The organism is Thioclava kandeliae (genome assembly GCF_040297545.1).
Taxonomy (GTDB): Bacteria; Pseudomonadota; Alphaproteobacteria; order Rhodobacterales; family Rhodobacteraceae; genus Thioclava; species Thioclava kandeliae.
Genome location: NZ_JAYWLC010000003.1, coordinates 1 through 115,343, shown reverse-complemented (window position 1 = coordinate 115,343; position 115,343 = coordinate 1). Strand labels below are relative to the sequence as shown.

Here is a 115,343-nt window from a genome sequence, read left to right as displayed (position 1 = left end):
CGCGCCATTGATGCTCGAAAGGAATATCGGCCAGCTCGGGATAGAGATGACGCAATTTGCGCCGCGCCCAGCTTTCGTGGATCATGGCCGCCGGACCTTCGGTATTGCCCATGCCACCGATAATCAGCCGCCCCTGCGCGTCGGTGCGGATCGAGGACATCACCATAGCTGTATCCCAGCATCCCTCGCGCCCCGCAAGGATCCGCTGGCGCTGATCGGGGGACAGCGGCGCAGTGGCGAACTGGCAATAACTCACCACGACATATTCCGGCGCATAGGCCCCTTCAGCCAGCTGGTGATAGGCATTTGTCGCCACCAGAAGACGGGCGGCGCTCACCCGATGCCCTCCGGCCTGCACATGCCACCGCCCGCCCGCCCGCTCGACCCCCGTCACCGGTGTCCGCTGGCAGATCCGCGCGCCCGCGGCGATTGCCGCACGGGCCAAACCCAGACAATAGGCGCGCGGCTGCACCGTGCCCGCACGCGGATCGAGAAGCGCGGCATGAAAGGCGGAACTTCCCGTCCGCCGCGCGGTTTCCTCGCGGTCGAGCAGACGCAGCGGCGCACCGAAACCGGTGCCCTGTCGGAAGCGGTTCTTCAGATCCCTGACCCCGCCTGGAGCATGGGCCAAATGCAGGGTGCCGTTCTGCGCCGCCTCGCACTCGATGCCGAATTCCCTGATGCGGGAGAAAACCGTTTCGGGGCCGCGCCCGAGCGCCTCGATCAAGCGCCGGCCCATGGCCTCGCCCAGCTGCGCCACCACCTCCTCGGGCGGCAGCCAGAGCCCGGCATTGACCAGCCCGACATTGCGCCCCGAGCCACCATGGGCAAGGGTCTCGGCCTCGAGCACGATCACCGAGGCCCCCGCGCGGGCGGCCTCCAGCGCGGCCGAGCAGCCGGTAAATCCGCCTCCGATCACCGCCAGATCGACCTCCGCATCCGCCAGAAGACGGTCGGGAGAGATCTGTTCGGCGCAGGTCAGGTGCCAGAGATTGCTGGGCGTGTGCATGTGGAGCCTCGCAGCAGGGAAGACAGGGATGAGGAAAAGGCGGCCAATGGAGCACAGGCCCGGGCTTTGCGTAAAAATCCAACATCGGATATCCGCCCGAGAAGCGGGATAGGGGTATCAATGAGGTATTGTTGAAATATTGCCCTATCCCTCTCCCTTGGAAAAGTGATTTGATGGCACATCACTTGGAGCTTTTGTCACATGTCGATCCCCAGACGGTTTCTGCCGACCATGAGCAGCCTGCGCGCCCTCGAAGCCGTGGACCGGCTGGGCACGGCGGTGGCGGCGGCGCAGGATCTGGACCTGACCCATTCGGCCGTGAGCCGCCAGTTGCGGGTGCTGGAAGAGCAGCTGGGCGTGAAACTGTTCCTGCGCGAGGGCAAAAGGCTAGGCCTGACCTCCGCCGGACAGAACTATGCCCGCGCCGTCCGCGACTGTCTTGACACGCTGGCACAGGCCAGCCTCAGCCTGCGGGCCGCAGGCGATCAGGACAGCCTGTCTCTGGCCGTGCCACTGACATTCGGGTTGCACTGGCTGGCCCCGCGCCTCGCGCGGTTTGCCGCGATATATCCCGCGCTCCATATCAACCAGTCCACGCGCAACCATCCTGTCAATTTCGCAACCGAACCCTTCGATGCAGCCATCCTCTTCGGGCTTGCCGATGCCGATGGTCTGGCGAGGCTGCCTTTGGCCGAAAACCGGCTGGTCCCGGTGGGCGGAACGACAATGTCGCCCCCCGCGCAGCCTCGGGATCTTCTGGAGAGGCCGCTTCTGCATCTGGCCAGCCGTCCGGGAGCGTGGGAGAGCTGGTTTGCAGATCACGATATCCCGCCCGGACATCTGCGCGGACCACTCTTCGACCAATTCCTGTCACTGGCCCATGCGGCCAGATCGGGCATGGGACTGGCCCTCCTGCCCGACTTCCTTGCCGAACCCGAGATCGCGCAGGGTAGCCTGATCCGTATGGGCGCGACCTTTCAGGATCGTGCAAGCCGCTACTATCTGGCCTGGCCCGCTGATATCGAACCCTCAGTGCCCTTGAAGACCCTGATCCGCTTTCTCGAAACAGATCTCAAGGCCCGCCCGCATGGGCCTGCAACGCCCTGATGCAGCCGCCCGTTCGGACGGATCGCGTCTCTGTAACAGAAAGCACCGATTGCGGCCGCCGGATCCCAGCCTCGACACGCGTTCGAAGACGCACGGCGCGGCGCGGGCCTGCCCGTGCGCTCTCGGCAATCGCCCTCCCGCCGCGTTGCCTCGAGAATATTCAGACCGATGGAAATGCTTTTCCGCATCGCGGCTTGCTCCCGTTCTCATGGCCCGGCGCCGGGCCAGTCGCCGCCCCGCGCATCCTGAACGCCGTGGCAGGGCCAGCCGCGCATGTCCCATCGCAACGCGATCATCGGGCTCAGGCGCGCGGATCCGGATGGATGCGACGGAGCCCGGGCACCTCCGTTGCCTGTGACATGGCCAAGGAGAGCGAAGGTCAGATATGGAAGGCGATACCTTCGCCTGCCAACCCGCCCCCCAAAGCCGAGACCGTGCCATCGGCGCGCCAACAGGCCGCCCCCGTCATCATCGCCGCGCCAAAGGCCACCATATTCATCCCGCCGCCGATATGAGGCACGATCTGCACCTCATGGCCCATCGCCTCGAGGGCGGGCTTGTGATGGGCGTAATCGGGCTCCAGCTCGACATGCGCGCCCTCCGTCCAGATCCGCGGCGCCTCGACCGCTTGTTGCGGGCTCATCGCGAAATCGATCATGTTGACGATGGATTGCATGGCCGAAGGGAAAATCCTGACCGCCCCCGGCAGCCCCAGCGCAAAGGCGGGCTTGCCGTCTTTTGCCACGATCATCGGTGCCATCGAGGTGGGCACCCGTTTACACGGCGCAATCGACAGGGCCTTGCCCGGATGGGGATCGAAATTCAGCATGTAGTTATTGGGGATGATGCCGGTTCCGGGCACCATGAAGCGCGCCCCGAAGAGCCCGTTGATCGTATGGGTCGCGCAGACGATCCGCCCGTCGCGATCGGCCACGGTGATATGGGTGGTGTTCTGGCTCTCATAGGTCGGCAGATGGGTCTCTGCCCCGCCTGTCGCGCGCATACGCGCCAGACAGTCCTGCGCATAGGCTTTGGAGATCAGCTTCTCGACCGGAATATCCACGAAATCAGGGTCACCCGAGGCCGCGCGGCGATCCTCGAAGGCGATGCGGATCGTCTCGGCCAGAAGGTGCAGGCGTTCGGGATTATCGAACCCCATCCCCGCCATATCAACGGTTTCGAGCATGTTGAGCATCTGCGCCACATGCACCCCCGACGAGGCAGGCGGCGGCGGTCCGACGATCTCAAAGCCACGATAGCTGCCTTTGATCGCGGTCCGTTCGCGCACGTCATAGCCGGTGAGATCTTCCATCGACAGGCGGCCCTGATCACCGATCCGGTCGATCAGCGCCTGCCCCAGAGATCCCCCATGCAGCGCACCGGCCCCCTCTTTGGCAATCAGCCTGAGGCTCTCGGCATAGTCCGCCTGCACGATCTTCTGCCCCATTGTGGCGGGCCGTCCGTCCGGCAGGAAAATCGCCGAGATCACCGGATCGAGTGCCAGATCCCCGGCATAACGGGCGATATTGGAGGCCAGATAGCTGGTGGCGGCAAACCCGCGCGCGGCATAACGGATCGCGGGCGCGATCACATCCTCGAAGGGCAGCGCACCATGGGCGTCATGCATCCTGCACCAGCCCAGGAGATTGCCGGGACTGGCAACCGAGGAGGGCCCGATCATATTACGCCGATCCTTTGTCTGCATGTAATCGGGCAGGCTATCGGAGACCGGCTCATACATGTCGGGCGTGGCCGCCGCAGGCGCCTGCGAGAGGCAATCATAGATCTGGTGGCCGTCCCCGGGCGTATAGAGATGGGCCACGCCGCCCCCCGCAATCCCCACCATCATCGGTTCGACCACGGTCAACGCCAGAAGGGCCGCCACTGCAGCATCCACCGCATTCCCGCCCGAGGCCAGCATCTCGTGGCCCGCCACGGAGCCCAGCGGATGGTTGGTCACCACCATGCCCTGCGTGCTTTGGGCGGGGGTCTTGCGGCAGATGAACGGCAGGGAAGGGCTCTGGACGGACATATCGGGTCTCTTTTCGGGTAGTCGCGGTGAGGCAGGCAACAGGCGGAGGATAGGCAGCGCGCCGCATATCGACTGACATTCCGCGCAGACGGCTGCTTGGGTGAAGATTCCTTCCCCCAGCCTAATGCGTCATCCCCTGGACAAAAGCGGGAAATGCCGATTTGCGGCAATCCGCACAGACAGGGGCCCTGCGATGCCAGGAATTAGGCACCAGGAATTAGGCATGTGTCTGTGTCTTCTGCACGTCCATGCAAAACAGGGCCCGAAAACGGGCCCTGTCCTCACGTCATACACGCCGGATTTTACGCGGCTTCGGTTTTCAGCGTTGCCTCGGGCGAGAGCAGGAACTGGTCGATAAAGCTACGGATATCCTCGACAGGCGCATCGAGCAGCTCCAGCACCTTGCCCGTTTCCGCCCATTCGCTGGCAATCAGATCCGGGCTTTCCTGCAGGGACTGGCCGTAGCTCGGAACGATCTCGCGCAGCTTGGCCTGCCAGGTCTCGCTCGCAACCCGCTCGGGGAAGACCTGATCGAGCAGTTTGAGCATGATCGGCGCGGCGGTCGAGGCCCCCGGCGAGGCGCCCAGAAGCGCCGCGATCGAGCGGTCCTCGCAGGCCACGATTTCGGTGCCCAGCTTCAGCTGGCCGCCATTCTCGGGGTCTTTCTTGATGATCTGCACCCGCTGACCGGCCTGCCACAGGCGCCAGTCCTCGTCACGCGCCTGCGGGAAATAGGCCCGCAGCGCCTTCATCCGGTCCTTGTCCGACAGCATCAGCTGACCAGCCAGATATTCCACCAGATTGAAGTTATGCACACCGACCTGCATCATCGGCACGAGATTGCGGCGGGTGATGGTCGAGGGCAGATCCCAGAACGACCCTTCTTTCAGGAATTTCGTCGAGAAGGTCGCGAAGGGGCCGAACAGCAGCATGTCCTTGCCGTCGATCACGCGGCGGTCGAGATGGGGCACCGACATCGGCGGAGCGCCGGTCGAGGCTTTACCATAGACCTTAACATTATGCCTGTTCACAACCTTGGGGTTCTCGCAGACGAGGAACGAGCCGCCCACGGGGAAGCCCGCATATTGGCGCGCTTCGGGAATGCCCGACATCTGCAAGAGCGGCAGCGCACCGCCCCCTGCCCCGAGAAACACGAATTTCGCATCCACGATCTGTTTGTCACCACCGCGCGAGTTGGTGCAGACCACACGCCAGCCACCATCGGGGCGACGGTGAACACCGGTTACGGTCCGGCCGGTCTTGAGCTGGAAGCGCGGGCTGCTGGCGAGGAAACGGATATACTGGCGGGTGATCTCGCCGTAATCCACATCGGTGCCCTGCGGGGCCCAGGTCGCGGCGACCTGCTCGTCGGGATCGAGGCCCTCGGTCATCAGCGGCGACCATTTGGCGATCTCGGCATGATCGGTCGAGAATTTCATTCCTGCGAAAAGCGGGCTGCGGATCAGCGCCTCGTAGCGCTTGCGCAGGAAGCTGACATTCTTCTCGCCCCAGACAAAACTCATATGGGGGGTGCGGTTGATGAAGGAGCGCGGATTGCTCAGCACGCCCTGACGGACCTGGTGAGCCCAGAACTGGCGCGAAATCTGGAACTGCTCGTTGATCGAGAGCGCCTTGTCGATGTTGATCGACCCGTCCTCTGCCTCCGGCGTATAATTCAGCTCGCATAACGCCGAATGGCCCGTGCCGGCATTGTTCCAGCCGTTGGAGCTTTCGGATGCGACCTCATCAAGACGCTCGGTCAGTTCAATTGTCCATTCGGGCTCCAGCTCATGCAGCAAAACGCCAAGCGTCGCGCTCATGATACCGCCGCCAACAAGGAGTACGTCGACCGAACGGTCTGCGGTTTTGTTTTTGAAATCCATGATGACCGCCCCCTTCGCGGATCTATAGCGGCGAACCTAGGAATTTAGCGGAAGGATGCAACCGCCGCGTTGCAGCATCACGTAAAAGGGAGCAAGCGAACAAAAATGTGAGGGAACGCAAGGACTTGACCTTAAAGCTATGTGATATCTACATTTTATTTAGTAATTACCACGCAACATAGGGGCAAAGAGCGATGCAAAACGCATCAATGCTGCAGGGCAGCCATGCGCTCAGGGGGTAGCTCTCAACCCAAACTGGCACTGCGGCAGGGTGTCGCACTCGCGGATGTGACCGCTAACGCGAGGCCGATTATTAAACTGGTCTGAAAAACTAACCAGCAAAGATGGTTCATGGACGAATCAAACCGGAGAGGCAGAGATGCAGCCAGCGCGCGGGGCATTCAATGGAACAGATTGTCGCATGCAATTGCATACCGAAACTCCGGGTGCAGGCCGGCGATTGGCAATGCGCACCGCTGCCCCGACAGACCTCCCGACCCACCTGATGGTCGGGATTCCGGACCGGCATCCCGCGCCGCACGGGCGCGCCCTGTTGCCCGCCGGTGCCGCGCGTATGCCAAAAGCCCTAACCTGCCCGCAACCTGTCAACGAGGAAGTCCACAAAGACCCGCACCCGCGCAGGTAGTGTCGGACCCCCCAGAAACAGCGCGTGCACGTGATGGGTTTCGGGCACCGGATAGTCCTGCAGGATTTCGCATAACCGCCCCTCGGCCAGATCTTCCTCGACCGCAAAGCGCGCCACCCGCGCCACACCCAGGCCCGAGACCGCCAGCATCCCCAGAGCCTCGCCGCTATTGGCGCGGAACTTGCCGCCGACCTGTATGATCCGAGGCCCTTCGGGTGTATCGAAAGCCCACCGCGCACGCCCCGGATCGAAGCTGAACAGAAGACAGTCATGCTGGCGCAGGTCATCCGGATGGCGCGGAGTGCCACGCGTCGCGATATAAGCGGGGGCCGCGACGGTGATCATCGGCTCGTCCGCCAGCTTGCGCGCGATCAGCGAACTGTCGGACAGCTTTCCAAAGCGGATCGCCACATCTGTCCGTCCCGTCGCAGGGTCCTCGAGCAGATCGGTCAGCGTCATATCGAGCCGGATCGCAGGATAGATCCGCGAGAATTCGCCAAGGAGCGGGACGATCTTGAGACGCCCGTGTGAGACCGCCGCCGAGACGCGTAACAGCCCCGAGGGGCCCTGCCCCGCGCCCAGTTGCTCTTCGGCCTGATCCACCGCGCTCAGGATGCGCCGCGCCGAATATGCGAAAGCCTCGCCCTCGGATGTCAGCCGGAGGGCGCGAGTCGAGCGGATGAGCAATCTCACCGCCAGCCGCGCCTCGAGCCGGTCGATCGTGCGGGACACGCCCGAGGCCGTCAGCGCGAGCACCTGCGCCGCGGCGGAGAAGCTGCCTTCATCAAGCACCGTGATGAAAACCTCCATCTCGCGAAGGCGGTCCGGTAAAGGTGCCATCTTTGCCTCCCGGGCAAAAAAGAGTTGCGATCAGGCAACCTACCCCCCGTCTCCGTTCCCGTCCAGTCTGCGGGCTGTTCTTTCCAAAACCAGGAGACGGGCCATGCGGTTCAATCCGGCGCTCGCAGCGCTAACTCTCGGGTCTTTTGCCATCGGGCTGACCGAATTCTCGCCGATGGGGCTCCTCCCCACCATCGCCGATGATCTGAATGTCGACATTCCCTCCGCCGGCCTCATTGTGACGGCTTATGCGTTCGGCGTTATGGTCTTTGCCCCCGCAGTCACATTGGCGGCGGCGGGCATGGCGCGGAACCGGCTGCTGATCCTGCTGGCGCTAGTGTTGGCGGTCGGAAACCTTCTGGCCGCCGCAGCCCCGGATTACGGCATCATTCTCGGCGCGAGGGTGATCACCGCCATATGTCAGGGCACGTTCTTCGGCGTCGGTTCGCTGGTTGCGGCAAGCCTCGTGGCTCCCGACCGTCAGGCGGGTGCGGTCGCGGCGGTCTTTATGGGGCTGACAGTCGCCAATGTGGCAGGTGTGCCCGCGATGACGTGGCTGGGCGAGGCTACCAGTTGGCGCCTGCCGTTCGTGTTGATTTCCGGCCTTGGCGTGCTAACAGCGCTGGCGCTCCTGAAGGCGCTCCCGCATCTGCCCGCTCCGAGAGGCGGTAGCCCCAAAGCGGAGCTGGCCGTCATGATGCGCCGCCCCGTTCTGGCCGCCCTCGGGCTTACGGTGCTGACCTCCACCGGACAGTTCACTGTCTTCACCTATGTCGCCCCCATGCTGCAGAATACGCTGGGAGCGTCGGCAGGCCTGATCACGCTGGCGCTTGTCATCGTGGGGCTCGGCATGACGGTCGGCAACCATCTTGGCGGCATCGCGGCCGATCGCTCGCTCAGGGTCACGCTGATCTCGGTACTGGTCGCCCTGATCGTCCTTCTGGCAGCGCTGAGCCTGCTGAGCCAACATCTGATTACCGTGCTTGTCCTTCTCTTCATCTGGGGCGGCCTGTGTTTCGCGCTGGTGCCCACAATGCAGATGCGCGTGATGACGGCCGCCGCGGATGCTCCCAGCCTTGCCTCATCGGTTAATATCGGCGCGTTCAACCTCGGCAACGGGCTTGGTGCTCTGGTAGGGGGGGCTGTGCTGCGGATGGGCTTCGACTATCCGGTCATTCCGGTGGCAAGCGCCATCGTCTTTGCCCTTCCCCTCGTGCTTGTCCTGACAAAACGCCAACCGAGCGGTGCGCCCGCCTCCGCCTGAACAGAGCCATCCCTCCCAGAGGGGCGGTCATACATGCGGGACCATCAGCCTTGCGGGCCGCCCCTCAGCCGCGCGCATCGGAGGGTTTTTCAGCGCCCGACGCCCGCGCGAACGCGACCTTAGCAACGGGTGAGCAACTGGCTGGGCGTAATATTGAATTCCTTCTTGAAGGCGCGCGCGAAATGCGAACTGTCCTTGAAGCCGAAGCGGAAGGCCGCTTCGGTGACCTGCCGGACCGACCCGTCCGACATCGCACGGTAGCTCGCCGCAAGGCGCTGCGACCAGACCCAGCGCATGACCGTTGTGCCCTCGGATGCAAAAAGCCGGTTCAGAGTGCGCGGCGAGATGCCATTGGCCATGGCAATACCGACAACCGATAGATCGCTGTCGTCCAGCTGGCCCATCAGCTCGCGCTTGATCCGGCTCAGCATCGCGGCCTGCCCCGCACTCGGGCGGCTCTGGTCCTCGTGCAGATCCCTCACCGCAAGCGAGAGAATATCCAGGATCGGCCCCTCCGCCTCGCGGCATTTCTGCGCATCCGGTAGATCCGTCAGGTCGTTGACATTCAGCATCAGCCCCGCCGCCAGCCGCGCAAGGGGGTTCTGCCCGTCCAGATGGATGGCGAATTGCCGGTCCGCATCCTTGATCCTGCTGGTCATCAGCGGGCGCGGAATGCGCAAGGTGATCGTCCGCGCATCTTTCGGAAAGCGGATCGAATAGATCTGGTCGGTGTCATAGACCACGATATCGTTGGCCTTGAATTCGAAAGCGCTGGTGTTGTTGACAAAAGATCCACCGCTATCCAGAGCCAGCACGCAGAAGAAATCATCATGTGCGGAATGGCGCATCTCGTTGACGCCGTGGCTATAGGCGATCGGCGAGAATTTCGTATCCGAAAATTGCAGCCCGCCCCAATCGTTGATCTTCATCCAGCCACGGAACCCATCCGCGCCCTCGAAAGGTGAAACGACCGCCACATGATGCTGGCTGATCATGTTCTGCCAGTAGTCGAACTTGTCGCCGGTCAAGCAATCATCGGTCTGGAAAATAAAGCTCATATCCACCTTTCCTGTGAAGCGCGGCCCGCGGTCGGAAAACCGCTCGAAGAGCCTCGAACATGCGGCCTTCCCATCCGCATCGTGCCAAAGAAACGGGCGCTTGAGAGGATGTCTTTATGTAAATCCGGCCCTCCAAGGGGCCGGAAACAGGGCGAGCGCCGAAGAAATAGCAGTTACTGGGATTGTGCCCGAAAATAAGGCACCCTTTGAACAATCAGCGGCACCGCAATGGCCACGGATTCGCGAAACAGACCCTAGACAGGGCAAGTCTCGCGCAGCCAAAGTTCAATCTTTTGAACCATCTGGCCGTAGAATAGCCGGTAGGTATCTTCGGTCACAAAACCGATATGCGGGGTCGCAACCACATTCGGCAGGGTCCGGAACGGATGATCGATCGCAAGCGGCTCATGATCGAACGTATCGAGCCCCGCCCCACCGATCCGCTCCGCCTTCAAGGCCGCGATCAGGGCTGCCTCATCCACCAGAGGACCGCGCGAGGCGTTGATCAGCCATGCCGTCTCCTTCATCAGCGCAAGCTCGCCCGCCCCGATCATGTGATGGCTCCGCGCGCTAAGCTTCATATGGACGGAGATGATATCCGACGTGGCAAAAAGGGTTTCCTTGTCAACGGCCTGAACCCCGAATTCCGCAGCATGGGCCGGATCGAGGTTCTGGCTCCACGCGATGACCTCCATCCCGAAGGCCTGCCCGACCTTGGCCACCGCCTTGCCGAAATTCCCCAGACCCACGATGCCCAACCGGCGGCCATGGATATCCTGCCCGATATGTCCCTGCCAGCGGCCTGCACGCAGGTTGTTGATTTCCTGCGGCAGACGACGTGTGGCGGCAAGGATCAGGCCCCAGGTCAGCTCGGTCGTGCCATATAGCAGATAGTCGGTATGGGTCAGGGTAATGCCGCGCGCTGCAGCCGCCTCCGCATCGATGGCGGCATTGGCCGCCGAATTCGATGCGATGAACCGCAGCTTCGGTAGTGCTGCCAGAAGTTCCGCATCAAACACCGTGCGCTCGCGCATCACACAGATGATATCGAAGGGCCGGAGCCGTTCGATGAGGGCCGCGCGATCCTCCAGATGATCGGTGAATACAGTGATTTCGGCCTGGGCGCGGATGGTGGACCAATCGGCCATCGTCAAAGCAACCGACTGGTAATCATCAAGAATGGCCAGCTTCATCATTTGTCCTTCCATAAAGAAGGGGCGGCCTGCGCCGCCCCTGTTGGGTCAGGCCGCGCGCAGCTTTGCGGTGGCCTCGGTGTCGATACCCGTGGCGAAGCCCTCGGCATCCACCAGCACGGCCACACGATACACATCACGCGCACGCTCCACCGTCTCGTAGCCCTCGGCCACATCGGCCAGCACAAGCGCCGGATCGCGGGTTTCGGGCGCACCGTAACCGCCGCCACCGCTGTCGAGGCCGACGATCGTCTCGCCCGGTTTCAACACGGTGTGCAGATAGCCCGGAAGGACTTCCTCGCGCCCATCGGCATGGATCTTGATATTGGCACCCGGATAGGCGTCATGCCCACCCTGCACTCCGCGCGGACCGGTGGCCACACCATTGGTCACCTGCATCACGACCATCTCGTTACCGCGCGGACCGAACTCGGTGCGGGTGGCAACGCCCCCGCGCTGGCGCCCTGCCCCTGCCGTGCCCGGCAAGAGCTTCATCGACTTCACGATCAATGGCAGGCGCTGTTCCGAAATCTCGATACTGTCGCGATAGCACAGCCCCGCGCCCGCGATCACCGTGAAGGTGTCGAGCCCGTCGGCCGAGCTGGAGGCCGGACCACCGCCGCCCATCAGGAACAGCTGGTTGACGTAATCGGCATTGCCGTCGCGCTCGTCCTTGCCCGAGATTACCCCCGTCGAGACGCCGAGGAACATATTGCTCTCCGATAGACCGAACCCGTCGCCCAGCTCGGCAATCGAGCTTTGCGCCGTGTTACAGATCACGTCGGCAAGAAGCGTTGTGGCCGTCGAGGCCGAATGCGGGAATTTCGGGATGCCCACCACGCAATTCTCGCGCAACAGAACCTCGATCCGTCGGAACGTGCCGGAATTGAGCGGCAGGTCATGCTCGAGACAATTGACGATGCCCGTGATCGCCATGCCCGTGGCGGTCGCCTGACACAGGTTCACCCCCGCATCGACGCAATCGATATTGTCGCGCAGATCGACAATGGCCTTCTGCGCCTCGGGGTCGATGGTGATCTTGACGAAAACCTCCACCCCATCGGGCAGGAAGCCCCCCAGCGCATCCAGTCGCCCGCGCCGCTCCAGCGTCGCTTTCGGCAGGTTGGCAATTGCCGCAGCCGCCCGACGCTCGGAATAGTCGAGCCATGCCTTCACGAAGGCCTTCACGCGGTCCTTGCCGAATTTCTCGGCGAATTTATGCAGCGATTTCTCACCGGTGCGGGCGGCCGCAATGGCGGATTTCAGATCGCCATACCATTGGTCCGGCACGCGGATCCGCGCTTTACACATGCGCACAATATCGGCGTTATCCTCGTAATCGCGCTGCAGCTGCACCATCGGGAAGACCAGCGCGCCCTCGTTATAGACATCGGTCGCCGCCGCGAAATAGGTGGTGGGCACCGAGTTGCCGCAATCGGCCTGATGGCACTTCACCACCGTGGTGAAAAGATGCTCGCCCTCCCAGAAGACCGGCACGAGGATCGTGTGGTCGGCGGCATGGGTATTGCCGTTATAGGGGTCGTTATTGAGGAAGGCGTCGCCCTCCCTGAAGCCGGGATGGTAATCGGCCATCGCCTGACCCTGCAGGTTCGAGCCGAACGCATGGACCGGCAGCGCCTCGGCCACCCCGATGATGTCGTGATCCGCCGACAGGATAGAACAGGAGAAATCCCGTGCCATCCCGATCACCGAGGAATTCGCGGTGAGGATCACCGTCGAGGTCATCTCCCGCACGATCGCATCGAGGCGGTTGCCCATGATCGCCAGATCTACCGGATCGAAATCCTGTTCGACAAAGTCCTTAGCCATGGGAACCTCCGAATTCGAATACATAATTGCCTTGGGCCGAAAGGTGACCGGTCATGCCCGGCTCGACCACGATGGTGGTGGTGGGCTCTTCGATGATCATCGGACCCGCGATCTTGTAGCCCAGCGGGATGGTCGTGCCATTGATCACCGGTGTTTTGGTATGGCCGCCCTCGCGGAAGAAGGCCTCGTTCTCGCGGCTGTCCAGAACCTGCCCTTCGGGGGCGGGCCATGTGACCTGCGGCGATGGCAGCACCGCTGCCACACGCAAACGCCAGTTGATGGCCTCCATCACGGTGCCCTTGCGGTTCACATGGTAAAGGCGTTCGTATTGCTCGGCGAATTTGGTCTCGAGCAGATCGATATCGTCACAGCCCTGCGCCCAATCCACAGGCAGCTCCACCTCCAGCTCCCATTGCTGGCGGGCATAGCGCGCCTCGACAAACAGCTGGTGACGGAAGGTATCCACACCTTTGGCCCGTAGCGCGGTCTCGAATTCGCTGCTTTTAGCCAGCAGATCGTTCAGCGCCTCCTTGACGCCTGCACTATCGAACGCGTTCGAGGCGGCATAGCAGGAGGTCGAGAAATCGGTCGCGATATCCGAGAACTGCCCGCCCGCTGCCGAAATCGCACCGGCAGTTTTCGGGATGATGACGTTTTTCACCTTCATCGAACGCGCGATGGACAGAAGGTTCAGCCCCGCAGCCCCGCCACCAGCCACGATCGTGCTGTCACCGGGGCTCACGCCATCATTGGTGGTGATATCCTCGATAGCCTTGATCATGATCTCCGACGAGATCTGTAAAATGGCCGCAGCCGTATCCCAGATCGACTTGCCAAGCTGGGTTGCGACCTTCTGCATCGCGGCCTCGGCGGCAGGTTTGTCGAGCTTCATGCGCCCGCCAAGGAAGCGGTGGGGGTCGATATAGCCGAGCACAACGGCCGCATCGGTCACGGTAGGCAATGTGCCGCCCTTGCCATAGCAGGCAGGCCCCGGAACCGAGCCCGCCGATTGCGGCCCCACCCGCAGCATGCCGCCTGCATCGACCCAGGCGATCGAGCCGCCGCCCGCACCGACCGAGCGGATATCCACGGTCGCCATCCCGAGCATGGTCGAGGCCATCGGCGTGCCGAGCCACGTCTCGCGCGAGTATTTGATCGCGCCATCACGGATCAGCGACACGTCAAAAGTGGTGCCTCCGGTATCGACGATGATCACATCATCATCCATCGCCTCGGATTTGGTATAGGCAATGCCCGCCAGCGGCGCCATCGCGGGGCCGGATTTGGCCATATAGATCGGTTTCTGCACCACATCATCGATATGCAGCACGCCGCCGGAGGAGGCCGAGATCAGCAGCTCGCCGCCAAAGCCCGCCTCGGCCAGATCGGCCTTGAGGTCACGCAGGTGGCGCTGCATCAGCGGTTTGAGCGAGGCATCAATCGCCGTGGCCGAGCTGCGCGGATACTCGCGGATCGTCGGGTTCAGCGCGGAAGACAGCGTATAGGGCACACCGGGCAGGATCTCTTCGATCAGCTCGCCCAGACGCTGCTCATGCGCGGGGTTCGAGATCGACCACAGGAAGGCCACGGCCACCGCCTCGATCCCGATCCGGCCCAGTTTCTCCAGCGTGGCGCGGGCCGCAGCCTCGTCGAGCGCCGTCTCGACACCGCCTTCGGCATTCATCCGCTCGGGGATCTCGAAGGTCAGCGCGCGCGGGATATAGGGCGGCTCGACCTTGGCATTGATCTCGAGCGCATTCAGTTTGCCGCCCTTGCGGAAGACCAGCACATCGGGGAAGCCTTCGGTGACCAAAAGCGCCGTTTTGGCGGTCTTGCGCTCGACAATCGCATTGGTGGCGCGGGTGGTCCCGTAGACCAGCACTCGGGTCTGGGCCAAGAGATCGCTCAGCGTAATGCCCAGTTGATCGGCGGCGTTAGTGATCGAGTTCGACAGGCCGGTGAAGCTTCGCTCGGGGGTCGTCAGCGATTTGCCGACCGTCAGGCGGCCCTGCTCGTCGGTAACCACGACATCGGTAAACGTGCCTCCGGTGTCGACTGAAATTCTATACATAGTGCCTCCAGGTCATGGCCATCGCGCTTGGGCGCGGGCCCCGTAAGTGGTTGGTATAAGATGATCCTAAGGACCGCCGAGGCCCTGCGCGCGACTGGGCGCGACAGAGAAACCGACTGCGACGGTCAGGCGGAAGTGCGAGCCAGATCGGCCATCATGGTAATATTGATCCGGCGCCCCTCATGGGTGTCGGCAAAGCGGGCCGCATTGGTCTGATGGAGATATTTCGACGGGAAAAGCACCGCACGATTTCCGCGATAGGGCACGGGATGGGCTTGCGCGCCCGCCTGCGCGATGCGCTGGCGGTTCAGCTCGGGACGGGCGTTATACTCGGCAAAGGGAATATCGGCCCCGATCTTGAGATCATAAAGCGACATCCCGCCCGCCCCCTCCTCGGCCTGCAAATGGGCATGGTCCACCGGCCAGATATTGAGGTTCCAATCCCCCTGATCGGCATGGATATCAATACCTTGCGACTTGCGCAGATAGCGGAAGGCCCAAAGCTGCGCGACGCTCACAGGGGCCGCCAGCCGCGTAATGGTCGCCTGCATCTCGCGCGCCAGCCGCAGCACCAACGCATTGGCAAAACCGTCATGCAGATGCGCGCCCAGATAGCCACGGCTTTCGCGGGCATCGAACCAGATGGTGGCCTGCAGCAAATATTCCAGAACGGCCTGACGCCCCGCATCCGAGAGCACATCATCAAGGATATAGAAGCAATCGCCCGCCCCGCCGGAAAGGGCGACCCGCCGGATCCGGGGCGCGGGGTTCAACACCTCTTCCGGCAAGGTCACGGGCGGCAGATAGCTTGCCCCAGCCATCAGTTTCGCGGTCTGGGCTGTCAGGCGACAACCGCGCAGGTCCTCAGCAATTCCGGAAGTAAACCAGTCAATCCGGCCAAGGTCCGAGAGGTATTCAAGCTGCCCGGCCAGCGCCGCACCGGCAACGGGGCCGAAGCCCTCTTGTGTCATCGGGGCGGTTTCGGGGACGCCACCCGCCCAGAGATCGGGGCGACGACGGATACGGAACCCGCGGTCGAAATGCTGGAAGGCCAGATCCAGATCGCCCATCCGCTTGAGGCATTGTGCGGCATTCACATGGATCGGATAGGATTCGAACCCCAACCCGAAAACCTGCCGGTAAAGCCCAAGCGCCTGCGCATAGGCCTGCCGCCCCAAAGCATCATCCGCCGCGGCCAGCAGGCTCTGCGCCTGACGCTGCCTGTCCTTTACATCCATCACCGACATCGCTCTGCCCTCCGTTTGGTTCTGCCCCAGACTAGGGGGCAGTGACAGCACTGCCGCGACCGGTTGCGCCAGATCCACCGGCTGCATGCGCCACGCGCGCAGCATAAAGCCCCCGATACATCCGCATCGGGGGCTTTACGGTAAGTCACTACCTCAGGACGGCTGTTCGGTCCGCTCGAGCGCGGCCGCGCCCGATTTGCGCGCCCGCCCCGGCCATTTCAGCTCGCGCCCACCGGTCAGACCATCGGCGCGGTTGATCAGCACGAAGATCATGAAGATCCCCAACACGATCTGCTGCATCCCGAGCGGCAGCGCGATCTGGTGACCGCCCAGGGCGACCCCCTCTTCCGCCATGCGCAAAACTTCGGAGACGCAGGAGACCAGAACCACCCCGACGACCACACCGGTCAGGCTGCCCGCGCCGCCGACCACCAGCATGACCAGCAGCAGGAAAGTCAGGCTCATATAGAATACATCCACCGTCAGGATGCCGAGGAAGAAGCTGTAGATCGCCCCGCCACACCCCATCACCGCCCCCGAGATCGCGAAGGCGGTCAGACGCATACGGTAGACCGAGATGCCCGAGGCCAGCGCCGCCACCTCGTCATCGCGCGAGGCGCGCAGCATCAGCCCGATGCGCGAGTTCTGGAACACCCAAGCGATCAGCAGGGCCCCCGCCATGAAGAGGAAATTCATCCAGATGCCGCCCAGTTGCGGAATATTGGTCAGCGGTGCCACGCCGCCCGTTACACTATCCCAGTTGGAAAAGATCCGGTTGACGACCAGCAGGAAGGCGAAGGTGGCGATGGACGCCGCGATATCCGAGAGCCGCACGATCACCGCGCCGATGATGCCCGCGATCACTCCCGAGACCACAAAGCCTGCCAGCGCCGCGATCCAGGGCATCAGCTGGGTGTTCTGGACCCAGACCGGCAGGCCTGACAGCATGATCTGCTTGAACATCATATCCATTGACAGCCACGCCGCCACATAGCCCCCGATACAGGCGAAGGCCGCATGGCCGAAGGCGAAGATGCCGGAATTGCCGATGAAGATATAGAACCCCGTGACAAGGATGATGCGGATCAGGATCTCGGTCCAGAAGGTCTGCACCGCCAGCCCCGCCACCAGCGAGACGATGGCTGTGACAATCGCCAGAGCACCGATCAACACGATGGGGGTCCACTGGCTGCGCAGGAAGGATTTCATATCGGTTTGCGCCATGGATCAGACCCTTTTATGCACGTTTTTATTGGGGAAGAGGCCGTTGGGCCGCACGACCAGCGTCAGGATAACAAAGCCGAAGGCGAAGGCGTCACGGAAGGGCTTGAGATCGGAGGGCAGGTAGACCTGCAACAACGTGGTGGCGATGCCCAGAAGGAAGCCGCCCACGACCGCGCCCACAAGCGAGCCCATGCCGCCCACGACCACCGCAACAAAGGCGTAAAGTGCAAGAGGCGAGCCCCATGCGTAATTCACCGTGCCCGATTGCGGCAGATAGAGCAGCGCGACCGTGGCGGCCAGCATGCCGCTGATGGCGAAGGCCCCGCCGATGACGCGGTTGGCTTTGAAACCCAGATATTGCGCCATGCGGAAATCCTCTGCCGCCGCCCGCACCTGAATACCGAAGCGCGAATATTTCAGGAAAAGGCTCAGCGAGATCATCAGCAAAGCCGTTACCCCGATGGTGATCAGCTGGATCACCGGCACCCGCAGCGCTCCCAGATAGATGGGTTGGGTCAGACCATACCACAGATCAACCCCGCGCGCCTGGCTACCATAGGCCAGCATCATCGCATTCTGCAGCACATAGCTGACAGTGAAAGAGGCCATCATCAGAGTGGGCGCCGAGGCATTGCGCAGGGGGCGGAAGACGAACCGCTCGGTCACCAGTGCCACCAGCACTACAATCGCACCCACCGTCGGGATCACGAAAAACCACGGCCAGGCGCCGATGAACAACTGGGCCGAGGCCGCGACCGAGGTGAAGGGCACGATCAGCGAATAGGCCCCCAACGTGATGAAATCGCCATGCGCGATATTGGCCAGCCGCAGGATGCCGAATAACAGCCCGACCCCGAGCGCCGCCAGCGCGAAGATCGAGCCGAGGCTCAGCGCATCCAGCGCGGTTTGCAAGACCTGTACCATGTCAGACCCCTTCCCTGTCAAAGCCGAAATAGGCCTGTTTGATGGCAACGCCGTCCTGCAGATTGGCGGCATCATCACAAAGCTGCACCTGCCCGCCGCGCAGCACATAGATGCGGTCGGCATGTTTGAGCACGCGGGCCGAGCTCTGTTCGTTGATCAGAAGCGTCACGCCGCGCCGCGCCTTGATCTCGGCGAGGATCTCGTAGACCTGATCCACGATCTTGGGCGCAAGCCCAAGCGATGGCTCGTCGATCATGATGATCTCGGGATTGGTCATGATGGCGCGGGCAATGGCCAGCATCTGCTGCTCGCCGCCCGACAACCGCCCTGCCGGATAACTGGCACGCTCACGCAGGATCGGGAACAGATCCATCATCTCGCCCATCATCCAACGCGCCTTGGAAGCATCGCCCTGCAGCATCCCGCCCAGCTTGAGGTTCTCGGCGACGGTCAGCGAGGAAAAGATCTGCCGCCCCTCGGGCACCAGCGACATCCCCCGCCCCGCGATCTCCTCGGGCTTATTGCCAAGGATCGGCTGGCCCGCCAGCGTCACGGCGCCGCGCTTGGCCTTCACGCCGCCCGCGATCGCCGCCATCAGGGTGGATTTTCCCGCGCCATTAGGGCCCACCACACAGACCGTCTCGCCGGTCATCACCTTCAAAGACACCCCGCGCAAAGCCGCGATCTGGCCGTAACTCACATGGAGGTCGCTGACCTCCAGAAACACCGTCCGCTCGATCATGCCGCGATCTCCTCGCCAAGATAGGCTTTCAGGAAGGCCTCATGGCGGCTGACCTCTTCGGGCAGGCCGGTGATGATCGTGCGCCCGCCATCCAGCACATGCAGCCGGTCGCTGAGCGACATCACCACATGCATGTTGTGTTCGATGAGCAGCACCCCGCAACCATAGCGTTCGGGCAGGGACCGGATGATGGCCATCAGATCCTCGCATTCGCTATCGGACATACCCGCCGCAGGTTCGTCGAGCAGCATGAATTTGGGCTGCGAGCACAGGGCGCGGGCGATATCGAGGCGGCGCTGGTCGGTATAGGGAAGACTTGCCGCCTGCTGGTCATGGGCCTGCGAGAGCCCGACCTCCTCGAGGATCGCTTCGGCACGCACACGCGCGGCGCGTTTGCCGAGGCCCGAGGCAATCGCCGAGACCTGCGCATTTTCCAGCACGCTCAGGTTCCCGAAAAGCCGCCCCGCCTGGAAGGTCCGCGCAACCCCTGCCCCGCGCACCTTCGCGGGCGACCAGCCAAGCGCGTCGCGGCCCTCGATATGCAGGCTGCCTTCGGTAGGTTTCTGGAAGCCCGTCAGCACGTTCACAAGCGTGGTCTTGCCCGCGCCATTGGGGCCGACCAGCCCCACGATCTCGCGCGGGGCAAGCGACAATGTGCAATCACTGATCGCAGCAAGCCCCTGAAAGCGCACAGTCACGGACGAGATCGACAGCGCATCGGCTGCGGGTGGATGGGGTGATGCGTTCAAGAGACCGCTCCTTGCAGAGTAACATTGGCACCGGCCCCAGACGGACCGATGCCGTGGCAGGGTGGATCAGCCACCGACGCGATAGAGTACCGAATTCGGGATCGCGTCCTCGATCTTCCATTCCTCGACGAATTTCTGACGCCCGTCGGTGAATTCGGTGATCTGCATCGGCTCGGAGGTCTGGATATGCAGTTGCGGCGTGAAGGTGCGCGGACCAAGCGCCGTCGGCTCGTCCTTGAAGCTGTTCATCACATCGACCACCTTCTGCGGATCAGTTGTGCCAGCGGTCTCTACGGCTTTCGCCCAAAGCTGTAGCCACGCATAGATCGGATAGGACCACATGGAGGCGGGCTTTTCGCCGTATTCAGCCACGAACGCATCCGTCATCGCCTGCGCCTCGGGGCGCGGATCGCCTTCGATAACCACCTGCGTCGGAATGAAGAAGTTCGTCAAACCGGGCACAGCGGATGTCCATGCGACACCGTCGAACAGTGCCGGCCCCAGAAGCGGAAGATCGATCCCTGCCGAGCGGATCTGGCGCACCGCGCCGCCTGCGCCCAGATGCGAGCAAAGCATCACCGTCTGTACCCCGTCGGAGGCGATCTTCTTGCTGATTTCCGAGACCTGCGCCGAAATCGAGGCATCGTCGAAGCGGAACTGCTCGGAGCCTACAATCTTGCCACCATCCTTCTCATACATCCATTTGAAGCCCGCGCAGGCAGACTTTTGTGCTTCGCCAGCCACGTCTTCCAGAACGAAGGCCGTTTTCAGCCCCTTTTCCTTGATCGCCCAATCCGCAATCACCGCGCCTCCCAGCTGGGCCGCCGTGCCGCCGGTGAAGGACAAGGGCCCGACCCCCAGCACGCCCGCCTTGGGATCTGCCGCGCACATGAAGGCCGAGATCTTGCCTGCCTTCTGCACCTGGACCGCCGAGGGCGCGCCGAAATCGTAATCACAGCTGACCAGCACAAGATCCGGGTCGGAGGCCAGAACCTTCTGGCCCGCCTTCACGGCCTCGCCCAGATCGGTCTTGTTGTCAGCAGTCTCGTAAACAATCTGGCGGCCCAGAAGCCCGCCCTTCTCGTTTTGCTGTTTGATCCACATCTGCGCAAAGCGATAGGCATCGGCATCGGTCACCGCCATCCGGCCCGATTGCGCGATGGCGAACCCGATATTGATCGGCGGCTCTTCGGCATGGGCGCTGCCAAACAGCCCTGCGCCAAGAAGGCCTGTCGTCAACAGACCCAACACGCGTTGTTTCATCATCACCATCTCCTGTCAGAAATATCTTATTTTTGTTTGGGCGGCAGGGAGCGGCGCATGAGAGCCGGTCTTGTCACCAAACCGCAGATCAAGCTTAGCCAGCGCCGCTCCGAGTGACCTGTCCGCAGGCGTCAATTCGTATGACCCAGAAAGACAGCCCTGCCTCCTGGCGCTTAGGCGTGGGCGGGGTTTCCATGTTTAACAAATGCACAAGAACCTGCCCCCTGCAGGCAAAGCTGCCCCAAATGCAGGCATCTTTGGTGTTTTGCCCTCTGCCAACCACGCAAACAGGTGCTGTTTTGGACGAATCCGGTCAGTTTCGCCCAGATTAAAGGCAAAGGGGAAAGCCATGTTGTCTGTCGCGTCTGAACGGAAGGGTATCTCTCGCATCGATACAGAGGGGCTACCGCCAAAGGACAGGCTGCCATTCTGGCGCGATGTCGTGTGCCAGCACTTCTCCCCCGCAGCGACCGATCTGCCCGACTGGTTCAATGCCAGCAGTTTTCATGCGCGGATGACACGGCGCGATCTGGGTTCGGTCGGACTGAGCCATGTAGAGGCCTCGCCGCAAAACTCGTTGCGCGATCGCGCCTCGCTGCGGCGCGATCCGTCGGACTGTTTCTTCCTCTCCTATGTGACCGTCGGCAAGAGCGTGCTGAAACAGGGGGGGCGCGAGGCGGTGCAGGGTCCGGGAGAATTTCTCCTCTATGATTCCGCCCAACCTTTCACCTATGCTTGGAACGGCGATTATGCCGGGTACTGGCTGCGCCTGCCGCGCCATCTGCTGACCAACCGGCTTGCATCGGCCGAAGTGCTGACCGCACGCACCATCTCCGCCTCGGCCCCGATCGGGCGGCTGGTCGGTCAGATGATCGAGGAATCTTTCGGGCTTGATCTATGTGGCGAGACGCCGGCTGCACGGCGCGTTGCAACATCGCTCGTGGATCTGGTCACTGCGGCCTTCGAGACACAGACAGGGTTGGGGGCCGATTATTCCGCCCGTCATCAGGGACTCCTCGACCGGGCCAAATCCCATATTCTCGTCAATCTGGAAAATAACGACCTGAATATAGATGCGATGGTGAAGGACCTCGGTGTCTCGCGCCGGACCCTGGCGCGTCTTTTTGCCCATGAAGATACCACGCCCACCCGCTGGCTCTGGTCGCAACGTCTCGAACGCGCCCGCATGATGATCTGCGAGGCCGATGGTGCACGGATTACAGAGATCGCTCTGGCGTGCGGATTCAGCGATATCTCGCATTTCTCGCGTGCCTTCAAAGCCGAGTTCGGCATCACGGCCAAGGCAATGATGGCTGCGCGTGCGAGCTAAGCTGCAGGCGGCGCAAAATTCCAACTGGCCGGACCGGCAAAATAGATTGGCCCGCAAAACAAAGATAGGGGCGCAACATCCCATTACAGCTAGAGGGGAGAGAACCAGAACAGGGATTTGACCCATGGCTGTGCATACGCCGACAAAAGACGAACTCAAACAGACGGCGGCTGCGCTTGGCCTGTCCTTCTCGGAAAGCGAACTGACCGAGTATCACGAGCAGATCACCCAGCGCCTTCAGGCCTATACCGTTATCGCGCAGATGCCCGACGAGATCCCCGAGGTGACTTATGCCCGCACCATGGGCCATCGTCCGACCGTTGAGGAAAACCCCCATAACGCCTGGTATTGGAAAACCGCCATCAAGGGCGCGGCCAATGGCAAGCTGAAAGGCAAGAAGATCTCGCTCAAGGATAACATCATGCTGGCCGGTGTGCCGATGATGAACGGCACGCCGCATCTGGAAGGCTATATCCCCGAATTCGACGCGCCCATCGTGACGCGGATGCTCGATGCGGGCGGCGAGATCGCGGGCAAGGCGCATTGCGAGTTGCTGTGCATGACGGGCAGCTCCTTCACGAATGCCACGGGCCATGTCCATAACCCCTATAAACATGGCTATTCGGCGGGCGGTTCGTCCTCTGGCTCTGCCGTGACCGTTGCCACCGGCGAGGTCGATATGTCGATCGGTTGCGATCAGGGCGGCTCGATCCGCATGCCCTCGTCCTTCTGCGGCATCTACGGCATGAAACCCACCCACGGTCTGGTGCCCTATACCGGTATCATGCCGATCGAGATCGAGATCGACCATGCAGGCCCGATGACCCGCACTGTCGAGGATAACGCACTCCTTCTGGAAGTAATCGCGGGCGATGACGGCTATGATCCGCGCATCAAAGCGCCCGAGGTGAAGGAATACACCAAGGCACTGACGGGAAATATCCGCGGCCTGAAGATCGGCATCATGACCGAAGGCTTCCAGAGCATCTATGCCGATGAGACTGTGAACGCCAAGGTCCGCGAGGCGGCCAAGCGCTTCGAGGCACTGGGAGCCGAGGTTGTCGAGGTGTCGGTGCCGATGCATATGCAGGCCCCCTCGATCTTCGAACCGATCGTGACCCAAGGCGCCTATGCCACCATGTTCGAGGGAGACGGCTACGGGGCCTCGCGCCGCGATCTCTATGCGGTCTCCATGATGGACCATTACCGTGGCTGGCGCCGCACCGCCGATGACCTCTCGCCCACCGCAAAGATCGCGCTGATGGCAGGCCATTATATGACGCACCGCTATGGCACCCGCTTCTATGGCAAGGCGCGCAATATCACCCGCCGTCTGCGCGCGGCCTATGACGCGCAGCTGGCACAGGTCGATCTGCTGCTAATGCCCACGACCGCCACCACTGCGCAAAAGCTGCCCGGACCGGATGCGAGCCTCGCCGAGATCGTGCGCCGTGCCGCCGAGCCGGTGGCGATCACCCATCCCTTCGACATCACCCACCATCCGGCAATGTCTGTGCCCTGCGGCATGATCGATGGTCTGCCGGTGGGCATGATGCTGGTGGGCAAGCATTTCGACGAGGAAACCATCTACCGCGCTGCCCATGCGTTCGAGCAGTCGGGCGACTGGAAGACCTTCTGAACCAAGGAAACGGCCCATCGGATCAACTCGATTGACCCGATGGGCAAAGCAGGCCCGTCGGAAGCATTCTAGCCTTGGATATATGGACGCCCGCCCCGCGCGGGCCTGCCCTCCCAATTGCAGGAAGTTTTTATGTCCGACCACACTCACGGAACAATGCCCCCCGATGCGCTTGCCCTGCGCGCCCGCGCCGTCGAACAGCTAATGATCGAAAAAGGTCTGCTACGCGAAGGCGCGGTCGATGCTCTTGTCGAGATTTTCGAGCATGAGCTGGGTCCGAGGAACGGCGCCAAGATCGTGGCGCGCGCATGGACCGACCCCGACTATCTGGCGCGGTTGCGAACCGACACGAACAACGCGCTTCAGGAATACGGTTTTTCGGGGATGGAGGGATCACATATCGTGCTGTGCGAGAACACGCCCGAGATCCATAACGTTATCGTCTGCACCCTCTGTTCATGCTACCCGTGGCCGCTCTTGGGCCTGCCGCCCATGTGGTATAAGACCGCGGCCTACCGCTCGCGGATCGTGATCGAACCGCGCGCCGTCCTGGCCGAATTCAAGACCGACATCCCCAAAGATGTCGAGCTGCGCGTCTGGGACAGCAATGCCGAGCTGCGCTATTTCGTGCTGCCCATGCGCCCCGCAGGCACCGAAGGCTGGAGCGCCGAACAGCTCGAGAAGTTGGTCACCCGCAATTCCATGATCGGCACCGGTCTTCCGCTGGCTCCGCAGGATCTGGACGGAGAAGCCTCATGAACAGCGTCCATGATTTCGGCGGCATGCAGGGCTACGGGCCCGTTATCCCTGACGATGGCAACGAACCGAAATTCGTCCACGATTGGGAACGCGGAGCCTTCGGCCTCAATCTGATGTTGCAGGTGGCGGGGTTGTTCAATGCCGATACCTCGCGCCATGCGATGGAAAAAATCGAACCCATCCACTATCTGACCTCGCCCTATTACCTGCACTGGATGGAAAGCTACGAGGATATTCTTGTGGCCAAGGGCATCGCCACCCGCGAGGAGCTGCGCACCGGTAAGGCGACCGAGCCGCTGCCCGAATGGGCGCGAAACAAAGAGCTGCCGCCCAACGAGGATTTAGGCAAGATCGTGCGGGGCTATATCGACACCACCGGCGAAGCCCGCGCGCCTCGCAAATTCGGGATCGGCGAGAAGATCCGCTCGGTCAACAACCACCCTAAGGGCCATACCCGCCTGCCCGCCTATGCGCGCGGCCGGATCGGCACCATCACCGCCACCCGCGAGGCCTTTGTCTATGCCGACCAGCGCGCCCATAGCGCAGGCGAGGACCCGCAATGGATCTACTCGGTGCGCTTTGACGCCGAGGAGCTGTGGGGAGCCGATGCCGACGGGCGTGGCGCCGTCTATCTGGACCTCTACGAACCCTACATGCAGGCGCTCTGAGCCCCTGCCTGAAATCCCGCGCAAAGCGCGGGCCAAACCTGCCCGCAAGGCAGGCAACTAAAACCAAAAGACGATCCAACACGGAGAGCATCCCCGATGACCATTTCCACCCTCAGAACGACCGCCAGCTGGCTTGCCGCCTGCACGATCGCCGCCACTCTGGCCACGGCCGCCCATGCCGAGGAACCCACGCAGATGGGCAAGGGCGCCGATATCACCAGCATGTGCGGCACCAAACCCGCCCGCGTGGCCCTGATCGACGGCATCGGCGGCGACACATGGCGTCGCACGACCGAAGAAGAGCTGCGTGACGAAGCCTCGAAATGTTCCAATATCACCGAGGTCGCCTATGCGGATGCAGGCGGAGATTCGCAGAAATTCAACAGCGACATCAACAGCTTTGTCGCCCAGGGCTATGACATCATCATTCCCTTCGCAGACTTTGGCGACGCCTCCATGCCCGCCTTCCGCGCCGCCACCCGTGCAGGCGTGACCATGGTGCCCTATTTCTCCAAACTCTCCGGCACGCAAGGGCGCGACTACACCGCCAATGTCTATCAGGACCAAACCGTGGCGGGCAGCCTCTGGGCGGAATGGATTGGCCAGAATCTCGGCGATGCGAATATCGTCATGCTGGGTGGCTCGCCCGGTGCCGCCTCCTCGACCAATTTCTTCAACGGGCTGAAGGAAGGCATCAAAAAATATCCGGGCGTCAAACTGCTGCAGGACAGCTATGTCACCACCAACTGGAACATGGCCGATGCCCAACGGGCGACAGCAGGACTGATCGCCACCTACCCCAAGATCGATGCCATCGTGACCGACCATGGTCCGGCGGCGCTGGCGGTGGTCAATGCCTACCAACAGGCGGGAGAGAAGGTTCCTGCGATCCTGACCATCGCCTCGGGCAACGAGCTGAACTGCAAGTTCGAGGATGATAAGGCCGCAGGCAAAGGCTGGGATTTCTACGCGCTTGATGGCACCACCACCATCATCCGCTTCGCCTTCCGTCGCGCGCTGGCGGAATTCGAAGGGACCGAGGATCCCGAAGGCACTGTGCTGGTGCCCTATGTCTCCAATGACAGCTTCAAGAATGTCTCGCTTGGCTGCAACAAAGAGCTGCCGCCGGATGCCGATCTTAGCTCGCTTCTATCGGAAGACCAGCTGAAAAAAGTCTTCGGATACGAGTAAGCCATGACCGTGTCTTCTTCTGGAACCGATGCCCTCCGACTGGAGGGCATCACCAAGCGTTTCGGTCCAGTCACCGCGCTTGACGATGTGTCTCTTTCCGTCCGTCCGGGCGAGATCCACGCCCTTGTGGGCGAGAACGGGGCCGGCAAATCCACGCTGATGGCGGTGGCGTCGGGCGCGCTTGAGCCGGAAGAGGGCACGGTGCGCTTCTTTGGCGAGGCGCTGAGTGCCGATCCGGGCGAGACCCGCGAGAGAGGTCTGGCGATCGTGCGTCAGGAACCCTCGCTGATGCCCGATCTGACGGTGGCCGAGAATATCCATATCGGTCTGCCCAAACATCTGCGCCCCTCGGTGGGTGCGCTGCGCGAGTTCGTGCGCAGCAAGCTGGCCAGCTGGCATGACGATACCGGCATCGACCCCGATGCGCGGATCGAGAGCCTGCTGCCGGAAAAACGCTTTATCGTCGAGATCGTGAAGGCGATTGCCTCGCAGCCACGCCTTCTGGTGCTGGACGAGCCGACCGAACACCTGACAGGCCGCGATGTCGTGCGTCTGTTCGAGGTGGTGCGGGAACTGGCGGCCTCGGGCTGTGCGGTGGTCTATATCTCGCACCGTATCCGCGAGGTGCGCCAGATCGCAGAGCGGATCTCGGTTCTGCGCAACGGACGTGCGGTCGGCACGCGGGATGCGACCAATCTCTCGGAAGACGAGATCATCACCATGATCGTCGGCCGCCGCGTCGAGCGTCCCTTCCCGCCCAAACGGGCGAAGGACGTCCATTCGGAGCGGATCTTCGAGCTGCATGGCGTCTCCGGGCCGGGTTTCCGTGATGTGGTCATGCGCGTTGATCGCGGCGAGATCGTGGGACTTGCGGGCATTGACGGCCATGGCCAACGCGAGCTGATGCGCGCGCTGGCGGGCCAGAAACCCATCGAAGGCCGCGTGAATGTGGCCGAGCGCTTCGTCTCGATCAGATCGCCGCGTGACAGCCGCAAGGCAGGCATCCGTTTCGTGCCGGGCGACCGTCACCGCGAGGGTCTGCTGCCGGGCCTGTCGGTGCGCGAGAATTTCTCGCTGCGCTCCATCGAGAAGGATACCCGTGGCGGGCTGATCAATGCCGGTGCCGAAAAGCGCCGCGCCCGCACCGAACTTGCCCGTCTCGAGGTGAAGATGGCAGGCATCGAGGCGCCGATCTCCTCGCTCTCGGGCGGGAACGCGCAGAAGGTCGTGCTCACCTCGGTGCTGGCGGGCGACCCCAAGGTGCTGCTCCTTGACGAGCCGACACAGGGTGTGGATGTGGGCGCACGCGCCGAGATCTATCAGGTCATGCGGGCCGCCGCCGACGAGGGCATGAGCCAGATCGTCTGCTCGTCGGACCGTGCCGAGCTGGTGGGGCTATGCGACCGGATCTATGTCTTCTCGCGTGGCGAGATCGTGGCCGAACTGACCGGCGACGAGGTCAATGACGAGGCCATCGCTCAGGCCATGATGACGGCCACCAATGCCCGCGCCCATACGGCAGCCCTCGGCGGCAAACTGGCCAAGCTGGGCAGTTCCGACTGGGCGCCCTTCTGGATGCTGGTGGCCGCAATGCTGATCTTGGGCTCCGTAGCGGGCTGGGTGAACCCGTTCTTCCTGTCGGAACGCTCGCTGGTGAACCTGATGGTGATGACCGCGACCCTGGCGATGGTGGCCTATGGTCAGCAGCTCCTGATGCTGACCGGCGGGATCGACCTCTCTGTGGGGCCGCTGATGGGGCTTTGTGCCGTGGTGGGCTCGTTCTTCCTGTCGGGGGATCCGTGGCTGATGCCATCGCTGGGCTATGCCGCAATCATCGCTGTCGCCGCGATGGTGGGGGCGGTAAATTTCCTGCTCGTCGGCCCGCTGAAGCTGCACCCAATGGTGGCGACACTGGCCACCTACATGGCGGTGCAGGCCGTTTCGCTTCTGCTGCGTCCGGTGCCTGCGGGCATGACCGATTTCGACGTGCTCGACACAATCGGCTATCGTATGGGTGCCATACCCGCGACCTTCATCATCGCCGTGATCGCCGCCATCGTGCTCGATATCTTCCTGCTGCGCAGCGGCAAGGGCATCCGCTGGCGCGCCTTCGGTTCCAATGCCGAGGCCGCCCGTGTCGCCGGTGTCACGCCGCTCGTGATGCAGTTTGCCGCTTATGTGGGCTGCTCGGTCCTCACCGCACTGGCCGCGATCATGATGATCGAACAGGTGGCCATCGGCGATCCGCGCGCGGGCCTCGGTTACACGCTGACCTCCATCGCAGCGGTCGTCATCGGCGGCACCAGCCTGATGGGCGGGCGCGGCTTGTTTCTCGGCGCCCTTCTCGGCGCGGGCTTCATCTCGCTGGTGAATTCGGCCGCAACCTTCCTGCAGCTTGATAGCGCATGGCAGAACTACCTGCTGGGCGGGCTGATCATCGCGGCTGTGGCCTTCTACTCCTATTCCAGATCCAAGGCGGTATCGGCATGAGCAATTCAGAGGTGATCGACACGAAAGGCGCGGGCGCAAAGCCCCGCCTGCATGTCTCGGAATTCGCATGGGTCTGGCTGCCCCTCGTGCTGGTCTTTGCGGCAAGTTTCGTCCTGGCGCCCGGCACGATGCGCTGGCCCGCGCTGATGGGGATGTTGCCCTTTGCCGCCATGCTGGCGGTGGTGGCGGCAGGCCAGACCATCATTATCCAGCAACGCGGTATGGATCTGTCCTCGGGCGCAATCATGACCGTGGGCGGGCTACTCGTGTCGCGGGTCTATCTGCAGACCGGCTCTTTGACATTGGCGGTTTTAGCCACCGTCGTGCTCTGTGCCCTCATGGGGCTGGTGAACGGGATCGCGGTCTCGGTCTTCCGGATTACGCCCATCGTGGCGACGCTGGCTACGGGCGCGATCTATGCAGGCGTCGCGCGTCATGTCTCGAACGGAAACTCGATCTCGGCCCCCGCACCGCTGGCAGGCTTCGTGCATATGAAACTGGCCGGTGTGCCGGTGATCCTGATCGTTGCACTGGTTGTGGTGGCGCTGATGGCCGCCGCGATCCGCTATCTGCCGATGGGCCGCCGCTTCACGGCGGTGGGCGCAAGCCCTGCGGCGGCGACGGCTGCGGGCTTCCCCGCGCGCCCCTATCTCATGGGCACCTATGTTGTGGGCGCCATCTTCTTCGGGCTGGGCGGCATGCTGTTCACCGGCTTCATCAACTCGGCCACGATCACGGCAGGCAACGATTATCTGCTCCCCTCGATCGCGGCGGTGGTGGTCGGCGGCACGCCCTTCACCGGCGGGAAAGGCAGCGTGGTCGCCAGTGCGATTGCCGCGGTCTTCATGACCCAGCTCGGCCAGATGGTGCTGGCCATGGGCGCAGGCACGCCCGCGCAATATCTGGTGCAGGCCACTGTGATCGTTCTGGCGCTTGCCGGTCCCCGCCTGCTGGCGAAACTGCGCAAATAAGGCATGGCGGCACAGGCCGCAGCCCTTAGGAACATCCCCTGACGGGCGGAGTGCACCCCATGCTGGCTCCGCCCGTTTTTTCATGCGCCCTCCCCCACCACAGGACAGACAAAAACGGCCCCGAGGGGCCGTTTGCATGGAATGTCCGTTGATAGACCGCCCTCTGGCGGAATTACGACAAAACCATATCGCTCCGGCGGCGCCGGCAGTATTGCAACATCCCCAGCGTCGCTGCCGCGACCGCAACCAGACAGACCGAGAAAAGAACGAAGGCTGTCGCAAGACCGAGCGTATCGCTCAGATAGCCCACCACCACCGTGGGGATGGCATTCGCGATATATCCCGCCACATAGAAGCGCGAGATATAGAGCCCGCGCAGCTCGGGCGGGGCCGAAAGATTGGCCATGCCGAGCGCCCCCACGAAGGCCGCCCCGTAGAAAAAGCCCGAGACCGGCATGAGTGCCAGCATCAGAAAGCCCGAGCCGGTGGGCTCTCCCATGAGCAGCGCGCCCTGCGCGAGGGCAATCCCCAGCATGCCGAACAGGATGGCTTTCTCGGACGAGGCCCGACCCCAGACCGCCTGTCCAATACCGGCAAACAGCTGAAAGACCGCAGGGATCAGACCGGCAATCGCCGCCGAGGGCAGGATATAGACCGACTGCCCCAGATCCGCACCCAGAGCCATGAGCACCGAGCCGACCATCCATGCCGTCCCGACCCCCATACAGGCCAGCACGAAGAGCGGCCTGTTGACCTGACCTCGGGACGGCTGCGGCTTGGTGCCGGTTTTCTCGACAGGCGCCTTGAGGGGCCAATGGCACGCCATCAGCCCCGCCCCCGCCACCAGACAGAGCACGACGATCACCACGAAAGGGCTGATCGTCGGTGCCAGATCAATGGCGATGGCAGACGAGCTCAGCAGCGGGCCGACCGTCGCCCCGCCGGTAAAGGCCAACGTTGCCAGCACAGCCGCGGAGCCGCGCTTCTCAGCCGGGGTGAGGCTGAAGAGTGAGGCCGAGGCCATGCCGGTGATCATCCCCGTGCCGAACCCGTTCAGGAACCGGCCCGCAAGCAGCATCCCCAGCGAGTGGGCGCTGGCAAACATGACAGCCCCCAAAGCGGTGATCACCAGCCCGGGAAGGATCAGCCGCCGCAGGTCACGGGTCTTCTGCGCCAGTGATCCGCCCAGAAACAGCGCAGCCAGAGTGCCGCCTGCATAGATCGCAAAGATGGCTGTGCCCATCATTTTACCCAGTCCCAGCATTTCAAGATAATGCGGGTAAAGCGGGCTCGGGGCCGTGCTGCCCAGAAGGGCGGCAAAAATCGCGATGGCACAGGAGATCCGCGCCAGCAGGGTCGAGCGGGGTTGGTCTGTGACGGGGGAAGTCATGAAGATAGGCTTTCGCGCAAAAAGGGAGACTGGAGAAACGGGCCCAGATCGGGCCCGCTGGAGGATCAGTCGAAGGAGATGGCCAGCTTGCCGCGCAAGCCACCGGCTTTGAACCGTGTCTGTGCGGCTTCAAGCTCTGCCAGAGGATAGGTTTCGGAGATATGGACACGAAGCTGGCCTGCGCCGACAAGTTCGACGATCGGGGCAAGCTGCGCGCCACTGGCTTGCGCGATAAAGAACTGTGCATAGGCAAGCCCACGGGCCTTCGCGGCCACCTCATCGGGCGGGGCCACTGCCGATACCAGCCGACCGCCCTCACGCAGGGTCGCGAGGCTGCGGGCCAGCGTCGCGCCACCCGCGAGATCGAGAACCATATCGAAGGCCGGCAGACCCTCATCCCATTCCGGATCCTGATAGCTGAGCGCATGGTCGGCACCCATCTGGCTCAGCATCGCCTGATTGGCATCCGACGCCAGTGCCCAGACCTCGGCGCCCGCAGCCTTGGCGATCTGGATGGCAAGATGCCCCACGCCACCCGAACCGCCAGTGATCAGGACACGCTGGCCCTGCACGATGCGGCCGTGATCATGCAGCCCCTGCCAGGCGGTCAGTGCCACCAGCGGCAGCGCCCCCAGTCCGGCTGCGCCGACCTGCGTCAGAGCGGCATCGGGGACAACGCAGAGTTCGGAGGGGTTCATCACGATATAATCGGCAAAGCTGCCACGATCGATCTCGGGCAGCCCGATAACGAAGGCCCCCAGCAATGCAGGATCGGCCTCTGGGCCCAGAGCCTCGACCCGGCCCGCCACGTCACGCCCACCGCAATAAGGCAACGCATCGGCATCCAGCCGGGGGTAACCACCCGCGCGGATCATCAGGTCGATATAATTCAGGCTCGACCCCTCCTGCCGCACCAGAACCTGCGCGCCTACGGGAACGGGCGTCCCGATCTCGTCACAGAAGATTTTGGTATCAGGACCGAAACTGTGAAAACGCATGGCGTGCATGGAAGGCTCCTGTAGCTACGAATTGACGGGGATCAACAGCCCCCGATGTCATAGGCACCACTCGAGAAACAAGACCGTCACGATGGATTGGCCCGCACAGACCAGAGGTTTGGCCTGCACAGTCAAGCTTTTTTCCTTCACTCATACCGCCAGGACGCACCAAGATCTCAGGCAAGCGCGGCCTCGATGCGCGCCGCCATCTCCAAGAGCGCGCGATCCGCCCCGACGAGGCCATCCAGCAACAGTCCTACTGGCAGACCATCCCTGTCCAACCCTGCCGGGAGGCTCAGCGATGGACAGCCTATATAGGTTGCATAGGATACGTTCTGCGCCAGCACCGGAAGGATCGGACGGGTCTCGCCACCAACGGTGATGGTCAGGTAATCCGCGCGTTTGGCAGGCTGCACCGGACAGGTCGGCGCGATCAGCGCATCGATCCCGTGGGCCGCGAAAAGCGCGCCGTGGCGGGCCTGCATCTGCGGACGGATGATGCGCAGATAGGTTTCATGGGCCAGCGCGTTCTCGGCCGCCAGATCGGGGGTCGCCGCAAAAATCGCTTGCACATCAGGGCTGCCGATCCGGGAGGTGAACGTAGCGTAGCTCAGCCCCAGCACATCAGGGCAGAAACGGCTCCAGAATTCGTAGGATTCCACCGAGGCCGTAGGCACGTCATAGGCCTCCTGCGCCTCGCGGTAGCCTAGCGCGGGAAGGTCGATGACCTCGACAATGCCCTTTTGGGCCAAATCGGCCAGCACCGCGTCAAACCTCTCCTCGACCTTGTCGCAAAGCCCCGGTCGCGCGTCCTGCGCCAGACCCAGCCGCAAGGGGCGGTCGGGCAGCACCGGTTCGGACAGGCCGGTGGGCGCGGCAACCGCATCCAGTTCGGCCACATCCGCCACGCAATTGGCCAGAAAGCCGGGGGTGTCGCGCGACCACGAGATCGGTAGCACGCCTTGCGTCGAATAGCGCCCCGTCGATGGGCGCAGCCCCACCACGCCGCAGAAAGAGGCGGGAATCCGGACGCTTGCACCGGTATCGGTGCCGATAGCCGCAGGCACGATACCGGCCGCCACTGCCGCGCCGGACCCGCCCGACGACCCGCCCGCGGTGCGATTGTCGTCATAGGGGTTGAGGACCGCGCCATAGGCACCATTGTCCGAGGTGATCCCGAAGGCGAACTCATGCAGGTTCAGCTTGGCCGGCACCCATGCGCCGGCAGCGCGGATCCGCGCGACAATACCGGCATCCTCCGCAGGGAAATACCCCGCCATCGCGGGCGAGCCGCCGGTTGTGGCAAAGGGAACCGCGTCGATATTATCCTTCACGCCGATCGGAATGCCCGCCAGCGGACCCGAGCCTGTCTCGGGCGCGGAATAATCCTGCGCGATCACAGCATGGAGCGGGTTGGACGCGGCCAGCGTGCCCAGACGGGAAGCGAGAGCCCCCACCCCTTCAGCGGCGATGATCGCACGCGCCTGCGCCAGCGTCATCCGGTTTTCTGTCGTCATCATTCTTTCCTTCAACCGCTTACATCAACTGGGCGGCCACATCTTCCATTGCGCGCGTATCACCGATGGCCGATTGCGGCACCTCGCCGGTGATCCGCCCGCGCTTGAGGATCATCACGCGCTCGGAGAGCTGGGTGATAAAATTCAGGTTCTGCTCCACCAGAAGAAGCGTGATCGCGTGCGAGGCTTTCAGCCCGTGGAGCGTTTCGATCATTTCCTCGATGATCGAGGGCTGGATGCCCTCCGTCGGCTCGTCGAGCAAGATCAGTCTGGGGTCACCACATAGACACCGCGCGAGCGCCAGCAACTGCTGCTCGCCCCCCGAAAGTGCGCCACCCGCACGCCCCAGAAGCCGCGTCAAACGCGGGAAGGCCTGAAGGATCTCTTCGATCTTCTGGTCTTCGGGCGATTTGGACAGAAGGCACCCCATGCGCAGGTTTTCCATCACGCTCAGCGTCGGGAAAATCTGGCGGCCCTGCGGCACATAGCCGATACCTGCGCGCGCCCGCGCCTCGGTCGGGCTGCCCTTGAGCGGCGTGCCCTCGAACTCGATCCTGCCTTCGGAGGTGGGCAGGAAGCCCATGATCGTCTTCAGCAGGGTCGATTTTCCCATGCCGTTATGGCCCAGCACCGAGACAAACTCGCCCTCCCCGACCGTGAGATCCACACCGAAAAGCGCGGGCACACGGCCATAGCGGGTCTCGACACCCGAAACACTTAGCAAACTCATGCCGCAGCCTTTCCAAGATAGACATCGCGCACGCGCTGGTCGGAGAGCACCGCATCCACATCGCCCTCCACCAGCACCGCACCCTGATTGAAGACGGTCACCGTCTTGGCGATCTTGCGGATGAAGACCATGTCATGTTCGACCACCACAACCGCGCGCTCGCGATTGATCTCGCGGATGATCTGGGCGGTGCGGTCAACCTCCTCGTCGCTCATGCCCGCCACGGGTTCATCGAGCAGCACCAGATCGGGTTTCTGCGCCAGAACGGTCGCGATCTCGACCCATTGGCGCTGGCCATGCGACAGGATACCGACCTGCCGGTTGGCAATCGCCCCCAGCTCAACCCGCGCAACCACCTCGTCCACGATTTCGCGGGCCATCTTGCGGGTATGCAGGCGGGTGGCCGAGACCATGATATTCTCGATCACCGAGAGCCCGTCGAAGACATTGGGCGTCTGGGTCTTCACCCCCACCCCGCGCCGCGCAATCTGATGCGGCGAGAGACCCGCGATACTGTCCCCGCGGTGGAGAAGCGTGCCCAAACTGGGCGTGAGCTGGCCGGTGAGCATCTTGAAGAAGGTGCTCTTGCCAGCCCCGTTCGGCCCGATGAGGCAGCGCAGCTCCATCTCGCGCAGGGTGAAATCGACGTTATTGACAGCGACCACACCGCCGAAGCGCATCGTGAGGCCTTTGGTTTCGATCAAGGGCACAGTCATTCATGGGCCTCCTTTTCAAGGGACGAGCGCGCGCCGAAACGGTGCTGCAGCATCGGCCAGAGAGTGTCGCGGATCAGCGGCACCACACCTTTAGGCACCAGAAGCACGAAGACGATCAGCACCGCGCCCATCACCAGATTGGCGTCCAGCACGCTTTGCTGGCCAACAGAGCTCATCAGCCATTGCAGGACAAAAGCCCCGAGGATCGGCCCGATCAGCGTGCCAAGACCACCGACCAGCACGAAGATGATCGCCTGTGCCGAGATCGCGAGAGCGAAGATCGTGGGCGAGATATAGGCGCCCCAATTGGTGTAGAGACAGCCCGCAAGCCCTGCGACCGCCGCCGAGATCATGAAGGCGACCAGCTTGTAGAAACGTGCGTCATATCCCAGCAGTGTCACCCGTGTCTCATTCTCGCGGATAGCCACCGTCACCGCGCCAAAGCGCGAGCGCAGCACGGCATGGAGCGCGATATAGCACAGGATCAGACAGCCCATCGTCACATACCACAGCTGGTTGGGGTCCAGAACGGCCTCCGGATCGCCCGGAATATTGAGGGTCGGCACCGAGGGGATCCCGTTGAACCCGCCAAGCGCCGCCTCGCCCACACGGTAGGCATCGCCAGAGGTGGAGTTGATCAGGTTGAACAGGATGATCGAGGTGGTCATGGTGATCACGCCGACATAGGCATCGCTGATCCGGCCATAGAACATGAAATAGCCCAGAAGCCCTGCAAAGATCACCGGCACCAGAATACCCACGGCCATCGCGGGCGTGCTATCGCCGAAATTGATTGCGGCCACGGCATAGCTATAGGCGCCAAGGCCCAGAAAAGCCGCTTGGCCAAAGCTCATGATCCCCGCAAAGCCCCAGACAAAGCCCTGACTAAGCGCGAAGACCGCCATCGCCACAAAGCCCGTCAGCTGCATCACGGTGAACATATCCATGGTCTGCGGCACGGCGACCAGCGCCACGATCCCCGCCACCACGGCGGCGTAAAAGCCTGTGCGTTTGCTGGTCATAGGCTTCTCCTGAAGAAACGTCCGGTGATGCCCTGCGGCAGCAGGCGCACGATGATGATTGCCGCCACCAGCATGGCCACCTCGCCAATGATCGGGGTCGCCTTGAAGGAGACGATCTCGTTGATGGGCGAGAAGAGGGTCGAGGCAAGGCCCGTGCCGGTGACAATGGCAGGCCCGCCCCCCAGCACGGTGATGAAGGCCTTGGCGATATAGGCCGCGCCCATCGTCGGCGCCACGCCCGAGATCGGTGCCAGCACGCCGCCTGCGAGACCCGCAAGCGCCGTGCCGGTGGCGAATGTGCCCATATAGACGCGCTTGGGTGCAACCCCCAAAGCCGAGGCCATGGCCGAGTTCTGCATTGTCGCCCGCACGATCAGCCCGAGCTTGGTGAATTTCAGCACGCAAGCCACGGCGGCCAGCGCCCCGATGGCCGTCAGCACGATGACCATGCCATGCAGCCCAACATCGAAGCGACCGATCGACATATTTCCTACCGGCGAGGAGATCCCGCGCGTCTGATTGCCAAAAATCACGGTGATGGCGCCAATGATCAGAAGGCTCAGCCCCCATGTGGCCAGCATTGTATCGATCATCCGGCCATAGAGATGGCGCATCAAGAGACGCTCGGTGATCAGCCCCAACAGACCGGAAACAAGCGGCGCAAGGAGGAACATGGAGATCCAGATATTCACACCCGCGCCGGTGGCCAGAACCACCGTATAGGCGCCGATCATCATGAATTCGCCATGCGCGAGATTGATGATCTTCATCATGCCGAAGATCACCCCGAGGCCGATGGTGATCAGCACAAGCGTGCCGATCCCCACCAGAATATTATAGGCAAGAAGCCCTGTAAGTTCCATAACTTGGCCTTTACATCTTGGTATCGACGACGAATTGCTTGTTCGTCTTCGGATTAGCGATCAGGTCGCAGACAGCAGCAGTGTCAGCCGGCGCCACATCGCTGAGACGCTTCTGGATGTCCCATTTACCGTCCTTCGCCTCGGCAATGAATGCGCTGCGCACGGTATGGTGGGTCTTCGGATCGAGTGTGACCTTGCCCGACGGCCCGACAAACTCCAGCCCGCTTTCCAGCGCCTCGATCACCTTCATCCGGTCCGTCGTGCCTGCCTTTTCCAGCGCCTGTGCGTAGAGCATCATCGCCTCATAGCTCGAGACGGTGATCTCGGTGCAGGCCGTGCTGGGCGGCAGCATCGGGGTCACCTCCTCGAGGAAGGCATTGCTCTCGGGCGTATCGATACTGTCGAAATAGCCGCCTGCGGCTACGATGCCATTGGTGGTCTGGGGTTCGAGCGTGATGATCTCCGAATTGACCCCGAAATTCGAGGAGGCCAACGGGATTTTCGCCAGAAGCCCTGCAGCTTCCCACTGGCGGTAGAAGCCCAGATGGTTGGCCCCCACAAGTGCGGCCAGCACATAATCGGGATTGGCGGCTTGGATACGCGCGATGGCGGAAGAGAAGTTGGTAACATCCAGCGGGAAGAAATCGGTGCCCACGACCTCGCCGCCATTGTCCAGCACGCCGTTCTGCATCCATTTGGCGGTGATATGGCCGTAATTGTAATCGGCAGCGATAATATAGACCTTCTTGCCGAAACGTTTGGCCGTATCCTCGACCAGCGGCAAGACGGTCTGGGCGGGCGTGGTGCCGGTGCAGAACGTGTTGCGGTCGCAGACGCCGCCTTCATAGAGGACGTTGTAGAAATAGAGCGTCTTGAAGCGGTCGAAGATCGGACGGATCGCCTCGCGGGAGGCCGAGGTAAGCCCGCCAAAGACCACATCCACCTTATCCTTCAGCGCCAGCTGCTGCGCATATTGGGTATAGAGCTGCATATTCGACTGGGTGTCGTAATTCACCAGCTCGATCTGGCGCCCCAGAACGCCGCCCTTATCGTTAAGATGCTTGACGGCGAGCTCCATCCCCGGCGCCACGGCCTGACCACCCGGCCCGATCGGGCCGGTCATATCGAGGATATTGCCGATACGGATCGTGTCGGAGGCAGCAAACGACATCCTTGCAAGAAACGGCGTGGCAAGGGCGGCCCCTGCGGCCTGCCCGAGCAGACGACGGCGGCTGAGCTGGAAGCGGGATTTTTCGGTCATGGCGAGAGCTCCGGTAAGGCGATAACTCCCCCGATTGGGCCGTCCCGGCGAGCGGAAGTTGAGAGGGAAACCCGCCTCCTCCCCATTTTTGCGGAGGCAGAAAAGAGCAGAAATTCCCCCTCTTTGTATAAATATGCGACACCCGCCTAAAAATCCGGCATTCGACCAAGAGAAAGCCGGAAACACTCAAGCCAGAAAGGACGACTCTTCATTTTTCGCCCCCCCTCACGTTAATCTTGGAGAGACGGAAAAGTGGCCGGAGGACTGACCGGAACTATGGGCGTTTCAGACCTTACCAGCACCGAAATCAACAGCTATGCGGCGGTGATCGCAACACTTGCACAGGCGCGTTCGCGTGAAGAGGTCCGGCGGAATATTCTGGGCGATCTCCGCGTCGTGATGCGGGCCGATACCGTCTCGAGCTGTAGCTGGGATGACACGGAGGCCCGCTTCGGAAAGCTGGTCTACGAGGGTGGTAATCCCGAGATAGAGGCCCTTTATCTTTCGACTTTCCAATATGATGACCCGATCACTTTCCGGATGCGACAAACCGCGAGACCGGTCATCCTGGATGAGGTCATCGACCGCACGGAGCTTCGGCGCACGGCCTTCTATCAAGACCTTCTCAAGCGCGACAAACTCGAATGGGGGCTCAATCTCTTCGCCTTTGGCGCGGATGGACACGACCTCGGCGACCTGCGGTTCTGGCGGCGGAGCACGCGCGAGAATTTCGCCTCCCGCGAAACGATGCTGCTGGCGGGGCTCGCGCCTCATTTCAAGGCAGCATTGGAACGCCTTCCGGCAGAGCCCCCGCCTGCGCTCAGCCCCCGCGAAACCGAGATCTGCCAGTTGTTGGGACAGGGTCTGACCGACCGCGAAATCGCCGCACACCTGCAGATCGGATTTGCCACCGTGCGCACGCATATCTCCAACGCGATGCACAAACACGGTGCACGCAACAAGACGGCGCTTGCCGTGCGCACCGCCTGCCTGACCGAGTAAGGCAGAATAAAAAACGGCGCGATCATAAGACCGCGCCGCAAGTCGCAGGCGGGCATGGAGACCCGACCTGACGGGGAAGCCTGAACCCTCAGAATGTCTTCCAGTCGCCTGACTGCTCGAACGCATGGGCCGCGCGGTAGATCACATCCTCGTCGAAATGCCGCCCGACCAACATCATGCCCACCGGCAGACCATCGGCCAGACCACAAGGCACGGACATCGCGGGATGATGCGTGATGTCGAAGGCGCAGGTAATCCCGACCATTTCCAGCCCGCGGGTGATGACCTCGTCAAAGGACATGTCCCGGGTCGGGAAAGGTTTCGCGGTCACAGCGGTCGTCGGCATCAGGAGCAAATCGACCTTGGCGAGCGCCGCATCATAGGCTGCGCGCAGACGGCGCGAGAGGTTCATGCCCTTGCCATAATAACGCGTGCCGGTCTGGTCCTTGAAATACCGCCCCGCCAACAGCCCGATCTTGGCATGTGAGGACAGCTCGTCCGCCCGCATCCGCCAGCTGCGATAGCGGTCCATCAACGAGGTCGCATAAAGATGGCTTCGCGAAGTGCCAAAACCGTCGCCCTCGAACATGGTGGCATAGGTGCCTTCAGTGCAGATCGCCTGGAAGATATGGCCCGCATCATGGTGCATCGGGACCGAGATCTCGACCACCTCCACACCCAGCGCCTCGAACCGCTTTGCCGCGGCGCGCACCTTCTCGTTGACCGCCGGGTCGGCGTGACGGTCCTCGAAGCCCTCTTTCAAAATGCCGATCTTCAGCCCTCTGGCCTCGCCGGTCAGCGCCTTGGTATAGTCTTTCACGATCGGAGTCTTGATGCGCGGGTCAAACCCATCATCGCCTGCCAGAACCTCCAGCAGCAGCGCGTTATCCTCGACCGTGCGGGTCATCGGACCGGCATGGTCGATCTGGATCTCGATCGGCATGATGCCGGTATAGGGCACCAGGCCATGGGTGGGTTTCATGCCGTAGATGCCGCAGAAGGACGAGGGCATACGGATGGAGCCGCCCTGATCGCAACCAACAGACATGTCCACCTCGCCGGTGGCCACCGTCACCGCGGAACCGGAGGACGAGCCGCCCGCCGAATAGCCCTGCCGCCACGGGTTATGCACGGGGCCGGTCGAATTGGTGAAGGAACTGCCCGTCATGCACAGCAATTCACAATGCGCCTTGCCCGCGATCTCGCCGCCCGCATCAAGAATGCGCGTCACCACGGTCGCGTCGAACTCGGGCACATAGCCATCAAGCACCGAGAACCCGTTCATCATGGGCACACCGGCCAGCATGATATTGTCCTTGAGCGAGACCGTCTTGCCCTTCAGCTTACCGCTTGGCGCCCCCTTGATCGAGGTCTTCCAATACCAGGCATTATGCGGGTTCTCCCCGGCCTGCGGGCGATATCCCTGCAGCCTCGGATATGAGGATTGAGGGATATCGTCAGCCATCCCATCGAGCCGCTCGTAAGACGTGATCCGGTCGCCGATCGCCTTACGGTAATCCTCCAGTTCCTCGTCGGAAAGCGAGAGACCGCAGTTTGCGGCGAGGTCACGCATCTGCGCCTGAGTGGGCAGTTTGGGGGCCATGACAGTGCTGATCCTTCTTGGGCAATGCCAACCAGTCTAGCCGCGCGCGACGATCTCGGCAGTGCCGACTGCGCCAATAAATTTGACTGAACCGGCCAAAGCCTGACGCCCGCTCCAGAGGCAGAACGCGCCCGAAATCGGGGCGAGCGGAGGGCGAATATTATGATTCTGCCTGCCATATGGCCAGCGCCGCCTGTTTTCGCCCGCAAATTAGACAATCGGCAGAACGTGGTATCAGCTTTCTCTCTCGCCTGTTGATCGCAAGCGCGGCCATCGCCCATGACGGATTCATGTACGGAGTGTGCCAATGATTCCTCTGACGACCAATGTCAAATCATCGACCTTCATCAACGCGCAGGCGCTGCCAGCAAAAGACCGCTTCGCCTTCTGGAACGATGTGATCCACGCCCATTTCTGCCCTGCCGAGAACAGCGCACGCGGCAATGCAAAAGATTTCGAGGCGAAGATCCGCATGCGTCCCCTCGGCTCGCTTGGCGTAAGCGAGCTGGAAACCAGCGGCATGACCAGCAAACGCACCGTGAACTGTATGCGAAAGATGCCGCTCGACAGTTTCTTCGTCTCGCGTCTGACACGCGGACAGGCCCATGTTGCTCAGTCGGGACGTGACGCGGTCCAGAAGACCGGCGATTTCATCATGTATGACGCCAACAGCCCCTTCCAGATCGACATGGCAGAAACCTATGGCGGCAACTGGATCAGGGTGCCGCGCTCGCTGCTTCTCAACCGCATGCCACACGCAGAAGCGATGACCGCGCGCGCATTGTCGGGGAACACGCCTCTGGGCAAGATGCTGACGCATATCATGCTGGAGATCCAGGATCTCGATCTTCCCGCCGACAGCCCGGCCACGCAGCGTGTGGCCAATTCACTGATCGACCTCCTGACGGCCGCCTTCGAATGCGAACACGGCATCTCGCAGATGGAAAACAGCCGCCATATCGGCCTGCTGGACAAGGCAAAGGGCTGGATCCTTGCCAATCTTGAGGACTGTGACATCGATAGCGACAGGCTGGTCGATGTCCTCGGTGTCTCGCGCCGCACGCTCAACCGGATCTTCGCGACAGAAAATACCACCCCCATCCGCTGGCTCTGGTCACAGCGCCTCAAGCGCGCCCACGAGATGCTCTGCTCGGGTCACGAGCTGCGGGTCTCGGAGGTTGCCCTGAAATGCGGCTTCAGCGACTTTTCCCACTTTTCCCGTGCGTTCAAGAGTGAATTCGGCCTTACGCCAAAATCCCTTCTCAAGGATCTGCATTAAACGGCACGTCTTTCATGAATTGTGGAAGGGTCGGCGCGTCCGGCCCTTCTTTTATGCGCCCATAGAAAAAGCCCGGCAGATCTGCCGGGCTTTTCCAGTTCCGTCAACGCGGCTCAATGCGCTCTGGCGGGCTTTCTCGCAGTGCTGAACAGGGCCGCCGCGATGAAGGTCGCGCCCCCGATGAGCACATATTGCCACACCGCGCCGAGATTGAGGAAAGGCAGCGCCGCAACGATGGTCTGGATGAAGAACGCGCCCGCCATCGTCGAGAGGAAGGATCCGCGCCCGCCGGTGATCTGCGCCCCGCCCAGCACCACGGCGGTAATGCTCATCATCGTGTAGCTGATACCCGTGGTCGGTGAACCGATCCCCACCTGCGCCGACAGCAGCACGCCCGCGAGCCCCGCAAGGAAACCGCTGGTGACGAAGGCCAGAATGACGATGCGCGCGCGCTTGAGACCGATCATTTCGGCGGATTTCGGATTAGAGCCGACCGCCCGCAAGGCGCGACCTGCCGGACGCCGGAAGAGCAGGTATTCGGCAGCAACCGCCGCCAGAACGATCACGACGAAGACTGCGGGCAGCGGCCCGACAAGCGCCTGTGCCCCATCCATGAAGTCCCCCCCGATCATCCCCGCAGGTGAGGGCCGCAGGATCAGCGACAGACCCTGAAGGCCGGTATAGGTCGCAAGCGTGATAACGATGGCCGGAAGCTTCAGCTTTTCCACCAGCAGACCATGCGCCAGCCCGATCAGGGTGCAGAGCGCCAGAATGGCAAGGATCCCGCCAAAAGTGCCCAGAGGTGGCGTGTCGGTCACGAGGAAGGAGGCCAGCACCACGGCCAGCCCCGCGACCGGCCCCACCGAGAGGTCGATGCCCCCCTTCATCATCACGAACATCTGCGCAAAGCCCGCAAGCGCGAGGATCGCGGTCAGCGTGGCGATGGATTGCAACGAGAAGGCCGAAAGGAAATAGGGGCTCTGCCACTGGGTAATGCCCATTACCAGAACCGAGAGCAGCACCAGAATGCCGGCCGGAAGCTGGTCCGAGGAGAGCCAGCGGCTTCTGGTCTTGCGGCTCACATCATCGGCAGCCTCGCGGATACCGGTGGCGTTGAGATTGGCCTCGGTGATCTTGGCATCATTGACATCCGCGCCCGACAGTTCGGCCACGACCCGCCCACGCGAGAAGACCAGAACGCGGTCACACAGACCCTCGATCTCGACCCCGTCGGCAGAGCAGACGATCACGGCCACGCCCTGATTGGCCATCTCGCGCAGCTTGCCATAGATATCCGAGCGCGACCCCACATCGACGCCCTTGGTCGGTTCGTCGACCAGCATCAGCTTGGGGCCCATCGCCATCTCGCGACCCATCAGAACCTTCTGCTGGTTGCCGCCCGACAGTGCCGAGACCGGCGTCTCGACTGTGGGGGCCTTCACCCGCAAATCGGCGTGGATTTTCTCAGCCAGCGCCTTTTCGCGCGTCTCCGACAGAACCCCGTTCGAAGAGATCCGCTCGAGCTGGCCAAGCCCCTCGTTTTCCTTGATCGACAGCGACAGGACCAGACCTTCGGCATGGCGGTCGTCGGGCACAAAGGCGATGCCGGCACGACGGAAATTGGCGACCCCCGCTTTGGGTTCGACCATATCCACCCGGATATCGCCCGAAGTGGCGGGGCTCACGCCGGCAAGGGCGCGCAGGAACTCCCGTTGCCCCTGCCCTTCGACACCCGCCAGACCCACGATCTCGCCCGGACGCATTTCCAGCGAGACATTGCTGAAGCCATGCCCCGAGAGACCGGCCACCACCAGCGGCTTCGGTCCCGTGCCGATCTTGCCCTTTGCGGGGAAGACCTGCCCCAGCGGGCGACCCACGATCAGATCGACGATCTCCTGCGGGGTGAATTTCGACGCCACCCGCGTCTCGATCAGATCGCCATCGCGCAGCACCGAGAGCCGGTCGGCGATGGACATCACCTCCTTGAGACGGTGCGAGATATAGATGATCGCGGTGCCCTCGGCCTTCAGCTCGGCAATCAGCTTGAAGAGATGACGCACCTCGGGATCCTGGAATGGCTCGGTCGGCTCATCGAAGATGAAGACTTTCGGGCGGCTCGCAAGCGCACGCGCGATCTCGAGCACATGTTCCTGCGCCAGAGACAGCTCGCCCGCGCGCGATTTCAGATCCATCGCCAAAGCCTTGGTCGAGACGCGATCCAGAAGCGCCTGCGCCGCCTCCATGCTCAGATCCTTGCGCGCAAGGCGGAGGTTTTCCAGCACGGTCAGATCGGGGGCGAGCGCCGGATGCTGGAAGGCCACCGACAGACCCATCTCTCGCACGAAGGCGGGCTGGGCCTTGGCCAGACGGCCTGCAATGGTCACTGTGCCGGTATTGGGCGCAAGCACGCCCGCTGCGCAATTGATCAACGTGGATTTTCCCGCGCCATTCTCGCCCACGATCGCATGAACCTCGCCGGGCCATGCCTTGAGGCTGACCCCCTTGAGCGCCTTCACGGGGCCGAAGGATTTGCTGATGGCATCCAGAACGAGCACGGGTTCGGCTGCGGGCGTCTCCATGATGTCGGTCATTTGGGTATCTTTCATGTTACGACCTCACGCGGTCTTCAGGCGTTGGGCGATGGTCGGCAGGCAGACCCCCAAGAGCACGATGAGCGCCTGAATGAGATACTGCACGGAGGTATCAAGCCCCAGCGATACGACGAGCTGACCCAGATATGTCAGGAAGAAGGCGCCGATCCCCGTGGCCAGAACCGAGGATCGCTCGCCGGTCAGCGAATTGCCCCCCACGACATAGGCGGCCACCGAGGCCAGCATATAGGCATCCCCGCCCATCAGGGACGGCACGTTGGAAAGACCTGCGAAGATCACACCGGCTGCGGCGAAGAGCACGCCAGCGGCCACATAGGCGCCCAGCTGGAACAGCTCGACACGGAAACCGAGGGCGGCGGCGGTGCGCGGGTTGAGCCCCACCACCTTGAAGCGGCGCCCGAGCGTGGTCCGTGTCAGCACAAAGGCTACCAGCACCACAAGTAACAGTCCCGCAAGGAAAGCATTGGGCAGGCCGAGAACCCGCCCGACCGCGATATCGGCGATCGGCACCGGAACCACCTGCGGCGCGCCGCCGGAGAACTGCAACACAAGGCCAAGCAGTATGGAATTCATCGCAATGGTTACCACCAGAGGCGGCACGCCGAGGCGGGTCACGGTCAGACCGTTGATCAGGCCGATCCCCGCACCCACCGCAAGAGCCAGCAGCACGAGCCCGGTCGCGGTCATACCGCTGGTTCCTGCCGGATCGAGTGCCGTCACCAGCACGGCCGATAGCGAGAACAGCCCCGCGACCGAGATATCTAGGCCGCGCTGCTGGATCACGAGGTGCTGGCCGACTGCCGTCACTGCGGTGATCCCCGCAAAGGGCATCAGTCCCGCAAGAGCCGTCAGCGTCACGGTCGACGGCGCTGCAACCCCTCCGACGATGAGCAGCAGGATCAGGGCCGCAATGGCCCTGAACTCGTTACGTTGAAAATAGTTGGTCATCGGAAGGGTCCTTCTGTCTTCGCTTACTTAAAGACGTCCTGCATCTGCTCTTTCGTCATGGTGAAGGAGGAGACATGGGCGCCCATGGGCAAGTCGGGATCACAGACCGGCGCCTTTTTCGGATCATCCGAGGTCGTCTCGTCGATCACCGGATCGATGATGATCGTCGGCTCGTCATTCTCGATATCGTTGGCCGCAGCCACACCCTTGCGCAGGGCAAGACGGGTCAGCCAGGTGCCTGCCGAAGTGGTGAAGAGCTGGAAGTCCGGATTGTCGGCGTGATGCTCTTTCCAGTAGCAGGCCAACTCGTTCCCGTCACGGGTCGCCCAGAGCGGGATTTTCTTGCCGGCGATCTCGTAGGCACGGATAGCGCCCATCGAGCCGATCCCGTAATCGGAGATCACGGCGTCAATCTTGGGGTATTTCGCTAGAAGCGAGGTCATGACCTGCTGGTATTGCGCACGGTCCCAATTGGTGGTGACGGGCGCATCTTCCAACATCTTGATACCCGGATGGTCCTTGAAAACGCTCATCGCGCCGTCAAAGGTGTTCTGGGTCGAGTCCGCCCCCGGCGCGCCGCCAAGCATGATGACATTGCCTTCACCATTGAGCTGCTTGACGATCCATTTGGCCGCCATCTCGCCTTCGATATTCTGGTCGGCCGTGACCATGCCGACATAATCCTTCCCCGGGGTGCCCGGCCAGGAGGTGCCGCCATAGAAGGGAACGACCTTCGCACCGCGCTTCATGGCCTGGCTCATCGCCCGCAGCAGTGCCTGCCCTCCATCGGGGCGCACCACAATCACGTCAAAGCCCTGCGCCGCCAGACCGGTGATATCGGAGATCTGCTGCTCGACGGAGCCGCGTGCATCGACATAGCGGGCTTCTTTGATATTGGGACATTTCGCCGCCTCGAGCTCGAATTCCGCCTTGGAAATCTTGCGCCACGGATCACCCGAAGAGCCGGTCGAATAAGCCACGCGCAGGGGCTTGGTGCCACAGAACTGCGAAATATCCTTGAATTCGTCGATCGTGCCAACCTTCAGGGGATGCTGGTCAGCTTCCGCAAAGGCCGCGCCCGCCGACAGTGCCAACGCCGCGATCCCGAGTTGTACAGTTTTGGTAAGCTTCATGTTTCCCTCTTTCATTCGGGCGCAGCTCTTTATGGAACCTGCCCTCTCTCCTGTTGGTGCTGCGCTCCGCGGATCACGCGGAAAGCGGCGGGATTTTCTGATGCCAGTCGGTGAGCTTCTGGAAGGCGCTGCCTGCGCGCACGAGAGCCCCCTCGCCCAGATGCGGCGCGACAAGCTGCACCGCGAGCGGCAGACCATCTTGGTCGAACCCTCCCGGCATGGTGATGGATGGCGAGCCGGACATATCGTAAGGCCCTGTAAAGCGGATAAATTCCGAATTGTCGCCCTCGGCATAATCGGCCCAGTTGGCCAGTGCCGGCACCCGCCAGATGGTGGCCGGAATAAGCAGCAGATCAACCTGACGGAACATGGCCTCCAGATGGCCCGAGAAGATAAGACGGTCCTGATGGGCGCGCGCCACATCACGCGTGCTGTAGCTTTCGGCCATGTCGATCAACGCAGCCAGCGTCGAGCCATAATCGGATTTCAGACGCGGATAGAAAGCGTCATGGGCGGCAGCGGTCTCGGGCGCGCAGAGCGGTAGCCACGAGATCGCGGCCTCTTTCCAGTGTTTGACGCTGACATCCACCAGCACCGCGCCCAGCGATTGCAACACTTCTGCCGCCGCCTCGACGGCGGCCACATTCGCCGGATCGACCCCTTCGGAAATATAGGCACGGTCGATCCCGATGCGCAGACCGGCAATCGACTGGCCCGCTTCGGCAGCATAATCCGGCACGGGGGCAGTCAATGTGGTCGGATCATTGATATCGGCACCCGCCATCGCCTGAAGAACAATCCCCGCATCCGCTGCAGAACGTGCCAGAGGTCCGATATGGTCAAGCGAGGCCGCAAGCTCGAAGGCGCCATAACGCGAGGTCCGGCCCCAAGTGGGCTTGAGCCCAGTCACACCATTCACTGCCGAAGGGAAACGGATCGAGCCGCCGGTGTCGGACCCCAATGAGGCAAAGGTCATGCCTGCCGCCACCGAAACGCCCGTGCCCGAAGAGGACGAGCCCGCCCAGTGGCCCGCCGACCACGGGTTCAGCGGCGGCGTCACATCAGGGTGGTGGTTGGCATAGGCCTGCTCGGTGGTTTTGACCTTGCCCAGCGTGATCGAGCCCGCCGCTTCCAGACGGCGGATCACGGTCGCGGTGAAATCGGGCTGGAAATCCTTGTGGATACGAGTGCCGCCGGTCGTCTTGGCGAAATCGGTATAGAGGATGTCCTTGTAGTTCATCGGCACGCCATGCAGCGGCCCGCGATATTTGCCCGCCATGATCTCGGCCTCGGCCTGACGCGCCTGATCCATCGCGCGTTCTGCCGTCACGGTCACATAGGCGCCGAGTTTCGGATCAAGCGTCTCGATCCGCGACAGCATGTGCTCCGTTACCTCGACGGGCGAGATCTTGCGGGTCTTGATGTCTTCGGCCAGTGCCGTGATCGACTGGTAATGCATGGAAGGCTTTCATTGCTGGCCGGTCGGGCGGGCACACAAAAGCCCTGCCCGAACCGGCAGAGGTTCGAGAATGTCACCGCGATCTTTCGCGGTGACGATGCAGGACACTCCCTGCTATTCAGGAAAAATCAGGCCTTTTCGCTGATCGCGACCGGCACCGGTTCGGGATGGTGGTGGTGATGGTGGTGATGACCATCGATATCGGGCAGATCCGGCAGATCGCGGCGGAAGACGATGGGTTTGCCATGTTCGGTGGCAATATAGGACCGGCGCCAATGTTCCGATGTCTCGGCCAGTTCCTCGTCGGTCATGACACCCGTTTTGCGCAGAAGCGTGACAAGCGCTGCCGACCACTGCCGGTAATAGGCATCTTCCGAGGTCTCGGTGCCCGTCTGAGGATTGGCACGGATCTCGGTCGAGAAGGTCTCGACCCATGTTGCCCAGCTGAACACGCCCGCCTGCGCCAGTGCCATCGAGAGGCCGAAGACCTGCGCATGCCATGGCTCACCGAAACCGGGTGCGCCAAGATCCTGCGCTCCCAACGATTTCAGGTCGGTGCGGCAAGGATCAAGCGCTTGGATAATACTTACGATTTCCATCACATGGCCTCCAGATACTGTTCGTAGAGATCGATATAGACCGCGTCTTTGGCGCCCGCGTCGCGCCCCCAGAGATCAGCGCCCTCGAACCGCACCGTATAGGTGTGATCGACCGCGCCATAATCCCCTACAGAGCGCGCATCCGCATAAAAGCAGGCGCCTCGGTAGGCTACGATGGTGCAGGGTTTACCACGGGTATAGCGCGGCAGGCGGGTATGGGTTTTGGGGTTGATGTTCAGCGTCATCGCCTTGTCGCCCACCGCAAATTTCGGCTCTGTTTCGGCCTCGCCGGTCACAGGGTGGTTGGTGGTGAACATCTTGGCGGTTTCTTCGGGCGTCAACGCCTTCAGTTTCGCCGCCCATTCGGGAAGCGGCGCCTGAGCTTTGCCGGTGGCCAGTTCCTCGGAAGTAGCGATGCCCTTCTCAAGAAAATAGGTCGCGGTCCCGTCGAGCCAGTGCTCGTAATAGGGCGAGGCCAGCCAGTGCAGCGCGGGGATACGCTCCATCGAATGGCGCGCTTCATCGGCTACGGCGATTCCGGTCATCAGCGTCAGCAGGTGGAAGCCACAGGTGCGCGCCTCCCAGTCTTCGGCGAATTTGGGTTCGTTGACATCCAGCACGATCGGTCCCATGCCGTGCATCCCGCCCAGATCGTGGATCGAGTTCATAGCACGGCCTCCTCGGTATTTTCGGATTTGGCCAGCTCTGCGGGGGTCATCGCCACACCGGTTCCGATCATCGAGTTGCGGGTCACCAGCTTGGCCAATTGTTCTTCCGACCAGCCTTCGGTGCCGGCGGGACGCTCGGGCAGAACCAGATAGCGCAGTTCGTTATTGCTGTCCCAGACGCGGACTTCGGTCTCATCAGGGATATGCAGATCGAACTCTTCCAGCACGGCACGCGGCTCGATCACAACGCGCGAGCGGTAAGGCGCGGCCTTATACCAGTTCGGCGGCAGGCCGAGCACCGGCCACGGGTAGCACGAGCACAAGGTGCAAACGACGACGTTGTGGACGCCGGGCGTATTCTCGCACACGACCATATATTCGCCCTGAAATCCCGCAAAGCCGAATTCGAGGATGGCGTCGGAGGCGTTCTCCATCAGACGCTGTTTATAGGCGGGATCGGTCCATGCGCGGGCCACGACCTTGGCGCCGTTCTTGGGGCCTAGCTGATGCTCGAAGATATCAATGATCGCATCCACGGCACCTTCCTTGATGAGCCCCTTCTCGAGGAGCAGCTGCTCCATCGCGCGCACACGCAATGCCTTGTCAGAGGGTGGTTGCGTCCCGTGGGAATGATCGGACATCTTCGGCTCCCTTGTTCTGGTAACGGCCGCCTGAGCGCGGCTCTTTCGATACTGCTACCCTGACGGCAAATGCCCGAACTGTCTGTGCTGAAAATGCCGAATAAGCTGGCTGTATTGGCCAAGAGTGCCAAGGCAGACGTATTATGCAAGCGTCCGCCCTGGCGATTGGCAGGCCGTGCGCTCCACAGGCGCACGGTCAGGACCCGCCACTCAGGCGTGGTCGAAGGTATTGAGCGGGGCGTTGCGAACCAGCTGCATCTCGGCGGCAAGATCGATCCGGCGAGCCAGGAGAGCATAGACTACCGAGGAGACCAGCAGACCGACGATGAAGGAGACATCGACACCGTTCATGCTCGCGGCCAGCGGGCCGGTATAGAGAGCCGAGCTGAAGAAGGGGATCATCGCCACGAACCCGATCAGATAGCTGGCAATGCCGATACCACCCCACGCACCATACATTCCGCCATCGGGGCGCATGATATCGGTAATCGAATAGCGACCGTTGCGCACAAGGTAGTAGTCGGTCAGGTTCACGGCCGTCCACGGGATCAGCACATAGCCAAGGATCGCGAGATAGGCGCCAAATGTGTTGAGCATATCCTGCGACATGGCGAGCGAGCAGATCAGCGCAAGGATCATACCGAGGGTGATCGACACGGTGCGCAGCTTTGCGGTCGGACGCAGCGGGCGGAAGGCCTCGAGCCCCGAGATCAGTGCAAGCGTGCCGCTATAGGCAGTGATGGAGATCGTGATCAGGCAGCTGAGCGCTGCGACCACCATGGTAAAGCCCCCGAGCCCGAAGCCGAAACCGTCACCCAGCTGGCGCACGGCAGCGATGGTATCAAGATCCGGATAGGCGGTCGTAACGATGGCACCGATGCTCTCGAGCCAGACTGCGGAAAGCGTGGTCCCGAAGAAGACCGAGGCCGACACTTTGACACCGCTGGTCCTCGCGGGAAGATAGCGGGTGTAATCCGACACCAGCGGTGCAATGGCCAGCTGGTAGATCGCCGAGACGCCGAATTGCAGGAAGAAGGCATGGGTGATGAACCCGCCCTTGTCGAACAGCTCGCCGATAGGAAGGACGGTGAAGACGGCAAGCGTCAGCAAGGCGAAATTGGCAAGCGTCAGCCACGAGGCGAATTTCTCGACCTTCATCACCAGCCGGAAGCCGACAATCGCGATCGCGCCCGCGATCACCGCGATCAAGACCTGCAGCAGCGTCAGCGAACCGATCCCCGTGACATCACTGACCGCGAAGGACGAGGTCTGGATCAGGAAGACCGCAAAGCCGAAAGGCGAGAGAGTGGCGGCAAGGATCGGAAGCAAAACGCCACGCGAGCCGAACTGCACACGCGACTGGATCATCTGCGGCAGACCCATCACCGGGCCCTGCGCCCCGTGGAAGGCCTGGAACAGCGTGCCGACCAGCGATCCGGTCAGGATCGCGATCAGCGCCCAGCCCAGAGACAGCCCTTGGGCCACGCCGACCGCTCCCGTGTAGATCGTCAGAATTTGCGCATTGATCATGAACCAGAGCTGCACCTGCGAGCGGACATTGCCATGCCGTTCGGCGTCGGGCACATAATCGAAGGATCGGGTTTCGAGTAGTTGTTCGGACATTGCAGTCTCCCTGACAGAGCCGCTCCGGGCCCCTTTGACAAAAACGGACCTCACCGGCCCTACTTTGCCCAGAATGCGCGCGCAGCTGTCAGAAAACTTGGACTCAACGGCCATAGTCTCGCCCAGACCCGCCAAAAAGAGCAGCCTACAATGCACAACGCGCCCGACCTTGGCAGGCGGGCGCGTCGGATATGCCGGTCCGGAAGGCGGGATCAGCCGAACATGAAGACGGTGCGGCGGTTCGTAGGCAGGGTCACCATCGCGTCGAGATCGATGAAGGCGGCGCTGTCCTCGATCACCTCAGGCAGGTCCCAGCACTCCTCGGCCTGCGCCTCGGTGGCGAAGCTATAGACGGAGACGGCGTCATAGGCCGGACCGCCCTCGGCCAGATAGCGGCCCTTATCCTGCGGGGCCACAGGAAAATGCTCATAGGAAATTAGCCCCTTATCTTTGATCAGCTCGACCATGCGGGGTCCGTGACGGTCACGGTAATATGCCAAGAAGTCCTCCAGCGACATGCCGGGCTTGCGCTTCATGATGAAGGCGACGGTATACATTGCGGTCTCCATATCTGTTGGTGACCCCAGATTTGCACAAGACCCTGCCACTCGCTCGTCCTTGACGGTCACATATTTGACCGTGACGGACGAATGCGAGCCGTCTCAATGACAAAGGGTGGAGACCTGCCGCGGTGTCTTGCCGTAGGCTTTCTTGAACGCCCGTCCGAAATAGCTCAGATCGCGGAAGCCGCATGCATACGCCGCCTCGGTAACAGAGCGCGCGCGCCCTTCCGAAAGCATCGCATGGGCTTCGGCCAGACGCCGGTCGCGCAGCCAGCTCATCGGCGTGGTACCCTCGGCGGCAAACACCCGCCCCAGCGAACGCACCGAGATATTCTGCGCTTCGCTGATATCGGCCACCGACAGATCCTCTTCGGCCATATGCGCGATCATGAAGCGTTTGATGCGGTTGAGCGTATCGTTACGGCCTGCGACTTCGGTGCGCGGCGCGCCCTGCCCAACGGCTCCCGAGATCAGGTCGAGCGTCGGCGACAGGAATTGCTCGGGCACATCGGTTTCGCGGGCAGTGTCGATCAGATTGGTGATCAGGTTACGGATCAGCGCCGCTTGCGGACGGTGCGCCTCGAGCAGGGTGCCCCCCAGATCGCACACGCCCAGCATCCGTGCCTCTATCATACAGCGCGGCACACGCAGTAGCGCGGTACGGTAACGGGAGGGATAATCGTAATGATAGGGGCGCGAACCGTCATAGATCAGCACCGTGCCCGCGTCATGACGGACCGAGCGGTCATTCTGGCGGAAGAAGCCGCCACCCTCCAGCATCGCCGAGATGAAGAAGGTCTCCTCGTCTCTCTGGCGGATATGGCGTTCCTTGCGGTCGTAGCGGACAGGATCAGAGGATAGCAGCGTCAGCTCGCTGTCGCCGCAGCGCGCGATATCGATCTCCGCATAGAAGCGCGACCGATCGGGCGCGATGCCATCACAATGGGTGAAGGAGGTCTCGACGATATTGTGCCAGAAATCATACTGCATTCCCGGCGCCTGATGTGCGGTGCTCAGATGCTGCATTCCTGTATCCCTGATAACCGTGAAGAGATGGATTTCCCTATAACCTCCGCTAAGAGGTTTGATTCATTTGCGCGAGTCCTGCCGCATGATCCGGTGCAAATTGCCCAATATGTGACGATATTTTCATCATCAACTCATCACTAAGCCTAAATATCACACAAAGTGCGAATTGCGCCCTGCATATCGTGGCCCCGGAACCCTCTGACAATTGGCCAGCGAGTCCGACTTTCTGGCCGTGTAAGCCAAGCGATCCGGGACAAGAAATGGCCATCATCCTTCCAAATGACGCTGCAAATCGACGGAGATCACATGACCCGCACTTCCCAGACCACCCTGCGCCTTGTAATGCCCCAATGGCAGGGCGGTGACCTGCCGGCGTATCGCGTGGGCGCAAAGATCCTCGAGGCTTTGCTGCCCGATGCAACGGGGCCTGTCGAGACGGTCGCCATCCCCGTAGAGAGCGACCGCTCCGAGCAGGACGGCATCAAAGCGCGCGCGGCATTGCTGGCGCAGCTGGACGCCGCCCGCGAGGCGATTGCCAAACATGCCCCCGAAGCGATCATGACGGTGGGCGGCGACTGCCTTGTCGATCTGGCCCCCATCGCCTATCTGGCCGAGAAATACGAAGACGACATGGCCGTTCTCTGGGTCGATGCGCATCCCGACGTAATGAACAAGAGCCTGTTCAGTCACGCTCACGCCCATGTGCTGGCAATGCTGCTGGGTGATGGCGATGCCGATTTCACCTCTGTTGTGAAACGTCCGGTCGATCCCAAGAAGGTTCTCTATGTCGGCGTGAACGACATGATGGATGTCGAAGAAACCTATCTGGCAGACCGCGGCATGAGCGTGATCGGCCCCGATGCGTTGCGCGCCAACCCGCAAGCGGTTGTCGATTGGCTGAAGGCCTCGGGCGCGACCAAGGTTGCAGTCCATTTCGACCTTGACGTGCTGAACCCCGTCGGCCGCGACTACCTGCTGTTTAACAAACCCGACGCCCCCGAAGGTGCCTTTGAGGGGGTCGCTACCGGCAAGCTGGAGCTGGAAGAGATCGTCAGCTTGTTGGAGGGCGTGGCGGGCGAACTGGATATGGTCGGCCTCGCCATCACCGAATTCCTGCCTTGGGACATGATCAACCTGTCCAGAACGCTGGCCGAGCTGCCGATGGTCGGATCGGAGAACGCATGAGCGCACCCATCCTGAGCGCAAGGGGCCTCAAGAAAAGCTATGGCGGTGTCCGTGCCTTGCGCGGCATGGACATCGATCTGGCGGCAGGCGAGATCCACGGCCTATGCGGTGAAAACGGCGCGGGAAAAAGCACGCTGGTGAAAATCCTCGGCGGGTTTGTGATGCCCGACGAGGGCGAACTGGGCATTGACGGCATGCAGATCGAACTGGGCACGCCCGTCGATCCGGCGCTCCTGTCAATCGTCCACCAGGAACTGTCGATCATCCCGCATCTGAGCGTTCTGGATAATGTCATGCTGGGCGCGCGCGAGGTGGGCCGGATCTACCGCCGCGAGCCGTTCCGCGCGCATATCCGTCAGGTGCTGGATTCCGTGGGGCTGGAGCATGTGGCGCTCGATGCGCTGGCCGAGACCCTACCGCTGGCCGAGCGCCAGCTGATCGAGATCGCACGCGGCATCGCACGCGGGGCCAAGGTATTGCTGCTCGACGAGCCGACCGCGACCCTGTCGGATGGCGAGATCGAGAAGGTCTTTGCCGTTCTGCGCCGCCTGAAGGCTGAAAAAGGCACCACCATCGTTATCATCTCGCACCGCCTGAACGAGATCTTCGCGCTGACAGACCGCGTCACCGTGCTGCGCTCGGGCCAGCATGTGATGACCGCCGATACATCGGCGCTGACCAATGCGACGCTGGTCGAGGCGATGATCGGCCATGAGATCAAGATCGGCGAGATCGCCCCGAGCCATGCCCGACATGGCGTAACCCCGCGCCTGTCACTGAACAACTGGAGCGTGCCGGGCCGTGTCGCGCCCGTCAGCATGGATGTGCAGCCGGGCCAGATCCTGGCGCTGGTGGGCCAGCTTGGCTCGGGGGCCGATGCGCTTCTGGAAAGCCTTGCGGGCCTGCAACCCGCCAAGGGGACACTGTCGCTTGATGGCGCGGACGTCACGCCGCGCAACATCACGCAGGCCTATGCCGCAGGTATCGCCTATGTGTCCGAGGACCGCGCCCGCCGTGGGGTGTTTCTCGAGGCGCCGATCGGGACCAATTTGGTCAGCCAGATCCTTGATCGCGTGTCCAGGAAAGGCTGGATACTTCCGGCAGCGATCCGCGAAAAGGCAACTGGGCTGGCCCGCGGCTTCGCCATCGATCCCGCGCGTCTGCCCCATGATGTCTCGACCCTGTCGGGTGGCAACCAGCAGAAGGTCTCGCTGGGCAAGGCCGCAGCTCTCGGGCCGCGTCTTCTGCTGCTTAACGAGCCGACCCGTGGTGTCGATATCGGCGCACGCTCCGAGATCTATGACCAGCTGCGCAGTCTGGCCGAGGCCGAGGGGCTGGCCATTCTCTTCTACTCTACCGACCTTGAAGAGGTGCTCGATGCCTCCGACCGTATCGTGACCTTCTATCGCGGAGCCGTGGTGCGCGATGCCGACCGCCCCGAGATGGATGCCGATGCGATCCTGCACGATATCCTCCATGGCCCCGAAAAGGAGACTGCCGCATGAGCGCCGCACCTCTTTCCCCGCCCTCGCGCGTATCGGGGATGTTCGCCCCCGCCCGCGTGCAGGCCACGGTAATCCAGATCACCACGGTCGTCATGTTTCTGGTGGCCTGCGCGACAATCGACAATTTCGCCACCGCTTCGAATATCTCCTCGATCCTCTTTGCGGCATCGACCGTGGGAATTGCCGCAGTCGGTCTGGCCTCCGTCACCATTTCGGGCAATCTCTTCGCTCTGTCGCTTGGCAGCACGGCGGCCTTCTCGTCGATTATCTTCGTCATGGTCTCCGGCTGGGGTGTGATCCCCGCGCTCTTGGCCAGCATCCTGCTGGGTCTGGTTTTCGGACTCCTGCAAGGGCTGGTCGTGGGCTGGCTTCGCTGCAATGCCATCATCTCGACCATCGCGGCAGGCTCGCTGATTGCAGGTCTGGCGACATGGGTGTCGGACGGGCGCACGGTTCTGGCCGGGGGCGGTCCCACATGGCTGGGAAGCGGCGCCATCCTGCCCGGCGTTCCGTGGCAGGCGGTGATTTTCCTCATCGTTGTTGTCTTGGGCGAAATCCTGATGAGCCGCACCCGCGCCGGATGGGAGCTGCGCCTGCGCGGCACCAATGCCGCCGCCGCCGAGCTGGCGGGCCTGCGGGTCACGCGGATGGTCATCCTCTCCTATGTTCTGGCAGGGGCCGGAGCCGCAATTGCGGGGGCCCTGATTGCCGCCCAATCGGGCACGGGCAACCTGCGGGTGGGCGCCGACCTCGATTTCAGCGCCATCGCCGCGATGCTGGTAGGCGGCATTGCCATTGGCGGTGGCCGTGGCCGGATCATCGATGTGGCCTCGGGCACGCTGTTTCTGGCGGTGCTGACCAATATCCTTCTCGTCAACAACTTCGCCTATGAGGTCCAGCTGATGGTCAAAGGGCTCGCCGTTCTGGTGGCCGTGACGGCCGGTGCCCTTCTGGCCCGCAAGAAGCGCTGAAAGGGATCGCTATGAAAACGCTTGCAGAAAACCCCCTTCTTGTCCTGCGCTGGGTGCTGCTGCTCGGCATGGGCGTGATCTTCACCGCGCTCAACAGCTACTTCCTTGCTGCGGGCAATATCTTCGCGCTTGGCGACAGTTTCGCACTGCTGGGTCTGGTGGCCCTGGGTCTGGCCCTGACCATGCTGGCGGGCGAGTTCGACCTGTCGGGCGGCGCGATGGTCGCCGTCTCGGGGCTCATCATGCTCAAATGCGGCGCCGATAACGCGGCTCTCGGGCTGGTCGCCGCATTGGCCTTTGGCGCGCTGGTCGGGCTCTTCAACGGTGTCGTCACGCTGAAGCTTAACGTGTCCTCGCTGGTGACAACGCTGGGCGTGATGATCCTTCTGTCGGGCTTTGCGGTCTGGCTGGAAGGCGGACAGGCGGTCAGCTTTGCCAATTACGATCTGACCGATGCCTTCAACATGGACTGGTTCGGCGTCTTCTCGCCCCGTTCGGTGATCACTATCGCGCTCTTTATCCTCACCGGTCTGATGCTGGTCTTCACCCGCATGGGGCGCGACATCATCGCTGCCGGCAGCCATCGCAAGGCCGCCACCATGGCCGGCGCCAATGTGGGCGGTGCGATCGTCACGACCTTCGTGCTCTCTGGCCTCTTCGCCGCCCTTGCCGGTGCGCTTCTGGCCATCACGCTGGGCCGCGCCTCTTCGACCTTCGGCGCGAACCTGCTGCTGCAGGCCGCCTCGGCGGCGATCCTCGGAGGCATCGCTCTTTCGGGCGGCGTCGGGCGCCCCTTCGGCGTGGCCGTGGGCGTGATGGTGCTGGCCGTTCTCAATAACGGGCTGGGGCTTATCGGTGCCAGTTCTCCCGCGATCCTGCTGCTGAACGGTGCCGTTCTGCTGATCGCGGTGCTTGCCGGAGGCGCGCCCGCGCTCTGGCTGAAAACGCGGCTCAGGGCCTCGGAGTCCTGAGCACCAACACACCAAAACCAAGAAACAACGTCATCCCAACAGGAAGGTCTTTCCATGACTCTCATCCGCTCCACCCTCGGCGCCCTGCTTGCAGGCTCTCTTCTGGCCACCGCTTCCTTTGCCGCTGACAATGCACAGAAAGGCAAGAAGGTCATCTTCCTCGGTGCCGACGATATCTGCGAATATTGCGCGGTCTATAATGACCAGATCCGCAAAATGGCCGCCGAAAAGGGCATCGACCTCGAGGTCGTGACCAACAAGTTCGATGCCGCCCAGCAGGCCACGCAGGTTGATCAGGCCATCGCCAAGAAGCCTGACGCAATCCTGATGTGGACGATCGACGGCACCGCATTGTTCCCCGCGATGCGCAAGATCCAGCGTGCGGATATCCCGCTGCTGCTGACCGATGTGCAGCCCGATCAGGCCCGCGAGGACCTCTGGGCCCAATATACCGGCGGCAATTATGAGGAGCAGGGATCCAAATCCGCGCAGCTGCTCGTGCAGGCTCTGGAAGCGAAGGGCAAGCCTCTGGAAGGCGGCGTGATCATGATTACCGGCATCGTCGGTCAGGCGCAGACCATCTCGATGACCAAGGGCTTCACCGAGACGCTCGCCAAGATTGCTCCCAAACTGGAAATCCTTGGCGCACAGCCCGGCAACTGGGATACCGGAACCTCGACACAGGCGGCTGCGGGTCTGTTCACCAAATATGGCGATAAGATCGTGGGCGTATATGCGGCGGAGGATATCATGATGCAGGGCGTCCTGATTGCGGCAGAACGCGCGGGGCTCGACCCCAAGACGATGGCAATGATTGGTGGCGGCTGCGAACCGGTCGGCATCAAGAACATCAAGGCCGGCCTGCAATATGGCACCGTTCTGCAATCGCCGTTGGATGAGGCGCAATATGCCGTGCAATCCATAGTGGATCTGTTCAACGGCGCGGACATGCCGAAATCGGTCTATGTGCCCCACCCGATGGTCACCGCCGAAAACGTGGATGCCGTCTGCAAACCGTGGCCGAGCAAGTAAGGTCCAGCCGACACCGACAGACCGGAAGGGCAGCATCCCCGTGCTGCCCTTTTGTCATGGCGCTTTTGTCATGGAATGGCACCCAGCACGGATCCGCGTGCCTTACCACCTGCCGGAAACACCGACCCGAGCAAGCGCAGACGCGGGTCGGTCGGCTCGGCAGAGCGGCGCAGGACACCGGGTGCCATCGCATTCCGATCATACCCTATGCGCCTCGCACGGGGGGCACGCAGCCATGAAAAACCACATGCTTCAGCCGAAGGATATAGGTGCAGAGTAGGGCAATGTGGCGGCCTCTCCCCGAGAAGGATACTGGTCGCCTTCGCGGATAAAAGACCGGATGGCGCTCGAGGGCAGTGCTCCGCGGCGGTGCAGGCCCGCCGCGCGGATCGCTGGCGCAACATGCGCCTCCAGCCCGCCGGGGCCCCGCGCCAAGATTTACGCCAGCCCGACACAGAGTAGCGTGGAAAGGGAGGTCAGGGATAAGGTCCTATCTGCGCCAACATCACAGCTCCCGTCAGAAACCCGAGACGTATAGGCGCGCGCCGTGATCATACTTCCCGACGGGCGGAGATTTCCATCACCCCGGACATCGGGTGCTGCCCCCTATCCTGAGCGCCGTGAGCACATTCGTTTTGGTCAGCCTCATCATGCAGGTTATGGGCCCCAATACGTCCGTCGTCTTGCTGCTTGCCAGTGCCTTGGTCATTGCGCGCGCCCGTGTCATCCCGACTGCTGGCATCGGGCCGTTTCTTTGCAGGGGTCCAATGCAGACTGTGATATCCAGACCCGCCACCGTATCGGCCAGATCTTGGATCCGCACCTGACCGGCATCGGCGTGGCACGCGCCGCGATACATAACGGAGCCGCCGATACCGGACGGGCCCTGTGGACTGGCGCGATCAACCCAAAAAAGTGCCACCGCCTGATGGCGATGGCACGATAGCAAAGGGGCAAGCCCGTGGTCTGGCGTCTTAGTTCCAGAAGCCTTCGTCAACATCCTTGAGTTGCTCGAGCTGCTCTTCGGTCTGCGACGTTACGATTGCGTATTTGCCGTCATCGATCGGCACCAGATGGGTTGCGTCAACCGGGATCACCACATGCTTGTCAGCGATGTCGAGGAAGCCGCCGACTTCAGCCACGACGCCGACCATCTGGCCTTCGGGCGAGAGAACCACGTCCTCGATCTCGCCGATGTCGTTCAAGCCGTCATCGTTCCAATCCGAGGCGAGCGCATCCCAATCCATCGAATCCCAGCTCTGGCCGCCATCCTTCGCGATGGTGTAGATGTCACCGCCGGTGATGTCGCGCGAGCGGATCAGATTCGTCGAGTCGGACATATCGATGCCGTTTGCGGATGCCTCGGTCGCCACTTTGGCTTCGGCACCAGCCTCCATGGACGCATCGGTTTTGTGGTCATCTGCATAGGCAGCGCCAGCGATAAGGGCCATTGCGACGGCAGTGGTGGTCATGAATTTCATTTTGTTTTCCTCCGTTTGTCGATCACTTGCCCAACTATTGAGCGTAATGTTCGTTCCACGGATTTTTGAAAAAAATCTCGAATATGTGTCGCACTGTGTAAAATACCGTGACACCCTTCCACGCCCTGTCGCGAAAATCCCGCGCCAAGATCCGCCGAAGTCTAAAATTTCCCTTGTCTCTTTGACGATCTCCCTTCATGTTGGGTGCGCAATTGCTATTCTGATCGAATTTCTGCCCCCGCCTCTGCGGTCTCGGCTGATCGACTTGGATCACTTTCGCCGAGCTGTCGCATATCGCGGGCAGCGCTTTCTACTTGGAGACTACGGATATGGCCAGCGGCACCGTAAAATGGTTCAACAGCACCAAAGGTTTTGGTTTCATTCAGCCCGATGATGGCGGCAAAGATATCTTCGTGCATATCTCGGCAGTCGAGCGCGCCGGCCTGCAAGGTCTGAACGACGGCCAGAAGGTAAACTACGAGCTTCGCGCAGGTCGCGACGGTCGCGAATCCGCTGCTGATCTCGAACTCGCTTGAGCAGCTCGGCCGACGATTTTTTCAGAAAAGTCTCTGATTCCGGTGTGACGGCCTCGTCGCGTCCTGACCAGAAGGCGCTATCTGCGGAGAATTCCCGCAGGTCTGTGAGCCCTCAGGAAAAGACCGATGCGGCATTCAGGAACATCCAAGACGACGAGCATAAAGAACGCGCTGAAAAAACGGCGCGGCTGAAAGCAGCCCGACTGGCACGCGACACGGATCGCTGAGGCAGACGGGCATCAAGCACCCAGACTATCGAAAGGGCGGATCACAGATCCGCCTTTTTTCTTGCGCGACGCATACGCGGTCTGCCTGATCGCTTTTTATCTTGCCATGACGAACTGTAAGGCCCGCACCTGACCGGCGGCGCAAGACAGTCCGCAGAAAACGACCCCTTTTGCCAGTATTCTCCCGCGATATCCGTCGTCGTGAAGCGGATCCATAAGCGCGGGCTTTCCAGATCTTCCGCTCTACGCTCACATGAACGCATTGAAGATCCCTCCTGTCCGAGATGCCGGAGCATCATTTTCCACCGGATGCCCCCAAGATCACTGTTTCCAAGAAGCGAAGACGGCCACCCGTCGCCGATCCACCCGTTGTAACTTCCACGCATATCGCCGACATCTGGAGGCCGGATGCTGACAGGCTTGTCTTTCAAGCCAGCGCATATGGCACGGGATGCGGCTGGGGGCGGGAGGCGTTCTGACAAAGGCGAAGGCCGCCCGGAAAGGATGCGACCGAGCGCTGTTTCGTGATGCTCAACAGGCATAAGGGCAGCGCGCTCCAGTGTGTCCTCGCCGCAATTATGACCGGATCATGCGGCCTCCCGTGTTTTCAAGAAAGAACCCCTATGAGATCGTTACCCATGACAAGGGCTGCTATACCGCTCATAAGGTATCAACACGCCTTGGCGGGCGCGCGCATTCATCGACCGCGCCTGTAAGGTCGTGATCGGCGAACAGGGAGAGGTGCCCTCTGACAAGCGGTCCATCGCCACGGGCGCGACGCCGTTCATCGCCCCGGTGCCTCCACGCCTCCCCCGGCAGCGTCCTTCCGCTCCGCGAGGGGGCAGCACCGATACGGGCGCGAGCATCGATGCCAGTCTTGAAGAGGCCGATCTGATCGTGCGAACGGGGTCAAACCTCGCATGCTGCCATATGGATATGGAACACTCCGATGACGGTGCCGCCGTGTAAAGTGACCGGAAACTTTCCTCCACACCCGAAGCGGTGGGCGAAGAAAAAGTCACGGCGTGCTGGAGCCTTCATTCCAATCCAATGGCAACCCTGCCCGATGCGGAAACCGTGAGCGATCTGACAGCGGCCACGATTTCCACGCAGTTTGCCCATATGCTCCTGCCTCCCGCCGGGGCTTCGACCATCCCCCGCCCAGATCATGCGCTTTATACCGGCTCCGAACCGGTGGCGCTCATATGCGATTTTCTGGTCGGTCTGTCGGGGACAGAAGCCGCTTGGGCGCTGGCCGGTCAGGCGCGGGGCGATACGCCCGATCCGGGGCCTGTGGTGTGTTCGTGCTTTGCGGTGGGGCGCAATACGATCCTGCGCGAGATCGCCGAGAAGGGGCTCGAGAGTGTCGAAGCGATCGGGGCCGGTCTTTCGGCGGGCACCAATTGCGGCTCGTGCAAAGCCGAGCTTGCTGGGCTGCTTATGGCTGCCCGAGAACAAGCATAACCCCAAGCGCCAGTGCCAATGCGCTGGCGCCAAGCGCCCATGCCCGCCAGAACCCCTTGCTACCGCGCTGCAGAAGCGGCACGAAGTCAGGTGTCAGTGCTCCTTGCGATTGCGCAGCACGCAGGTCGGCCAGAAATTCCGACATCACAACGGGGCGCGCCTTGGGATCGAAAGAGAGCACCCGCACCAGAGCCACACCCACCGCTTCGGGCAGATCGGGGCGGGTCTGGCCAAGCGGCTCGAGCACCCAGTCCGAGGGTCTGGAGGGCAGATGGCCTGCGCGGTCTTCAAGGTCGAAAGGCACATGGCCTGCAAGCATCTCATAGGCAATCGCCCCGATCGAGAAAAGATCGGAGAGCTTGGTCGCGCCCTGCCCCGTCAGCACCTCGGGGGCGATATAATTGAGCGATCCCTCGGGGCGCTCGGTCTGGAACCCCGCCAGAAGACCCTTGAAACCCGCCACCTGCACCGAGCCGAAATCGATGATCTTGGCGCGCCCGTCGGGCATGACCATCACATTCTCGGGCTTGAGATCGCGATGCACCATGCCGAGCCGGTGGAAGACCCGCATCGCGGCAATCAGCGAGGAGAGCACGGGCAGCACCTGCGCAAGACTTGGCACGGGATGGCGGCGCATCCAGTCGCGCAGGGTCTCGCCCTCGACCCATTCGAAGATCGAATAGAGGAAGCGGCTGTCTTCCTGCGGCAGGATTTTCATCACCTGCGGATGGTCGATCCGGCGGCCGACCCATTGTTCCAGCGCGAAGGCCTCGAGGTAATGCAGATCATCTGAAAAATTGCGCGAAGGGGCCTTGAGCACAAAACTTCCCTCCAGATCGGCGCGGCGTACGCGGTAGACATGGCTGCGGGTCGAGGCATGCAGAACTTGGGTCACCTCGTAGCCATCGATCCGGTTGCCGGGCGAAAGCGCGGGCGGGATCGCCTTCCGGGCCAGCCGCTGATGGGCCTCGGTCAAGCTTTCCGACGGAAGCGCCACGATGCGCATCAGCATGGCGCTGAGATTGTCATCGCTGCCTGCCTTGAGCGCCGCATCGCAGAGCGCCCAAGCCGCCTTTTCCAGCGCCTTCTGGTTGCCGAGGTCTAAATCCGCAAGCACGGCGCCGATCTCGCGCAGACCGAGCACCCCATACACCCCGTCCGAGAGCAGCAGATACAGATCACCCGCCTGCATCACCTCCTCTCGGTAATCGACCTGCACATGACTATCAATCCCCAGCGCACGGGTCAGGGCCTGCCCGTTGCCCATATAGGAGGTCGTGTGATCGGTGGTCAGCACCTCGAGCGTCCCCGCCCGCAAGCGCAGACAGCGCGTATCGCCCAGATGCACGAGATGCGCCGACTGGCCCCGCGCAATCAGCGCGGTGAAGGTGGTGACCTGTCCCTCCGCCTCGGGCGAGCCGGAACGGTTCTGGGCGTGGAAAAAAGAATTGAGCGCCGAGATCAGCCGAGCCGAGCAATCCGCCACCGTCCAGCTTTCGGGGGCGGAATAGTAATCCTGCGCGAATTGCAGCACCGCCATCTGCGCGGCCTTGTCCGAATTGCGCCCCGTGCTGATACCATCGGCGATGCAGATCACCGCGCCCTTGGCATGCAGCTCGTAGGGCTCGGACGGGATGCGCCCCGAGATCGCGTCATCATTACGCGGCTTGGGGCCAGCGGTGGAATAGCCGCCCATCACGGCCTTTAACGGATGGGTGGGGAACTGGTCTTTCATATGCGCATAACTCGGAACGGGTCTGGTGCCCATGATGCCCTCCCTCACTGCGCTGCCCGATATTCAGGGCGACCCCTCCCGCCGCCCTGCCTTGTGGCAGGCCTTCAGCTCACCTTGATCATGGTCACCGAACCGTCCTCGTCAACCTCGGCGATCTCGCCCGAGGGCTCCTCGAGGAAACACAGGGCGATGAAACCGATGATCGCGGTGCCCGCGATCACAAGGAAGAAGGTCGAGGCCGGCACGAGCGAGTAGATGATCAGATAGATCACCGCGCCGGTATTGCCGTAAGCCCCCGTCATCCCCGCGATCTGGCCGGTAAGCGAGCGTTTGATCAGCGGCACCACCGCAAAGACCGCGCCTTCCCCCGCCTGCACGAAGAACGAACAGGCCATGGCCGCAACCACCGCCAGCCATACCGGCCAGCTGCTATCGACGATCCCCATCAGACCATAGCCCACCGCCAGACCGGCGGTCAGGATCAAGAGCGTCTTCTTGCGCCCGAACCGGTCGGAGATGATCCCGCCGCCCGGACGCGACATGAGGTTCATGAAGGCATAGGCCGAGGCCACCATCCCCGCCACCACGGGGCTCAGGCCGAAGGTCTCGGCAAAGAACAGGGGCAGCATGGAGACCACGGCCAGCTCCGAGCCGAAGGTCGCGAAATAGAGGATATTGAGGATCGCCACCTGCTTGAACTTGTAGCGCTGGAACTCCGGCACCTCTTCCTTGAAGACGCGGCGATTGGCGCGAATTGCCAGCATCGCGTCATAGGCATAAAGCAGCAAAAGCCCGAAATAGACGATATTGGTGGTCATCGGCGTGAAGATACCGACGTTTTTCAGCCGCCATGCCAGCGCCCCGAGAGCGATATAAAGCGGGATCTTCATGACCAGCAGGAAGTAGAGATCGCTCTTGGAGGTCACCTCCATCGCGGTGGCATTTTTCGGGCGGAAATATTTGGAGCCTTTGGGCACGTCCTGCACCGAGGCGTAATAGATGAAGCCGAAGACCAGCGAGAGCGCCCCTGTCAGCCCGATCGACCAGCGCCAGCCATCCTCGCCGCCAAACATCAGCGCAATGGTCGGCAGGGTAAAGGCCGCCGCAGCCGAGCCGAAATTGCCCCAGCCACCATAGATGCCTTCCGCCGTGCCAAGTTCATTGGCCGGAAACCATTCCGAAACCATGCGGATCCCGATGACAAAGCCCGCCCCGATGAACCCGAGCGCGAAACGCGCCAATGCCAGCTGCGTGAAACTGTCGGCCACGGCAAAGATGAAGCACGGGATCGAGCAGAGAATCAGAAGCCCAGAATAGACGCGGCGTGGTCCGAACTGGTCGGTCATCATACCGATGATGATGCGCGCAGGGATAGTCAGCGCCACGTTGAGGATCAGAAGGGTCGTCACCTGCGGTTTGCTCAGGCCAAGGCTCGCCTGTATCTGCGCCAGAAGCGGCGCGAGGTTGAACCAGACAACAAAGGTCAGAAAGAACGCAAACCAGGTCAGATGCAGGATCTTCATCTTTCCTGTGAATGAAAAAATGTTGAAGCCGGATGGTGACATGAAGCGCCTCCGAGATATCGGGTAAGAAGATGAAAATCTATTAGAATCCGGTCCTAGTTAAACGCGAATTCCCCGACAGGATATCTGGCATTGGCAATCCAGAGGCAAAACACCGATCTTTGATACCACCTACCGCACGCTTGCGCGGCCACCCCCGATCTTTGTCCCCAAAACCTGTGCATCCCTCATATTTGCACGCGTGCCCTCCTCCGGCACGGCGACACCGACAGGACATCGGCTTCGTCCAGCGGCCCGAACGCCTATACGGCACAGACATGCGCTTGCACCGAGGCTCACTTTAAGCGAGCTTGCTGACAGGAAAACCGTTCTTGGGGGGAGACAAGAAGATGCGATTTCTGTCGGTGGGGGAATGTATGCTGGAACTGTCCGAAGCGGACGGTGATCTCTGGCATATGGGCATTGCAGGCGATACGCTCAACACAGCATGGTATGCGCGAGCGCAGCTGCCCGCGCAATGGCAGGTGGAGTATGGCACGGTCATCGGACGCGACCGGTTCTCGGCGCGCATCCCGGTCTTCCTTGAAGATAACGGCATCGGAACGGGCGCCTTGCGGTTCCACGAGACGCGAACGATCGGGCTCTATGCGATTACGCTGGCCGCCGGAGAGCGCAGCTTCACCTACTGGCGCGAGAACTCGGCCGCAAGAACCCTCGCGGATGATCCGCAGGCGTTGGCGGCAACGATGGCAGGCGCGGCGGTCATTCATATCTCGGGCATCACGCTCGCGATCCTGTCCCCTTCAGGCCGCGAGGCGCTGATCGGGGCGCTGGCGCAGGCCAGAGCGGAGGGCGTGATGACGGTTCTGGACCCCAATATTCGCCCGAAACTCTGGGAGAGCCCGCACTCTGCCCGCGACTGGCTCACCCGCGCAGCGGGCGCAGCATCGGTTATTCTGCCAAGTTTCGATGACGAGGCCGCCTGTTTTGGCGACCGGACGCCCGAGGAGACCTGCGCCCGATATGCCGCATCCGGCGCGCGGACCGTCATCGTCAAGAATGGCGGGGCCGGCATCATGGCCCACCACGCCGGAGAGGACCACCGGTTCGATGCGCTCGAACAGGTGGAGCCGGTGGACACAACCGGAGCGGGCGATAGCTTCAATGGCGCCTGTCTGGCCGAACTGGCCACCGGCAGACCGCTTGCACGCGCGATCGCGGCGGGCCATGACATGGCGCGCCGCGTGGTCAGGCATCGCGGGGCGCTGATCCCCATGGCCGATCTGGTCTGATGGCCCGTTTCATGGCCCTGCGCCCAATGCAGGCGCAACTCGTCGCAGCGATCAGCCGCTATGGCCAGCTGGGGCTTGCCGCCGAGATCTGCGGACTTGCCCAGCCCGCAGCCTCGCGCATGCTGCGCGAGCTGGAGACGCATTATGAGGCCGCGCTGTTTGTGCGCACACCGAAGGGGATGGAGCCCACCGCGGAAGGCGCACTTCTGGCGGCCTATGCGGCCGAGCTTGTCTCTGCGCAGACGCGCCTATCGCAAGCTCTTGGCACCTTCAAGGCGGGCCAAAGCGGGCGGGTGCGTATCGGTGCGGTGACAGGACCTGCCATCGGGATCGTCGTGCCCGCAATCACACAGATGAAACGCACCTCGCCCGAAGTGGATCTGACGCTCGAGGTCGCGCCCTCCACCCAGCTTGTCGAAGCCCTCCAGCGCAATGAACTGGACTTCGTTCTGGCCCGCCTGCCCGAGAGCGTCGACGATCGCGGATTTGCGATCTGGCCCGGACGCGAAGAGGCGGTCGATCTTCTGGTCCGGCACGATCACCCGCTTCTGGCGGAAAAACCGCTCAATCTCGCAGCCCTGCACGACCGCCTCTGGGTCATGCAGCAACACGGCACGCCGATCCGTCGCGCGGTCGAAAACGCCTTTCATGAAAACGGCCTCACATCGCCTGCGAATGTCGTCTCGGCCTCTTCGATCCTGGTCATCATCGCGCTTCTGCGCGACAGCGATGCCATTGCCGCCCTCTCGCGCGAGGTGGCCGAGATGATGATCGACCATCCGGTCAGTGCGGCCTTCAGGCGCTTGCCGCTCGACACCCCGATCCATGTCGCGCCCTATCAGATCCTGCGATGGCGGGACCAGCATCTCGGGCCTGCAGCAGAGGCCCTGTTTACCGCAATACGCGCCAGGCTGGCGCCCGGCGCATAATGCCCCCGCGCAGGCGGACCGGTCTCAGCCCAGATCCGCAGGCAGGATCTCGGCGGGGATGTTCTGGTAGCAGACCGGTCGCAGGAAGCGCCGGATCGCCATCGTGCCCACCGAGGTGGCTCCAAAATTGGTGGAGGCAGGATAGGGCCCGCCATGCACCATGCTGTCCACCACCTCGACACCCGTCGGAAAGCCGTTGAACAGAACGCGGCCCGCCTTGCGTTCGAGCACGGGCAGCAGCGCGCGCGCAAGAGCGCCATCGCCCTCATCCATATGCACGGTCGCAGTCAGCTGCCCCTCAAAGCGGCGGGCCAGATCGGTCATTTCCGCGCCATCGGCCACCCGCACCACAAGGCTGAGCGGACCGAAGACCTCCTCGGAGAGGATATGATCGTTCACGAATGTCTGGGCGCTGACCTCATAGAGATTGGGCCGTGCCTCGCGGCCCTCCGATGTGGTGGTGTAGACAGGCCGCACGGAATTACGCCCGTCAAACCGTGCCTGACCCTCCCGATAGGCGCGCGCCATCCCTGCGGTCAGCATCACTTGCGGTCCGATCTCCTTCAGAGCTTCGGCCGTGGCCGCAACAAAGGCATCTCCCGCGGACCCTTCGGGAACCACAGCGATACCTGCATTGGTGCATAGCTGCCCCGCCGATCCGGTCATCGAGGCCGCCCAGCCCTTACCCAGAGCCCCTGCGCGCGCTTGCAGCGCCTCGGGGAGCAGGAACATCGGGTTGACGGAGCCCAGCTCGCCGAAAAACGGGATCGGCTCGGGACGCGCGGCGCACAGGTCGAAGAGCGCGCGTCCCCCGCCCAAGGATCCTGTAAAGCCCACCGCCTTGATATCCGGGTGCTGCACGAGAGCGGCCCCCACCTCACGCTTGCCGCCCTGCACCATGGAGAATACCCCCGGATGCTGCCGGGTGCGCAGGATCGCGGCATGGATCGCCTCGGCCACGATCTCGCCCGTGCCGGGATGGGCGGAATGGCCCTTGACCACCACCGGACAGCCCGCCGCCAGTGCCGCCGCGGTATCGCCCCCCGCCACCGAGAAGGCCAGCGGGAAATTGGACGCCCCGAAGACCGCAACCGGCCCGATCGGGCGCTGCATCAACCGCAGATCGGGGCGCGGCAGGGGGTGGCGGTCGGGCAAGGCCGCATCATGGCGGATATCGAGATAGCTGCCCTCGCGGAGGGTGGTAGCAAACAATCTAAGCTGGCCCACGGTGCGCCCGCGCTCGCCATTCAGACGCGCCTCGGGCAGACCAGTTTCCTGACAGCCGATCTCGGTGATCTGCGCGCCGCGCGCCTCGATTTCCTCGGCGATAGCCTCGAGGAAGCCGGCACGATGCTCGCGGGAGACATAGCCATAGGACCAGAAGGCCTCCTCGGCGGCGCGGGCGGCACGGTCCACCAATTCTACCGTTCCCATCGAGAAGGCCACAGCCGGTCCATAGACCGGCTCGTTCTCGAATGTCTCGGAGCTGGCCACCCATTCGCCTGCGATCAGATGTTTGCCATGCGGTGTAAATTTCATAAGGATATCCTTCTATATCGTAGGGTTAGATCTCGCGCGCCGGACGTGAGCCGCGGACTGGCGGACGGGGTGGGCGCTAGCGCCCGAACCCCTGATTGGTATCTCCCAGCGCGTGGCGCACCACAAAGACCATCACCATGCCGAACACCAGAGCCGCCGACATGAAGTAGAGGCCCGAGGACAGGTTACCCGTCGCATCGCGCAGGAGCCCGATCCCGAAGGGTCCGATATAGCCGCCCAGATTGGCCAGAGAGTTGATGGTAGCGATGCCTACTGCGGCACGCGCCCCTGTCAGGAAGAGGCCAGGCAAGGCCCAGATCACCGCCTGAATGGAGTAGATGCAGAAGGCCGTCACGCAGAGCAGCGCCATCTGCAGCACCGGTGCGCTGGCCATCGCCGAGCCCGCCATCGACAGGGCTGCCACCCCCGCCATGAGGACCATATGCCAGTGGCGCTCGCCCTTTCGGTCGGACGAACGGGGCACATAGATCAGCCCCAAGACCGCGAAGAGATAGGGTATGGCATAAAGGAAGCCCGTAACGGTATCGCTGGTGCCGAACTGGCTGATGATGGTGGGAAGCCAAAGCGACAGCCCGTAGATCGCCAGCGGAAACGGCAGGAACAGCGCGGCCAGCAACAGCACGCGGCGGTCGAGCATCGCCCTGAGCGGGTTACCGTGGCTGACCAGATTGCGGCTGGCCGCCTCCTGATCGAGCTGGCGTTCCAGCCAGATCCGGTCCTCGCGCGGCAGCCAGCGCGCCTTGGCGGGCGTGTCCGGCAGCAGGCGCAATGTCGGCCCCGCCAGCAGGATCGCGGGCAATCCGCAGACCACGAAGAGAAGCTGCCAGTTGGCCAGCCCGAAGGCACCATTTCCCGCCAGTATCATGCCTGCCACAGGGCCGGTGATGATCAGCGCAATCGGCTGGGCCAGCACCAGCAATCCGATGATGCGGGCGCGGTGGCGCAGCGGGAACCATTTCGTCAGGAAATAGATGATGCCCGGATAGAGCCCCGCCTCGGCCGCGCCCAGCAGGAACCGCAGCACATAGAACGACACGGGCCCGCTGATCGCCGCCATCGCCACGGTGATCACCCCCCATGTAATCAGGATGCGGGCAAACCAGATGCGCGCGCCATATCTGTCCAGCGCAAGGTTCGAGGGCACCTCGCACAGGAAATAGCCGATGAAGAACAGCCCCGCCCCCATGCCATAGGCGGTTTCACTGATCCCCACATCCACATTCATATGCAATTTGGCAAAGCCCACCATCGCGCGGTCGACATAGGCCACGATATACAGAAGCGCCAGAAACGGCAGCAGGCGGGTGCTGATCAGCCTGATAATGCGCTTTTCCTGACTGTCGGTCGTATCGGCGCGGCCGGCATGGCCGGACACAGCGCCTTTCGGATAGGTCTGTTCCATAAATCCTCCCTCTCCCGCAAAGGGCGCCCGTCTCCTCCGTGGCGCGGCCTCGCGGGGATGTCCAAAAGCCTCAGTGGCTGTCACGGCCCACCGCATTGCCACGGCAGCCCTTCAGGAAGTCGAGATCGGCGCCCGTATCGGCCCCCTCGACATGGGTCTGATGCAGATAGGCATAGCCGCTGGTGGCAATCTCGTGGCGCGGAGTCCATGCCGCCAGACGGGCAGTCAGCTCGGCCTCGGAGATGTCCAGATGAAGGCGGCGGTTGGGCACATCCAGCTCGATCATATCCCCCGATTGCACCACCGCGAGCGGCCCGCCGGCTGCGGCCTCGGGCGCGGTATGCAGCACCACCGTGCCATAGGCCGTCCCCGACATGCGCGCATCCGAGATCCGCACCATATCGGTCACCCCCTTGCGCAACACCTTGGGCGGCAGGCCCATATTGCCCACCTCGGCCATGCCCGGATAACCTTTGGGGCCGCAATTCTTGAGCACCATGACGCAGGTCTCGTCGATATCGAGCGCCTCGTCATTGATGCGGGCCTTGTAATCGTCGATATCCTCGAACACGACCGCCCGCCCGCGATGGGTCAGCAGATGCGCACTGGCCGCCGAGGGTTTGAGCACGGCTCCCTTGGGCGCGAGATTGCCGCGCAGCACGGCGATCCCGCCCTGATCGGTCAGCGCACGGTCGGCAGGGCGGATGACATCCTCGTTCCAGTTGCGCACCGAGGCGACCTCGTCCCAGATGGTCTGGCCTGAAACGGTCAGCGCCTCCTTGTGCAGCTGGCCGCTTTCCCCGAGCCGTTTGATCACCACCGGCAGACCACCGGCATAGAAGAACTCCTCCATCAGATACGCGCCCGACGGCATGAGATTGACGATGGTCTTCACATCGCGCCCGCAGCGGTCCCAGTCATCGAGCGTCAGATCGACCCCCATCCGCCCCGCAATCGCCAGCAGATGCACCACCGCATTGGTCGAGCCGCCAATCGCGCCATTGGTGCGGATCGCGTTCTCGAACGCCTCCTTGGTCATGATATCCGAAGGTTTGAGATCGTCCTTGACCATCTGCACGATCCGCCGCCCCGACATCTGCGCCATCACGCGGCGGCGGCTGTCGACCGCAGGGATCGCCGCATTGCCCGACAGCGCCATACCAAGAGCCTCGGCCATCGAGGCCATGGTCGAGGCCGTGCCCATCGTGTTGCAGGTGCCGGTGGACCGGCTCATGGATTGCTCGGCCTCGAGGAAATCGTCCTGCGTCATCTCTCCGGCCTTCACGGCTTCGGAGAATTTCCACAGATGGGTGCCCGAGCCCACGCGCTCGCCACGGAACGACCCGTTCAGCATCGGGCCGCCCGTCACCACGATCGAGGGCACATCGCAGCTTGCCGCCGCCATCAGAAGCGAGGGGGTGGTCTTGTCGCAGCCCACCATCAGCACGCAGCCGTCAATGGGCTGGCCGCGCAGGGTTTCCTCGATGGACAGCGCCGCGAGGTTGCGGAACATCATGGCCGAGGGCCGGAAGGTGTTCTCCGAGGCCGAGAAGACCGGCACCTCCACCGGAAAACCGCCCGCCTCCCAGATGCCTGCCTTCACCTTCTCGGCCAGTTCGCGCAGATGGCCGTTGCAGGGCGTCAGTTCGGACCATGTATTCATGATGCCGATGATCGGCCGCCCGTCGAAGAGATCATGCGGATAGCCCTGATTTTTCAGCCAGCCACGGTGGTAGATCGTATCGCGCGAATTGCCGCCATACCATTCCTGCGAGCGCAGCTTGCGCGGCCAGGGCGCGGGGGTGAAGCTCTGTGCCATGGACATCTCCTTACAATGCCGCCACGTCGACAAACCCCTCATCGGCGGCCACCGCCAGAGGGTTGCGCAGGGGCTGCCCGAACTCGGGGGCGAAAAGCTCGAACACATCCCCCGCCTGCGGCGCGATCTGGCTGCCAAACGACAGGGTCGCGGTGCCGAACATATGCACATGCAGATCCCCCGCCCTGCGGAAGGGCGCATATTTGAAGTGATGGTGCTCGAGATTGGCGATGGTGTGGGACATGTTGTCCTCCCCCGACAGGAAGGGCTTGTCGAAGATCACCTGATCGCCGCGCAGGATCCGCGAGCGGCCCTCGATATGTCTGGGCAAATCGCCGAGACGCATCTCGGGGCCGAAGGCGGCAGGGCGCAGCTTGGAATGGGCCAGATAGAGATAGTTCAGCTTTTCCGTCACATGGTCGGAAAACTCGTTGGCCAGAGCGAAGCCCGCGCGATGGGGCCTGCCATCAGGACCGATCAGATAGAAGCCCGCAATCTCGGGCTCCTCGCCGCCATCAAGGGCGAAGGCGGGCGAGATCAGCGCATCATTCGTGGCCACCGCCTGAGTGCCCGGCCCCTTGTAGAACCATTCGGGCTGGGCACCGATGGCGCCTTTGGCGGGCTTGCCACCCTCGAGCCCCATCTGGAACATCTTCATGCTGTCCGAGACATGGGTCTCGGATTTGGCATGCATGGAATTGCGGGTCGAGGCCGACCCCGTATGCGTGAGCCCCGTGCCACACAGATACATCCGCGCGGGCTCGGGATGGCGCATCGGCACATCCAGCGCGCCTTTGGCGGCCTGTTCCGCCACATCCACCGTCTCGCCCCCTTCGGGCAGGATCGTGGCCAGAGGTCGCCCCCGGGCAATGGCGTCACGCGCCAGTTCATAGGTCGTCAGGCCCTGCACGAGCCGTGCGGCCCCGCCCTCGCGGATGATGACACCCCCCGCCTTCAGCTGACTGAGATAGACCGTCATTCGAATTCTCCTCCTGAACAAGAGCGGACCCGCCCGAGCCATCGGCCGGACGCGCCATATAGAGGCGGGTGCTCTTGTGATATCCTCCATCGCGGGCTCCTCTCCCGCTCGAGGGGAGATTAGAAAGCCGCGGTATAGCATTCAAATATCAATATCGGCGCATCGCATACCAAAACTGGTATGTCTCAATAGACCTTGGTCGTGGCGCTGGCTTTGGCGGGGGCCGTGGCGTGGAAGTCCTCGAGGAGCCTTGACGCCCCGATGGCCAGAAGCCCCACATCATGGCCGATCGCCACAAAGCTCGCCCCCAATTCGGCATAGCGTTTCGACAGTCCCAGATCCCCGATCAGGATGCCTGCCGCCTTGCCGTGGCCGATGATGCGGGCGATCATGTCCTCGATGACCTCCTGCACATAGGGATGGGCCGGATCATCCAGATGGCCAAGGCTGGCCGCCAGATCGGCGGGACCGATGAAGATACCATCAACCCCCTCGACACTGGCGATCTCGTCGAGGTTCTCGAGCCCCTTGGCGGTTTCGACCTGCACCAGAAGGCAGGTCTGGGCATCAGCGGTTCTCACATAATCGGGTATCCGGCCAAAGCCGGAGGCGCGCCCTACCACAGCCCCGACCCCGCGGATGCCATGCGGCGGATAGCGCATGGCACGCACCAGATCGCGGGCCTGGGCTGCGGTTTCCACCATCGGCACCAGAACCGTCTGGGCCCCCGCATCGAGCACCTGCTTGATGATCCATGCCTCCCCCACCGGCACTCGCACGATGGCATGGGTCGCGCTGCCGCGCAGGGCTCCGATCTGGCCGGAGATGGTGGCCAGATCGTTGGGGCCGTGCTCGCCATCGATCAGCAGCCAGTCATATCCGGCATCAGCGCAAAGCTCGGTGCAATAGGGATGGGCGAGGTCCTGCCACAGACCGATCTGCAGGCGTTTCTCCTGCAGGGCTTTCTTGAACGGGTTCAAAGGGGCTGGCATGGGTTTATCTCCTTGAAAGGTATTACAAAACAGCGGTCATGCCGCCATCGACATAAAGGATCTGGCCATTGACGTAATCCGAGGCGGAGGAGGCGAGGAACACTAGCGCGCCCTGCAGCTCCTCTGGGCGGCCCCAGCGGCCTGCGGGGGCGCGGCCCCGCACGAACCCGTCGAAAGCCGGATCCTCCTGCAGCGCCTGCGTCATATCGGTGATCATGTAGCCCGGACCGATGGCATTGGCCTGGATATTCGCGCCCGCCCATTCGGCAGCCATGGATTGCGTGAGCATCCGGATGCCGCCTTTGGCGACCGTATAGGGCGCGACGGTGGCGCGGGCGAGCTGGCTCATGAGCGATCCGATATTGATGATCTTGCCGCCGCCGCGCGGCCCCATACGGCGTGCCGCCTCGCGCCCGCACAGGAAGGCCGCCGTCAGATTGGTCTCCAGCACACGGGTCCAGTCAGCCAGCGCCAGATCGAGCAGGGGCTGGCGGTGCTGGATACCGGCATTGTTGACGAGGATATCCACGGCCACGCCCTGCGCATCGAGCGCCTCGAACGCCGCCATCACCTGATCCTCGCAGGTGACATCGAAGGCGCAAGCCTGCACATCATGGCCCAGTGCCGCCAGTTCGGCACGGGTCGCCTCGAGCCGGTCGGGGTTGATCCCGTTCAGGATCACCTTCGCCCCCGCCTCGGCCAGACCGGTGGCAAAGGCGCGCCCCAGCCCACGCGAGGAGCCGGTCACAAGGGCGGTTTTCCCGCCAAGAGAGAAATCAGGCATCCTTCAGCCCTCCGTCATGCGTGTTTCAAGATCAGGGCGGGTATAGAGATCGGCGCGCAGCCGCATGCCCAGCCCTGCGCCCTCGGGCGGGTAGACATAGCCCGCCTCGATGCGCGGCAATTCTTCGACAAGCTCCAGATACCAGCCCAGATAGGCGGCGCGCACGCTCTCCTGGATCAATGTATTGGGTTGGCTGAAGCCTGCATGGATACCGGCGACAAAGCCCACCGGCCCGATACAGTCATGGGCGGCAAAGGGGCGGTGATAGGTATCGGCCTGCGCGGCGATCTTGCGCCCCTCGGTCAGCCCGCCGGTCCCGCACAGATCGGCCATCACCACCGCCATTGCATCGCGGTCGAGATAGTCTTTATAGGCAAAGCGGGTGCCCAGCGTCTCGGAGGCGCAGGTCCATGTCGCCGTGGCGCGGGCAAATTCGGCCAGCGCCTGCGCATTGGTCATGCGGACCGGGTCCTCGTACCAATAGGGGCGGAAGGCATCGACCTCGCCTGGAATCACCTTGGCCGCAGGCAGGGCCCATAGCCCGTGCATCTCGAGCATGATATCCATCCTGTCGCCCACAGCGCGGCGGATGACCTCGAACGGGCGCAGCGCCGCCTTCAGCCCCTCCCCCGAGATATGCTGGCCACGGAATTCGTCCGCATGCGGATCGAACGGCCAGATTTTCATGGCGGTAATGCCCTGATCCAGAAGCTCCTCCGCCAGTTCGGCCGGACGGGTCATGAAGGCGTCGAGATCCTCATAATCCCCGCCTTCTCCCCTGTTCCAGTTCGACACGGGGCGGATGTTGTGGCTGCGCACATAGCGCGTGCCTGCACAGGTATTGTAAAGGCGCAAGCGGTCCCAGCACCGCCCGCCCAGCATCTGCCATACGGGCTGGCCCATCGCCTTGCCGAAGATGTCCCACAAGGCGAGATCGATGGCGGAAGCGGCGCGATGCTCGGCCCCCGTCGAGGCCTGACCCATCGGCAGGTTCAGCATCTCGCGGTGCAGGGCCTCGATGGCGAAGGGGTCGCGCCCCAGAAGACGCGGGGCCAGCGTGTCATGGATATGGGCCGCAACCGCGCCCGCACCGTAGAAGGTCTCGCCGAGGCCCGTAATTCCGGCATCGGTCTCGATCTCGCTCCAGAGAATATTGGCGAATTCCGCGGCCCGAAGGGTCCGGAGTGCGGTGATCTTCATCTCTCACCTCGCTTGATCGCAAAGGCACACCCCGCAACGAAGCAGGGTGCGCGACAGGCTTACTGGGCGCGCATCTCGGCCAGTGTGCTCTGCACCATCTCGACGACATCGGCACCGATCTCGTCTTTATGCGTGTCATAGACCTCCTGCGATTTCTCCAGCATCCGCTGTTGCTCCTCCGGCGAGATCACATTGAACTCCAGCCCCGCCTCTTCCATCTTGGCAAGCGAGGTCTTGTTCAGCTCCTGAATGACATCACGCTCGACATCGCGCCCGACCACCGCACAGTCGCGCAGCGCGGCCTGCTCCTCGGGGGAATAGGTGTCGAAGATCGGTTTCGAGAACAGGAACAGGAAGGGCGTGTAGGTGTGTTTCGTCTCGCTGATATAGTTCTGCACCTCGAAGAATTTCGATGTATCGATCGTGACATAGGGGTTTTCCTGCGCATCGATCGCCTTGGTCTCGAGGGCCGAGAACACCTCGCCGAAGGACATGGGCGTGGCATTGGCCCCGAAATTCGAAAACGTGTCGAGGAAGATATTGTTCTGCATGACGCGCATCTTCAGCCCTTCGAAATCCTCCCATTTGGTGATGGGGCGTTTCGAGTTTGACACGTTGCGGAAACCGTTCTCCCAATAGGCCAGATTGATCAGCCCGACCTTTTCGAGCTTCTCGTTGATGTAATCGCCAAATTCGCCATCCATCACGGCATAGGCTTCCTCGTTCGTGCGGAACAGGAACGGCAGATCGAAGACGCCGAGCGCGGGTTCGATGCCCACCAGCGGCGAGGACGATGTCACCACCGAATCCAGCACCCCCGAACGCAGTGATTGTGTGGATTGCAGGTCTCCTCCCAGCGCCCCGCCCCAGAAGCCGGTCATCTTCATCTTGCCACCGGTCTTCTCGTCCAGACATTGCTGCATCGCATCCATGCCGTTATGGACCGGATGGTCCTCGGCAATGCCGTTCGACACGCGGATATTGCGTTGCTTGAAATCGGCCAGTGCAGGGCTTGCAACGGCACAGGCAACCGTGACCAGAAGTGCGGCCTTGAGTGACTTTTTCATGTGATCCTCCCTAATCGGTTGAAAAAGATTTGGTTCGAGATGCAGCGGTCAGTAGAACCACTGCGCGGGCACCAGAACGATCTGCGGGAACAGAACCAGCGTCAGGATGACGAGGATCTGGGCCAGCAGGAACGGCCAGACACCAACAATAACGCGACCGAGGGGGAGCCTCCCTACCCCGCTGACCACGTTCAGCACGACACCGACAGGCGGTGTCAGCAAGCCGATGCAACAGTTCATGATGAACATCACACCGAAATAGACCGGATCGATGCCCGCTTCCTTGATGATGGGCAACAGGACCGGTGTCAGGATCAGGATGGTGGGCGTCAGATCGAGCGCCGTGCCCACCACCAGAATAAGTGCCATGATCGCGAGCATCAGCAGGATGGGACGGTCGATCAGTGGCTCGATATAGCCCGAGATCTCGGCGGGAATATTGGCCGCCGTAATCAGCCATGCGGATACAAGCGCCGCACAGACAAGGAACATGATCGCCGCCGTCGTGCGGCCCGCATTCCGGATCACCTTGGGCAGATCCCGCAGGTGCAACTCGCGATAGACGCAGGTCCCCACGAACAACGCGTAGAACGCGGCGATAACGGCAGCCTCCGTCGGGGTGACGATGCCGAACTTGATGCCGCCCAGAATGATCACCGGCATGCCGAGCGCCCAGATGGCGCGCGCGCCCGTCCGGCCACGTTCGGCCCAACCGGCCTTAGGCAGCGTGGCGACATCGTCATTGCGCGCCACGATGATCCAGGTGACGATCAGCACGAGCCCCATCAGCACCCCCGGCACGATCCCCGCCATGAACAGCTTGGAGATCGAAATATTGCCGGCCACACCGAAGATGATGAAGGCCATGGAGGGCGGGATGACAGGCGCGATGACGCCGCCTGCCGCGATCAGCCCCGCCGAACGTGGCAGATTATACCCCGCCCGCGCCATCATCGGCAGCAGGATCGCCGCCAGCGCCGCACTGTCGGCGGCCGCGGAGCCCGAGATACTGGCCAGAATGATGGCGGCAAAGATCGCCACGATCCCAAGCCCGCCGCGGATATGGCCAACACAGGCCACGGAGAAATCGATAATGCGTTTGGACAGCCCGCCCGCATTCATCAGCTCCCCCGCCAGAATGAAGAAAGGGATGGCCAGAAGGGTGAAGGTATCCGCGCCGATCATCATGTTCTGGGCGATAATCTGCGTATTGAACATGCCCATATAGCTCATGAGCGCGACACCGCAGACGATCAGCGCGAAGGCCACCGGCACCCCTGTCAGCATCGATCCGATCAGCGAGGCGATAAAGACAACAAGCGTCATTTCGCATCTCCTTCCGGCTCATAGAGTGGCTCGTCGATCAGATGGCGCTCGCCCGCGAAGGCCGCGATCTCCTTCTCGGTGATCCGCCCCGTGACAAGGCGGAGAAGCCGCGTCCCGGAGATCAGCGCGATCATCGCCGCCGTGAACAGCCCAGTCCCGTAGACCCATGCCATCGACAGCCCCGTCACGGGCGCGCCCATCGACATATTGATCGGCAGCTGTTTCCAGGTGCCGATGAACAGCACCCAGGCACAGCCCAGAATGAGCAGCTCGGCCACGCCCATCATCAGCATCCGGCCCCTGCGGCCAAGTGCTGCGACAAAGGTCTCCATCCCCATATGCATGTGATGGTGATGGGCCACGACCGCGCCGATAAAGGTCAGCCAGACGAAGAAGAACCGCGACAGCTCCTCGGACACCGCAATGCCCGAATTGAACCCGTAGCGCAGCACGACATTGAGAAAGACCATCAGCGCCATGCCCGACAGGAGGGCGACCAGCACGAGGTCCAGCAGACGATAGAATAATGTGATCAATCGGGTCATGGTCAGAACCTTTCCCCGAGACCCCGGGCGGCAAGGTTGCGCATGAGGGCCGTGATACCGAAGCTCCATTCGGGGCAATGATCGGCGCGGTCGACCCAGTTGGTCAGGCACCCCAGTTGCGGCGCCGCGATCTCGACACGGTCCCCCACCACATGGGTGAACCCCTGCCCCTCGCCGTGGCGGTCCTTGGTGGGGGCAAACATCGTGCCCAGAAACAGCACCGCACCGTCGGGATACTGATGGCTGCGGTTGCGCATCTGGCTCACCAGATCGACCGGGCGGCGCGAGATGGCCCGCATCGGGCTCTCGCCTGACATGATGAAGCCGTCCTCGCCTGTAACCGTCAAGGAAACCGTTGTGCTTTCAACATCTTGTAAGGAGAAATGGGCATCGAAGAGGCGGATGAACGGACCGATCGCACAAGAGGCGTTATTGTCCTTGGCCTTGCCCAGCAACAATGCCGAGCGCCCTTCGACATCACGTAGATTGACATCATTGCCCAGTGCGGCCCCGAGGATCTCGCCGTCGGAGCGCGTGACAAGCACCACTTCCGGCTCGGGGTTGTTCCAATGCGACATCGGATGGATACCGACCGTCTCGCCGCAGCCCATCGCCGACATCGGCTGGGATTTGGTGAAAATCTCGGCATCCGGACCGATGCCCACCTCGAGATATTGCGACCACAGATCCATTTCCTGCAGGAGCCCTTTGACCTGCATCGCCTGTTCCGATCCGGCCTGCAGGTCGCGCAGATTCTCGCCGATTACCGGCGCGAGGTGGGCGCGGATTTCGGCAGCACGCCCTGCATCGCCGCGCGCCTGTTCCTCGATCACCCGCTCAAGCATACTCTCGGCAAAAGTTACGCCCGCAGCCTTGATGGCCTGCAGATCCACAGGCGCCAGCAGCCGTCCTTCCGAGCCGTCAAGGAATGCGTCAAGCGGTCCGAGACAGGGCAGATCCTCCGCCGCCAACAGCGTCAAGACATTCTTGTTTTCGAGAAGATGGGACATCGTAACGGCCTGCGCCGTCAGATCATAAAGTTTCCCATCACGGATTGTGACAATACAGGGGCCACCTTGTGCCTGCGACCAGACACGACCAACAAGCTTTGCCAAATGTGCATCATCCGGCAAAACCCGATTGGCCTTCAACACAGATGCTGAAGCCAAAATCTCCTCCCTTGATTTTACGCACCGCCTCCACTCGTTGCGCACGACATTAGATGTCTGACAACATTACAACAGCAGCGCGCCAACCGGCGCAAGAGAAAACTTCGGCAAAGTCAGGAAAATGTCGGAAGTAGGTTTTTATACGTAAAATTCGAGAGTTAGACCAACTCTCTGGGCAGAACCGATCAGATGACGGCGCATCGCCGCTCGTGCCATTACCGGATCTTTAGTTCTGATCGCGTCACGAATAGCCGTATGTTCCTCGATCGTGCGCTCGATCACCTCTTCCAGCTGACCCTCCGTGCGGGCGATCGCGATGACGTGGCTGATCCGGTCGGAAATCGCGCCGATAAACTGTGCGAAATAATTATTTCCCGTCGATTCCGCGATGATGCGATGAAAGTCCAGATCGGCAGCCACACCCGAGTTGCCCCAATCCTCAGAGGCACAGATCTGCGCCAAGGCCGCGTTCAGCGCCTCCATCTGTTCGGCGGTATGATGGGTTGCAGCAAGAGCAGCGGCCTCCATCTCTAGCGGAACACGCAACTGATAGAGATCCCGAAAGTTACGCCGGTCCATAGACTTGGCATCTTCGAGGAGGATCTGCCGCGCGGGGCGCTCACGCACAAACGCCCCGACCCCCTGCCGTGTCTCGACCAGCCCCTCGCTGCGCAGCTGTGCAATCGCCTCGCGCACAACTGTCCTGCTGACGCCGAAGCTTTTCGACAGCGCATGCTCGGTGGGCAGCTTGTCGCCGGGTTGCAACGCACCGTCATAGATACGCTTGGCAAATTCCGACGCGATCCGCGTCGGAAGATGCGCCACACGCTTGATCTGTTCGAAACCGCTTTCCATACCATTTCCTCTTACCAGACAAGCAGACCATAGCAGTCAAAGGTCGATCTGGCACCCTTTATTCATCACCATCGCCGGATCGACCGCCTTGCGGATCGCGACATTCAAACGGCGCTGAACTTCAGGAAGCCTCTCAGAAAAATCACCTTTTTTCAGCCGACCAATGCCATGCTCGGCGCTGATCGAACCGTGATACCCATCCAGCACCCGATTGGCGATCTGCTTGGCGCGGCAGATCTGCGCATCGATATCACCGGACAGATCGGGCAACACATTCAGGTGCACATTGCCATCGCCCACATGCCCGTAGGAGACACAGATAACATCGGGCATATCGGCCAGAATGGCGGCCTCGGTTTCGGCCACAAATGCCGCTATCCGCGACAATGGCACGGACAGATCGGTGCGCAGATGCTTGCCGCGCTTGGCCTGACCTTCGTTCATGCCTTCCCGGATCAGCCAGAGATTACGCGCCTGCGCTTGCGACTGGGCCACCACCCCGTCCAGCACCAGCCCCGCCTCGAACGCGTATTCCACAAAGCGCGCCATGAGGTCGTCCATATCCACCAGCCCCGAGCCCGCGATTTCCATGAGCACATAGGCGGGATGCTCCGCCGCCATCGGCAGGACCAGATCGGGGATGCCTTCCTTGGCCAGATCGAATGCCAGTGGCGGCAAAAATTCGAAGGCCGACATGAGGTCACAACATTGCCGCCGCGCATGCCGGTAAAGCGTGATCGCATCCTCCAGCGACTCGAGCGCCAACAGCGCCGTCGCCACCTGATCGGGAGCGGGCAGCAGCTTGACGGAGACTGCTGTAATGATACCGATGGTTCCTTCCGAACCGATGAAAAGATGTTTAAGATCAATACCTCTGTTGTCTTTCCGTAGGCTCGAGAGCCCCTCGAAAAGACTGCCATCGGGCAAGACGACCTCAAGCCCCAACACCAGATCGCGGGTCATCCCGTAGCGCAGCACATTCACTCCACCCGCATTGGTCGAGACATTCCCGCCCAGACGGCAGCTCCCCTGCGCCCCGAGCGTCAAGGGAAAGAACAGCCCTGCCTCGGCCACCTTGGCCTTGAACTCCTCCAGGACGATACCCGATTCGACCACCGCCGAGAAATTGTCACAATCAAGCTGGCGTATCGCGGTCATGCGCTCCAGGGTGAGCACCACCTGATGATCGGGCATATCTGGCACCGCCCCCAGAACAAGCCCCGTATTGCCGCCCTGCGGCACGATATTCAATCCCAGCGCTCCAGCCGCACGCACGCACTCCTGCACCTCCGGCGTGTTGCGGGGGCGCAGCACCGCCAACGCGGAAGACTGCACATCGCCATGCCAATCATGGCAATAGCGCAGGACATCCTCCCCCGTCACAACAAGTTCCGGCCCCAATCGCTGCAGCAATTCTCTGGCGACTGACGGCACATTCACCTCGGTCATCCCCGTTCCTCCCTCTCTATGCCCTCCCATCGGGCAAATCCTCTCTTGTTTTTCCTACCATGTTGTCAGACAACATTACAAGATTGGACCAGTTGGGAGGCTGGCCCTTAACGGAGGAGACATCATGCATATTCTGATAATCGGCGCCGCCGGTATGGTCGGGCGCAAGCTTACGGCAAAACTTCTGACAACCGGCCATCTCGGCGGAACGCCCATCCAGCGGATGGATCTGGTCGATGTCATCCCCCCGCATGAGCCGCAAAGCGAGATCGATATCCACTGCGAGGCCGCGGATCTGTCTACCCCCCATACGGCACCCGCGCTGATCGCCCGCCGCCCCGATGTGATCTTCCACCTCGCGGCCATTGTCTCGGGCGAGGCGGAGGCCGATTTCGACAAGGGATACCGCATAAATCTCGACGGCACCCGCGCCCTGTTCGAGGCGATCCGTCATACGCAAAGCTACTGCCCGCGTGTGGTCTTTGCCTCCTCGATCGCGGTGGTGGGGGCACCGCTGCCCTATCCTATCCCAGATGACTTCCACTGCACCCCGCTTACCAGCTATGGAACCCAGAAAGCCATCTGCGAGCTACTGCTGGCGGATTATACGCGGCGCGGGATCCTTGACGGTGTGGGCCTGCGCCTGCCCACGATCTGCATCCGTCCGGGCGCGCCCAACAAAGCGGCCTCGGGCTTCTTCTCGGGCATCCTGCGCGAGCCTCTCGTCGGCAAGGACGCCGTGCTTCCGGTCCCCGACACCATCCGCCACTGGCATGCCTCGCCGCGCTCGGCCGTGGGGTTCATGCTCCATGCTGCCAGCATGGACACCGCGGCCATTGGTCCGCGGCGCAATCTCTCAATGCCCGGTGTCTCGGCCACGGTCGCCGAACAGATAGAAGCCCTGCGCCGCATTGCGGGCGACACTGCGGTCAAACTGATCCGGCGCGTCCCCGATCCCGCGATTACCGCCATGTGCGAGGGCTGGGCTCCGGGGTTCGAGGCCAGCCGCGCCCGCGCTCTGGGCTTTCGCGCCGAGAGTGACTTCACCCAGATTATCAAGGCCCATATCGAGGACGAGCTGGAGGGGGTCCAATGACGATCGCTTTTCTGGGGACCGGCCTGATGGGCGCGCCGATGGTGCGCTGCCTGCTGCGCGCGGGGCATCATGTCACCGTCTGGAACCGCGCGCCGGAAAAGGCGGCGGCGCTGGTCGAGGACGGCGCGCGGCACGCACAGACGCCGCGCGAGGCCGTGGCACGGGCCGAGCTGGTCTTTACGATGCTTAGCGACGGTGCGGCGGTGGACGATGTGCTGTTTGCCCAAGGGGGCCTGCCGCAAAAAGGGGCCACATTTGTCGATTGTTCCTCGATTGCGCCCGACGTCGCGCGCGCGCACGCCCGACGGCTGGCGCAGGCGGGGATCGACTATGTGGATTGCCCTGTCTCTGGCGGCGTCGATGGCGCGCGTGCGGGCACATTGGCGCTTATGGCCGGTGGGTCCGCCGACAACATCGCCCGTATCGCACCGGTCATGGCCGCGCTCGGCAGGTTGACCCATGTCGGGCCCACCGGTGCGGGGCAGGTGTGCAAACTGGCCAACCAGCAGATTGTCGCCATCACCATCGGCGCCCTTGCCGAGGCAATGGTGATGGTCGGGGCCGCCGGCGCGGACCGCGCCCGTTTCCGCGATGCCATTCGTGGCGGCTTTGCCGAAAGCCGTATTCTGGAGCTGCATGGCCAGCGGATGATCGACCGTGATTTTACCCCCGGAGGCCCCGCGCGCCTGCAGCTGAAAGACCTTGACGGGATGCTGGGTCAGGCCGCCACCCATGCGCTGGACCTGCCCCTTTCAAAGGAGATCCGGCGCCTGTTTGCGCAATTCGTCGCACAGGGCCATGCTGAGACGGACCATTCAGGCCTGCTGATCCATCTCGAGGCGCTGAATGCCTGCGACCCTGTGGAGGAGACACAATGACCAAGACCCCGCCCAAACCCCGTCTGCGCTCGCAGGACTGGTTCGACAATCCCGACCATGCCGATATGACGGCGCTCTATCTCGAGCGTTTCATGAATTATGGCACCACCCCCGAGGAGCTGCGCGCGGGACGCCCGATCATCGGGATCGCACAATCCGGCAGCGACCTCAGCCCCTGCAACCGCCACCATCTGGATCTGGCCAAACGGGTGCGCGACGGCATCCGCGATGCCGGCGGTATCCCGATCGAGTTTCCAACCCACACCCTATTCGAGAACTGCAAGCGTCCCACGGCCGCGCTGGACCGCAATCTGGCCTATCTGGGACTTGTCGAGCTGCTTTACGGCTATCCTTTTGACGGGGTGGTGCTGACCACCGGCTGCGACAAGACCACGCCTTCGGCATTGATGGCGGCGGCCACGGTCGACATTCCGGCCATCGTGCTGTCGGGCGGGCCCATGCTCGATGGCTGGCACGAGGGCGATCTGGTGGGCTCGGGCACCGTCATCTGGCGCTCGCGGCGCAAATATGGCGCAGGCGAGATCACCCGCGAGGAGTTTCTGGAAACCGCTCTGGAAAGTGCTCCCTCGGTGGGTCACTGTAACACCATGGGCACGGCCTCCACGATGAACGCGATTGCCGAGGCGCTTGGCATGTCGCTGACGGGCTGCGCCGCGATCCCTGCCGCCTATCGCGAGCGCGGACAGATGGCCTATCGCACCGGCAAACGCGCGGTCGAGCTGGTTCACGAGGATCTGCGCCCCTCCGATATCATGACACGGCCCGCTTTCCTGAACGCGATCCGCGTGAATGCGGCAATCGGTGGCTCGACCAATGCCCAGCCCCATATCGCGGCCATGGCCAAACATGCGGGCGTCGAGATCACCGCCAAGGATTGGCAGACCTACGGCTATGACATTCCGCTTCTGGCCAATGTGCAGCCTGCGGGCAAATATCTGGGCGAGCGGTTCCACCGTGCAGGCGGGGTGCCAGCAATCATGTGGGAGCTAATGGAGGCGGGCAAGCTGGACCTCTCGTGCCGGACGGTCACGGGCCAAAATATGGGCGCGAATCTCGAGGGCCGTCAGAGTTCGGACCGCGAGGTCATCCTGCCCTATGGCGCACCGATGATGGAGCGCGCGGGGTTCTTTGTCCTCACGGGAAATCTCTTCGATTTCGCGATCATGAAGACCAGCGTGATCTCCGAGGACTTCCGCCGGCGGTATCTGACGACCCCCGGCTCGGAGGGGGTCTTCGAGGGCACGGCCTTCGTCTTCGACGGCTCGGAGGATTACCATGCGCGCATCAATGATCCCGCGCTGGACATCGACGAACACTCCATACTTGTGATCCGCGGCGCAGGGCCACTGGGTTGGCCCGGCTCGGCGGAGGTGGTCAATATGCAGCCGCCGGACCGGCTTCTGAAACGCGGCATAACCTCTCTGCCGACACTTGGCGACGGGCGGCAATCGGGCACCGCCGATAGCCCCTCGATCCTCAATGCCTCGCCCGAAAGCGCGGCGGGCGGCGGGCTGGCCTGGATCCGCACGGGCGACCGGCTGCGCATCGATCTGACCGGAGGACGCTGCGATATGCTGGTCTCCGATGCCGAACTGGACCGGCGCAAGGCGGAAGGGCTACCGAAGGTGCCCCCCTCGGCCACCCCATGGCAACAGCTCTATCGCGAGACGGTCACCCAGATGCAGGATGGCGCCACCATCCGCGGAGCCGAGAAATTTCGCGCGATCTCGCGCAAACTCCCGCGCCACAACCACTGACCCGTCGCACCTGCCCCCTTCGGGCAGGTGCTGCACCCAAAGGGCCATCCGTCCTTACCAGACCGCGCGAGGCGAGCCGGCAGACCTGAGCCGACGGATGTTCCACTGCGCAGGGTCCATCCCCCGAATTCCGCATCACCTTCCCCCTTCAGCCCATGGACAGGACGATCTTGCCGCGCGTGCGTCCGGCTTCCGGTAACTCCAGAGCCTGCCGGACCTCTGCCAATCGGAAGATCCGCTCCACATAGGGCGTGACCGTTCCGGCCCCGACAAGGGCCGTGATCCGTTCGGGCGACCGCGCGATATCCGTCGTAGGGACGACGCGAGAGTCCGAGAAGGCACCGGTTCTGATCATCCCGTAAACCGTGTCGCCGCAGGCGAAGCCCGTAATGCCCTCGCCAGTCTCCTCGATGATCAAAAAAAACTCACTGGCCAGATGGAGAAGAAGCGTCATTCCCTCCTTGTGCCATCGCCATTGCAGATCTTCCCGTCAACGGGACTGCCCCCCGCCGCAATGACACGGTCAAACACGTCACCCGTATCCTGTGGGCAGTCTCGGAACTCGGACACGGCAAGGCCATCTTGCCAGTCGCGGGAAAGGCCGTGTTTTCGTGCACTGCGGCATTCTCCCGCGCTTTGCGTCAAATGATGTCCAAGACGCCAAGCGAATTTCTCCTGTCCTGCCAGCAGCCTACACCTTTCCCCCTGATGGACAGCCTCTGCGGGTCACGCGGTTGCCGCGCTTCCTATGTCCTGCAGGCGGGTAAAGACCCCGAAACGGGCGGTATGACGCGCGAAGGCCTCCATATCGGGCTGGTTCACGCTGCCGCTGCGCGACATCGACTGCATAACCGTCTCCGCATCGGCATGGACGCCCCCCGCCAGCGCCCCCAGCATCGCCGCCCCGAGAAGCACCGGCTCCTCCGTTTCGGGGGCAATCACGGGTTTGCCGGTGGTATCGGCAAGGATCTGGCGCACCAGCGGATGTCGCCCCGCTCCGCCGCTAATCGCGATACGCTCCACCTTGGCACCGAGAGCGTCCTGCGCCTCGATGATCTGGCGCAGCCCGTAGCCCAGGCCGCAAAGCGTCGCGAGATAGAGCGCCAGCAGGCTTTCCAGCCCCCGATCCATGCCGATCCCCATGACCGTCGCGCGACGATGCGGGTTGGCATGCGGTGCACGATTGCCCAGCACCTCGGGCACCACATGCAGCCCCGCCACCAGATCGAGAACCGGCCTGTCGCCGAGTTGCGCGGCCAGCCACGCGGGCAAGGACTGGCCACAAGCTGCGGCCTGCCGATGCGCTTCGGGCGCATAGGGATGGTGATCCAGCAGCTGGTCCACCGCCGCTCCGGCCGCGCTCTGCCCGCCCTCGTTCAACCACATACCCGGCACCATAGCCGAGTAATATGGCCCCCAAACCCCCGGCACAAAGGCCGGGTCGCGGGTGGTCGTCATGGTGCAGGAAGAGGTGCCGAAGACATAGGCCAGATCGGCGGTCGGATCGCCCGCGCCGCCGACAGTACCAAGCCCGCCCGCATGCGCATCGATCAGCCCCGCGCCGACGGGGATTCCCTCGGGCAGCCCCATCTCCCGCGCCGCCGCCGCGGTCAGCCCCTGACCGAGCGCTGTTCCGACAGGCACCACGCGCCGACCGATCCGGTCAAACCCGTCCGCACAAAGATCGGCCAGTCCGATCTGCTCGAAATAACTCGCATCCCAGCGGTTCTCATGGCCCAGATAGGTCCACTTGCAGGTCACCGTGCAGATGGAGCGCGCAAGATCACCGGAGGCGCGCCATGTCAGGAAGTCGGTAAGATCCATGAACTGCCATGCCTGCGCATAGATCTCCGGCATGTTCTCCTTGAGCCAGAGGAGCTTCGGCGTTTCCATCTCGGGCGAGATGATGCCGCCGACATAATCGAGGACCCGATGTCCCGAGGCGTTGATACGCTCGGCCTGCCCGGTGGCGCGGTGATCCATCCAGACGATGATGTTGCGGTCCTGCGCAACCGGGAGCGGCACGCCGCCCGCCCCGAGGATCACAAGCGAACAGGTCGCATCGAATCCGATGCCGCCGACGGTTGCGGGGTCGATACCCGAGGCTTCAACGGCCCCGCGCACCGCGCCGCAGACCGCGCGCCAGATATCATCCGAGGATTGCTCGACGCGGTTGCCCTGCCCCTTCCAGAGCGCGATCTCCTGCACGGATGTGCCTTTGAGAGCGCCCCGCAGATCGAAGACACCCGCGCGCGCCGAGCCCGTTCCCACGTCTATGCCGATCAGATGCATCTTACAGATCCACGCTATTGGGAAGGATCACCATGTCGCGGATCACGACACCCTTCTTACGGGTCAGCATGAAGACAACGGCTTCCGCCACCTCCTCGGGCTGCATGAGGGACCCGTTGGCCAATGCCTCGTCCATCTTTTCCTGCGGCCAGTCATCGAGCAATGCGGTCACCACGGGACCGGGCAGGACGGCCCCCATCCGGATGCCATGCGGCGCGACCTGACGACGGGTGGAATGCAAGAACGCCTGCACGGCGAATTTGGACGCGGTATAGACCGGCTCCCAGACCACGGGGATGACACCTGCCACAGAAGAGGTGAACAGGATGTCCCCCGATTTCCGTTCGATCATGCCGGGAAGGACGGCATTCACACAACGGAACGCCGCGTTGATATTGAGATTGAGCATCCGGTCCCAGGCATCCGGATCACCTTCGGCTGCGGCACCCCCGACATAGGCGCCGGCATTGGCATGGAAGATGTCAAGCGGCCCTACCCGTGCTTCGATCTGCGGCACCATTGCCGAGACGGCCTGCCCGTCGAAGAGATCGAGCACCAGCGGGTGGGCCCTGTCTCCCAGCGCCTTGCAGAGCTGGGACAGCTTCTCGGCGTCACGGTCGATCAGGACGACGCTGGCCCCCTCGTCCAGAAGGCCCTTTGCGCAGGCAAGTCCGATACCGGACGCCGCGCCGGTAATCGCTGCTGTTTTGTTTTCGAGTTTCATGTCGGATCCTTAGGCACGGCCATGCGAGGCACGGGAGCGGCGGGCGAGGCTATCGACGATCACGGCGATGGCCAGCACGGCCCCCGTAATCATGTAGCGCAGGCTCGACGAGAGGTTGAGAAGGGTCAGGCCGTTGGAGATCGCCTGGATGACGATGATCCCGAGAAGCGCCGACCAGGCGGAGCCCCTGCCCCCGAACAGCGACGTGCCCCCGATGACCGCAGCCGCGATGGCGTTGAGGTTCACATCGCCGGTTCCGGCCTGCTGGGAGGCGGAGGCAAGGCGCGAGGCGGCGAAAACACCGCCCAGTGCCGCAAGCGAGGAGCAGGCCATGAAGGCCGACAGGCGGATCTTCTTGACGTCGATACCTGAGCGGCGCGCGGCCTCGGCATTGCCGCCGACCGCAAACATGGAACGGCCCCATTTGGTGCGGCGCAGCGCATAGTCGAGCGCGACGACGAACAGGGTGAAGACGCCGAACATATAGGGCACGCCACGGCCCTGCTCGAGATAGGCGACGCAGGCCAGAAGCGCGACGGTGATCACCCCTGCCTTGACCAGTAGCACGGAGAGACCGGGGCTCGAGAGATTGACCGCACGGCGGCGGCGCATGGTCTTCATCCCGCCATAGAGCATCAGCGCGCCCGGCAGGATCGCCGCCAGATAGGACAACCATGCCGGCATGATGAGGATCTGGCCGAATTTCACAAGCGGCGAGGTATAGGGCAGATTGATCGAACCGGTGGCGCCGAGGAGATAGAGCTGCAATCCCAGCAGCGCCAGCAGACCCGAGAGGGTCGCCACGAAGGACGGCATCTCGAATTTGTTGCGCAGGACGCCGTAGATGAAGCCCACTGCCGCTCCTGCGAGAACCGCCCCGAGAACGGCCACCGGCATCGGAAGGCCGGAATTGACCCAGAGCACACCGGTCAGCGCCGAGGCAAGGCCCGACATCGACCCAATAGACAGATCTATCTCGCCCAGCAGCAGCACGCAGACCACGCCAAGCGAGATCAGCCCGATAGCGGCGGCATCGAATAGCAGGTTCACGAGATTGTTCGGTGCCAGAAACACCGGATTCAATGTGCTGAAGACCAATGTGATCAGCACCAGTCCCGAAAGGACAGGCAGCATCCCCAGATCGCCGGAGCGGACCCGGTCGATGAAGGCGCGACCCGCGCCCGCGAGACCCTCGTCATGGCGCACGCGCGTATCGGCGCGGTCGAGCTGTGCATTGCTCATGCGATTTCTCCCTGCTTGCGGGCCATACGGCGCGAGACAGAATTCTCGGAGGCGCCGGTGATCGCCGCGACCAGATCCTGATGCGAGGTCTCTGCGGTGAACACACCGTTGTTCTCGCCAAGGCGCAGCACGACGATCCGGTCGGCCACCGCGCGCACATCCTCCATATTATGCGAGATGAGGATTACCCCGTGCCCCCTGTCACGCACCCGCTCGATCAGGTTCAGCACCTCGGCGGTCTGGGCGACACCCAGTGCCGCGGTCGGCTCGTCCAGCATGATGATCTTGGGGTCGAGCAGCAGCGAGCGCGCGATGGCCACCGTCTGTCTCTGGCCGCCCGAGAGCGAGGCGATCGGTTCGCGCACCGAGGGGATACGCGCGGCCAGTTCCTGCAGCAATGTCCAGGCGCGGACTTCCATCTCGACCTCGTCGAGCGCCCAGGGGCCTTTCTCGTGCCCGAGAAAGAGGTTCGCCACCACATCGAGATTCTCGCAAAGGGCGAGATCCTGAAAGACGGTGGCAATTCCCAGTTCCAGCGCGGTGCCGGGGCTATCGAGCGTCACCGGCCTGCCACACCATTCGATGCTCCCGCTGGTGGGCTGGTGCACACCCGCCAGAACCTTGATCAGCGTGGATTTCCCCGCGCCATTGTCGCCCACGAGCGCCACCACTTCGCCCGCATGAACGTCGAGTTCGATATCCTGAAGCGCGGTCACCGCGCCGAACTGCTTGGTCACGCCGCGCAGCTTCAGGATGAGATCACCCTTGTGCATATCCAGTCTCCTCCCTTGAAAGCCGGGGGCGGGTCTCCGCCCCCGGCAGCCGCTTATTCGAGACCCAGCTTTGCGCAGGGTTCGGCATATTCACCGGTGCAGACTTCGGCGACGGTCTGGATGCCCTTGTCGAAGATCTCCGCCTTGATGTTCTCCTGCGTCACCACGGCGGGGACAAAGAGCTGCGACGGCGTGTCATAGAGTTCGGTCGTCGCATCGGGTGTCTCACCCCTCACGAGTTTCATCGCCACCCCGGCGGCGGCTTCGGCCACGATTTCGGAAGGTTTGGAGATGGTGTTGTACTGATCGCCCGCAATGATGAGCTGCAGTGCCGCGATGGTCGCGTCATTGCCGGTCACCGGCGGCAGCGGGCTGACGCCCGCGGCCTTCATCGCGGCGATCGCCCCACCGGCAGTGCCGTCATTGGCCGCCACGATCCCTTTGATATCGTCTCCGAAACGGGTGATCTGGCCAGCCGCCCATTCCTGCGCCTTGGGCGGCGCCCAATCCGGCGTATCGAATTCGGACAGGGTCTTATAGGCGGAATTGTCGAGCGCGCTGTCGATTCCGTCGCGGATCAGTCCTGCGGCGGCATCGGTCGGAGAACCGTTGATCTGCAGCACCCCCTCGCCCTCCGCGACCCCCTCGGCCTTCAGATGATCCACCAGCGATTGCGCGATCGCCCGGCCGATGCCCTCATTGTCGAAGGACACATAGAAATCCGCCGGAACATCGGGGATCGGGCGGTCATAGGCGACGACCTTCACATCCTGACTATGGGCGATCTGGACCAGCGTCGCGGCAGCCGAACTATCGACCGGATCAAGAACGACCACCGAGGCACCTTGCGCGATGACCGAGTTGAATTGCTGCTGCTGGAGCGAGACGTCGCCATTGGCGTTCTGGTAGATCACCTTGCATTCGGCACAGAGCTTGTCCATCGCGGCCTGGAAACCGGGATAGTCATGCTGCTCGTAGCGGGTGGATGCCTGATCGGGCATCAGAAAGGCCACGGTGGCTTCGGCATGGGCGGCATGGGCCGCAGCGACCGCAAGTGCGGATGCGGCGAAAATACGGAATTTGGTAATGTTACTCCTCCTGTCAGACCGGCCTTCCGGATGATGCACAAGACAACTTGGGCCCCCAACAGACGTCGCAGGACACATAGCTGATCCCCATGCGCCACCTTCGGGCGCTCTTTCGATAGAGCATCCTCTCCTCAAGATGCTCAACCGATGGAGCATCATTGCCATTGCGCATCAGAGCTGTCAACATCCGTCAACGGGACGTTCACGCGGGAGATGGGCAGGATGTCAGCCAGCAACGCCAATTCTGCAAGGCGGACAACGATCTACGATCTGGCCGAGATCGTCGGAACCTCACCCACAGCGGTGTCCTCTGTGCTGAACGGATCGTGGAAGAAGCGCCGAATCAGCCAGAATCTGGCCGATCGCGTCCTGCGCGCGGCCGAGGAGCAGGGCTATGCGGTCAATATTCAGGCAAGTGTCCTGCGGCGCGACAAATCCAAGATCGTCGGCATGGTCGTGCCGAAATACGACAACCGTTTCTTCGGCGCGATCGCCGAGCAATTCGAGGAGGCCGCGCGGGCGACGGGGCTCTTCCCTGTCATCACCTGCACACAGCGCGACCCCGATCTGGAGATCGAGGCTGCAAGGGGGCTGCTTTCCTATCAGGTGGATCGCCTCGTTGCCTGTGGCAGCACCAATCCGGACCGCATCGCGGAACTATGTGCCGCAAATGGCGTGCCGACAATCAATCTCGATCTGCCGGGCAGCCTGGCCCCCTCCATCATATCCGACAGCTACGCGGGCGCCTTCAGCCTGACCAATGCCATCCTCGACGCCTGCAAAAGGGATCTCGGCATATGTGAGGCCTTGGTGTTTATCGGCGGGCGGCTGGACGATCATAACACGCGGGAACGGCGGCGTGGCTTCCTCGATGCGCATGCCGCACGAGGGCTCGATGTACCAGCGGAGCATATACTGACGCCCGGCTATGCACCGCTGAAAGCGCGTCGGGTCTTGGAAGATCTCCCCGCGCGGCCGCACGGGCTCTTTGTGAATTCGACCATTACCCTTGAAGGGGTGGTGCATTGGATGCAGGCGCTGCCACCACCGGAGGCAGCCGCGATCCGTTATGGCACCTTCGACTACGATCCGTTTGCTGCATTGCTGCCGCAGAATGTCGGCATGATCGAACAGGATGTGCCCAACCTGATCGCCCGCCTGATGGCCCAGATGGAGGAAGCTCCGGCCGCGCATAAACTCATCAAGGTGCCCTGCAAACTCCATTTGAGATGACACAGCGTAGACCCGGCCCGATCGAATAGGCGCCGATCAAACCATAAGTCGCCGCGGGTCATGGCGCCATGTCGGGACAGGCGGTTTCCCTCCGCCTCCCCTGCCCCCACAATCGCATCCGAGAAAGCGCTGCCATCAACTGTTGAGCCAGACATATTCCGAGAATGCGTAGCCGTTCAATCCGCCCAAGGGGTTGGGCTCCAACCCGCCGAGCCGGTCGGTATAGGCGTCGATATTGCTCATATAGGCCGGAATGATCGTCCCTGCCTGCTGCGCGACCATCTCCTGCAGATCCCAGTAGATCTCGGTGCGCTTGCTTTCGTCGGTCAAACCGCGCGCCTCTTTCAGAAGACTGTCAAAACGGGAGGAGATATAGCGGCTCTCGTTCCAGGGCGCGTCCGAGCTGTAAAGCAATGAGAAGAGGATATCGGGTGTGGGCCGCGGGTTGATATGCCCGAAATGGACTGGCGCCTTGAGCCAGTAATTCGACCAGTAGCCATCCGCGGGCACCTGATCGATCCTGATATTCATCCCGATCCCTGCCCCTGCCTGCTGGATGAGCGTCGCCATATCGACCGAGGACGCGGCGGCCTCCGAGGCCACAATCGGGATTTCGACCCCCAACAGGCCCGCCTTATCGAAGGCTGCCTTGGCACGGTCGGGGTCGAATTCCGCAGGTTTCAACTCGGTATTGTAATAGCGGCTGGCCGGCGAGACGGGCTGGTCATTGCCGATATCGGCAAAGCCGCGCAGCACGGATTTCTGGATCGCCTCGCGATTGACTAGATGCTTCATACCTTCGATGAAACCCGCCTTCGACCCTGGATCAAGGTCTATACGCATATTGAGATCGGTGTAATTGCCAGCGGTCGTGGTCAGCGTCGAGATACCGTCCCGTCCCTCGAGCGTCCGCATGGCACGCGGGTTGATCTTGGCCGCGATCTGGATATCGCCCGACATCAGCGCATTGAGCCGCGCGCTGGCATCGGCGATCGCGAAGAACTCGACACTGTCGAGATAGGGGCCTTCGGATTTGAAGTAGCTGTCGTTACGCTGCCCGACAGAGCGCACGCCCGGCTCGAAGACCTCGCAGGTAAAGGGACCGGTTCCGTTGGCTGTGGTGAAGTCGGTCGTTCCATCCGCGATGATGGCGAAATGATGGAGCCCGAGGATCGTGGGCAGGTCGGCATTGGGCTCGGCCAGCACGATCCGGACGCCGAGTGCTCCGGTGGCCGAGATCTCGACCATCTGCTTGGCAATCGCATTGACCTTGGAGCCGACCTCCGGATCCAGATGGCGCTGGAGCGAATAGACCACATCCTCCGCACCAAAGCTCTTGCCGTTGTGGAACGTGACACCCTTGCGCAGAGTGATCTGCCATGTCTGGGCATCTGGTGTCTCGATGCTCTCGGCCAGTTCCATCTGCGGCACGCCCGCGCGGTCGATGAAGGTCAGCCGGTTATAGAATGTGCAGGCGCGGACATAATCGGTCGTGTTCGAGCCCTTGGCCGGATCGAGCGTATCGGCAATCGAGGCCGACCAGCCTGCCGCTTTCAGATGGCCACCGCGCATGGGGGTTGCGGCATTCGCGCGCTCTGCAATGCCTAAAAGTGTGCCGCCCGCGCTCAGGCCAACGCCTGCGACCATCAGCATATGCAGTAGCTCACGCCGCGTAGCGCCTTGCCGCAATGCGCCCTCCAGCAGGCGGCTATCACGATCTGTCCAGTTTGTCGGTCGTTCGGTCGTCATATCTGTCTCCCTGTGAGGAACTATATCCGAGGATCATGGTTTGGCGGGGTGATCTGGTGCCACCTTCCGCCATTCTCTTTGTCGTTAGAAGCCGAGCCGGTCGAGGGTCTCGTAGCCCGCCGTGACCGCCCTGACCCCGATGGAGCGGAACGCGAAGAACGGCACTTTGGGGAGGGTGTCCCGCGCCACAAGCCCCAGATCCGGCGCCTCGCCCAGGAACCTGCGCGCCATACAATGCCCGACATAGCCCGACATCGCGACACCCGCGCCGTTGAAGCCCGCCGCGAAGTGCTGGCGTTGCGTAAGTGCCCCCGCCATCGGTAAGGCATCGAAGGTCAACGCAACATGGCCGGACCAGCGGTGGGTCACCGGATGCCCCTCAAGCTGCGGAAAAATCGCGCGCATCGCGCTTTCCAGCCGCGCGAAGGCCGCAGGGGCGTCCACCGCGCCAAGCGCACCGCGTCCGCCAAAGATCAGCCTGTCGCCCTCGCGCCGGAACCAGCGCATCATCCGCCGAGTCTCGGTATAGCTACGGGCATTGGCACAGATCTCCTCGGACATTGTGGCAGGCAAAGGCGCCGTGGCCACCATCGCCGAGCGGAACGGCACGACCGACCGGCGCAATGGTGCCGTGACGCGACTGATGGAGGAATAGGCATCGGTCGCATAGAGCACATGATCGGCGCGGATCTCGCCGTTCGGGAGTGTCGCTCGGAGAGATCCGGTGGCTTCTTCGACCTCCAGCACAGGGCTTCGGGCATAGAGCCGCACGCCGGCCCTTACCGCCGCCTGCGCCAGTCCGTGCAGATAGTCGAGTGGACGGATCGTGCCCCCTTGCGGCGCAAGCACTCCGCCGCAGAAATCCGTGCTGCCGGTTTCGCGTTGCATCTCCTGACGGTCGAGCAATGCGAGACCGCTCACGCCCAGTTCGGCCTTCTGCCATTCGGCATCCCGCGCCAGCGCCTCGAATGCGCGCGCGGTATGGGCACAGCGCAGCGCGCCGTGACGCGCGTAATGCGCCCCGATATCATACCTCTCGAGCGTCTCCTCGAGATAGGCCACCGACCTGCCGGCGATCTCGTGCATTCTGCGGGCTGTCGCGATCCCGTGGCTCTGGGCCAGAGCACTATAGGATATGCGGAACTTCGCGTTCACCACGCCCCCATTGCGCCCCGAGCCGCCCGTGCCTAAGGGCCCCGCCTCTGCCACGATCACGGTCTTGCCCGCCCGCGCAAGGGTCAGGGCCGCATGAAGCCCCGCATAGCCCCCGCCCACCACCAGCACCTCGGCGCGATCGGAGACGGCAAGCGACGGATACTCTGGCGCGGCAGGAGCAAGCTCCTCCCAGAGCGAGGGCGCTTTGGGAGGAACCGAGACAGTATCGCGCCCGTTCACTTGGCGAAGGCGGCATCAACCGCATCGGCCAGATCCGCAAGCGAATGGAGATGCAGATCGGGTTCGGTATATTCGGCCGGATCGGGCGAGCCGCCGTAACCTTCCTGATCGAAGCGCCGCTGGATCCAGCAGGTCTTGTAGCCGAGTGCCTTCGCCACGCCGATATCATGATGCTGGCTTTGAGCCACATGCAGGATCTCGTCCTGTTTGATCCCGAGCACCGAAGCACGGCCACGGCTATAGTCGAAGACGCGCGGATCCGGCTTGGGGACGCCCGCATCGTCACAGGTAATGGCGTCATGGAAGGGCAGCCCCAGCGTCCAGTGATAGGCGCTGAAGGCAGTGCGATCGGCATTGGTCATCGCGCACAAACGAAAACGCGCCCGCATACGCCCGAGCGCCTCGGGCGCATCGGGGAAAGCAGGAAGCTGCAACAGCCGCAACTGGAACAGCTCCGCATTACGGTGCGCCGTTTCAAGCCCTAGCACCTTGGCCATATGAAGATAGACATCGCCAAAGGCTTCGCTGGTGCGGCCATGATGGATGTCACGCGCCTGCACATAGGGTTTGAAAATCTCGTCATCGCTCAGGCCCCTGGCCGCATCGCCGCCCAGTTCGCGGATCGCGTCGAGCACGCCTTTCTCGAAATCGATGCAGGTGCCGACCACATCGAAGGTCAACAGTTTGAAACGGGTCAGATCCATGACAGGCCTCTAATGGGATATGTGTTGACCTCATGTTGCGGTGCAATAAAGGTAAATTCAATTGAAGAAGTCTGATAACTATTATAACTTCAGATCATGGATAGTCTTCGTCGTAAATTGCCCTCAGTCGGTAGCCTTTTCATCTTCGAGGCCGCCGCGCGGCATCAGAACTTCTCGCGGGCCGCAGATGAGCTGAACGTCACGCAGCCGGCAATCAGCCGTGCGATCCATGCACTCGAGACCCATCTGGGACAGCCCCTGTTCGAACGCTCGCGCAGCGGAGCGACGCTGAGTGCCGAAGGAGCGCGTCTGGCGCAGGTTGTCGGACGATCGTTCAGCGACATCTCCGCCGAGCTCGATCGCCTGACCCGCAAGAGGGATGAGGACCGGGTGATCACGCTTTCGGTCTCGACGGCCTTCGTCGCGCATTGGCTCATGCCGCGGATCTCGGTCTTTCGGGCCGCGTTTCCGCAACTCGAACTGCGCTTCCAGCTGATTGCCGGACCGGTATCGGGCCCGATCGAGGGCGTCGATCTGGCAATGCGCTATTACGAGAGCCCGCCGGACGGGGCCCGTGTTCTCCTGCGCGAGGGATATATCGATATCTGCGCGGCCTCGATCGCACGGACCGCGCGCCATGGAACAGTGCCGCGTGTCTATCTCGAAGGCATAAACGATCCGGCGAGCATCATCACCCCCGAGGAAAGCGACAGGACGTCGGCGCTCTCGTTTGCCGATTATTCCATTGTCGTCCAGGCAGCCTTGTCAGGTCAGGGAACTGCCACGGGGTGGCTGAACATCGTAGCACATTGGCTCGATACCGGCCTTCTCGTCCCCGTATACCCCGAGCCCGTCATGCTGACGTCGCGCCTGTGCTGTCTCCAGTTCAACGAAACCTCCGCCAGATCCCGCGCCGTTGCCGATTGGATCGAGGGACAGATGATGGCTGATTTTAAATCGCTTTCAGCGAAATACCCTGAACTGAAGCTCGAACGAATGATGATTTCGCCAGCCCGTGCCTGAGTGTGTAAGTTGATCTTCCCCCATTTGAGTGGTCCGGTCTGAAACCTCGTGCCTCATGGAGTTCGGCCTACGGACATGATGCGGTTCAGGGCTGCTGGGCGATACGACCTCTTCTGGGCACGGGTCTAGGCCAGTCAAATGCGGGAGACCAGATCGTAGAATTGGCTGAAACTGCCATGTCGTTGGCCTGAACTGTCAAGACGGGTTCCAAGCTGCCTCACTAGAATTTTCCTAATGGCAAGTGTCACACTTCTCTCGGAAAGGAATTCCATATGGCGGATCCACAACCTCAAACCACTCTCAGGAAAGGATCCTTGGGTGTTACCCATATCCTCTTCTTCGTTATCGCTGCCGCCGCACCGCTGACAGCGATCGTCGGTGCGGCACCTCTGGCCTATTCGATCGGCAATGGTGCGGGTGCGCCTATGGGATATGTCATTGCGGGGCTGATCTATCTCCTGTTCAGCGTGGGCTTTACGGCAATGAGCCGCCATGTCGGAAGCGCTGGTGCCTTTTACGCCTTTGTCTCCAAAGGGCTGGGATCACGCTGGGCACTGGCGGCAGGCGCAATGACGCTGCTGACTTATTATGCGATCCAGATTGCCATCTATGCCTTTTTCGGGATCGTCATTGCGGGACTTCTGGAACCGCTAGGACTGCCTCTGCCGTGGTGGGCCGCGGCTCTGATCTGCGTGATCCTCGTGGATCTCTGCGGCCGACGCCAGATCGAGTTCTCAGGCTGGATTCTCGGGATCTGCATGCTATGCGAAATCGTTGTGCTGATGGTGCTCAACCTGCTGATCCTTGCCCAAGGCGGGCCGGAAGGCATCAGTGCAACCTCGTTCTTGCCCTCGGTCGGGTTCTCGGCGGGGATCGGTGTCAGCCTTCTGTTTGCTGTGGCCTCCTTCCTCGGCTTCGAGGCAACCGTGATTTTTGCGGAAGAAGCCAAGCGCCCGCGCCGCACGATCCCGATGGCGACCTATCTTGCCGTGATCTGTATCACCCTGTTCTATGCCTTTTCAGCGTGGTGCATGGTTATTGCCTATGGCCCGTCCAATATCCGTGACGCGGCAACCGCCGATAGCTCGGATCTCTTCGTGAACACGGCACATGCACTTGGCGGCAGCCTGCTCAGCACGACGATGAGCGCTCTGCTGGTCACCAGCCTTTTTGCCTGTATCCTGTCCTTCCATAACACGATCAGCCGCTATCTCTTTGCAGGCGGGCGCGAAGCTGTCTTGCCCAAGGCGCTGGCACAGGTGCATCCGCATTTCGGCTCGACCCATACAGCCAATCGTGTCCAGAGCCTCTCGGTTGCCCTTATCATCGGCCTATGTGCCCTATTCAGGATCGATCCCTATGCAACCGTCTATTCGTTCATGGCCGCACTCTCGGCCCTTGGTGTGCTCTCGGTCCAGATCCTCGTGGGCATCTCGATCCTGCGCTATTTTGCCCGCACACCACATGACACGACACTCTGGCAAAGGGTGATTGCGCCCGTCGCGGCATTGATCGGTCTGGTCATCGTCTTGCTGCTCGCACTGTCGAACCTTCCGATGCTGACAGGTGCCACCAATGTCGCAGTGATCCTGCTGCTTCCGGCGGCGGTTATCGGCACGGGGCTCATGGGCTGGGGCTATGCCGTCTATCTCTCGCGGCGGGACCCTGCCCGTTATGATGCGCTCGGCACGAGTTTCCTCTCCATCGCAGGAGCATCGCATGACTGACGCTCCGGATATTGCAAGCGAGATGATCACCTACGGGCGGCAGCCACTGGAGACCGGCATCACCATGGAATATGCCCGTAAAGGGCACGGGCCCCATAGTTTCGTTCTGGTCCATGGCTATGGTGATAGCTGGTATTCCTTCTATGGCATGATGCAGGCCTTTCCCGACAGCTGCAGCGTCCTTGCCGTGAGCCTGCGGGGGTTCGGCGAGAGCGACAAGCCGGAGACCAGCTATTCCATCGGCCAGCATGCAGAGGATGTTATCGCATTGCTGCAGGCGCTCGGGACAGGGCCTTCCGTCATCGTCGGGCATTCGATGGGCACATTCATCGCCCGGGAGATCGCACTCCGAGCGCCCGGTCTGGCCCAAAAACTTGTGCTGGTCGATACCGCTGCCACAGGAGCGACACCGCCGCTGGTGGCGCTGGCACGGGACCTCTCAGAGCTTCAGGATCCTCTTCCACGCAGCTTTGCCCATGAGTTTCAGGCAGGCACATGCGTCAATCCCTTGGGAGGGGGCATGACGCTGGACAAGATCGTGGACGAAAGCATGAAGGCTCCCGCCCATGTGTGGAAATCGGCGCTTGCGGGGTTGCTTGACTACCGGCCACCGGCGGGACCGTTCCCCGAGCTGGCACAACTGACGCTCCCGGTCCTTCTCGTCTGGGGCGCTCATGACGAGATCTTCCTGCGCGAAGATCAGGACACCCTGCTCGCCGCCTTACCCGATGCGCGGCTCAGCGTATATGCTGCGGCCGGCCACGCCCCGAACTGGGAAGTACCCGAGGAGCTCTGCTCCGAAATCCGGAACTTCTGCGGCCTTTAAAAGCGCACACGCCCGACATGGGCCTTCCGGTCTTTCCGGCAGGCCCATGCTCACGAGATCAGGCGACCCCTCAAACGGAAATTACTGGGCGACAGGCCGGTTTCTGCCTTGAACGCCCGCGAGAAAGCGCTGCTCTCGCTATAGCCCAGACGATAGCCGATCTGGGATACAGACATGGAGCTTCCGAGGAGATACTCACAGGCGATTTCCATGCAGACAGCGGCGCGCAGATCTCGGAAGCTTGTGTCATAAGCCTCAAGCCGACGGTGCATCGTGCGTTCGCTGAGCCCGAGTTCCGCTGCGATTTCACCCGCGCTACAGGTCGCGAGGCCCCGACCGTCACTGCGGGACTGCATCGCGTCATGGAGTGCGCCAATCAGCCCCGTCCGGTTGCTGCGCGTCAGAAGCTCTCGCTCCAAATCCTCCAGGATCAGCCGATGCATATATCGATCGGCCTGCGGCGCGGGCCGTTCCAGCCATGCCGCGTCGAAATAAAGCGCGGTCATCGGCTGGCGGCTACGGATTTCAACCTCTTCAAGACAGGTGCCACGGGCAGAAGCGCGAAATACATGCTGGAAATCTATGCGCGAGGGGACGAATGCCGGTGACAGACGCGTTAGCGCACGACATAAAAGCGCCATTGAAAACTCCGCATCCTGCGCACGAAGATCCGAGTGCAACGCGCTCAGCTCGTAGCTCAGGCAGGCCAAACCGCCGCTACGCTTCAGCTGCATATGCGAATGGTCCTGAACAACCGAAAAGTTGCTGCAAAAGGTTTCCAGTGCCTCGCCCCAGCTTCCGGCATGCAACATCTGATAGCCGATTGCGCCAAGATTACGAATATCGAAAACGTCTCCGAAACAGATCCCGAAATTACCTGTCGGACATTCGGCGGCCGCCACATCCAGCACACGCGTATACAGGCTCAATGGGATCATGCGATCGGGCGTGGATAGCGATTCAGGGCTTAGCCCTGCCTTGCGGACAACTGCCTCGAAAGAGCTACCGTTCCGGCTGACGATGTCCGCGCACCCAATCAGGCATCCGATCCGGATCGAGCTGTCGAGACTTCTTGTCAGCGCGCTGTGCTGCTGCATATCCGATACCCTGCCATGGCGCTGGCGCCAACGTCTTCCTTCCTTGGCTCTGGCCTATAATATCGCAGCAGACGAGAAATATGTCTCCGGCGAACCCGAGTAATGAGAGCATCAGAATGAACTGCCCAGAAATCGTTCGGATCTGGTTGCGGGCGCCAGTAAAGTAGGCACTGGAAATGTTTGCCGCGAGGAACATGAAGCCGGTGCCCGACTTCGGGTCTCGAATGGTGCATGAGGACCATTCCGGACCTGTTTTCACAGGAGCGTCGATCTTACCGAACTGATAGAGCCATAGAGCAAGAAGAGCGCCGCAGAACAAGCCGCGCTCTTGAATGTGGGTTAGCCAAGGATCGGCAGACTTGCTATTTTATAGCCCAGCGTAATGGTGCGCCCAAGGACAGGATCTTCGAGTTCTGCACTGAAACATGTGGAATACTGTATGCCACCGATCGCGGGCATGGTGCCACAGAGCATGGCGGTGCCGTCCTCGAAATGTCCCTCGGCCTCGTAGCGGGCCATCGTCTCGAGCGGCATTAGCAGCGAGGCAACCGAGCCTTCCTGATAAAGCACGCGACCGGTCTCGGTCTCGATCCAGCTGCGAAGAACTAGACTGTCCCAATGGTCTTTGACTTCGTCCATGGGCCAGAGCGTTGTCGAAACCGGCTTGGCACAGAGCTGCTTGGACACGGAGATTCCGTAAGCTTCGACTTCGCGGTCAGTATGGTCAGAACCGAGCCCAACATAGAGCGCACCGTTATGGCGCAGCAGAAGCGGCTCGACCTCACCGGAGGACTTGTCGCCAAGTTCTTCGATCATGTCGGCCTGCGTCAGGCGTTCGGCAGCCACGCGGTAGAAGGTCGGCGTGGTCTTGGGGCGCGCGATGCCGAGCGCTTCCAGCTCGACGATATGGTGCTCCATTGCCGCCTTGTCGCGTCCGGCCCAGCCAGCAATGACGAGCTGGCGCGGGTCGAAGACGATCTCCTGCGATCCGGTGCGGGATATGATCTCGAATTTCATGTCATTCTCCTGAAAATGCGGGCGCGAGATGACGCAGCACCGCCTCGACGGTTGTGCCGATGCCAAGCAGGCGACGGTCATCCATGGTTTCGCCCATGAGGGTCAGCCCTACCGGCAACGCGCCATCGGGCTGCGGCAACGGAAGGGACAATGCACAGCGGTCGAGGAAATTCGCGACCGTTGGATTTCGCAGAGCGCGCAGGTTCGTCTGACCATAAAGCGCCTCGTCCGTCTCAAGCGGTGCAAGCTCGGGCGCAAGCATCGGCACTGTGGGCAGAAGCACCGCATCAAGCCCCTCGGTCAGCGCATCGCATTCGACGATCATCGCCGCGCGGGCAGCTAAAACGGCGGCATAGTCCTCAGCCGTCATCGTTTCGGCCTTGCGGATACGGACCGCAACGCGAGGGTCATAATCCGCTTCTCCTTCAGCAAGTCGTTCGCGATGCACGGCAAAGGCTTCCGCGCCGGTGATCCCGCCTCCTGCATTGAGCGCCGGAATCGCTTCGATGGGAGGCAACTCGAGATCTACCAGCTCGGCTCCGGCCTGCCTCAAACGCTCGAGTGCATCAGTCCACGCTTGCGAAACTTCGGGCTCGAGCCCGTCGACGACATAATTCCGCAGGACGCCAAAGCGAAGGCCGACGATGCTCTCGGGCACTGAGAGGCCGAGGTCGGGCTCGTTGACCAACACCGCATCCGCAAGCGCCACGCCAGCCACATCTGCGGCGATCGAGCCGATGGAATCAAGCGTATATGACAGTGGATAGCAGCCCTCCTGCGGGATGCGCCTTGCAGTAGGTTTGAACCCTGTCAGCCCGCAGAAAGCTGCCGGGATACGACACGATCCGCCGGTATCGGTGCCGAGACCGATCACCGCAAGCCCCGCACCAACCGATGCCGCAGCCCCCGACGATGATCCACCAGGGATGCGCGCGGGCAAGTCCGGCGCTACCGCCGGATTGCGCGGGGTGCCGAAATGGGGATTGAGACCAAGACCGGAATAAGCAAATTCGGTCATATTTGTATGGCCGACAATCACGGCCCCTGCGGCGCGCAACCGCTTGATAACGTCAGCATCGGCTGCGGCAGGCGCGGCATTTGCCAATACTTTCGAGCCCGAATGCGTGACAAAGCCTCTCATATCGAAAAGGCATTTGACCGAGATCGGCACTCCGTCAAGCGGCCCCAAAGTCGCGGCTTCCGCACGGCGGGCGTCAGAGGCGCAAGCCGCCCTGCGGGCACCTTCCAGATCGAGCGCGGTATAGATGCGCGCCGCCTCGGGGCCCGCAGCGTCGAGCGCTGCCGCAACACGCTCGAGCAGGCCTTGGGCGGTAACCGCGCCGCTTTCTAGCGCCGCAGTTACTTCAGCAATGGTCAAACTCATGCGACCACTTCATCCTCGGAAACGTAGTAATGCAGTTCCATCAGAACGCAGCCTTTTTCGGATTTGAAAGGCCCGTGATAGGCGCCCTTGGGGCGGCAGGCATAGGTGTGCTGGCCAAATGCCTCGCCTCCTTCGCCATTCTCATCATTTCCGACGGTCAGATCGCCCGAGACGAGATAGACCTCTTCCCAGTAATCATGCACGAAAGGTTTGGTCGTATAGATCCCCGGTGCAAAACGCAGAAGGCGGGTTCGGAAGCCCTCCTTCTTTTCTTCGTCAAGGAAACCCGAGAGGATTTTCTGCTCGATGCCCTGCGGATATCCCGGCGGCACTTCCCAGCCCTCGGTGCCCATATCAATCGGATAGAACTCTTCATGCGACTTTGCAATTTTCATTTTTTTTCCTGTGGTTAGATGAGAGGTTTTCGACTTGAGCCAAGTGATGCCGATCAAACACCAAAGCTCGGATTACATTCAGGACACAGCCGGCAGCTCGTAACCTGCCATCATGGCATCGACGAGCCCGGTGGAGCGGTCCCAATCAAAGTGCCGGAAGGAATGCCCCTTTGTGACGAAGGTCGCACCTGCATAGAACATTTCGTATTGCTGGTGGCGTGAGCCGAATTCCGACCCAAGCGCATCCCATGCAAGCTTGAAGAACTTCACGCGGCCCTTCGCGTCGGTGACAGGGCTGGCCTGCGTCTTCTCGATCAGACGCGCCACTTCGGGATTTGCGAAATCGGCGACCGAGGAGGGCAGCATAATCAGCCCACCGCCTGCCAAATCACGCATGGTAGTAGTGACTTGGGCATAGAGTTGCTGGGTCAAGACTTGCGCCGAGTAAAGCAGATGCGTATCGGGGATGTAGTATGCCCCGCGCATCTTGCCCTTGGCTTCCATACCATAGACAAACGCTTCAACCATTGCCGCTTGCGCAGCCAGTTGGCCCAGCGTCTCGCGCACGGCGGGAATAGCCAATGTTCCATTGGTCTCGGCTGTCTTGCGCGCAATCCCCATAAGGAAACGCATCTTCACCATAAGCCGGATCTGCGCCTGATAGTTTTGATAGACATGGGCGGGGGTCGCATGGAACTGTCGCGCGCACATTGAGGTATTCTGATTGATGAAGACGCGCTCCCACGGAACTTTCACATCATCGAAATAAAGGACCGCGTCATTCTCGTCGAACTGCGCGCCAAGCGGATTATCAAAGATCTCGGGGCTTTGCGCTTCATAGGATTTCCGCGACAGGATTTTGAGGCCGGAAGTATTCATCGGGATCGCGAAGGAGATGGCGTAGGGCTCCTCGCCTTCACGCATCGGTTGAATACATGTTACGAAAACCTCGTTGGCCAGCACGCCCCCCGTGGCCAGCATCTTGCCTCCACGCACGGTGAGCCCTGAAGAGTCCTGATCAACCACACCACACGCGAAGAACGGATCTTTCTGCTCATTGGCGGCCTTCGAACGATCGGCCTGCGGATTGATGATGACATAGGTCAGATAAAGCTCGTTATCGCGCGCATAATGGTAGTAATCCGCCAGAGCCGAAGCGCGCGCTTGGTCATATTCCTCAAAGACCTCGAGCCCCATATACATGCCCGCGATGCAAGAGGCGACGTGATCGGGCGCGCGGCCCATGAAGCCGCCATGCAGCTCGGTCCAAGCTTCCAGCGCGTGACGGCGCTCGACTAGCTCGGCATAGCTCTTGGGAAGCTGCCAGATGCGATTGGCGCGGGCGCCATTACCGGTCTCGAAAGTCATCAGGGCCTGATTTTCCGGCGCCGCCTGAAAATCGTAGAGTTTGCCCATGGATGCCACCGAGTGGCGGAAAGCGGGAGCTGTGGTCACGTCCTCGACACGCTGGCCGTAGATATAGATTTCGCGTCCGTCGCGAAGCGATTTGGTGTGCTGGGCACCGTTCTTGATCATCGGGGGGATCCTTTAGGCAGGGGAGAGGCGGCGAGCCAGCGCTTCAGCGCAGCGCGACATAGCCTCCTTGGGAGAAAATAAGCGGGTAACTCGGTTCAGCGAGATGGATCTCGCTGACCTGCGCCACGAAGAGGCGATGGTCGCCCGCGTCATGGATGGCGTTGGGAACGCAGTCGAAAATGGCTTGGGCGCCAGTGATATGGGGCGCGCCATTCAGACTGGGAGTCGTCTCGACCCCGGCGAATTTATCCGCACCTGCTCGCGCGAAGCGGTTCGACAGATCGGTCTGATCCTGCGAGAGCACATGGATCGCATAGCTTTCGGCCTTCTCGAAGAGTGGCAGCGAATGTGCATGGCGCCCGATAGAGAATAAGATCAGCGCAGGATCAAGCGAGAGCGCGTTGAACGAGCTCATCGTCATGCCGATACGTTCCCCGGCTACAGTCGCCGTGACGATAACGACGCCGGTGGGAAAGCGTCCGAGCGCGTTGCGCAGGCTGCGGGTATCGGCAGGATCAGGCGTAAAGGTCTGGCTGTAATGGCCCATAACGGAGGTCCCTTATCAAACGGCTGGCCCCACAATCCTGTCGGGCCGCAACTGTTCTTAAGGTTCGGCCACCAAGGATCATCTGTCAATTTAATTAACTTACAAAGGTATTTCCAAAATATATTTGCCTAGAAATTTGGCGTCCGGCACCTAAACGCGTCGAAGATCCCCTAAGAGATCTCTAATATTGCATATTTTAAAGTCATACAATGTTCTTGGATCCGCGAATGTCCGAATCAATAATCGTTTATTAATATCAATAAATTCAATAGCTTATTTTCAATAGAACTACAGGTGAAAAACATAGATTCTTGTAATGTCTATATTTTGCTCACTCAACATGCCCAAGCTGGGCGCCGATGATGCATACATGAGCGCATCAATATAAATAGCTTTGTTAGGAAGTTTTTATTTGAAAGTTTTTCTGTATCGAAGCGTGATTGACTAAGCGGCAGAATCCCTGCCCTGAAAAATAAGAATGCGCGGGCTCTCGGGTCTGCAACAACAGTGGAGTGAGACATGGAATTCAATAAGATGATGCTCGCGCGATCCGGAGCAGCTGCACTCGCCATCACGCTGGCATCTAGCGCGGCCTATGCTGACACGATCCGTTTTGGCGCAGTCGTACCCGCCTCGGGCCCCTTCGCTGAATGGGGCCGCGCGAATACGGTGGCGCTCAAGATGCTCGAGAAGGAGGTCAATGACGCCGGCGGTATCAATGGCGAGAAGCTCGAGATCTCGATCTATGACGATGGTGCAAAGCCCGGTCAGGCTGCATCGATGATCCGCAAACTAACGGATGACGACAAGGTTCTGGCGATTGCTGGCCCCGCGACCTCCTCGGCTGCCGAGGTCGCCTTTCCGCTCGCAAACCAGCTCGGGATCGTCGCGGTCTCGCAAAACAGCTCGAAACCAGGACTAGCAGCTTCGAACCGTCCCTGGGCCTTCCGAAATACGGTCGATGAGGCCAAGCTCGCGAATGTTACTCTGCCGTGGTTTGTCGAAACCTATGGTGTGAAGAAGGTTGCCATCATCTATGACGCCAAGGATGCCACCGCGACCGCTGTCGGCTCCTCGATCTTTCCCAAGGCGCTAGAGGCAAATGGCATCGACGTCGTGGACGGCGCAAGCCCTATTACCTTCAATACCGGCGATCTTGATGTCTCTGCGCAAGTCACCAAGATCCGTGCAATGGCCCCCGATGCCGTAATCCTCTCCGCAGATTACAGTCAGGCGATCACCGTGCTGCGCGAGATGCGTCGTCAAGGTGTCAAACTGCCTGTTCTAGGCTCGACCCAGCTAATCTCGAGTGCAATCCTCGCGGCCGATCCCGAAATTCCGGTAGTAGCTCCGACAACCTTCTTCGCCGGCCTCGATACGCCCGCAGTGCAGGATTTCACCGCCAAACTTACCCCCCTTCTGCGTGCGCAGAAGAACCTCCCCGACACAATCGAACCTTCACAATTCGATGCCAATATCTATGAAATCATGTCGCTTTTTGTCGAAGCGGCAAAATCGGCGAAAATCACCGGCAAGCCTGAGGATCTAGCGTCCGACCGCGAGAAGATACGCGACTATATGGCTTCCGAGCACGATTTCTCCGGCCTGGGCGGCAAAATCTCCTTTGGCGAGGATGGTGATGCTGTGAAGTCCTTCTTCATCGTTGAAGCCAAAGATGGCGCATGGACAGCCAAAGACACGGCGTGCTCCGCTGAAGGCGCCTGCAGCCAGTAAGCACTCTGCGTCCCAACCTCAGGGTTGGGACGATCTTCTTTCTCTCACCAGGGTTCGCGTCGCCTCGATGTATGTCAGTATCTTTATCCAGCAGGTCTTGAATGGCCTAACTTTGGGCGCGGTGTATACGCTGATCGCTCTCGCTTTCTCGCTGGTGATGGGGGTGCTCGGCATCCTCAACCTCGCCATTGCCGAAATTTTCATGTTCGGAGCCTACCTGGGCTTTGCACTGCTATTGTCTGGTTTCCCCCTCTGGCTTGCGCTTGTGGCCGCGATGGCGGGTACGGCTATCATCGGGGCGATTGTCGCGCGTATCGGTTACGAACCTCTGCGTAATGCCGGTCATGTCACGCCGATGTTGAGCACGCTCGGCTTCTCGATGATCTTACAAAACCTTGCGACCAACCTATGGGGCTCAGACCCGCTACAACTGTCGCTTGATGGTCTCCTTGCCACACGTTTCTCAATCGGACTGGTCTCTATCAGCCTAGTGCAGATCATCGTCATCGTAGTCACTGTTCTTTTCTGTGTGGTCATTGGCCTCCTGATCCAGCGGAGTGCTGTGGGACGGGCGCTGCGTGCCGTTGCCGAAAGCCGCGAAATCTCACGCCTTTTGGGTATCTATCCGGGACGGTTGATCCTGATCACCTTCGCGCTATCCGGAGCCCTAGCAGGCGCGGCGGGCGTGCTTGTGGGCGTGCAATACTCCGCTATCACGCCCTATATCGGGGCGGATGTCGGGGTAAAGGCAATCGCTGTCATGGTGGTCGGCGGGGCGACCAATATCTGGGGGGCGCTCTTGGCAGGACCGATCATCGGTGTGCTCGAGGTTCTTACCGTTGCTTACCTGGGCGCGGAATTGCGTGATTTTATTGTATATGGCCTGATGATCGTCATCTTGCTGGTCCGCCCGCAAGGATTGCTCGGAGGCTCGGCCAAGACTTCCGGAGGACGCGTATAATGTTGTCAGCCTATCAATCCGGCCTCTTGGCCGATGGCTCCATCCTGCTTTTGGGCGCGCTTTCGGTCTATGTCATCCTTGCAACCGGCCAGTTATCACTGGGCAACGCGGGTTTCATGGCAATCGGCGCCTATCTTTCCTCCTGGCTCACGGTGAGCGCGGGGTTTGCCCTCACGCCAGCCATCCTAATTTCAGTGGTGGTCGCCATGGGGTTTGGACTGCTCATCGGCTTTCCGGCGCTGCGGCTTCGCGGCATTTACCTTGCGATGGCCACACTGGCTTTTGGCGAGATGGTCCGCAGCTTTTTCCTGAACTTTGAACCCACAGGTGGCTCCGGCGGCTACGCGGGGATGGAACATGTGTCTTTGGGCTACATCCTTGCTTGGACGCTAGGCTGTCTGGCACTGGTGCTGGCACTTGAACGCACACGCCTCTGGTTCGAGGTGAAGTCAATCAAGGATGACGAACTCGCGGCAGGGCTCATGGGCCTCAATACCACCGGCATCAAACTCGCAAGCTTTGCGTTTGGCTCGGGTCTTGCAGCGGTATCCGGAGCGCTGTTCGCGCATCAAAACCTCTATATCGAACCGGCAAACTTCGGGTTCGACCATTCGGTCTCGTTTGTGCTGGCTGTTATTCTGGGTGGTTCAAGCCTTGCGCTGGGTTCGCTTTTGGGCGCTGCAGTGCTGATCCTATTACCCGAAGTTCTGCGCGATTTCACAGACTGGCGTCAGGCAATCTTCGGAGCGCTGCTGATCGGCGTCCTGCTCGTGCGCCGTCAGGGGCTTGTCGACCGGAATTTCTTCGGTCTGGCGCGTTTACGGAGGAAATCGTGATATGACCCATATCCTTACTTTTGAGAACGTAACTCAGAGCTTTGGCGGGATCCGTGCGCTCAATGAGGTCTCGTTCGATTGTCGCGCGGGGGAAATTACCGGCATCATCGGCCCCAATGGCGCTGGTAAGACCACGATCTTCAACGTCATCACTGGCGCCTATCGCCCCGACAGCGGAGCCGTAAGGCTGTCGGGCGAGAACCAACTGGGCCGTGCTTCCTGGCGGATCGCGCGGACAGGTATCTCGCGCACTTTCCAGAATATCAGGCTCTTCCCATCATTGAGCGTACGCGAGCATATTCTGCTGGCGCAGGCCCCGAAACTAGGGCTGGCACGCAGATTTCTGCCCGACGGCAAAGTGCAGGCCCGTGCCGACGAGATGATGGAGTTGTTCGGTATTGCCCAATATCGCGACCGTGTCGCCACCTCCTTGCCTTACGGCGTGCAACGCAAGATAGAGATGGCGCGGGCCTGTGCTATGGCCCCGAAACTCCTCCTGCTTGACGAACCCGTTGCCGGGATGAACCATGACGAGGCCGAAGATCTACGTCAGACCCTGCTAAGACTGCGTATGGGTGGGCTCTCAATCCTCATTATCGAACATGACATGCGCTTCATGATGCGATTATGCGACAAGATCCATGTCATGAATTTCGGCACTCGCATTGCCAGCGGTACACCAGCGCAGATCCAGGCTGATCCTGCTGTGATCGCCGCTTACCTAGGAGAAGAGGCTTGATACTCGAACTGAATGCATTGGCGGTGAATTACGGCGCCATTCCCGGGGTGCGTAAAGTCGATCTGACTCTCGACGAGGGAGAGATCGTTGCACTGATCGGCGCAAACGGTGCAGGCAAAAGCACGACCATGAAAGCAATTGCCGGCTTGCTACCCTATCGTGGCGAAATCCGATATCGCGGATCGGTATTGGCACCAATGCGCGCCGAGGCCAATTTGGCGGCAGGTCTGTCACTCGTGCCGGAAGGACGGGGCATTCTGGCAAGAATGACAGTCGAGGAAAATCTTCGGATGGGCGCCTATCTGCGCCGCGACCACGCGGCAGTAAACCGCGAAATCATTAGCGCCTTCGAGCGTTTTCCGATCCTCGGCAAGCGCCGGAACGGCCTGGCAGGCTACCTGTCCGGGGGGGAACAGCAGATTCTTGCGATCGTACGGGCCCTGCTTGCACGACCAAAACTTCTGCTTCTGGACGAGCCATCTCTAGGCTTGGCTCCGTTGATGACGGCCGAAATCTTCTCGTTCATTGCAGGATTCCGCGCTCAGGGGTTGAGTGTGCTTGTAGCGGAACAGAAATCCAAGCATTCGCTCGCAATTGCCGACCGTGCCTATCTTCTCTCGATGGGCGAAGTGGTTGCAAGCGGTGCCGCAAACGAGCTGGCGGAAGGTGGCCTCATTCTCAATACAATGTTGGCCATCGGCTGACAGGCATATCACTGGTTCGGACCAAAACTGGTCCGAACCCCCATCGCCTCATCTCAGGCGTCTTTGCTCGGCTCGGGCTGGATGTGGTCCGGGTTACTGCGCAAATAATCTTGCAGCTTCAGCGCTCGCTCAGCCCCCTCGATGAGGCTCTCCATCATATTAACCATAAAGCTCAGATCGCCCCGGCGAAGCGTCCCGAATTCCACATCGTTCACCTTTTGCTGGATTGGTGCCAACGCGCACAGTAGTCCATATGCAGTCTCGGTGATCGTCAGCTGGATTTTTCGGCGATCCTCAGGATCGACGGTTTTCTCGACCAAGCCCATTTTCTCTAAGCGCTTTGTCACAGTAGTTACAAACGCACTTGAGAGATGGAGATGCTCGGCCAACTGACTGACAATAACGAAGCCATCGTCGGCGGTCATGTGGCTGATCGCAACGAGAACGCTATATTCCACCCCCCCCAGTCCAATATTCGCCCCGAAATTTGCGCGCACCTTCTCGTGGCGAGACAAAAACCCGAAAAAAGCATGGATAAGTTTGCGGAACTCTGCATCTGATCCGTTTATTAGCAGCTCAGGTCGCGACACTGTCAGAGGACGGACTGTCCGATCATATAAATCTACAGCCACGGGCGCAAAATTATGCCCTGCAATAGGTTTGACTGTAGGCTTTTCTGAAGGCATCTAACGCGATCTTTCCAAATTGAGGCACCAGCATAACAGAGACTTGCAGGTACGAACACCTTCTGCGGGCAGGTAGGCACCGCGATTGATGCTAGCGGTGATAAATAATTTGCGAGTTTGGCGCTATGGGAATTAGGAAAGGTGTACAGTCCCATCAATTGGTGGATCGGGTTCAAAATGAAGCTGTCTGTCACTGCAGCCCAGATCTTGCAGTTTTATTCTTCGGGTATTGCTCTGCTCCCTGAAAACCGGATTGTTTAAATCTGGGGGCTTTGACTATTCTGTTCTGGCCGGGAGAGGAGCGGAAACGCTTGAAAGCCTCGAAGTTCACGGAGGCGCAGAAGGCGGCCATCCTGAAGAAGGACAAGCAAAGCACCCCGGTTACTGAGATCTGCCGAAAGGCCGGAGGCAGCCAAGCGTCCTTTTTCAACTAGAAGAAATTACCGCGACCCGTTTCCAAACAAGATGTGTCAACTGAAGGCGCTGAAAAAAAGCACATACGGCTCGAGAAGCTTGTGGAGGACCTGACGCTCCGCCCTGAGATGTGAGCTGCCCCCCGAAAATCGGACAGTTTCCCGAGAAGCGGTCTTGGACATTCGGGCCAGAGCTTAAGCTGGGTCGCCGAATGAAAAAGGCGATCTACCATGGCAAAGAGAAAGAACCACTCAGCTGATTTGAAGGCGAAGGTCGCATTGGAAGCGATCCGCGAGGAGATGACGCTGGCGGAATTGCCGAAGAAATACGGCGTTCATCCGAACATGATCAGCGGGTGGAAATGTCCGGCGGTTACCAACATGGCGCAGGCTTTCGAGCCCGATCAAACCGATAGGGCTCGCGCCTCCGAGGCCGAGATTGAGAAACTGCATTCGAGGATCGGACAGTTGGTCGTGGAGTGGTTTTTTCCATCGAGCGCCTCGCACCAGTTGCTCGGGGCGCAAGCTAAAAATGGAGAGCGCGGATCATCAGTTGAGGCCGCGACGGCAATCCGCACTGCTGCAGCGGGGCTGTATTACCGTCCTGTTGGAGAAAGTGCCGAGAGCCTGAGATTTATGGACCTCATCGACAAGCAGTTCTTGGAAGCGCCGTGGTATGGTTTGCGGCAGATGGCGGATACATCCAGCATCAGGGGCTTAAATGCGGCGATCGTGTCCCACGGGGTGGTGTAGCTCAGGTGGCCATCGGGTTTCTTAGTAAGGTCGGGTTGCTAGACTCAATCTGATCCAAGGATGACACCCGATGACCAAACCTATGATGGACCTTCGCGCGCTTGTCGAACAGAGCGGCGATGCAGATTTACTGCGTGAGATGATTGGCTTTGCCGCCGAGCGACTAATGGAGCTCGAGGTTGGCGCCAAGACCGGCGCGGACTATGGCGAGAAGAGTGCCGAACGACTG

Annotated in this window: 99 protein-coding genes and 2 pseudogenes (1 of these 101 running past the window's edge); 36 read left to right on the top strand and 65 right to left on the bottom strand. The window is 61.7% G+C overall.

The window, feature by feature from the left end:
* A protein-coding gene (locus VSX56_RS05190; protein WP_350935356.1) for an NAD(P)/FAD-dependent oxidoreductase crosses the window boundary here: on the bottom strand, nt 1–1,009 show its 5' portion. It extends 272 nt beyond the left edge of the window; only the first 1,009 of its 1,281 coding nucleotides appear in the window; its start codon is at nt 1,007–1,009; the stop codon falls past the left edge of the window.
* Between the two features lie 201 nt (nt 1,010–1,210).
* Between VSX56_RS05190 and VSX56_RS05185 the strand changes: the two genes are divergently transcribed.
* Nucleotides 1,211–2,116 (top strand): LysR substrate-binding domain-containing protein, encoded by a 906-nt coding sequence (locus tag VSX56_RS05185; protein WP_350935354.1) that lies wholly within the window; start codon nt 1,211–1,213, stop codon nt 2,114–2,116.
* A gap of 379 nt (nt 2,117–2,495) precedes the next feature.
* On the opposite strand, the gene ggt is transcribed toward VSX56_RS05185, so the two are convergent.
* The 3 genes from ggt to VSX56_RS05170 form a co-directional block, all read right to left on the bottom strand.
* The gene (gene ggt, locus VSX56_RS05180; protein ID WP_350935352.1) at nt 2,496–4,148 is read right to left on the bottom strand and encodes a gamma-glutamyltransferase; all 1,653 of its coding nucleotides are present in this window, start codon (nt 4,146–4,148) and stop codon (nt 2,496–2,498) included.
* A 302-nt stretch (nt 4,149–4,450) separates the two neighbouring features.
* The gene (gene mqo / locus VSX56_RS05175) at nt 4,451–6,031 is read right to left on the bottom strand and encodes a malate dehydrogenase (quinone) (RefSeq protein ID WP_350935350.1); all 1,581 of its coding nucleotides are present in this window, start codon (nt 6,029–6,031) and stop codon (nt 4,451–4,453) included.
* A gap of 586 nt (nt 6,032–6,617) precedes the next feature.
* Nucleotides 6,618–7,517 (bottom strand): LysR family transcriptional regulator, encoded by a 900-nt coding sequence (locus VSX56_RS05170; RefSeq protein ID WP_350935348.1) that lies wholly within the window; start codon nt 7,515–7,517, stop codon nt 6,618–6,620.
* Nucleotides 7,518–7,620: 103 nt separating this feature from the next.
* On the opposite strand from VSX56_RS05170, the gene VSX56_RS05165 reads away from it, so the two are divergent.
* Nucleotides 7,621–8,781, top strand: a complete 1,161-nt coding sequence (locus VSX56_RS05165) for an MFS transporter (RefSeq protein WP_350935346.1) — start codon at nt 7,621–7,623, stop codon at nt 8,779–8,781.
* 119 nt (nt 8,782–8,900) lie between these two features.
* Here the strand turns inward: VSX56_RS05165 and VSX56_RS05160 are convergent, their stop codons facing one another.
* From VSX56_RS05160 to VSX56_RS05115, 10 genes are all read right to left on the bottom strand, one after another.
* Nucleotides 8,901–9,839, bottom strand: a complete 939-nt coding sequence (locus tag VSX56_RS05160) for a helix-turn-helix domain-containing protein (RefSeq protein WP_350935344.1) — start codon at nt 9,837–9,839, stop codon at nt 8,901–8,903.
* 254 nt (nt 9,840–10,093) lie between these two features.
* The gene (locus VSX56_RS05155) at nt 10,094–11,035 is read right to left on the bottom strand and encodes a D-2-hydroxyacid dehydrogenase family protein (RefSeq protein WP_350935342.1); all 942 of its coding nucleotides are present in this window, start codon (nt 11,033–11,035) and stop codon (nt 10,094–10,096) included.
* Nucleotides 11,036–11,080: 45 nt separating this feature from the next.
* Nucleotides 11,081–12,862, bottom strand: a complete 1,782-nt coding sequence (locus VSX56_RS05150) for a hydantoinase B/oxoprolinase family protein (protein WP_350935340.1) — start codon at nt 12,860–12,862, stop codon at nt 11,081–11,083.
* Nucleotides 12,855–14,933 carry a hydantoinase/oxoprolinase family protein gene (locus VSX56_RS05145; RefSeq protein WP_350935338.1) on the bottom strand — a complete coding sequence of 693 codons (2,079 nt, stop codon included), beginning with the start codon at nt 14,931–14,933 and terminating at the stop codon, nt 12,855–12,857. The genes VSX56_RS05150 and VSX56_RS05145 overlap by 8 nt, the downstream gene beginning before the upstream one ends.
* 125 nt (nt 14,934–15,058) lie before the next feature.
* Nucleotides 15,059–16,285 carry a hypothetical protein gene (locus VSX56_RS05140; RefSeq protein ID WP_350935336.1) on the bottom strand — a complete coding sequence of 409 codons (1,227 nt, stop codon included), beginning with the start codon at nt 16,283–16,285 and terminating at the stop codon, nt 15,059–15,061.
* 48 nt (nt 16,286–16,333) lie between these two features.
* On the bottom strand, nt 16,334–17,404 hold the full coding sequence (locus VSX56_RS05135; protein ID WP_339114589.1) for a branched-chain amino acid ABC transporter permease: 1,071 nt from the start codon (nt 17,402–17,404) through the stop codon (nt 16,334–16,336).
* Between the two features lie 3 nt (nt 17,405–17,407).
* On the bottom strand, nt 17,408–18,328 hold the full coding sequence (locus VSX56_RS05130) for a branched-chain amino acid ABC transporter permease (RefSeq protein WP_350935333.1): 921 nt from the start codon (nt 18,326–18,328) through the stop codon (nt 17,408–17,410).
* Between the two features lies 1 nt (nt 18,329).
* Complete coding sequence (locus VSX56_RS05125; RefSeq protein WP_350935330.1) at nt 18,330–19,070, bottom strand: ABC transporter ATP-binding protein; 741 nt, start codon at nt 19,068–19,070, stop codon at nt 18,330–18,332.
* Nucleotides 19,067–19,819, bottom strand: coding sequence for an ABC transporter ATP-binding protein (locus VSX56_RS05120; RefSeq protein ID WP_339114592.1), 753 nt, complete (start codon nt 19,817–19,819; stop codon nt 19,067–19,069). The genes VSX56_RS05125 and VSX56_RS05120 overlap by 4 nt, the downstream gene beginning before the upstream one ends.
* Nucleotides 19,820–19,885: 66 nt before the next feature.
* Nucleotides 19,886–21,085: an ABC transporter substrate-binding protein gene (locus VSX56_RS05115; protein WP_349295364.1), complete on the bottom strand. Its 1,200-nt coding sequence runs from the start codon at nt 21,083–21,085 to the stop codon at nt 19,886–19,888.
* Between the two features lie 346 nt (nt 21,086–21,431).
* Between VSX56_RS05115 and VSX56_RS05110 the strand changes: the two genes are divergently transcribed.
* From VSX56_RS05110 to VSX56_RS05080, 8 genes and pseudogenes are all read left to right on the top strand, one after another.
* Complete coding sequence (locus tag VSX56_RS05110; protein WP_339114594.1) at nt 21,432–22,412, top strand: AraC-like ligand-binding domain-containing protein; 981 nt, start codon at nt 21,432–21,434, stop codon at nt 22,410–22,412.
* A 124-nt stretch (nt 22,413–22,536) separates the two neighbouring features.
* Complete coding sequence (locus VSX56_RS05105; RefSeq protein WP_339114595.1) at nt 22,537–24,051, top strand: amidase; 1,515 nt, start codon at nt 22,537–22,539, stop codon at nt 24,049–24,051.
* A 132-nt stretch (nt 24,052–24,183) separates the two neighbouring features.
* The gene (nthA, locus tag VSX56_RS05100; RefSeq protein WP_349295366.1) at nt 24,184–24,810 is read left to right on the top strand and encodes a nitrile hydratase subunit alpha; all 627 of its coding nucleotides are present in this window, start codon (nt 24,184–24,186) and stop codon (nt 24,808–24,810) included.
* Nucleotides 24,807–25,478 carry a nitrile hydratase subunit beta gene (nthB, locus tag VSX56_RS05095; protein ID WP_339114597.1) on the top strand — a complete coding sequence of 224 codons (672 nt, stop codon included), beginning with the start codon at nt 24,807–24,809 and terminating at the stop codon, nt 25,476–25,478. The genes nthA (VSX56_RS05100) and nthB (VSX56_RS05095) overlap by 4 nt, the downstream gene beginning before the upstream one ends.
* Nucleotides 25,479–25,574: 96 nt before the next feature.
* On the top strand, nt 25,575–26,669 hold the full coding sequence (locus VSX56_RS05090) for a substrate-binding domain-containing protein (protein WP_339114598.1): 1,095 nt from the start codon (nt 25,575–25,577) through the stop codon (nt 26,667–26,669).
* Nucleotides 26,670–26,759: 90 nt separating this feature from the next.
* Nucleotides 26,760–27,179: pseudogene (locus VSX56_RS20825) on the top strand (ATP-binding cassette domain-containing protein); the annotation flags it as partial.
* 210 nt (nt 27,180–27,389) lie between these two features.
* Nucleotides 27,390–29,159, top strand: coding sequence for an ABC transporter permease subunit (locus VSX56_RS05085; RefSeq protein WP_434096009.1), 1,770 nt, complete (start codon nt 27,390–27,392; stop codon nt 29,157–29,159).
* Nucleotides 29,156–30,130, top strand: coding sequence for an ABC transporter permease (locus tag VSX56_RS05080; RefSeq protein WP_339114600.1), 975 nt, complete (start codon nt 29,156–29,158; stop codon nt 30,128–30,130). The genes VSX56_RS05085 and VSX56_RS05080 overlap by 4 nt, the downstream gene beginning before the upstream one ends.
* 172 nt (nt 30,131–30,302) lie before the next feature.
* Here VSX56_RS05080 and VSX56_RS05075 read toward each other — a convergent pair whose 3' ends face one another.
* The 8 genes from VSX56_RS05075 to VSX56_RS05040 form a co-directional block, all read right to left on the bottom strand.
* Entirely contained in the window at nt 30,303–31,520 is a 1,218-nt protein-coding gene (locus VSX56_RS05075; protein WP_350935324.1) for an MFS transporter, read from the bottom strand.
* Nucleotides 31,521–31,585: 65 nt separating this feature from the next.
* Nucleotides 31,586–32,527, bottom strand: a complete 942-nt coding sequence (locus VSX56_RS05070; protein ID WP_350935322.1) for an NADP-dependent oxidoreductase — start codon at nt 32,525–32,527, stop codon at nt 31,586–31,588.
* 167 nt (nt 32,528–32,694) lie between these two features.
* Nucleotides 32,695–34,035 carry an amidase family protein gene (locus tag VSX56_RS05065; protein WP_350935319.1) on the bottom strand — a complete coding sequence of 447 codons (1,341 nt, stop codon included), beginning with the start codon at nt 34,033–34,035 and terminating at the stop codon, nt 32,695–32,697.
* Nucleotides 34,036–34,054: 19 nt separating this feature from the next.
* On the bottom strand, nt 34,055–34,765 hold the full coding sequence (locus VSX56_RS05060) for an ABC transporter ATP-binding protein (protein ID WP_339114604.1): 711 nt from the start codon (nt 34,763–34,765) through the stop codon (nt 34,055–34,057).
* Nucleotides 34,762–35,481: an ATP-binding cassette domain-containing protein gene (locus VSX56_RS05055; protein ID WP_339114605.1), complete on the bottom strand. Its 720-nt coding sequence runs from the start codon at nt 35,479–35,481 to the stop codon at nt 34,762–34,764. Before VSX56_RS05055 ends, VSX56_RS05060 begins: the two co-directional genes overlap by 4 nt.
* On the bottom strand, nt 35,478–36,503 hold the full coding sequence (locus tag VSX56_RS05050) for an ABC transporter permease subunit (RefSeq protein ID WP_349295372.1): 1,026 nt from the start codon (nt 36,501–36,503) through the stop codon (nt 35,478–35,480). Before VSX56_RS05050 ends, VSX56_RS05055 begins: the two co-directional genes overlap by 4 nt.
* On the bottom strand, nt 36,500–37,366 hold the full coding sequence (locus tag VSX56_RS05045) for an ABC transporter permease subunit (RefSeq protein ID WP_339114607.1): 867 nt from the start codon (nt 37,364–37,366) through the stop codon (nt 36,500–36,502). Before VSX56_RS05045 ends, VSX56_RS05050 begins: the two co-directional genes overlap by 4 nt.
* Nucleotides 37,367–37,376: 10 nt before the next feature.
* A complete protein-coding gene (locus VSX56_RS05040; protein WP_339114608.1) occupies nt 37,377–38,627 on the bottom strand; it encodes an ABC transporter substrate-binding protein in 1,251 nt (416 codons plus the stop codon).
* Nucleotides 38,628–38,903: 276 nt separating this feature from the next.
* On the opposite strand from VSX56_RS05040, the gene VSX56_RS05035 reads away from it, so the two are divergent.
* Entirely contained in the window at nt 38,904–39,629 is a 726-nt protein-coding gene (locus VSX56_RS05035) for a helix-turn-helix transcriptional regulator (RefSeq protein WP_350935315.1), read from the top strand.
* Between the two features lie 88 nt (nt 39,630–39,717).
* Here VSX56_RS05035 and VSX56_RS05030 read toward each other — a convergent pair whose 3' ends face one another.
* The gene (locus VSX56_RS05030) at nt 39,718–41,232 is read right to left on the bottom strand and encodes an amidase (protein ID WP_350935313.1); all 1,515 of its coding nucleotides are present in this window, start codon (nt 41,230–41,232) and stop codon (nt 39,718–39,720) included.
* 307 nt (nt 41,233–41,539) lie between these two features.
* Here VSX56_RS05030 and VSX56_RS05025 point away from each other — a divergent pair, with 307 nt between their 5' ends.
* Nucleotides 41,540–42,511 (top strand): helix-turn-helix domain-containing protein, encoded by a 972-nt coding sequence (locus VSX56_RS05025; protein ID WP_339114611.1) that lies wholly within the window; start codon nt 41,540–41,542, stop codon nt 42,509–42,511.
* Between the two features lie 113 nt (nt 42,512–42,624).
* On the opposite strand, the gene VSX56_RS05020 is transcribed toward VSX56_RS05025, so the two are convergent.
* From VSX56_RS05020 to VSX56_RS04975, 10 genes are all read right to left on the bottom strand, one after another.
* Nucleotides 42,625–45,102 (bottom strand): ATP-binding cassette domain-containing protein, encoded by a 2,478-nt coding sequence (locus tag VSX56_RS05020; protein WP_350935310.1) that lies wholly within the window; start codon nt 45,100–45,102, stop codon nt 42,625–42,627.
* A gap of 24 nt (nt 45,103–45,126) precedes the next feature.
* Nucleotides 45,127–46,071, bottom strand: a complete 945-nt coding sequence (locus tag VSX56_RS05015; RefSeq protein WP_339114613.1) for an ABC transporter permease — start codon at nt 46,069–46,071, stop codon at nt 45,127–45,129.
* Nucleotides 46,072–46,094: 23 nt separating this feature from the next.
* On the bottom strand, nt 46,095–47,204 hold the full coding sequence (locus tag VSX56_RS05010) for a substrate-binding domain-containing protein (protein WP_339114614.1): 1,110 nt from the start codon (nt 47,202–47,204) through the stop codon (nt 46,095–46,097).
* A 73-nt stretch (nt 47,205–47,277) separates the two neighbouring features.
* Nucleotides 47,278–48,663: an amidase gene (locus VSX56_RS05005; protein ID WP_350935307.1), complete on the bottom strand. Its 1,386-nt coding sequence runs from the start codon at nt 48,661–48,663 to the stop codon at nt 47,278–47,280.
* A gap of 128 nt (nt 48,664–48,791) precedes the next feature.
* Entirely contained in the window at nt 48,792–49,262 is a 471-nt protein-coding gene (locus VSX56_RS05000; protein WP_339114616.1) for a nitrile hydratase accessory protein, read from the bottom strand.
* A complete protein-coding gene (nthB, locus tag VSX56_RS04995; protein WP_339114617.1) occupies nt 49,262–49,930 on the bottom strand; it encodes a nitrile hydratase subunit beta in 669 nt (222 codons plus the stop codon). Before nthB (VSX56_RS04995) ends, VSX56_RS05000 begins: the two co-directional genes overlap by 1 nt.
* Complete coding sequence (gene nthA, locus VSX56_RS04990) at nt 49,927–50,571, bottom strand: nitrile hydratase subunit alpha (protein ID WP_339114618.1); 645 nt, start codon at nt 50,569–50,571, stop codon at nt 49,927–49,929. The genes nthB (VSX56_RS04995) and nthA (VSX56_RS04990) overlap by 4 nt, the downstream gene beginning before the upstream one ends.
* Nucleotides 50,572–50,781: 210 nt before the next feature.
* Nucleotides 50,782–52,194, bottom strand: coding sequence for a purine-cytosine permease family protein (locus VSX56_RS04985; protein ID WP_350935304.1), 1,413 nt, complete (start codon nt 52,192–52,194; stop codon nt 50,782–50,784).
* 212 nt (nt 52,195–52,406) lie between these two features.
* A complete protein-coding gene (locus tag VSX56_RS04980) occupies nt 52,407–52,751 on the bottom strand; it encodes an EthD domain-containing protein (protein ID WP_349295380.1) in 345 nt (114 codons plus the stop codon).
* Between the two features lie 105 nt (nt 52,752–52,856).
* Nucleotides 52,857–53,783, bottom strand: a complete 927-nt coding sequence (locus tag VSX56_RS04975; RefSeq protein WP_350935301.1) for an AraC family transcriptional regulator — start codon at nt 53,781–53,783, stop codon at nt 52,857–52,859.
* Between the two features lie 309 nt (nt 53,784–54,092).
* On the opposite strand from VSX56_RS04975, the gene VSX56_RS04970 reads away from it, so the two are divergent.
* Genes VSX56_RS04970 through VSX56_RS04950 form a run of 5 tightly spaced genes read left to right on the top strand, consistent with a single transcriptional unit; the run spans nt 54,093 to nt 59,450 of the window.
* A complete protein-coding gene (locus VSX56_RS04970) occupies nt 54,093–54,971 on the top strand; it encodes an arginase family protein (RefSeq protein ID WP_350935299.1) in 879 nt (292 codons plus the stop codon).
* Entirely contained in the window at nt 54,968–56,476 is a 1,509-nt protein-coding gene (locus VSX56_RS04965) for a sugar ABC transporter ATP-binding protein (protein WP_350935297.1), read from the top strand. The genes VSX56_RS04970 and VSX56_RS04965 overlap by 4 nt, the downstream gene beginning before the upstream one ends.
* Entirely contained in the window at nt 56,473–57,447 is a 975-nt protein-coding gene (locus VSX56_RS04960; protein WP_350935295.1) for an ABC transporter permease, read from the top strand. Before VSX56_RS04965 ends, VSX56_RS04960 begins: the two co-directional genes overlap by 4 nt.
* Nucleotides 57,448–57,458: 11 nt before the next feature.
* Complete coding sequence (locus VSX56_RS04955) at nt 57,459–58,418, top strand: ABC transporter permease (protein ID WP_350935293.1); 960 nt, start codon at nt 57,459–57,461, stop codon at nt 58,416–58,418.
* A gap of 54 nt (nt 58,419–58,472) precedes the next feature.
* Nucleotides 58,473–59,450, top strand: a complete 978-nt coding sequence (locus tag VSX56_RS04950) for a sugar ABC transporter substrate-binding protein (protein ID WP_350935291.1) — start codon at nt 58,473–58,475, stop codon at nt 59,448–59,450.
* 974 nt (nt 59,451–60,424) lie between these two features.
* Here VSX56_RS04950 and VSX56_RS04945 read toward each other — a convergent pair.
* The gene (locus VSX56_RS04945) at nt 60,425–60,931 is read right to left on the bottom strand and encodes a PRC-barrel domain-containing protein (RefSeq protein WP_350935289.1); all 507 of its coding nucleotides are present in this window, start codon (nt 60,929–60,931) and stop codon (nt 60,425–60,427) included.
* 329 nt (nt 60,932–61,260) lie between these two features.
* Here VSX56_RS04945 and VSX56_RS04940 point away from each other — a divergent pair, with 329 nt between their 5' ends.
* Together VSX56_RS04940 and VSX56_RS04935 are read left to right on the top strand one after the other, a co-directional pair.
* Nucleotides 61,261–61,467: a cold-shock protein gene (locus tag VSX56_RS04940; RefSeq protein ID WP_339114628.1), complete on the top strand. Its 207-nt coding sequence runs from the start codon at nt 61,261–61,263 to the stop codon at nt 61,465–61,467.
* A 1,304-nt stretch (nt 61,468–62,771) separates the two neighbouring features.
* Nucleotides 62,772–63,158, top strand: a complete 387-nt coding sequence (locus VSX56_RS04935; protein WP_350935286.1) for a (2Fe-2S)-binding protein — start codon at nt 62,772–62,774, stop codon at nt 63,156–63,158.
* On the opposite strand, the gene VSX56_RS04930 is transcribed toward VSX56_RS04935, so the two are convergent.
* Together VSX56_RS04930 and VSX56_RS04925 are read right to left on the bottom strand one after the other, a co-directional pair.
* On the bottom strand, nt 63,133–64,926 hold the full coding sequence (locus VSX56_RS04930) for a bifunctional protein-serine/threonine kinase/phosphatase (RefSeq protein WP_350935284.1): 1,794 nt from the start codon (nt 64,924–64,926) through the stop codon (nt 63,133–63,135). The genes VSX56_RS04935 and VSX56_RS04930 overlap by 26 nt on opposite strands.
* Nucleotides 64,927–64,997: 71 nt before the next feature.
* A complete protein-coding gene (locus VSX56_RS04925; protein ID WP_350935282.1) occupies nt 64,998–66,416 on the bottom strand; it encodes a NarK family nitrate/nitrite MFS transporter in 1,419 nt (472 codons plus the stop codon).
* Nucleotides 66,417–66,805: 389 nt separating this feature from the next.
* On the opposite strand from VSX56_RS04925, the gene VSX56_RS04920 reads away from it, so the two are divergent.
* Together VSX56_RS04920 and VSX56_RS04915 are read left to right on the top strand one after the other, a co-directional pair.
* Nucleotides 66,806–67,708 (top strand): sugar kinase, encoded by a 903-nt coding sequence (locus tag VSX56_RS04920; RefSeq protein WP_350935280.1) that lies wholly within the window; start codon nt 66,806–66,808, stop codon nt 67,706–67,708.
* Nucleotides 67,708–68,637: a LysR family transcriptional regulator gene (locus VSX56_RS04915; protein ID WP_339114633.1), complete on the top strand. Its 930-nt coding sequence runs from the start codon at nt 67,708–67,710 to the stop codon at nt 68,635–68,637. Before VSX56_RS04920 ends, VSX56_RS04915 begins: the two co-directional genes overlap by 1 nt.
* Nucleotides 68,638–68,661: 24 nt before the next feature.
* Here the strand turns inward: VSX56_RS04915 and VSX56_RS04910 are convergent, their stop codons facing one another.
* From VSX56_RS04910 to VSX56_RS04850, 13 genes are all read right to left on the bottom strand, one after another.
* Nucleotides 68,662–70,176, bottom strand: coding sequence for an aldehyde dehydrogenase (NADP(+)) (locus VSX56_RS04910; RefSeq protein ID WP_350935277.1), 1,515 nt, complete (start codon nt 70,174–70,176; stop codon nt 68,662–68,664).
* A gap of 76 nt (nt 70,177–70,252) precedes the next feature.
* Complete coding sequence (locus VSX56_RS04905) at nt 70,253–71,599, bottom strand: MFS transporter (protein WP_350935275.1); 1,347 nt, start codon at nt 71,597–71,599, stop codon at nt 70,253–70,255.
* A gap of 70 nt (nt 71,600–71,669) precedes the next feature.
* Nucleotides 71,670–73,418 (bottom strand): L-arabinonate dehydratase, encoded by a 1,749-nt coding sequence (gene araD / locus VSX56_RS04900; protein ID WP_339114636.1) that lies wholly within the window; start codon nt 73,416–73,418, stop codon nt 71,670–71,672.
* A gap of 10 nt (nt 73,419–73,428) precedes the next feature.
* A complete protein-coding gene (gene araD1 / locus VSX56_RS04895) occupies nt 73,429–74,397 on the bottom strand; it encodes an AraD1 family protein (protein WP_350935272.1) in 969 nt (322 codons plus the stop codon).
* A 185-nt stretch (nt 74,398–74,582) separates the two neighbouring features.
* The gene (locus VSX56_RS04890) at nt 74,583–75,389 is read right to left on the bottom strand and encodes an aldolase/citrate lyase family protein (protein WP_350935270.1); all 807 of its coding nucleotides are present in this window, start codon (nt 75,387–75,389) and stop codon (nt 74,583–74,585) included.
* Nucleotides 75,390–75,411: 22 nt separating this feature from the next.
* Complete coding sequence (locus VSX56_RS04885; protein WP_350935267.1) at nt 75,412–76,173, bottom strand: SDR family oxidoreductase; 762 nt, start codon at nt 76,171–76,173, stop codon at nt 75,412–75,414.
* Nucleotides 76,174–76,176: 3 nt separating this feature from the next.
* The gene (locus VSX56_RS04880) at nt 76,177–77,373 is read right to left on the bottom strand and encodes a mandelate racemase/muconate lactonizing enzyme family protein (RefSeq protein ID WP_350935265.1); all 1,197 of its coding nucleotides are present in this window, start codon (nt 77,371–77,373) and stop codon (nt 76,177–76,179) included.
* A 59-nt stretch (nt 77,374–77,432) separates the two neighbouring features.
* Nucleotides 77,433–78,440 carry a TRAP transporter substrate-binding protein gene (locus tag VSX56_RS04875; protein ID WP_350935263.1) on the bottom strand — a complete coding sequence of 336 codons (1,008 nt, stop codon included), beginning with the start codon at nt 78,438–78,440 and terminating at the stop codon, nt 77,433–77,435.
* 48 nt (nt 78,441–78,488) lie between these two features.
* Complete coding sequence (locus VSX56_RS04870) at nt 78,489–79,766, bottom strand: TRAP transporter large permease (RefSeq protein WP_339114642.1); 1,278 nt, start codon at nt 79,764–79,766, stop codon at nt 78,489–78,491.
* Nucleotides 79,763–80,311 carry a TRAP transporter small permease gene (locus VSX56_RS04865; RefSeq protein ID WP_350935261.1) on the bottom strand — a complete coding sequence of 183 codons (549 nt, stop codon included), beginning with the start codon at nt 80,309–80,311 and terminating at the stop codon, nt 79,763–79,765. The genes VSX56_RS04870 and VSX56_RS04865 overlap by 4 nt, the downstream gene beginning before the upstream one ends.
* Before the next feature lie 2 nt (nt 80,312–80,313).
* On the bottom strand, nt 80,314–81,426 hold the full coding sequence (locus VSX56_RS04860; RefSeq protein WP_350935259.1) for a fumarylacetoacetate hydrolase family protein: 1,113 nt from the start codon (nt 81,424–81,426) through the stop codon (nt 80,314–80,316).
* A gap of 192 nt (nt 81,427–81,618) precedes the next feature.
* Nucleotides 81,619–82,335: a FadR/GntR family transcriptional regulator gene (locus VSX56_RS04855; RefSeq protein WP_349295400.1), complete on the bottom strand. Its 717-nt coding sequence runs from the start codon at nt 82,333–82,335 to the stop codon at nt 81,619–81,621.
* 36 nt (nt 82,336–82,371) lie between these two features.
* Nucleotides 82,372–83,784: an FAD-binding oxidoreductase gene (locus VSX56_RS04850; RefSeq protein ID WP_350935256.1), complete on the bottom strand. Its 1,413-nt coding sequence runs from the start codon at nt 83,782–83,784 to the stop codon at nt 82,372–82,374.
* Nucleotides 83,785–83,908: 124 nt separating this feature from the next.
* On the opposite strand from VSX56_RS04850, the gene denD reads away from it, so the two are divergent.
* Genes denD through VSX56_RS04835 form a run of 3 tightly spaced genes read left to right on the top strand, consistent with a single transcriptional unit; the run spans nt 83,909 to nt 87,536 of the window.
* A complete protein-coding gene (gene denD / locus VSX56_RS04845) occupies nt 83,909–84,880 on the top strand; it encodes a D-erythronate dehydrogenase (RefSeq protein WP_339114647.1) in 972 nt (323 codons plus the stop codon).
* Complete coding sequence (locus VSX56_RS04840) at nt 84,877–85,758, top strand: NAD(P)-dependent oxidoreductase (protein WP_350935254.1); 882 nt, start codon at nt 84,877–84,879, stop codon at nt 85,756–85,758. The genes denD and VSX56_RS04840 overlap by 4 nt, the downstream gene beginning before the upstream one ends.
* The gene (locus tag VSX56_RS04835) at nt 85,755–87,536 is read left to right on the top strand and encodes an IlvD/Edd family dehydratase (protein WP_350935252.1); all 1,782 of its coding nucleotides are present in this window, start codon (nt 85,755–85,757) and stop codon (nt 87,534–87,536) included. Before VSX56_RS04840 ends, VSX56_RS04835 begins: the two co-directional genes overlap by 4 nt.
* 148 nt (nt 87,537–87,684) lie before the next feature.
* Here the strand turns inward: VSX56_RS04835 and VSX56_RS04830 are convergent, their stop codons facing one another.
* The 6 genes from VSX56_RS04830 to VSX56_RS04805 form a co-directional block, all read right to left on the bottom strand.
* Nucleotides 87,685–87,990, bottom strand: coding sequence for a zinc-binding dehydrogenase (locus VSX56_RS04830; RefSeq protein WP_350935250.1), 306 nt, complete (start codon nt 87,988–87,990; stop codon nt 87,685–87,687).
* Between the two features lie 272 nt (nt 87,991–88,262).
* Nucleotides 88,263–89,828 (bottom strand): FGGY-family carbohydrate kinase, encoded by a 1,566-nt coding sequence (locus VSX56_RS04825; protein WP_350935248.1) that lies wholly within the window; start codon nt 89,826–89,828, stop codon nt 88,263–88,265.
* Between the two features lies 1 nt (nt 89,829).
* Complete coding sequence (locus VSX56_RS04820; RefSeq protein ID WP_350935246.1) at nt 89,830–90,552, bottom strand: SDR family oxidoreductase; 723 nt, start codon at nt 90,550–90,552, stop codon at nt 89,830–89,832.
* A gap of 9 nt (nt 90,553–90,561) precedes the next feature.
* Nucleotides 90,562–91,794: a sugar ABC transporter permease gene (locus VSX56_RS04815; protein ID WP_339114653.1), complete on the bottom strand. Its 1,233-nt coding sequence runs from the start codon at nt 91,792–91,794 to the stop codon at nt 90,562–90,564.
* On the bottom strand, nt 91,791–92,567 hold the full coding sequence (locus VSX56_RS04810; protein ID WP_350935243.1) for an ATP-binding cassette domain-containing protein: 777 nt from the start codon (nt 92,565–92,567) through the stop codon (nt 91,791–91,793). Before VSX56_RS04810 ends, VSX56_RS04815 begins: the two co-directional genes overlap by 4 nt.
* 53 nt (nt 92,568–92,620) lie before the next feature.
* Nucleotides 92,621–93,640, bottom strand: coding sequence for an ABC transporter substrate-binding protein (locus tag VSX56_RS04805; protein ID WP_350935633.1), 1,020 nt, complete (start codon nt 93,638–93,640; stop codon nt 92,621–92,623).
* Nucleotides 93,641–93,877: 237 nt separating this feature from the next.
* Here VSX56_RS04805 and VSX56_RS04800 point away from each other — a divergent pair, with 237 nt between their 5' ends.
* Entirely contained in the window at nt 93,878–94,888 is a 1,011-nt protein-coding gene (locus tag VSX56_RS04800) for a LacI family DNA-binding transcriptional regulator (protein ID WP_350935241.1), read from the top strand.
* Nucleotides 94,889–95,023: 135 nt separating this feature from the next.
* Here the strand turns inward: VSX56_RS04800 and VSX56_RS04795 are convergent, their stop codons facing one another.
* From VSX56_RS04795 to VSX56_RS04785, 3 genes are all read right to left on the bottom strand, one after another.
* Nucleotides 95,024–96,637 (bottom strand): ABC transporter substrate-binding protein, encoded by a 1,614-nt coding sequence (locus VSX56_RS04795; protein WP_350935239.1) that lies wholly within the window; start codon nt 96,635–96,637, stop codon nt 95,024–95,026.
* A gap of 84 nt (nt 96,638–96,721) precedes the next feature.
* Nucleotides 96,722–98,032 (bottom strand): NAD(P)/FAD-dependent oxidoreductase, encoded by a 1,311-nt coding sequence (locus VSX56_RS04790; RefSeq protein WP_350935237.1) that lies wholly within the window; start codon nt 98,030–98,032, stop codon nt 96,722–96,724.
* A complete protein-coding gene (locus tag VSX56_RS04785) occupies nt 98,029–98,736 on the bottom strand; it encodes an HAD-IA family hydrolase (RefSeq protein ID WP_339114659.1) in 708 nt (235 codons plus the stop codon). The genes VSX56_RS04790 and VSX56_RS04785 overlap by 4 nt, the downstream gene beginning before the upstream one ends.
* 96 nt (nt 98,737–98,832) lie before the next feature.
* Here VSX56_RS04785 and VSX56_RS04780 point away from each other — a divergent pair, with 96 nt between their 5' ends.
* The 3 genes from VSX56_RS04780 to VSX56_RS04770 all read left to right on the top strand — a co-directional run bounded on the left by VSX56_RS04780 (nt 98,833) and on the right by VSX56_RS04770 (nt 102,312).
* On the top strand, nt 98,833–99,759 hold the full coding sequence (locus VSX56_RS04780) for a LysR family transcriptional regulator (protein ID WP_350935234.1): 927 nt from the start codon (nt 98,833–98,835) through the stop codon (nt 99,757–99,759).
* A gap of 314 nt (nt 99,760–100,073) precedes the next feature.
* On the top strand, nt 100,074–101,486 hold the full coding sequence (locus VSX56_RS04775; protein ID WP_349295414.1) for an APC family permease: 1,413 nt from the start codon (nt 100,074–100,076) through the stop codon (nt 101,484–101,486).
* Nucleotides 101,479–102,312 (top strand): alpha/beta fold hydrolase, encoded by an 834-nt coding sequence (locus VSX56_RS04770; protein ID WP_350935232.1) that lies wholly within the window; start codon nt 101,479–101,481, stop codon nt 102,310–102,312. Before VSX56_RS04775 ends, VSX56_RS04770 begins: the two co-directional genes overlap by 8 nt.
* Before the next feature lie 50 nt (nt 102,313–102,362).
* Here the strand turns inward: VSX56_RS04770 and VSX56_RS04765 are convergent, their stop codons facing one another.
* The 6 genes from VSX56_RS04765 to VSX56_RS04740 form a co-directional block, all read right to left on the bottom strand.
* Complete coding sequence (locus tag VSX56_RS04765) at nt 102,363–103,409, bottom strand: AraC family transcriptional regulator (protein WP_350935230.1); 1,047 nt, start codon at nt 103,407–103,409, stop codon at nt 102,363–102,365.
* 339 nt (nt 103,410–103,748) lie between these two features.
* The gene (locus tag VSX56_RS04760; protein ID WP_349295416.1) at nt 103,749–104,426 is read right to left on the bottom strand and encodes a DUF2848 domain-containing protein; all 678 of its coding nucleotides are present in this window, start codon (nt 104,424–104,426) and stop codon (nt 103,749–103,751) included.
* A gap of 1 nt (nt 104,427) precedes the next feature.
* Nucleotides 104,428–105,810: an amidase gene (locus tag VSX56_RS04755; protein ID WP_350935227.1), complete on the bottom strand. Its 1,383-nt coding sequence runs from the start codon at nt 105,808–105,810 to the stop codon at nt 104,428–104,430.
* Nucleotides 105,807–106,205: a cupin domain-containing protein gene (locus VSX56_RS04750; RefSeq protein ID WP_350935225.1), complete on the bottom strand. Its 399-nt coding sequence runs from the start codon at nt 106,203–106,205 to the stop codon at nt 105,807–105,809. Before VSX56_RS04750 ends, VSX56_RS04755 begins: the two co-directional genes overlap by 4 nt.
* Before the next feature lie 78 nt (nt 106,206–106,283).
* Nucleotides 106,284–107,741 carry a 4-hydroxyphenylacetate 3-hydroxylase family protein gene (locus VSX56_RS04745; protein ID WP_350935223.1) on the bottom strand — a complete coding sequence of 486 codons (1,458 nt, stop codon included), beginning with the start codon at nt 107,739–107,741 and terminating at the stop codon, nt 106,284–106,286.
* 43 nt (nt 107,742–107,784) lie between these two features.
* A complete protein-coding gene (locus VSX56_RS04740) occupies nt 107,785–108,288 on the bottom strand; it encodes a flavin reductase family protein (protein ID WP_350935221.1) in 504 nt (167 codons plus the stop codon).
* Between the two features lie 519 nt (nt 108,289–108,807).
* Between VSX56_RS04740 and VSX56_RS04735 the strand changes: the two genes are divergently transcribed.
* The 5 genes from VSX56_RS04735 (at nt 108,808) to VSX56_RS04715 (ending at nt 113,262) form a co-directional block, all read left to right on the top strand.
* Complete coding sequence (locus tag VSX56_RS04735; RefSeq protein WP_350935219.1) at nt 108,808–110,022, top strand: ABC transporter substrate-binding protein; 1,215 nt, start codon at nt 108,808–108,810, stop codon at nt 110,020–110,022.
* A gap of 67 nt (nt 110,023–110,089) precedes the next feature.
* The gene (locus tag VSX56_RS04730; protein ID WP_339114670.1) at nt 110,090–110,983 is read left to right on the top strand and encodes a branched-chain amino acid ABC transporter permease; all 894 of its coding nucleotides are present in this window, start codon (nt 110,090–110,092) and stop codon (nt 110,981–110,983) included.
* The gene (locus tag VSX56_RS04725; RefSeq protein ID WP_339114671.1) at nt 110,983–111,819 is read left to right on the top strand and encodes a branched-chain amino acid ABC transporter permease; all 837 of its coding nucleotides are present in this window, start codon (nt 110,983–110,985) and stop codon (nt 111,817–111,819) included. Before VSX56_RS04730 ends, VSX56_RS04725 begins: the two co-directional genes overlap by 1 nt.
* A 1-nt stretch (nt 111,820) precedes the next feature.
* Nucleotides 111,821–112,558, top strand: a complete 738-nt coding sequence (locus VSX56_RS04720) for an ABC transporter ATP-binding protein (RefSeq protein ID WP_350935215.1) — start codon at nt 111,821–111,823, stop codon at nt 112,556–112,558.
* The gene (locus tag VSX56_RS04715; RefSeq protein ID WP_350935213.1) at nt 112,555–113,262 is read left to right on the top strand and encodes an ABC transporter ATP-binding protein; all 708 of its coding nucleotides are present in this window, start codon (nt 112,555–112,557) and stop codon (nt 113,260–113,262) included. The genes VSX56_RS04720 and VSX56_RS04715 overlap by 4 nt, the downstream gene beginning before the upstream one ends.
* 53 nt (nt 113,263–113,315) lie before the next feature.
* Here the strand turns inward: VSX56_RS04715 and VSX56_RS04710 are convergent, their stop codons facing one another.
* The gene (locus tag VSX56_RS04710; protein ID WP_350935211.1) at nt 113,316–113,948 is read right to left on the bottom strand and encodes a MarR family winged helix-turn-helix transcriptional regulator; all 633 of its coding nucleotides are present in this window, start codon (nt 113,946–113,948) and stop codon (nt 113,316–113,318) included.
* Nucleotides 113,949–114,220: 272 nt separating this feature from the next.
* On the opposite strand from VSX56_RS04710, the gene VSX56_RS04705 reads away from it, so the two are divergent.
* From VSX56_RS04705 to VSX56_RS04695, 3 genes and pseudogenes are all read left to right on the top strand, one after another.
* Nucleotides 114,221–114,382 (top strand): transposase, encoded by a 162-nt coding sequence (locus tag VSX56_RS04705; protein WP_350935209.1) that lies wholly within the window; start codon nt 114,221–114,223, stop codon nt 114,380–114,382.
* 210 nt (nt 114,383–114,592) lie between these two features.
* Nucleotides 114,593–115,114, top strand: coding sequence for a hypothetical protein (locus VSX56_RS04700; protein ID WP_350935207.1), 522 nt, complete (start codon nt 114,593–114,595; stop codon nt 115,112–115,114).
* 70 nt (nt 115,115–115,184) lie between these two features.
* Nucleotides 115,185–115,343, top strand: a pseudogene (locus VSX56_RS04695) (IS256 family transposase); the annotation flags it as partial.

Bases quoted from the DNA above. Each gene is read 5' to 3' on its own strand.
- VSX56_RS05185 (WP_350935354.1), top strand. From the start codon at position 1,211: ATGTCGATCCCCAGACGGTTTCTGCCGACCATGAGCAGCCTGCGCGCC.
- ggt (WP_350935352.1), bottom strand. From the start codon at position 4,148: ATGTCCGTCCAGAGCCCTTCCCTGCCGTTCATCTGCCGCAAGACCCCC.
- mqo (WP_350935350.1), bottom strand. From the start codon at position 6,031: ATGGATTTCAAAAACAAAACCGCAGACCGTTCGGTCGACGTACTCCTT.
- VSX56_RS05170 (WP_350935348.1), bottom strand. From the start codon at position 7,517: ATGGCACCTTTACCGGACCGCCTTCGCGAGATGGAGGTTTTCATCACG.
- VSX56_RS05165 (WP_350935346.1), top strand. From the start codon at position 7,621: ATGCGGTTCAATCCGGCGCTCGCAGCGCTAACTCTCGGGTCTTTTGCC.
- VSX56_RS05160 (WP_350935344.1), bottom strand. From the start codon at position 9,839: ATGAGCTTTATTTTCCAGACCGATGATTGCTTGACCGGCGACAAGTTC.
- VSX56_RS05155 (WP_350935342.1), bottom strand. From the start codon at position 11,035: ATGATGAAGCTGGCCATTCTTGATGATTACCAGTCGGTTGCTTTGACG.
- VSX56_RS05150 (WP_350935340.1), bottom strand. From the start codon at position 12,862: ATGGCTAAGGACTTTGTCGAACAGGATTTCGATCCGGTAGATCTGGCG.
- VSX56_RS05145 (WP_350935338.1), bottom strand. From the start codon at position 14,933: ATGTATAGAATTTCAGTCGACACCGGAGGCACGTTTACCGATGTCGTG.
- VSX56_RS05140 (WP_350935336.1), bottom strand. From the start codon at position 16,285: ATGCTGCGCGCGTGGCGCATGCAGCCGGTGGATCTGGCGCAACCGGTC.
- VSX56_RS05135 (WP_339114589.1), bottom strand. From the start codon at position 17,404: ATGGCGCAAACCGATATGAAATCCTTCCTGCGCAGCCAGTGGACCCCC.
- VSX56_RS05130 (WP_350935333.1), bottom strand. From the start codon at position 18,328: ATGGTACAGGTCTTGCAAACCGCGCTGGATGCGCTGAGCCTCGGCTCG.
- VSX56_RS05125 (WP_350935330.1), bottom strand. From the start codon at position 19,070: ATGATCGAGCGGACGGTGTTTCTGGAGGTCAGCGACCTCCATGTGAGT.
- VSX56_RS05115 (WP_349295364.1), bottom strand. From the start codon at position 21,085: ATGATGAAACAACGCGTGTTGGGTCTGTTGACGACAGGCCTTCTTGGC.
- VSX56_RS05110 (WP_339114594.1), top strand. From the start codon at position 21,432: ATGTTGTCTGTCGCGTCTGAACGGAAGGGTATCTCTCGCATCGATACA.
- VSX56_RS05105 (WP_339114595.1), top strand. From the start codon at position 22,537: ATGGCTGTGCATACGCCGACAAAAGACGAACTCAAACAGACGGCGGCT.
- nthA (WP_349295366.1), top strand. From the start codon at position 24,184: ATGTCCGACCACACTCACGGAACAATGCCCCCCGATGCGCTTGCCCTG.
- nthB (WP_339114597.1), top strand. From the start codon at position 24,807: ATGAACAGCGTCCATGATTTCGGCGGCATGCAGGGCTACGGGCCCGTT.
- VSX56_RS05090 (WP_339114598.1), top strand. From the start codon at position 25,575: ATGACCATTTCCACCCTCAGAACGACCGCCAGCTGGCTTGCCGCCTGC.
- VSX56_RS05085 (WP_434096009.1), top strand. From the start codon at position 27,390: ATGATCGTCGGCCGCCGCGTCGAGCGTCCCTTCCCGCCCAAACGGGCG.
- VSX56_RS05080 (WP_339114600.1), top strand. From the start codon at position 29,156: ATGAGCAATTCAGAGGTGATCGACACGAAAGGCGCGGGCGCAAAGCCC.
- VSX56_RS05075 (WP_350935324.1), bottom strand. From the start codon at position 31,520: ATGACTTCCCCCGTCACAGACCAACCCCGCTCGACCCTGCTGGCGCGG.
- VSX56_RS05070 (WP_350935322.1), bottom strand. From the start codon at position 32,527: ATGCACGCCATGCGTTTTCACAGTTTCGGTCCTGATACCAAAATCTTC.
- VSX56_RS05065 (WP_350935319.1), bottom strand. From the start codon at position 34,035: ATGACGACAGAAAACCGGATGACGCTGGCGCAGGCGCGTGCGATCATC.
- VSX56_RS05060 (WP_339114604.1), bottom strand. From the start codon at position 34,765: ATGAGTTTGCTAAGTGTTTCGGGTGTCGAGACCCGCTATGGCCGTGTG.
- VSX56_RS05055 (WP_339114605.1), bottom strand. From the start codon at position 35,481: ATGACTGTGCCCTTGATCGAAACCAAAGGCCTCACGATGCGCTTCGGC.
- VSX56_RS05050 (WP_349295372.1), bottom strand. From the start codon at position 36,503: ATGACCAGCAAACGCACAGGCTTTTACGCCGCCGTGGTGGCGGGGATC.
- VSX56_RS05045 (WP_339114607.1), bottom strand. From the start codon at position 37,366: ATGGAACTTACAGGGCTTCTTGCCTATAATATTCTGGTGGGGATCGGC.
- VSX56_RS05040 (WP_339114608.1), bottom strand. From the start codon at position 38,627: ATGACCGAAAAATCCCGCTTCCAGCTCAGCCGCCGTCGTCTGCTCGGG.
- VSX56_RS05035 (WP_350935315.1), top strand. From the start codon at position 38,904: ATGGGCGTTTCAGACCTTACCAGCACCGAAATCAACAGCTATGCGGCG.
- VSX56_RS05030 (WP_350935313.1), bottom strand. From the start codon at position 41,232: ATGGCCCCCAAACTGCCCACTCAGGCGCAGATGCGTGACCTCGCCGCA.
- VSX56_RS05025 (WP_339114611.1), top strand. From the start codon at position 41,540: ATGATTCCTCTGACGACCAATGTCAAATCATCGACCTTCATCAACGCG.
- VSX56_RS05020 (WP_350935310.1), bottom strand. From the start codon at position 45,102: ATGACCGACATCATGGAGACGCCCGCAGCCGAACCCGTGCTCGTTCTG.
- VSX56_RS05015 (WP_339114613.1), bottom strand. From the start codon at position 46,071: ATGACCAACTATTTTCAACGTAACGAGTTCAGGGCCATTGCGGCCCTG.
- VSX56_RS05010 (WP_339114614.1), bottom strand. From the start codon at position 47,204: ATGAAGCTTACCAAAACTGTACAACTCGGGATCGCGGCGTTGGCACTG.
- VSX56_RS05005 (WP_350935307.1), bottom strand. From the start codon at position 48,663: ATGCATTACCAGTCGATCACGGCACTGGCCGAAGACATCAAGACCCGC.
- VSX56_RS05000 (WP_339114616.1), bottom strand. From the start codon at position 49,262: ATGGAAATCGTAAGTATTATCCAAGCGCTTGATCCTTGCCGCACCGAC.
- nthB (WP_339114617.1), bottom strand. From the start codon at position 49,930: ATGAACTCGATCCACGATCTGGGCGGGATGCACGGCATGGGACCGATC.
- nthA (WP_339114618.1), bottom strand. From the start codon at position 50,571: ATGTCCGATCATTCCCACGGGACGCAACCACCCTCTGACAAGGCATTG.
- VSX56_RS04985 (WP_350935304.1), bottom strand. From the start codon at position 52,194: ATGTCCGAACAACTACTCGAAACCCGATCCTTCGATTATGTGCCCGAC.
- VSX56_RS04980 (WP_349295380.1), bottom strand. From the start codon at position 52,751: ATGTATACCGTCGCCTTCATCATGAAGCGCAAGCCCGGCATGTCGCTG.
- VSX56_RS04975 (WP_350935301.1), bottom strand. From the start codon at position 53,783: ATGCAGCATCTGAGCACCGCACATCAGGCGCCGGGAATGCAGTATGAT.
- VSX56_RS04970 (WP_350935299.1), top strand. From the start codon at position 54,093: ATGACCCGCACTTCCCAGACCACCCTGCGCCTTGTAATGCCCCAATGG.
- VSX56_RS04965 (WP_350935297.1), top strand. From the start codon at position 54,968: ATGAGCGCACCCATCCTGAGCGCAAGGGGCCTCAAGAAAAGCTATGGC.
- VSX56_RS04960 (WP_350935295.1), top strand. From the start codon at position 56,473: ATGAGCGCCGCACCTCTTTCCCCGCCCTCGCGCGTATCGGGGATGTTC.
- VSX56_RS04955 (WP_350935293.1), top strand. From the start codon at position 57,459: ATGAAAACGCTTGCAGAAAACCCCCTTCTTGTCCTGCGCTGGGTGCTG.
- VSX56_RS04950 (WP_350935291.1), top strand. From the start codon at position 58,473: ATGACTCTCATCCGCTCCACCCTCGGCGCCCTGCTTGCAGGCTCTCTT.
- VSX56_RS04945 (WP_350935289.1), bottom strand. From the start codon at position 60,931: ATGAAATTCATGACCACCACTGCCGTCGCAATGGCCCTTATCGCTGGC.
- VSX56_RS04940 (WP_339114628.1), top strand. From the start codon at position 61,261: ATGGCCAGCGGCACCGTAAAATGGTTCAACAGCACCAAAGGTTTTGGT.
- VSX56_RS04930 (WP_350935284.1), bottom strand. From the start codon at position 64,926: ATGGGCACCAGACCCGTTCCGAGTTATGCGCATATGAAAGACCAGTTC.
- VSX56_RS04925 (WP_350935282.1), bottom strand. From the start codon at position 66,416: ATGAAGATCCTGCATCTGACCTGGTTTGCGTTCTTTCTGACCTTTGTT.
- VSX56_RS04920 (WP_350935280.1), top strand. From the start codon at position 66,806: ATGCGATTTCTGTCGGTGGGGGAATGTATGCTGGAACTGTCCGAAGCG.
- VSX56_RS04915 (WP_339114633.1), top strand. From the start codon at position 67,708: ATGGCCCGTTTCATGGCCCTGCGCCCAATGCAGGCGCAACTCGTCGCA.
- VSX56_RS04910 (WP_350935277.1), bottom strand. From the start codon at position 70,176: ATGAAATTTACACCGCATGGCAAACATCTGATCGCAGGCGAATGGGTG.
- VSX56_RS04905 (WP_350935275.1), bottom strand. From the start codon at position 71,599: ATGGAACAGACCTATCCGAAAGGCGCTGTGTCCGGCCATGCCGGCCGC.
- araD (WP_339114636.1), bottom strand. From the start codon at position 73,418: ATGGCACAGAGCTTCACCCCCGCGCCCTGGCCGCGCAAGCTGCGCTCG.
- araD1 (WP_350935272.1), bottom strand. From the start codon at position 74,397: ATGACGGTCTATCTCAGTCAGCTGAAGGCGGGGGGTGTCATCATCCGC.
- VSX56_RS04890 (WP_350935270.1), bottom strand. From the start codon at position 75,389: ATGCCAGCCCCTTTGAACCCGTTCAAGAAAGCCCTGCAGGAGAAACGC.
- VSX56_RS04885 (WP_350935267.1), bottom strand. From the start codon at position 76,173: ATGCCTGATTTCTCTCTTGGCGGGAAAACCGCCCTTGTGACCGGCTCC.
- VSX56_RS04880 (WP_350935265.1), bottom strand. From the start codon at position 77,373: ATGAAGATCACCGCACTCCGGACCCTTCGGGCCGCGGAATTCGCCAAT.
- VSX56_RS04875 (WP_350935263.1), bottom strand. From the start codon at position 78,440: ATGAAAAAGTCACTCAAGGCCGCACTTCTGGTCACGGTTGCCTGTGCC.
- VSX56_RS04870 (WP_339114642.1), bottom strand. From the start codon at position 79,766: ATGACGCTTGTTGTCTTTATCGCCTCGCTGATCGGATCGATGCTGACA.
- VSX56_RS04865 (WP_350935261.1), bottom strand. From the start codon at position 80,311: ATGACCCGATTGATCACATTATTCTATCGTCTGCTGGACCTCGTGCTG.
- VSX56_RS04855 (WP_349295400.1), bottom strand. From the start codon at position 82,335: ATGGAAAGCGGTTTCGAACAGATCAAGCGTGTGGCGCATCTTCCGACG.
- VSX56_RS04850 (WP_350935256.1), bottom strand. From the start codon at position 83,784: ATGACCGAGGTGAATGTGCCGTCAGTCGCCAGAGAATTGCTGCAGCGA.
- denD (WP_339114647.1), top strand. From the start codon at position 83,909: ATGCATATTCTGATAATCGGCGCCGCCGGTATGGTCGGGCGCAAGCTT.
- VSX56_RS04840 (WP_350935254.1), top strand. From the start codon at position 84,877: ATGACGATCGCTTTTCTGGGGACCGGCCTGATGGGCGCGCCGATGGTG.
- VSX56_RS04835 (WP_350935252.1), top strand. From the start codon at position 85,755: ATGACCAAGACCCCGCCCAAACCCCGTCTGCGCTCGCAGGACTGGTTC.
- VSX56_RS04830 (WP_350935250.1), bottom strand. From the start codon at position 87,990: ATGACGCTTCTTCTCCATCTGGCCAGTGAGTTTTTTTTGATCATCGAG.
- VSX56_RS04825 (WP_350935248.1), bottom strand. From the start codon at position 89,828: ATGCATCTGATCGGCATAGACGTGGGAACGGGCTCGGCGCGCGCGGGT.
- VSX56_RS04820 (WP_350935246.1), bottom strand. From the start codon at position 90,552: ATGAAACTCGAAAACAAAACAGCAGCGATTACCGGCGCGGCGTCCGGT.
- VSX56_RS04815 (WP_339114653.1), bottom strand. From the start codon at position 91,794: ATGAGCAATGCACAGCTCGACCGCGCCGATACGCGCGTGCGCCATGAC.
- VSX56_RS04810 (WP_350935243.1), bottom strand. From the start codon at position 92,567: ATGCACAAGGGTGATCTCATCCTGAAGCTGCGCGGCGTGACCAAGCAG.
- VSX56_RS04800 (WP_350935241.1), top strand. From the start codon at position 93,878: ATGTCAGCCAGCAACGCCAATTCTGCAAGGCGGACAACGATCTACGAT.
- VSX56_RS04795 (WP_350935239.1), bottom strand. From the start codon at position 96,637: ATGACGACCGAACGACCGACAAACTGGACAGATCGTGATAGCCGCCTG.
- VSX56_RS04785 (WP_339114659.1), bottom strand. From the start codon at position 98,736: ATGGATCTGACCCGTTTCAAACTGTTGACCTTCGATGTGGTCGGCACC.
- VSX56_RS04780 (WP_350935234.1), top strand. From the start codon at position 98,833: ATGGATAGTCTTCGTCGTAAATTGCCCTCAGTCGGTAGCCTTTTCATC.
- VSX56_RS04770 (WP_350935232.1), top strand. From the start codon at position 101,479: ATGACTGACGCTCCGGATATTGCAAGCGAGATGATCACCTACGGGCGG.
- VSX56_RS04765 (WP_350935230.1), bottom strand. From the start codon at position 103,409: ATGCAGCAGCACAGCGCGCTGACAAGAAGTCTCGACAGCTCGATCCGG.
- VSX56_RS04760 (WP_349295416.1), bottom strand. From the start codon at position 104,426: ATGAAATTCGAGATCATATCCCGCACCGGATCGCAGGAGATCGTCTTC.
- VSX56_RS04755 (WP_350935227.1), bottom strand. From the start codon at position 105,810: ATGAGTTTGACCATTGCTGAAGTAACTGCGGCGCTAGAAAGCGGCGCG.
- VSX56_RS04750 (WP_350935225.1), bottom strand. From the start codon at position 106,205: ATGAAAATTGCAAAGTCGCATGAAGAGTTCTATCCGATTGATATGGGC.
- VSX56_RS04745 (WP_350935223.1), bottom strand. From the start codon at position 107,741: ATGATCAAGAACGGTGCCCAGCACACCAAATCGCTTCGCGACGGACGC.
- VSX56_RS04740 (WP_350935221.1), bottom strand. From the start codon at position 108,288: ATGGGCCATTACAGCCAGACCTTTACGCCTGATCCTGCCGATACCCGC.
- VSX56_RS04735 (WP_350935219.1), top strand. From the start codon at position 108,808: ATGGAATTCAATAAGATGATGCTCGCGCGATCCGGAGCAGCTGCACTC.
- VSX56_RS04730 (WP_339114670.1), top strand. From the start codon at position 110,090: ATGTATGTCAGTATCTTTATCCAGCAGGTCTTGAATGGCCTAACTTTG.
- VSX56_RS04725 (WP_339114671.1), top strand. From the start codon at position 110,983: ATGTTGTCAGCCTATCAATCCGGCCTCTTGGCCGATGGCTCCATCCTG.
- VSX56_RS04720 (WP_350935215.1), top strand. From the start codon at position 111,821: ATGACCCATATCCTTACTTTTGAGAACGTAACTCAGAGCTTTGGCGGG.
- VSX56_RS04710 (WP_350935211.1), bottom strand. From the start codon at position 113,948: ATGCCTTCAGAAAAGCCTACAGTCAAACCTATTGCAGGGCATAATTTT.
- VSX56_RS04700 (WP_350935207.1), top strand. From the start codon at position 114,593: ATGGCAAAGAGAAAGAACCACTCAGCTGATTTGAAGGCGAAGGTCGCA.